Annotated in this window: 95 protein-coding genes, 1 riboswitch and 1 other annotated feature (2 of these 97 only partly in view); of the genes, 36 read left to right on the top strand and 59 right to left on the bottom strand. The window is 56.2% G+C overall.

All coding sequences use genetic code 11. The features are described from left to right. The 21 genes from secA to ilvI form a co-directional block, all read right to left on the bottom strand. On the bottom strand, window positions 1–459 hold the start of the coding sequence (secA, locus tag Q7C21_RS05370; RefSeq protein WP_003854731.1) for a preprotein translocase subunit SecA. It extends 2,247 nt beyond the left edge of the window; only the first 459 of its 2,706 coding nucleotides appear in the window; the start codon lies at window positions 457–459; its stop codon lies beyond the left edge, outside the window. A gap of 74 nt (window positions 460–533) precedes the next feature. After that, entirely contained in the window at window positions 534–1,040 is a 507-nt protein-coding gene (gene secM, locus Q7C21_RS05375; RefSeq protein WP_003854732.1) for a secA translation cis-regulator SecM, read from the bottom strand. 301 nt (window positions 1,041–1,341) lie between these two features. Next, a complete protein-coding gene (gene lpxC / locus Q7C21_RS05380; protein WP_008925578.1) occupies window positions 1,342–2,259 on the bottom strand; it encodes a UDP-3-O-acyl-N-acetylglucosamine deacetylase in 918 nt (305 codons plus the stop codon). Window positions 2,260–2,360: 101 nt separating this feature from the next. Then, window positions 2,361–3,515 carry a cell division protein FtsZ gene (gene ftsZ, locus Q7C21_RS05385; protein WP_003854738.1) on the bottom strand — a complete coding sequence of 385 codons (1,155 nt, stop codon included), beginning with the start codon at window positions 3,513–3,515 and terminating at the stop codon, window positions 2,361–2,363. Window positions 3,516–3,586: 71 nt separating this feature from the next. Continuing rightward, window positions 3,587–4,843 (bottom strand): cell division protein FtsA, encoded by a 1,257-nt coding sequence (gene ftsA / locus Q7C21_RS05390; protein ID WP_003854739.1) that lies wholly within the window; start codon window positions 4,841–4,843, stop codon window positions 3,587–3,589. Then, window positions 4,840–5,679 carry a cell division protein FtsQ gene (gene ftsQ, locus Q7C21_RS05395; protein ID WP_375150487.1) on the bottom strand — a complete coding sequence of 280 codons (840 nt, stop codon included), beginning with the start codon at window positions 5,677–5,679 and terminating at the stop codon, window positions 4,840–4,842. Before ftsQ ends, ftsA begins: the two co-directional genes overlap by 4 nt. A gap of 1 nt (window position 5,680) precedes the next feature. After that, entirely contained in the window at window positions 5,681–6,601 is a 921-nt protein-coding gene (locus tag Q7C21_RS05400) for a D-alanine--D-alanine ligase (protein ID WP_008925576.1), read from the bottom strand. After that, window positions 6,591–8,069, bottom strand: a complete 1,479-nt coding sequence (gene murC / locus Q7C21_RS05405; protein WP_008925575.1) for a UDP-N-acetylmuramate--L-alanine ligase — start codon at window positions 8,067–8,069, stop codon at window positions 6,591–6,593. The genes Q7C21_RS05400 and murC overlap by 11 nt, the downstream gene beginning before the upstream one ends. A gap of 70 nt (window positions 8,070–8,139) precedes the next feature. After that, the gene (gene murG / locus Q7C21_RS05410; protein ID WP_003854746.1) at window positions 8,140–9,198 is read right to left on the bottom strand and encodes an undecaprenyldiphospho-muramoylpentapeptide beta-N-acetylglucosaminyltransferase; all 1,059 of its coding nucleotides are present in this window, start codon (window positions 9,196–9,198) and stop codon (window positions 8,140–8,142) included. Next, window positions 9,195–10,409: a cell division protein FtsW gene (ftsW, locus tag Q7C21_RS05415; RefSeq protein WP_003854750.1), complete on the bottom strand. Its 1,215-nt coding sequence runs from the start codon at window positions 10,407–10,409 to the stop codon at window positions 9,195–9,197. Before ftsW ends, murG begins: the two co-directional genes overlap by 4 nt. Continuing rightward, the gene (gene murD, locus Q7C21_RS05420; RefSeq protein ID WP_003854752.1) at window positions 10,409–11,725 is read right to left on the bottom strand and encodes a UDP-N-acetylmuramoyl-L-alanine--D-glutamate ligase; all 1,317 of its coding nucleotides are present in this window, start codon (window positions 11,723–11,725) and stop codon (window positions 10,409–10,411) included. The genes ftsW and murD overlap by 1 nt, the downstream gene beginning before the upstream one ends. 2 nt (window positions 11,726–11,727) lie before the next feature. Beyond that, complete coding sequence (gene mraY / locus Q7C21_RS05425; RefSeq protein ID WP_375150488.1) at window positions 11,728–12,810, bottom strand: phospho-N-acetylmuramoyl-pentapeptide-transferase; 1,083 nt, start codon at window positions 12,808–12,810, stop codon at window positions 11,728–11,730. Continuing rightward, the gene (murF, locus tag Q7C21_RS05430; RefSeq protein WP_286866075.1) at window positions 12,804–14,162 is read right to left on the bottom strand and encodes a UDP-N-acetylmuramoyl-tripeptide--D-alanyl-D-alanine ligase; all 1,359 of its coding nucleotides are present in this window, start codon (window positions 14,160–14,162) and stop codon (window positions 12,804–12,806) included. Before murF ends, mraY begins: the two co-directional genes overlap by 7 nt. After that, on the bottom strand, window positions 14,159–15,646 hold the full coding sequence (gene murE / locus Q7C21_RS05435) for a UDP-N-acetylmuramoyl-L-alanyl-D-glutamate--2,6-diaminopimelate ligase (protein WP_039658783.1): 1,488 nt from the start codon (window positions 15,644–15,646) through the stop codon (window positions 14,159–14,161). Before murE ends, murF begins: the two co-directional genes overlap by 4 nt. Beyond that, window positions 15,633–17,399, bottom strand: a complete 1,767-nt coding sequence (locus Q7C21_RS05440) for a peptidoglycan glycosyltransferase FtsI (RefSeq protein ID WP_003854762.1) — start codon at window positions 17,397–17,399, stop codon at window positions 15,633–15,635. The genes murE and Q7C21_RS05440 overlap by 14 nt, the downstream gene beginning before the upstream one ends. Before the next feature lie 16 nt (window positions 17,400–17,415). Beyond that, window positions 17,416–17,736 (bottom strand): cell division protein FtsL, encoded by a 321-nt coding sequence (gene ftsL, locus Q7C21_RS05445; protein ID WP_003854764.1) that lies wholly within the window; start codon window positions 17,734–17,736, stop codon window positions 17,416–17,418. Beyond that, window positions 17,733–18,674: a 16S rRNA (cytosine(1402)-N(4))-methyltransferase RsmH gene (rsmH, locus tag Q7C21_RS05450; RefSeq protein ID WP_003854766.1), complete on the bottom strand. Its 942-nt coding sequence runs from the start codon at window positions 18,672–18,674 to the stop codon at window positions 17,733–17,735. Before rsmH ends, ftsL begins: the two co-directional genes overlap by 4 nt. A 2-nt stretch (window positions 18,675–18,676) precedes the next feature. Continuing rightward, window positions 18,677–19,135 (bottom strand): division/cell wall cluster transcriptional repressor MraZ, encoded by a 459-nt coding sequence (gene mraZ, locus Q7C21_RS05455; protein ID WP_003854767.1) that lies wholly within the window; start codon window positions 19,133–19,135, stop codon window positions 18,677–18,679. A 489-nt stretch (window positions 19,136–19,624) separates the two neighbouring features. Beyond that, window positions 19,625–20,635: a catabolite repressor/activator gene (cra, locus tag Q7C21_RS05460; protein WP_003854769.1), complete on the bottom strand. Its 1,011-nt coding sequence runs from the start codon at window positions 20,633–20,635 to the stop codon at window positions 19,625–19,627. Window positions 20,636–20,831: 196 nt separating this feature from the next. Continuing rightward, window positions 20,832–21,323: an acetolactate synthase small subunit gene (ilvN, locus tag Q7C21_RS05465; RefSeq protein WP_003854770.1), complete on the bottom strand. Its 492-nt coding sequence runs from the start codon at window positions 21,321–21,323 to the stop codon at window positions 20,832–20,834. 2 nt (window positions 21,324–21,325) lie between these two features. Next, window positions 21,326–23,050, bottom strand: coding sequence for an acetolactate synthase 3 large subunit (gene ilvI / locus Q7C21_RS05470; protein WP_008925573.1), 1,725 nt, complete (start codon window positions 23,048–23,050; stop codon window positions 21,326–21,328). Between the two features lie 730 nt (window positions 23,051–23,780). Here ilvI and leuL point away from each other — a divergent pair. From leuL to leuD, 5 genes are all read left to right on the top strand, one after another. Further along, entirely contained in the window at window positions 23,781–23,864 is an 84-nt protein-coding gene (gene leuL / locus Q7C21_RS05475; protein WP_099257765.1) for a leu operon leader peptide, read from the top strand. A gap of 89 nt (window positions 23,865–23,953) precedes the next feature. Next, window positions 23,954–25,516 (top strand): 2-isopropylmalate synthase, encoded by a 1,563-nt coding sequence (leuA, locus tag Q7C21_RS05480; RefSeq protein ID WP_003854773.1) that lies wholly within the window; start codon window positions 23,954–23,956, stop codon window positions 25,514–25,516. A 2-nt stretch (window positions 25,517–25,518) separates the two neighbouring features. After that, the gene (leuB, locus tag Q7C21_RS05485; RefSeq protein WP_003854775.1) at window positions 25,519–26,610 is read left to right on the top strand and encodes a 3-isopropylmalate dehydrogenase; all 1,092 of its coding nucleotides are present in this window, start codon (window positions 25,519–25,521) and stop codon (window positions 26,608–26,610) included. A 4-nt stretch (window positions 26,611–26,614) separates the two neighbouring features. Then, a complete protein-coding gene (gene leuC / locus Q7C21_RS05490) occupies window positions 26,615–28,021 on the top strand; it encodes a 3-isopropylmalate dehydratase large subunit (RefSeq protein ID WP_013356753.1) in 1,407 nt (468 codons plus the stop codon). Between the two features lie 3 nt (window positions 28,022–28,024). Next, window positions 28,025–28,630 carry a 3-isopropylmalate dehydratase small subunit gene (gene leuD, locus Q7C21_RS05495; protein ID WP_008925570.1) on the top strand — a complete coding sequence of 202 codons (606 nt, stop codon included), beginning with the start codon at window positions 28,025–28,027 and terminating at the stop codon, window positions 28,628–28,630. A gap of 39 nt (window positions 28,631–28,669) precedes the next feature. On the opposite strand, the gene Q7C21_RS05500 is transcribed toward leuD, so the two are convergent. Further along, window positions 28,670–29,848: an MFS transporter gene (locus Q7C21_RS05500; RefSeq protein WP_003854780.1), complete on the bottom strand. Its 1,179-nt coding sequence runs from the start codon at window positions 29,846–29,848 to the stop codon at window positions 28,670–28,672. 253 nt (window positions 29,849–30,101) lie between these two features. Between Q7C21_RS05500 and sgrR the strand changes: the two genes are divergently transcribed. From sgrR to thiQ, 4 genes are all read left to right on the top strand, one after another. Further along, the gene (gene sgrR / locus Q7C21_RS05505) at window positions 30,102–31,763 is read left to right on the top strand and encodes an HTH-type transcriptional regulator SgrR (protein WP_008925569.1); all 1,662 of its coding nucleotides are present in this window, start codon (window positions 30,102–30,104) and stop codon (window positions 31,761–31,763) included. 35 nt (window positions 31,764–31,798) lie between these two features. Beyond that, window positions 31,799–31,901: riboswitch (TPP riboswitch) on the top strand. Between the two features lie 46 nt (window positions 31,902–31,947). Further along, window positions 31,948–32,934: a thiamine ABC transporter substrate binding subunit gene (gene thiB / locus Q7C21_RS05510; RefSeq protein ID WP_008925568.1), complete on the top strand. Its 987-nt coding sequence runs from the start codon at window positions 31,948–31,950 to the stop codon at window positions 32,932–32,934. Further along, on the top strand, window positions 32,910–34,517 hold the full coding sequence (thiP, locus tag Q7C21_RS05515; RefSeq protein WP_033743114.1) for a thiamine/thiamine pyrophosphate ABC transporter permease ThiP: 1,608 nt from the start codon (window positions 32,910–32,912) through the stop codon (window positions 34,515–34,517). Before thiB ends, thiP begins: the two co-directional genes overlap by 25 nt. Next, window positions 34,504–35,205 (top strand): thiamine ABC transporter ATP-binding protein ThiQ, encoded by a 702-nt coding sequence (thiQ, locus tag Q7C21_RS05520; RefSeq protein WP_008925566.1) that lies wholly within the window; start codon window positions 34,504–34,506, stop codon window positions 35,203–35,205. The genes thiP and thiQ overlap by 14 nt, the downstream gene beginning before the upstream one ends. 3 nt (window positions 35,206–35,208) lie before the next feature. On the opposite strand, the gene Q7C21_RS05525 is transcribed toward thiQ, so the two are convergent. Further along, complete coding sequence (locus tag Q7C21_RS05525) at window positions 35,209–35,973, bottom strand: DedA family protein (protein WP_008925565.1); 765 nt, start codon at window positions 35,971–35,973, stop codon at window positions 35,209–35,211. Window positions 35,974–36,141: 168 nt separating this feature from the next. On the opposite strand from Q7C21_RS05525, the gene polB reads away from it, so the two are divergent. The 3 genes from polB (at window position 36,142) to rluA (ending at window position 42,255) form a co-directional block, all read left to right on the top strand. Beyond that, window positions 36,142–38,502, top strand: a complete 2,361-nt coding sequence (polB, locus tag Q7C21_RS05530; protein WP_085980562.1) for a DNA polymerase II — start codon at window positions 36,142–36,144, stop codon at window positions 38,500–38,502. A gap of 153 nt (window positions 38,503–38,655) precedes the next feature. After that, window positions 38,656–41,562, top strand: a complete 2,907-nt coding sequence (rapA, locus tag Q7C21_RS05535) for an RNA polymerase-associated protein RapA (RefSeq protein ID WP_003854794.1) — start codon at window positions 38,656–38,658, stop codon at window positions 41,560–41,562. A 39-nt stretch (window positions 41,563–41,601) separates the two neighbouring features. Continuing rightward, the gene (gene rluA, locus Q7C21_RS05540) at window positions 41,602–42,255 is read left to right on the top strand and encodes a bifunctional tRNA pseudouridine(32) synthase/23S rRNA pseudouridine(746) synthase RluA (protein ID WP_003854796.1); all 654 of its coding nucleotides are present in this window, start codon (window positions 41,602–41,604) and stop codon (window positions 42,253–42,255) included. A 63-nt stretch (window positions 42,256–42,318) separates the two neighbouring features. Here rluA and djlA read toward each other — a convergent pair whose 3' ends face one another. Continuing rightward, entirely contained in the window at window positions 42,319–43,128 is an 810-nt protein-coding gene (gene djlA, locus Q7C21_RS05545) for a co-chaperone DjlA (RefSeq protein ID WP_375150489.1), read from the bottom strand. 182 nt (window positions 43,129–43,310) lie between these two features. On the opposite strand from djlA, the gene lptD reads away from it, so the two are divergent. The 6 genes from lptD to apaH are packed head-to-tail and all read left to right on the top strand — an operon-like array spanning window position 43,311 to window position 50,124. After that, window positions 43,311–45,686, top strand: a complete 2,376-nt coding sequence (gene lptD, locus Q7C21_RS05550; RefSeq protein ID WP_050540837.1) for an LPS assembly protein LptD — start codon at window positions 43,311–43,313, stop codon at window positions 45,684–45,686. 54 nt (window positions 45,687–45,740) lie between these two features. After that, entirely contained in the window at window positions 45,741–47,036 is a 1,296-nt protein-coding gene (gene surA, locus Q7C21_RS05555; RefSeq protein ID WP_003854801.1) for a peptidylprolyl isomerase SurA, read from the top strand. Beyond that, the gene (pdxA, locus tag Q7C21_RS05560) at window positions 47,026–48,018 is read left to right on the top strand and encodes a 4-hydroxythreonine-4-phosphate dehydrogenase PdxA (RefSeq protein ID WP_003854802.1); all 993 of its coding nucleotides are present in this window, start codon (window positions 47,026–47,028) and stop codon (window positions 48,016–48,018) included. The genes surA and pdxA overlap by 11 nt, the downstream gene beginning before the upstream one ends. Further along, window positions 48,011–48,832: a 16S rRNA (adenine(1518)-N(6)/adenine(1519)-N(6))-dimethyltransferase RsmA gene (gene rsmA, locus Q7C21_RS05565; protein ID WP_003854805.1), complete on the top strand. Its 822-nt coding sequence runs from the start codon at window positions 48,011–48,013 to the stop codon at window positions 48,830–48,832. The genes pdxA and rsmA overlap by 8 nt, the downstream gene beginning before the upstream one ends. Before the next feature lie 3 nt (window positions 48,833–48,835). Beyond that, on the top strand, window positions 48,836–49,213 hold the full coding sequence (apaG, locus tag Q7C21_RS05570; protein ID WP_003854807.1) for a Co2+/Mg2+ efflux protein ApaG: 378 nt from the start codon (window positions 48,836–48,838) through the stop codon (window positions 49,211–49,213). A 53-nt stretch (window positions 49,214–49,266) separates the two neighbouring features. Next, on the top strand, window positions 49,267–50,124 hold the full coding sequence (gene apaH, locus Q7C21_RS05575; protein ID WP_008925561.1) for a bis(5'-nucleosyl)-tetraphosphatase (symmetrical) ApaH: 858 nt from the start codon (window positions 49,267–49,269) through the stop codon (window positions 50,122–50,124). A gap of 34 nt (window positions 50,125–50,158) precedes the next feature. On the opposite strand, the gene Q7C21_RS05580 is transcribed toward apaH, so the two are convergent. From Q7C21_RS05580 to ribF, 11 genes are all read right to left on the bottom strand, one after another. Beyond that, window positions 50,159–52,042 carry a PhoX family phosphatase gene (locus Q7C21_RS05580; RefSeq protein ID WP_375150490.1) on the bottom strand — a complete coding sequence of 628 codons (1,884 nt, stop codon included), beginning with the start codon at window positions 52,040–52,042 and terminating at the stop codon, window positions 50,159–50,161. A gap of 90 nt (window positions 52,043–52,132) precedes the next feature. Beyond that, the gene (folA, locus tag Q7C21_RS05585) at window positions 52,133–52,615 is read right to left on the bottom strand and encodes a type 3 dihydrofolate reductase (protein WP_033763249.1); all 483 of its coding nucleotides are present in this window, start codon (window positions 52,613–52,615) and stop codon (window positions 52,133–52,135) included. A gap of 497 nt (window positions 52,616–53,112) precedes the next feature. Next, on the bottom strand, window positions 53,113–54,252 hold the full coding sequence (locus tag Q7C21_RS05590; RefSeq protein ID WP_039658801.1) for a porin: 1,140 nt from the start codon (window positions 54,250–54,252) through the stop codon (window positions 53,113–53,115). Window positions 54,253–54,494: 242 nt separating this feature from the next. After that, entirely contained in the window at window positions 54,495–57,722 is a 3,228-nt protein-coding gene (gene carB, locus Q7C21_RS05595) for a carbamoyl-phosphate synthase large subunit (RefSeq protein WP_003854816.1), read from the bottom strand. A gap of 14 nt (window positions 57,723–57,736) precedes the next feature. Next, window positions 57,737–58,885 carry a glutamine-hydrolyzing carbamoyl-phosphate synthase small subunit gene (carA, locus tag Q7C21_RS05600; protein ID WP_033763250.1) on the bottom strand — a complete coding sequence of 383 codons (1,149 nt, stop codon included), beginning with the start codon at window positions 58,883–58,885 and terminating at the stop codon, window positions 57,737–57,739. A gap of 469 nt (window positions 58,886–59,354) precedes the next feature. Further along, window positions 59,355–60,170, bottom strand: a complete 816-nt coding sequence (gene dapB / locus Q7C21_RS05605) for a 4-hydroxy-tetrahydrodipicolinate reductase (RefSeq protein WP_375150491.1) — start codon at window positions 60,168–60,170, stop codon at window positions 59,355–59,357. 222 nt (window positions 60,171–60,392) lie between these two features. Beyond that, window positions 60,393–61,346 (bottom strand): 4-hydroxy-3-methylbut-2-enyl diphosphate reductase, encoded by a 954-nt coding sequence (gene ispH, locus Q7C21_RS05610; protein WP_003854823.1) that lies wholly within the window; start codon window positions 61,344–61,346, stop codon window positions 60,393–60,395. Continuing rightward, a complete protein-coding gene (gene fkpB / locus Q7C21_RS05615; RefSeq protein ID WP_003854824.1) occupies window positions 61,327–61,797 on the bottom strand; it encodes an FKBP-type peptidyl-prolyl cis-trans isomerase in 471 nt (156 codons plus the stop codon). The genes ispH and fkpB overlap by 20 nt, the downstream gene beginning before the upstream one ends. A gap of 3 nt (window positions 61,798–61,800) precedes the next feature. Next, window positions 61,801–62,307: a signal peptidase II gene (lspA, locus tag Q7C21_RS05620; protein WP_003854827.1), complete on the bottom strand. Its 507-nt coding sequence runs from the start codon at window positions 62,305–62,307 to the stop codon at window positions 61,801–61,803. Continuing rightward, the gene (ileS, locus tag Q7C21_RS05625; RefSeq protein WP_003854829.1) at window positions 62,307–65,123 is read right to left on the bottom strand and encodes an isoleucine--tRNA ligase; all 2,817 of its coding nucleotides are present in this window, start codon (window positions 65,121–65,123) and stop codon (window positions 62,307–62,309) included. The genes lspA and ileS overlap by 1 nt, the downstream gene beginning before the upstream one ends. 29 nt (window positions 65,124–65,152) lie before the next feature. Next, window positions 65,153–66,082: a bifunctional riboflavin kinase/FAD synthetase gene (gene ribF, locus Q7C21_RS05630; RefSeq protein WP_033763252.1), complete on the bottom strand. Its 930-nt coding sequence runs from the start codon at window positions 66,080–66,082 to the stop codon at window positions 65,153–65,155. 306 nt (window positions 66,083–66,388) lie between these two features. Here ribF and rpsT point away from each other — a divergent pair, with 306 nt between their 5' ends. Further along, entirely contained in the window at window positions 66,389–66,652 is a 264-nt protein-coding gene (gene rpsT / locus Q7C21_RS05635) for a 30S ribosomal protein S20 (RefSeq protein WP_008925553.1), read from the top strand. A 36-nt stretch (window positions 66,653–66,688) separates the two neighbouring features. Here rpsT and nhaR read toward each other — a convergent pair whose 3' ends face one another. The 4 genes from nhaR to dnaK all read right to left on the bottom strand — a co-directional run bounded on the left by nhaR (window position 66,689) and on the right by dnaK (window position 72,175). Next, a complete protein-coding gene (nhaR, locus tag Q7C21_RS05640) occupies window positions 66,689–67,606 on the bottom strand; it encodes a transcriptional activator NhaR (RefSeq protein ID WP_003854832.1) in 918 nt (305 codons plus the stop codon). Window positions 67,607–67,637: 31 nt separating this feature from the next. Continuing rightward, a complete protein-coding gene (gene nhaA, locus Q7C21_RS05645) occupies window positions 67,638–68,816 on the bottom strand; it encodes a Na+/H+ antiporter NhaA (protein ID WP_154926457.1) in 1,179 nt (392 codons plus the stop codon). A 198-nt stretch (window positions 68,817–69,014) separates the two neighbouring features. Beyond that, window positions 69,015–70,160: a molecular chaperone DnaJ gene (gene dnaJ / locus Q7C21_RS05650; RefSeq protein WP_003854835.1), complete on the bottom strand. Its 1,146-nt coding sequence runs from the start codon at window positions 70,158–70,160 to the stop codon at window positions 69,015–69,017. Window positions 70,161–70,264: 104 nt separating this feature from the next. Then, window positions 70,265–72,175, bottom strand: a complete 1,911-nt coding sequence (dnaK, locus tag Q7C21_RS05655; protein WP_003854836.1) for a molecular chaperone DnaK — start codon at window positions 72,173–72,175, stop codon at window positions 70,265–70,267. 302 nt (window positions 72,176–72,477) lie between these two features. On the opposite strand from dnaK, the gene satP reads away from it, so the two are divergent. Then, window positions 72,478–73,047, top strand: coding sequence for an acetate uptake transporter (gene satP / locus Q7C21_RS05660; protein WP_008925552.1), 570 nt, complete (start codon window positions 72,478–72,480; stop codon window positions 73,045–73,047). 50 nt (window positions 73,048–73,097) lie between these two features. Here the strand turns inward: satP and Q7C21_RS05665 are convergent, their stop codons facing one another. The 3 genes from Q7C21_RS05665 to tal form a co-directional block, all read right to left on the bottom strand. Next, window positions 73,098–74,405 carry an MFS transporter gene (locus Q7C21_RS05665; RefSeq protein ID WP_039658808.1) on the bottom strand — a complete coding sequence of 436 codons (1,308 nt, stop codon included), beginning with the start codon at window positions 74,403–74,405 and terminating at the stop codon, window positions 73,098–73,100. A gap of 105 nt (window positions 74,406–74,510) precedes the next feature. Continuing rightward, entirely contained in the window at window positions 74,511–75,098 is a 588-nt protein-coding gene (gene mog, locus Q7C21_RS05670; protein ID WP_375150492.1) for a molybdopterin adenylyltransferase, read from the bottom strand. Window positions 75,099–75,223: 125 nt separating this feature from the next. Further along, window positions 75,224–76,177 (bottom strand): transaldolase, encoded by a 954-nt coding sequence (gene tal, locus Q7C21_RS05675; RefSeq protein ID WP_003854842.1) that lies wholly within the window; start codon window positions 76,175–76,177, stop codon window positions 75,224–75,226. Window positions 76,178–76,385: 208 nt separating this feature from the next. On the opposite strand from tal, the gene yaaA reads away from it, so the two are divergent. Then, entirely contained in the window at window positions 76,386–77,159 is a 774-nt protein-coding gene (gene yaaA / locus Q7C21_RS05680) for a peroxide stress protein YaaA (protein WP_003854844.1), read from the top strand. A gap of 80 nt (window positions 77,160–77,239) precedes the next feature. Here the strand turns inward: yaaA and thrC are convergent, their stop codons facing one another. The 5 genes from thrC to Q7C21_RS05705 all read right to left on the bottom strand — a co-directional run bounded on the left by thrC (window position 77,240) and on the right by Q7C21_RS05705 (window position 82,966). Beyond that, window positions 77,240–78,523 carry a threonine synthase gene (gene thrC / locus Q7C21_RS05685; RefSeq protein WP_008925549.1) on the bottom strand — a complete coding sequence of 428 codons (1,284 nt, stop codon included), beginning with the start codon at window positions 78,521–78,523 and terminating at the stop codon, window positions 77,240–77,242. A 3-nt stretch (window positions 78,524–78,526) separates the two neighbouring features. After that, window positions 78,527–79,456, bottom strand: a complete 930-nt coding sequence (gene thrB / locus Q7C21_RS05690; protein ID WP_003854848.1) for a homoserine kinase — start codon at window positions 79,454–79,456, stop codon at window positions 78,527–78,529. 2 nt (window positions 79,457–79,458) lie between these two features. Beyond that, window positions 79,459–81,921: a bifunctional aspartate kinase/homoserine dehydrogenase I gene (gene thrA / locus Q7C21_RS05695; protein WP_008925548.1), complete on the bottom strand. Its 2,463-nt coding sequence runs from the start codon at window positions 81,919–81,921 to the stop codon at window positions 79,459–79,461. Between the two features lie 26 nt (window positions 81,922–81,947). After that, window positions 81,948–82,066, bottom strand: a sequence feature (Thr leader region). Beyond that, window positions 82,005–82,073 carry a thr operon leader peptide gene (gene thrL, locus Q7C21_RS05700; RefSeq protein WP_071591720.1) on the bottom strand — a complete coding sequence of 23 codons (69 nt, stop codon included), beginning with the start codon at window positions 82,071–82,073 and terminating at the stop codon, window positions 82,005–82,007. (Overlaps the previous feature by 62 nt.) A 188-nt stretch (window positions 82,074–82,261) precedes the next feature. Further along, the gene (locus tag Q7C21_RS05705) at window positions 82,262–82,966 is read right to left on the bottom strand and encodes a tRNA/rRNA methyltransferase (RefSeq protein WP_337028465.1); all 705 of its coding nucleotides are present in this window, start codon (window positions 82,964–82,966) and stop codon (window positions 82,262–82,264) included. 610 nt (window positions 82,967–83,576) lie between these two features. Between Q7C21_RS05705 and arcA the strand changes: the two genes are divergently transcribed. Continuing rightward, window positions 83,577–84,293: a two-component system response regulator ArcA gene (gene arcA / locus Q7C21_RS05710; RefSeq protein WP_003854852.1), complete on the top strand. Its 717-nt coding sequence runs from the start codon at window positions 83,577–83,579 to the stop codon at window positions 84,291–84,293. 88 nt (window positions 84,294–84,381) lie between these two features. On the opposite strand, the gene creA is transcribed toward arcA, so the two are convergent. Next, window positions 84,382–84,855: a protein CreA gene (gene creA, locus Q7C21_RS05715; RefSeq protein ID WP_033743110.1), complete on the bottom strand. Its 474-nt coding sequence runs from the start codon at window positions 84,853–84,855 to the stop codon at window positions 84,382–84,384. A 193-nt stretch (window positions 84,856–85,048) separates the two neighbouring features. Between creA and robA the strand changes: the two genes are divergently transcribed. Continuing rightward, window positions 85,049–85,933 carry an MDR efflux pump AcrAB transcriptional activator RobA gene (gene robA, locus Q7C21_RS05720; RefSeq protein ID WP_003854854.1) on the top strand — a complete coding sequence of 295 codons (885 nt, stop codon included), beginning with the start codon at window positions 85,049–85,051 and terminating at the stop codon, window positions 85,931–85,933. Window positions 85,934–85,972: 39 nt separating this feature from the next. Here the strand turns inward: robA and gpmB are convergent, their stop codons facing one another. Continuing rightward, on the bottom strand, window positions 85,973–86,620 hold the full coding sequence (gene gpmB / locus Q7C21_RS05725; protein WP_003854857.1) for a 2,3-diphosphoglycerate-dependent phosphoglycerate mutase GpmB: 648 nt from the start codon (window positions 86,618–86,620) through the stop codon (window positions 85,973–85,975). Between the two features lie 205 nt (window positions 86,621–86,825). On the opposite strand from gpmB, the gene yjjX reads away from it, so the two are divergent. Next, window positions 86,826–87,344 carry an inosine/xanthosine triphosphatase gene (gene yjjX, locus Q7C21_RS05730; RefSeq protein ID WP_008925545.1) on the top strand — a complete coding sequence of 173 codons (519 nt, stop codon included), beginning with the start codon at window positions 86,826–86,828 and terminating at the stop codon, window positions 87,342–87,344. On the opposite strand, the gene trpR is transcribed toward yjjX, so the two are convergent. Continuing rightward, entirely contained in the window at window positions 87,345–87,665 is a 321-nt protein-coding gene (trpR, locus tag Q7C21_RS05735) for a trp operon repressor (protein WP_003854864.1), read from the bottom strand. Window positions 87,666–87,710: 45 nt separating this feature from the next. After that, entirely contained in the window at window positions 87,711–89,630 is a 1,920-nt protein-coding gene (gene sltY, locus Q7C21_RS05740; protein ID WP_003854865.1) for a murein transglycosylase, read from the bottom strand. Between the two features lie 268 nt (window positions 89,631–89,898). On the opposite strand from sltY, the gene atzF reads away from it, so the two are divergent. The 8 genes from atzF to urtE all read left to right on the top strand — a co-directional run bounded on the left by atzF (window position 89,899) and on the right by urtE (window position 101,547). Continuing rightward, complete coding sequence (atzF, locus tag Q7C21_RS05745) at window positions 89,899–91,695, top strand: allophanate hydrolase (protein WP_003854868.1); 1,797 nt, start codon at window positions 89,899–89,901, stop codon at window positions 91,693–91,695. Window positions 91,696–91,697: 2 nt separating this feature from the next. Then, a complete protein-coding gene (gene uca, locus Q7C21_RS05750; RefSeq protein WP_078804762.1) occupies window positions 91,698–95,315 on the top strand; it encodes an urea carboxylase in 3,618 nt (1,205 codons plus the stop codon). A gap of 9 nt (window positions 95,316–95,324) precedes the next feature. Continuing rightward, entirely contained in the window at window positions 95,325–96,026 is a 702-nt protein-coding gene (locus Q7C21_RS05755; protein WP_039658820.1) for a GntR family transcriptional regulator, read from the top strand. 27 nt (window positions 96,027–96,053) lie between these two features. Beyond that, window positions 96,054–97,322 carry an urea ABC transporter substrate-binding protein gene (urtA, locus tag Q7C21_RS05760; RefSeq protein ID WP_033763257.1) on the top strand — a complete coding sequence of 423 codons (1,269 nt, stop codon included), beginning with the start codon at window positions 96,054–96,056 and terminating at the stop codon, window positions 97,320–97,322. 98 nt (window positions 97,323–97,420) lie between these two features. Next, on the top strand, window positions 97,421–98,986 hold the full coding sequence (urtB, locus tag Q7C21_RS05765) for an urea ABC transporter permease subunit UrtB (RefSeq protein WP_008925540.1): 1,566 nt from the start codon (window positions 97,421–97,423) through the stop codon (window positions 98,984–98,986). Beyond that, window positions 98,986–100,059, top strand: coding sequence for an urea ABC transporter permease subunit UrtC (gene urtC, locus Q7C21_RS05770; protein WP_008925539.1), 1,074 nt, complete (start codon window positions 98,986–98,988; stop codon window positions 100,057–100,059). Before urtB ends, urtC begins: the two co-directional genes overlap by 1 nt. Further along, complete coding sequence (gene urtD, locus Q7C21_RS05775; RefSeq protein ID WP_008925538.1) at window positions 100,056–100,847, top strand: urea ABC transporter ATP-binding protein UrtD; 792 nt, start codon at window positions 100,056–100,058, stop codon at window positions 100,845–100,847. Before urtC ends, urtD begins: the two co-directional genes overlap by 4 nt. 1 nt (window position 100,848) lies before the next feature. Next, entirely contained in the window at window positions 100,849–101,547 is a 699-nt protein-coding gene (urtE, locus tag Q7C21_RS05780) for an urea ABC transporter ATP-binding subunit UrtE (RefSeq protein WP_375150493.1), read from the top strand. Between the two features lie 7 nt (window positions 101,548–101,554). Here urtE and Q7C21_RS05785 read toward each other — a convergent pair whose 3' ends face one another. The 3 genes from Q7C21_RS05785 to rbsK are packed head-to-tail and all read right to left on the bottom strand — an operon-like array spanning window position 101,555 to window position 104,817. Continuing rightward, window positions 101,555–102,568, bottom strand: coding sequence for an aldose 1-epimerase family protein (locus Q7C21_RS05785; RefSeq protein WP_375150494.1), 1,014 nt, complete (start codon window positions 102,566–102,568; stop codon window positions 101,555–101,557). Next, window positions 102,565–103,890 (bottom strand): L-fucose:H+ symporter permease, encoded by a 1,326-nt coding sequence (gene fucP / locus Q7C21_RS05790; RefSeq protein ID WP_375150495.1) that lies wholly within the window; start codon window positions 103,888–103,890, stop codon window positions 102,565–102,567. The genes Q7C21_RS05785 and fucP overlap by 4 nt, the downstream gene beginning before the upstream one ends. Window positions 103,891–103,899: 9 nt before the next feature. Continuing rightward, window positions 103,900–104,817, bottom strand: coding sequence for a ribokinase (rbsK, locus tag Q7C21_RS05795; RefSeq protein ID WP_003854889.1), 918 nt, complete (start codon window positions 104,815–104,817; stop codon window positions 103,900–103,902). Window positions 104,818–105,196: 379 nt separating this feature from the next. Between rbsK and deoR the strand changes: the two genes are divergently transcribed. Together deoR and ettA are read left to right on the top strand one after the other, a co-directional pair. Continuing rightward, window positions 105,197–105,961: a DNA-binding transcriptional repressor DeoR gene (gene deoR / locus Q7C21_RS05800; RefSeq protein WP_033743124.1), complete on the top strand. Its 765-nt coding sequence runs from the start codon at window positions 105,197–105,199 to the stop codon at window positions 105,959–105,961. Between the two features lie 179 nt (window positions 105,962–106,140). Continuing rightward, a complete protein-coding gene (gene ettA, locus Q7C21_RS05805; RefSeq protein ID WP_008925533.1) occupies window positions 106,141–107,808 on the top strand; it encodes an energy-dependent translational throttle protein EttA in 1,668 nt (555 codons plus the stop codon). 45 nt (window positions 107,809–107,853) lie between these two features. Here ettA and Q7C21_RS05810 read toward each other — a convergent pair whose 3' ends face one another. Next, the gene (locus tag Q7C21_RS05810) at window positions 107,854–108,750 is read right to left on the bottom strand and encodes a LysR family transcriptional regulator (RefSeq protein ID WP_003854894.1); all 897 of its coding nucleotides are present in this window, start codon (window positions 108,748–108,750) and stop codon (window positions 107,854–107,856) included. A 186-nt stretch (window positions 108,751–108,936) separates the two neighbouring features. Between Q7C21_RS05810 and Q7C21_RS05815 the strand changes: the two genes are divergently transcribed. Further along, window positions 108,937–109,938 (top strand): zinc-binding alcohol dehydrogenase family protein, encoded by a 1,002-nt coding sequence (locus Q7C21_RS05815; RefSeq protein WP_003854895.1) that lies wholly within the window; start codon window positions 108,937–108,939, stop codon window positions 109,936–109,938. A 45-nt stretch (window positions 109,939–109,983) separates the two neighbouring features. Here the strand turns inward: Q7C21_RS05815 and nadR are convergent, their stop codons facing one another. From nadR to serB, 3 genes are all read right to left on the bottom strand, one after another. Then, window positions 109,984–111,225, bottom strand: a complete 1,242-nt coding sequence (gene nadR, locus Q7C21_RS05820; protein ID WP_008925532.1) for a multifunctional transcriptional regulator/nicotinamide-nucleotide adenylyltransferase/ribosylnicotinamide kinase NadR — start codon at window positions 111,223–111,225, stop codon at window positions 109,984–109,986. A gap of 75 nt (window positions 111,226–111,300) precedes the next feature. Further along, window positions 111,301–112,683 (bottom strand): DNA repair protein RadA, encoded by a 1,383-nt coding sequence (gene radA, locus Q7C21_RS05825; RefSeq protein WP_003854897.1) that lies wholly within the window; start codon window positions 112,681–112,683, stop codon window positions 111,301–111,303. Window positions 112,684–112,696: 13 nt separating this feature from the next. Next, window positions 112,697–113,674: a phosphoserine phosphatase gene (serB, locus tag Q7C21_RS05830; protein WP_078804764.1), complete on the bottom strand. Its 978-nt coding sequence runs from the start codon at window positions 113,672–113,674 to the stop codon at window positions 112,697–112,699. 107 nt (window positions 113,675–113,781) lie between these two features. On the opposite strand from serB, the gene Q7C21_RS05835 reads away from it, so the two are divergent. Next, on the top strand, window positions 113,782–114,432 hold the full coding sequence (locus Q7C21_RS05835; protein WP_008925530.1) for a YtjB family periplasmic protein: 651 nt from the start codon (window positions 113,782–113,784) through the stop codon (window positions 114,430–114,432). Between the two features lie 321 nt (window positions 114,433–114,753). Here Q7C21_RS05835 and yjjG read toward each other — a convergent pair whose 3' ends face one another. Next, window positions 114,754–115,343: the 3' portion of a pyrimidine 5'-nucleotidase gene (gene yjjG, locus Q7C21_RS05840; protein ID WP_375150496.1), read on the bottom strand. The gene runs 91 nt beyond the window's last position; the window shows 590 of its 681 coding nt (coding positions 92–681); its start codon lies beyond the right edge, outside the window; it ends in the stop codon at window positions 114,754–114,756.

Raw genomic sequence — 115,343 nt, forward strand, 5'->3', positions numbered from 1 at the left:
CGTCAGACCCAGGAACTCAAACAGTGGTCGGTTGTTTTCCGCATCACGCTGTGCCAGATAGTCGTTGACGGTCACCACGTGAACACCTTTACCAGAGAGCGCATTCAGGTAGGCTGGCAGCGTTGCGGTCAGGGTTTTACCTTCACCGGTACGCATCTCAGCGATGCAGCGGTCGTTCAGCACCATGCCGCCGATCAGCTGCACATCAAAGTGACGCATACCGAACACACGTTTACTCGCTTCACGCACGGTCGCGAACGCTTCCGGGATCAGACTCTCCAGCGATTCACCTTTTTTCAGGCGCTCGCGGAACAGGTCGGTTTTAGCTTTCAGTTCATCGTCAGAGAGCTTCTCAAAATCAGGCTCCATCTTATTGATGACATCCACCACCTTGCGCATACGACGCAGCGTACGATCGTTACTGCTACCAAAAACCTTGGTTAATATTTTGCTAAACATAATAAATATATTCTCAATTCAGCCGGAATATTCCGGACTGCGAAATCTAAACAGAGTGAGTAAAACCAATACTATTAGCAGAACAATCGGGCGGGTCCGGCGCGGATGCCATGCACACTGGCATGCCATTCTACCCATGAACGGGTAACGGCCATGAAGAGAGGCGGTGTTGCCATCTGCTGCGGTGCGGTATGCAGCGCAGAGTGCGATGTCAGTAAATTATGCAGTGAGTCAATCAGCGCCAGCTTTTGGGCCGCCAGCGGTAACTGCTGTTGTTCCGCCTGCGCCTGGGGGGCAAGCGTGAAAGAGAGGTGACGAATAACGGTGCGGATGGCGTGCTGATGCCAGTAATCCACGCTGAAGCTCGGGCGCCGTGACGCTTCCTGGAGCCGGATTAAATGATCAAAGCGTGTGGCATTGCCAAGAAAGAGGCTGCTGGCTGGCGATTCAGAGGACGCGTTGGGTTCGGCGCTTTGCGCACAGGCTGGCAGGCCAAAGCTGGCCGCTACCATCCCTAACAGGAGATGAGGCCAGAAATAGCGTCTACCTAATTGTCGCCAGCGCTGAAGAATCCCGATCACAACCTTTCCATCGCGCACGCTCTGTTGCGCTCTTGTTTTCGTGTACCCGCCGCGAGCCGCAACGGATTTCGGCCTGTAAAAGCGCCACAGATAGTAACATTAATGTGGGGCATCCACACCTGGGATTAAAGTGGCGGCGTGAGAAAAGGCGTGTGATTGTTCAGCAATTCAGCAGAACAGACAATGTGTTGCGAGCGACGTCGCAATCGTCAGGAGTATGACAGAAAGCCATAAAAAAACGGCTGGCGCCGCTGACCGGAGAGGGTGTCAGCATAACCAGCCGTTTCACGTTCTGGGGTAGTTAAGCCAGAACCAGATTCGGTGCTTTGAATGCCACTGGCAGTTCAGCTTCGTCTTCGAAGGTCGCCCATTCCCAGGCTTCCTGCTTAGCCAGAACCGCTTGCAGCAACTTGTTATTCAGCGCGTGACCCGATTTAAACGCAGAGAATGCGCCAATGATGTTGTGACCACACATAAACAAGTCGCCAATCGCGTCCAGCATTTTGTGACGAACAAACTCGTCCTCAAAACGCAGACCTTCTTCATTCAGTACGCGGAAATCATCCAGACCTATCGCACAATCTAAGCTACCGCCCAGGCACAGGCCTTTAGACTGCAGATATTCGATTTCACGCATAAAGCCAAATGTACGCGCCCGGCTGATTTGACGAACAAAGGCGTCAGCAGAGAAGTTCATCGCATAGCGCTGTGAGCTGGAGTCGATAGCCGGGTGTTTGAAGTCGATGGTGAAATCAAGCGAGAAACCGTTGTACGGTTTGATCTCGGCCCATTTGTCACCCTCTTCCACACGCACGGTCTGCTTAACACGCACAAATTTCTTCGCGCTGTTGAGCTGCTCGATACCCGCATCCATCAGCAGATAGATAAACGGTGCTGCGCTGCCATCCATGATCGGGATTTCCGGCGCATCGACTTCAACAATAATGTTGTCGATACCCAGACCCGCCAAGGCGGCATTGAGGTGTTCAACCGTTGAAATACGCACGCCTTCATCATTCACCAGGCAGGTACTCAGCATGGTGTCGCGCACGTATTTTGCATCAGCCGGAAAATCTACCGGTGGATTCAAGTCGGTGCGACGATAGATGACCCCGGTATTAGCCGACGCAGGGCGTAATGTCAGTGTGACTTTTTTGCCGGTATGTAAACCGACACCCGTCGCCTGAACAATACGTTTTAATGTCCTTTGTTTGATCATCGCATTATCTCGCAGTATCACCTTTCCGACCGCCAGTATACTTTACCAGCGGACAGACACTTTAGCACAAAGAGCGGATAATCCCAATTATAGGGTTAATCCTAATCGGCCTGCTTACGTAAAAAGGCCGGAATATCAAGATAGTCAGGCTCTTTGTTCGACTGCGCAGCCTGGTCGTTAACGACTTTGGCAGCTGGTTTTTGCTCCTGCGGCAGCGGTGACATACCGTGCTGCTGATAGCGATGATCCATCACTGGCTGGCTGGCTGGCTTGTTGGTGACCAGCGTGATTTCCGGACGTTTGTCCATGCCGATACCGGTTGCCACGACAGTGACGCGCAGTTCGTCATTCATTTCCGGATCCAGAGAGGTACCGATTACAACGGTTGCGTTGTCAGAGGCGAAGGCGCGGATAGTGTTACCCACGGTCTCAAACTCATCCAGACGCAGGTCGAAGCCCGCAGTAATGTTGACCAGCACGCCACGGGCGCCTGACAGATCAATATCTTCCAGCAGTGGGCTGGAGATCGCCATTTCAGCCGCTTCTTCCGCACGATCTTCACCGCACGCAACGCCTGAACCCATCATGGCATAGCCCATTTCGGACATCACTGTACGCACGTCAGCAAAGTCGACGTTCATCAGGCCCGGACGGGTGATCAGCTCGGCAATACCCTGGACTGCGCCTTTCAGCACGTCGTTAGCAGCGCCAAATGCATCCAGCAGGGAAATACCACGGCCCAGCACTTTCAGCAGCTTGTCGTTGGGAATAGTGATCAGTGAATCGACGTGCTTAGAAAGTTCAGCGATCCCCTGCTCAGCAAACGCCATGCGCTTTTTGCCTTCGAAGTTGAACGGCTTGGTAACAACGGCCACCGTCAGGATACCGAGATCCTTAGCCACTTCAGCAACTACAGGGGCTGCACCGGTACCGGTACCGCCGCCCATGCCTGCTGCGATGAAGACCATGTCTGCCCCTTCCAGCGCAGCCCGCAGTGCTTCGCGATCTTCTTCTGCTGAGTTACGGCCTACTTCCGGATTCGCACCCGCACCCAGACCTTTGGTAATGTTATTACCGATCTGAATGGTCTGGCCGACAGCTGTTTTACGCAGCGCTTGCGCGTCGGTATTCACAGCAAAGAATTCCACACCTTCGATACGTTCGCGTACCATGTGCTCTACGGCGTTACCGCCGCCGCCACCGACGCCGATGACTTTAATCACCGCGTCGTTGGTTAATTCCATAGGTTCAAACATGATTTCTCTCCGTTATGTGCCTGTCGCCTGGAGATCACTAAAGAAAACAGCATGATCCCCTTTCACAAAAATTAAAACTCTTTTTTTAACCAACTGTTAATACGCTTGAACCAGTTACCTACTGAGACCCGTTTTTCGGTCTCTGCATCACCGTTCATGTGCGACTCTTTGCCGTAATGCAACAGTCCCACGGCAGTGGAGTAGTACGATTCCTGCGCATAGTCAGTCAGGCCGGTAATATTCAGCGGCTGTCCGATACGCACCTGCGTATGGAATACGCGTTGCGCACAGGCCGCCAGTCCTTCAATTTGCGCTGCACCACCGGTCAGGACAATGCCTGCGGCTAAGTGATGCTTTACGCCCTGCTGACGCAGTTGTTCCTGTAACTGCAGAATCTCGTCATTAACCAGATTCAAAAGTTCGGTATAACGCGGCTCAATCACTTCCGCCAGCGTCTGACGTTGCAGGCTACGTGGTGGACGTCCGCCCACGCTCGGTACCTCAACGTTCTCATCTTTGCCGACAATCGAGCCCAGCGCGCAACCATGACGCACTTTAATCGCTTCAGCATCCGTTGGCGGTGTGCCAAACGCATAGGCGATATCGCTGGTGACAACGTTGCCTGCATACGGAATAACCTTAGTGTGCCGTAAAGCGCCGCCGGTATATACGGCTATGTCCATTGTACCGCCACCAATATCGACAACACACACGCCCAGCTCACGTTCGTCTTCAGTCAAAACGGCAAAACTGGAGGCGAGACCGGCAAAAATCAGCTGATCCACTTTCAGTCCGCAACGCTCAACGGCTTTAACGATGTTCTTCGCCATGTCGTTGTGGCAGGTGATCAGGTGCACTTTCGCCTGCATACGCACGCCAGAAAGCCCAACCGGATTCTTGATCCCTTCCTGATAGTCGATCGCGTATTCCTGAGGAATAACGTGCAGGATGCGATGCTCGTCGCGCACTCTCACCGATTTAGCGGTATGTACGACATTCTCTACATCATCCTGAGTCACTTCCTCTTCTGAAATCGGAACCATCCCGATTTCGTTCTGACAACTGATATGTTTGCCCGATAAAGCAAGGTAGACGGAGGAGATCTGGCAATCCGCCATCAGCTCAGCCTGATCGATGGCGCGCTGAACGCATTTCACCACCGACTCAAGATCGTTTACGCCACCTTTATCCATACCACGGGAAGGACAGCTGCCCACCCCAATAATGTTGACCATACCATCGGGCAGAATTTCCCCAACCAGGGCGGCAACTTTCGCAGTGCCGATTTCGAGTCCAACTACCAGTTTTCTGTCCGTTGCCTTGATCATTGTTGTTTAGCCTGTGCCTGGTTCTGTTGCTGATTACTGTCCTGTGGCTCCATCACGACCGGTGTCCAGCCAACAGAAGCGCCCGAGTCATATCGCAAATCCACGTAGCTGATACGTTTGCTCTCGTTCTGACCTTGCTGTTGCAGTACCGGGTAGAGCTCAATAAAGCGATTCAGTCGTTTCATGGTGTCGCTGCGTCCCAGTTCGATACGTACATCATCACTGGTGACCAGCTGCCATGAACGACGGGCCGTCATTGACGCCACCTTCAGGGTAAACTTCCGGGCTTTTAGCACATCATCCATGCTGTGATAGCCTGCCAGGACCTCTTTCTCACTCCCTTCTGGCCCATACAGCATCGGCAGTGTCTCTTTGCCGACATGACTGGCGGGTACGCTGAAGGCGTTACCTTCTGCATCCACCATATGCAAATCGTTCCAGCGCGCCACCGGCGTATACTCCACCAGGTGGATCTTCAGTTCGTCCGGCCACTGCTTACGCACACTGACCTGTTTAATCCACGGCAGCCGCTCAATCTGCTGCTGCAGAATGTCCACATTCTGTGACATAAACGTGCCGGGCGGACCCAGCGACAAAATCGCCTGTCGAATATCGTCGTGTGTGGTGTAATGCGTCTGTCCTGTCACCACCAGTTTTGACAACGGCAGCCGGGACGCATCGTTCATCCACTTCAGCACCACCAGCCCGCCGGCAACCATAATCCCGATAACGATCAGCAGGAAAAAAATGCCGAACAGTCGGGCACCGTTACTGCGCCCGGTGCGAGTACGCTCCTGCGGTTCACGGTTTCGAACTCTCATCGCCGCCTGTGACATATCAGTCGGCCAACTCCAGAATATGGGCTACCAGCTGCGGGAAGCTCATACCCGCCTGTTTTGCTGCCATAGGAACCAGACTGTGGCTGGTCATGCCTGGTGAAGTATTGGCTTCCAGTAACTGAAAGCGCCCTTCCCCGTCGGTCATCACATCAACCCGTCCCCAGCCACGACAGCCCAGCGCACGCCAGGCCGCCAGCACCAGCTGCTGCAATTCAGCTTCACGTTCAGCACTTAACTCGGCCGGACAGACGTACTGAGTATCGTCAGAAATGTATTTAGCTTCATAGTCATAGAACTCGCTGGCGCTCTTTATTTCTATTGAGGGCAGGATACGATCGCCCACAATCGCGACGGTATACTCCGCGCCGCTGAGAAACGCCTCGACCAGTACGTCATTGTCGTACTTAAACGCCATCTCCAGTGCCGCTGGCAGCGCGTGCAGATCGTTAACACGGCTGATGCCCACGCTGGAGCCTTCACAGGCTGGCTTCACAAACAGTGGCAGGCCAAGCGCTGCAATCGCCGCGTTGCTCTCCTCATCCAGCCCGCCCTCAAACTGCTGACGCGTCAGCCAGACAAATTTTCCTGATGGTAAACCACGACCCTGCCACAGCAGTTTGGTGCGCAACTTATCCATCGTCACCGCCGATGCCATCACGCCGCTGCCGGTGTAAGGCAGTTGCAGGAATTCCAGCACCGCCTGCATCGTGCCATCTTCACCGCCGCGACCATGTAGCGCGATAAAGGCTTTGGTGAACCCCTGCTCTTTTAGCGTCAGCACGGAGACATGGCGGGTATCGATGCCATGTGCATTGATACCCATTTCCCGCAATCCGGCAATCACGGCCTGACCCGAGTTGAGCGAAACCTCGCGCTCTGCCGACGTGCCACCCATTAATACTGCAACTTTATCCGCCATGACGATCCTCCGCTTTGCGTTCCGGCTGGAGCTTCGTGTCCGCCAGCTTGCGGGCAACCTTGCCGACGTTCCCGGCACCCTGTACCAGAATCAGGTCATTGCCTGACAGCAGCGGTGCAAGCATCTCCGGCAGTGCGTCATGTTCCGGCACCAGAATCGGATCGACCTTGCCCCGGTTACGAATGGCACGGCAGAGCGAACGACTGTCAGCGCCTGGAATCGCGGTCTCACCAGCGGAGTACACATCCAGCATCAGCAACACATCGACATGCGACAGTACGTTGGCGAAATCATCAAACAGATCGCGGGTACGGCTATAACGGTGCGGCTGAAACACCATCACCAGCTTTTTATCTGGCCAGCCTGCGCGCGCGGCTTTAATCGTCGCGTCAACTTCGGTTGGGTGATGACCGTAATCATCCACCAGCATCGCGGTGCCCGGTTGTCCATTGACCGGCTCGGTCGGGAATTCACCCAGCAGATCAAAGCGACGACCTGTGCCCTGGAAGCTCTCCAGTGCGGCCAGAATCGCATTGTCTTCGATGCCTTCTTCACTGGCGACGGCGACAGCGGCTGCTGCGTTCAGGGCATTGTGGCGGCCCGGCGCGTTCAGCGTAATCTGCAGCGGCGCTTTATCCTGACGAATCAGAGTGAAATGCCCCTGCGCACCACTCTGCTCGTAGTTTTCAATGCGCAGATCCGCATCGTCACTGAAACCGTACGTGGTGATATGACGGCCCACGCGAGGAAGCAGGTCACGAATAACTGCATCATCCACGCACATCACCGCACGACCGTAAAACGGCAGGTTGTGCAGGAAGTTAATAAAGGTCTGCTTCAGGTTCTCAAAATCGCCCTGATAGGTGTCCATATGGTCAGCTTCAATGTTGGTCACAATCGCCACCATCGGCTGCAGATGCAGAAACGACGCATCGCTCTCATCCGCTTCAGCAATCAGATACCGGCTGTTACCCAGACGGGCATGGGTTCCAGCTGCTTTAACCAGTCCGCCGTTAACGAAGGTCGGATCGAGACCCGCTTCCGCATAAATGCTCGACACCATCGCCGTCGTCGTCGTTTTGCCATGGGTCCCTGCAACGGCAATGCCGTGACGGAAACGCATCAGTTCAGCCAGCATCTCCGCGCGACGGATCACCGGAATGCGCTGTTCACGTGCCGCTACCAGTTCAGGGTTATCCTGCGAAACGGCGCTGGAAACCACGACCACGCTGGCATCAGTCACGTTTTCAGGGCGATGGTTAAAATAAATAGTGGCACCCAGCGCAATCAGATTCTGCGTCACCGGGTTAGGGGCCAGATCTGAACCGCTGATATGGTAGCCTTCATTTGCTAACACTTCGGCAATACCGCCCATGCCAGCACCGCCGATGCCGACAAAGTGGATGTGCCGGACGCGACGCATCTCGGGCACGATAGAACGCAGTTTTGCCAATTGTTGTGTATTCATCGCTCTCTGTTACCTGCTATTTCAGTTTGTACCCAGTCCGGGTACAGGTCAGACGCGCTGACCGGAATGATTACTTTGCGGCGCGAGCCACTTCCTGAGCGACTCGTTCAGTCGCATCGGGGATAGCCACCTGACGGGCCTGTTCAGCCATCGTCAGCAGTGTTGCACGATCCCAGTGGCGTAGCAGATCCGCTACAGCCTCCGCAGTAAATTGCGGCTGCTCAAAAATTCTGGCGGCGCCCGCTTTTTCCAGCGGCAGCGCGTTCCAGTACTGCTGGCGATCCTTGTGCTGAAACGGCACAAAAATGGCCGGTAAACCAGCGGCAGCAACTTCGCTCACGGTTAACGCGCCGGAGCGGCATACCACCACATCAGCCCAGGCATAAGCAGCAGCCATATCATCAATAAATTCGGTCACTTTATGCTGCGTCTGACCGACCTGCTGATACGCTTTCTCTGTTTCAGGCAGCGCCCCTTTACCGGTCTGATGCCACAGGGTGATCTCATCACCCACCAGCGCCGCAATCTGCGGTAGCGTCTGGTTCAGTATCCGTGCGCCCTGACTTCCACCAATCACCAGCACCCGAATCGGGCCATGACGATCTGCCAGACGTTGCGCAGGTAAAGGCAGTGCCAGAACGTCAGTGCGAACCGGATTTCCTACCACGTCGGCGGCAGGAAACGCGCCCGGAAACGCCTGCAAAACTTTGGTGGCGATCTTCGCCAGCCATTTATTGGTCAGACCGGCAATACCGTTCTGCTCATGCAGCACAACCGGAATACCGCAGCTCCAGGCCGCTAAGCCGCCCGGACCGGAAACGTAGCCGCCCATGCCCAGCACGACATCCGGCTTCCACGCTTTCATGATGCGACGCGCCTGACGCCATGCATTGAAGATGCGCAGCGGTGCCAGCAGCAACGCTTTCATGCCCTTACCGCGTAGTCCGCTGATGCGGATAAAGTCGATTTCGATGCCGTGCTTCGGCACCAGATCGGCTTCCATACGGTCGGCGGTGCCTAACCAGCGAACCTGCCAGCCCTGTTCCATCAGGTGATGGGCGACAGCCAGACCGGGAAAGACATGTCCGCCGGTTCCGCCTGCCATCACCATCAATCGCTTACCGCTCATCGACCACCTCGGGTAAACGCCTGCGCTTTCGCCAGGCGCGTTTCATAATCTATGCGTAATAAAAAAACGATGGCGGTCGACATAATGATCAGACTCGACCCACCGTAACTGATCAGCGGTAAGGTCAGACCTTTGGTCGGTAACATACCCGCGGCAGCCCCGACGTTAACCAGCGCCTGGAAGCTGAACCAGACACCAATCGAACAGGCTAAAAAGCCGGAAAAACGCTGATCCAGTTCCAGAGCACGACGGCCAATCGACATCGCACGAAAAGCGACGAAGAATACCATTAAAAGTGCCAATACCACACCGACGTAGCCGAGTTCTTCCCCGATGATGGCGAAAATAAAGTCGGTATGGGCTTCCGGCAGATATTCCAGCTTTTGCACAGAGTTACCGAGCCCCTGCCCCCAGAATTCACCGCGACCAAATGCCATCAGCGACTGAGTCAGCTGGTAGCCGCTACCAAAGGGATCTTCCCACGGATTCCAGAACGACGTCACACGGCGCATACGGTAGGGTTCTGCAATGATCAGCAGAATTACCGCAAAAATGCCGGAGCCGATAATTGCCATGAACTGCCACAGCTTGGCACCGGCCAGGAACAGCATCGCCAGCGTAGTCACAAACAACACAACCACCGTACCGAGGTCCGGCTGTGCCAGCAGTAACACGGCCAGCACGACCATCACGCCCATCGGCTTACAGAAGCCCCAGAAGTTGTTACGCACCTCTTCCACTTTGCGCACCAGATAACTGGCGAGATAACAGAACAGAGAGAGCTTCGACAACTCAGCCGGCTGGATACGCAGTGGACCCAGTGCAATCCAGCGCGATGCACCGTTTACCGAGCTACCAACTACCAGAACAATCAGCAGCATCGCCACCGTGACCATCAGCATCACGTTGCTGTAGCGCTGCCAGAAATCCATCGGCACCCGCAACGTGACCAGTGCCATACCTAATGCCAGCACGATGTAGAAAGCATCACGCTTGGCGAAGTAAAAGAGATCGTCATTCAGACGCTGACCCACCGGCATTGATGCCGACGTCACCATCACAAAACCAATCACCGCCAGGCCCAGCGTGAGCCATAGCAGTGTGCGGTCATAGAGCACCAGTGAAGAGTCATCACTTTCACGTGCGCCCATGACCCAATCTTTCAGGCGTCCTGAGAAATATCCCGCCAGTCCGGCACCAGGAATACGCATCAGCTCAACTCCTTCGCCAGTTGCGCGAACTGCTCACCGCGCTGCTCAAAGTTACGGAACTGGTCAAGGCTGGCGCAGGCCGGCGACAGCAGAACCATATCGCCTGCGTTAACCTGCGGCGCGATCTGCTCCATCGCCTGCCGCATGGTTTCTGTGCGCACGGCGATATCAGGACGCAGCGCGGCCAGCGCATCACCGTCGCGGCCAAAGCAGTAAAGACGCACGTTGTCGCCCTGCAGCCAGGGGATCAGCGGCGTAAAATCGGCTGACTTACCATCACCGCCCATCAGCAGCCACAGCGTTCCCTGAACCTGCAGGCCATTGAGCGCCGCTTCGGTGCTGCCGACATTGGTCGCTTTGGAGTCATTGATCCAGCGCACGCCCTGATGTTCATGGACCAGCTGGAAACGATGCGCCAGACCATTAAAGTGCGTTAAGGCCGCCAGGCTTGAGGCGCGTGGCAGACCGACCGCATCGGCCAGCGCCAGCGCCGCCAGCGCGTTGGTATAGTTGTGCTGTCCCACCATCTTCATTTCAGCGGTGTTCAGGACTTTCTCGCCCTTCACCCGCAGCCAGATGCTGCCTTGCTGCTTATTCAGGTGATAGTCACCAAAATCGACACCAAAGCTGACACAGCGGGTATCTGCGCCGCGGACCGGCATTGTCAGTGCGTCATCGGCGTTAACGATGCAGATCTGTGCATTCTCATAAACCCGCAGCTTGGCGGCGCGATACTGCTGCATACCCAGCGGATAGCGATCCATATGATCTTCACTGACGTTGAGCACGGTTGCCGCAGCCGCTTTCAGACTGTATGTGGTCTCAAGCTGGAAGCTGGAAAGTTCCAGTACATAAAGTTGCGCGGGTGATTGCAGCAGACTCAGCGCGGGCAGACCGATATTGCCGCCAACGCCCACCTGCCAGCCCGCGGCTTTCGCCATCTCACCCACCAGCGTTGTAACGGTGCTTTTACCGTTGGAACCGGTGATCGCCACGATAGGTGCCTGCGCCTCGCGGCAGAACAGCTCAATATCACCGACGATTTCGATTCCGGCTTCGACGGCTTCGCTAAGAATCGGATGCGCCAGCGCGACGCCAGGGCTGGCAACAATCAGATCGGCCGCCAGCAGCCAGTCACCGTTGATGCCGCCCAGGTGACGTTCAACCTGCCCGGGCAATTTATCCAGCCCCGGCGGCGAGACACGGGTGTCCATCACGCGGGGCGTTACGCCCTGCGCTAAAAAGAAATCAACACAGGAGAGCCCGGTAAGGCCCAGCCCGATAATGACAACTTTTCTACCCCGATAGTCAGCCATGATTAACGCACCTTCAGCGTGGCCAGGCCAATCAGCACCAGCATTAGCGAAATAATCCAGAAGCGCACAATGACGCGCGGTTCCGGCCAGCCCTTGAGTTCATAGTGGTGATGGATCGGCGCCATGCGGAAAATACGCTGGCCGCGCAACTTAAACGATCCCACCTGCAGGATTACCGACAGCGTTTCAACCACAAACACGCCACCCATAATCACCAGTAAAAATTCCTGACGCAGCAACACGGCGATGGTTCCCAGCGCGCCGCCCAGCGCCAGTGAGCCGACATCACCCATAAAGACCTGAGCCGGATAGGTGTTGAACCACAGGAAGCCCAGCCCTGCCCCGACGATGGCGGTACAGACAATCACCAGCTCACCGGCGTGACGCAGATAAGGAATATGAAGATATTCAGCAAACTTCACGTTACCGGTGGCCCAGGCAACCAGCGCAAAGCCTGCGGCGACAAAGACGGTGGGCATGATCGCCAGACCATCGAGACCATCGGTCAGATTGACCGCGTTACCCGTTCCGACAATCACAAAGTAGGCCAGCAGCACATAAAACAGGCCTAACTGCGGCATGATGTCTTTGAAAAAGGGCACCACAAGCTGGGTCGCCGGGGTGTCTTTACCTGCTGCATAAAGCCCGAACGCGACGCCCAGAGAAATCACCGACATCCAGAAATATTTCCAGCGGGCAATCAGACCCTTAGTATCTTTGCGCACCACTTTGCGGTAGTCATCGACAAAGCCGATGATGCCAAAGCCGATGAGCACGAACAGCACGCACCAGACATAGGGATTCGACGGATATGCCCACATCAGCACCGAAATGGTGATGGAGGTCAGAATCATAATCCCGCCCATTGTGGGCGTTCCGCGCTTACTGAAATGCGATTCCGGGCCATCGTTACGGACAACCTGACCAATCTGTAATTTCTGCAGCCAGGCAATCAGGCGCGGCCCCATCCAGAGAGAGATAAAGAGTGCTGTCAGCAGGCTGACAATGGCGCGAAACGTCAGATAGGAAAAGACGTTGAAGCCCGAATAAAAAGCGACCAGATGATCGGCCAGCCAAACTAACATGTTCCTTTCTCCTTTAAGCTCTGTACTACCTGCTCCATGGCGGCACTACGCGAGCCTTTTATCAGGACGGTAATTTCTGAGTGTTCGGACAACAATTGACGCAAACGTTCAGTCAGCGCTGTCTTATCGCTGAAATGTTCGCCAGCTTTGCTGTTTTCACTAATAAAATGGCTGAATTTTCCGCAGCTCAGTACGCGATCAATACCTGCATCACGTGCCGCATCCCCGATTTCGCGGTGGCATTTTTCGGTCTCATCACCCAGTTCCGCCATATCGCCGGCGACCAGCACCCGGTAGCCCGGCATCTCTGACAGGACCTGGACGGCGGCGGTCATCGATCCGACATTCGCGTTATAACTGTCATCCAGCAGCAGCTGATGCGCAGAGAGGCGCACCGGGAACAGGCGACCTGGCACCGACTGCAGGTTTTTCAGCCCCTGCTGAACGGCGCTAAGCGGGGCATCTACTGACAGGGCCAGAGCCGCCGCAGCCAGTGCGTTGGCGATGTTATGCCGACCCGGCAACGGCAGCACAATCTCAGCCTCGCCACGCGGTGTCTTCATCACAAAATGAGTGCCGTCCTGCGCAATGCGGATATCACGGGCAGAGAAATCACACGCTGCCGCCTGCGGCGAGAAGCGCCACACGGTTTTGTCCTGCAGCGTGGTCTGCCAGTTTGGCCAGTCGTTGCTCTCCTCGTTGAGAATCGCAATGCCATTCGCCGGTAAGCCCTGAAAAATCTCGCCCTTGGCTTTAGCGACACCCGCCAGCGAACCAAAGCCTTCCAGATGGGCCGCTGCCAGGTTATTCACCAGCGCGCTTTCCGGTTTAACCAGGTCGGTGGTGTAGGCGATTTCGCCCTGATGATTAGCGCCAAGCTCAATTACCGCATACTGATGCTCTGCGGTCAGACGCAGCAGCGTCATCGGCACGCCATAATCGTTGTTGAGATTGCCTGCGGTGTAGAGCGTCTCACCGCACTCACGCAGAATCGCTGCCGTCATCTCTTTAACCGACGTTTTGCCGGACGAGCCGGTCAGCGCCACGACGCGGGCAGTGGACTGCTGACGAACCCAAGCACTCAGTCGGCCAAAAGCAAGTCGGGTATCTTCCACGACGACCTGAGGCACAGAGACAGGTAAATGCTTACTGACCAGTAACGCCTGTGCGCCACTGTCAATGGCCTCTTCAGCGAAGTCATGGGCATCAAAACGTTCGCCCACCAGCGCGACAAACAGACTGCCTGCTGTCACTTTGCGGGTATCCGTCGTTACGTCATTCAGGGTTAAATCACTGCCGTGCAGCGTTCCGACGGTGATCTCCGCAAGCGTTTTTAATGAAACCGGAATCATGCTGCGCCTCCCAGCAGTGCCGCAACCGTGGCACGATCGGAGTAGTCGAGACGGCGATTGCCGATGATCTGATAATCTTCGTGGCCTTTACCGGCCACCAGTACGATATCGTCAGGCTGAGCCTGCATGATGGTGTTAGTGACGGCCTGCGCGCGGCCAGACACCAGCCGGGCGCGGCCCGGATCCAGCAAACCGGTCAGAATATCGTTAACAATCGCCTGCGGATCTTCGCTGCGCGGATTGTCGTCGGTAATCACCACCACATCCGCATATTGCTCAGCAATCGCGCCCATTAATGGGCGCTTGCCTTTGTCACGATCGCCACCGCAGCCAAACAGACACCACAGTTTGCCTTTGCAGTGCAGGCGGGCTGCTTCCAGCGCTTTTTCCAGCGCATCCGGCGTATGGGCATAATCCACCACGACCGTCGGTTTTCCTGCGGCGCTGAACACTTCCATACGCCCGTTGACCGGCTGCAACTGCGGTGCAACGTTGATCAGCGTCGCCAGCGGATAATCCAGTGACAGCAGCGTCGCCAGCGCCAGCATCAGATTGCTGACGTTGAACGCGCCCATTAATGGACTGTTGATTTCTCCGTTGCCCCAGCTGGAGCTGAAACGGATGTGTGCGCCGTTATCGTGGTACTCCACCGCATCGGCTTTCAGCCAGCGGCCATGGCAGCCAGGCTGGAGGTTATTCTCCATGGTGACTGCCACCGCATCCGGTAAGCGCGCCAGCCAGCGACGACCGACTTCATCATCGGCGTTAAGAATCGCCTGCCCGACCTGATGCTCAGAAAACAGCAGCCATTTGGCTGACTCGTAGCTCTGCATATCACCGTGATAATCGAGGTGATCGCGGCTGAGATTGGTAAAGACCGCTGCGGCAAACGGCAGCGCCGCGACGCGATGCTGAACCAGTCCGTGTGACGAGACTTCCATTGCGGTCAGGGTCGCCCCTTTTTCCGCCAGATCGTTCAGCAGATGCTGAACATCAACTGCTGAGCCGGTGGTATTTTCTGCCGCGGACAAGTGACCCACCAGCCCATTCCCGACGGTGCCCATGACCGCGCTGGTTTCACCCAGCAGCGTTGCCCACTGCGCCAGCAACTGGGTCGTGGTGGTTTTACCATTTGTACCCGTAACGCCAATCAGCGTCTGTTTCTCACCCGGCTGCTGATAAAAACGGCCTGCTAAGGCTGAAAGACGCTGAGGCAATTGGGCCAGATAGATAACCGGTACGCCGTGCATTTCACGGATTTCGCCGTCGGCGGCTTCGCCTTCAGCTTCGGCCACCACGGCGGCGACGCCCTGAGCAATCGCCTGCGGGATAAAGCGGCGTCCATCGACCTGATGGCCTGCAACAGCGACAAACAGATCGCCAGAAGCCGCAATGCGGCTATCCAGTGTCATGTCGCGCAGTGGGCGCGCCGGCGCGCCTGGCACCCAGGGGCCGAGTAAGTCGCGCAGGTTACGATCTGTCACTTGTTTCCTCACTTCTGTTAGTCACCAGCTCATTCTTGTCATTGGTCGGTAACGCGTCCGGCTCGATGTTCATGGTGCGCAGTACGCCGCCCATGATGGCACCAAACACCGGGGCAGAAACCGCACCACCGTAATACTTGCCGGCCTGGGGATCGTTGATCACCACCACCAGCGCGAATCGGGGATGACTGGCAGGCGCAACGCCTGCGGTATAGGCAATGTATTTGTTGACGTAGCGACCATCGGGCCCGACTTTTTTCGCTGTACCGGTTTTTATCGCAATCCGATAACCTTTGATGGCCGCTTTGACCCCACCGCCACCAGGCAGCGCCACGCTTTCCATCATATGCATCACGGTTTTCACCAGTGACTCATCGAAAACGCGTTGTCCCGCGACGGGCGGATCCACTTTGGTAATCGACAGCGGGCGATTAATGCCATAGCTGCCAATTGTTGCGTAGACTCGCGCTAACTGTAACGGCGTTACCATTAGCCCGTAGCCGAAAGAGAAGGTGGCCCTCTCTATGTCAGACCACCGTTGTTTTTTAGGGTATAAGCCACTGCTTTCCCCGACCAGCCCCAAATTGGTCGGTTTGCCCAGTCCAAAGCGCGCATAAGTTTCTACAAGCGCTGAGGAAGGCATCGCTAACGCCAGACGTGAAACACCGACGTTACTCGATTTCTGTAAAACCCCTGTCAGGGTCAATTCGTTGTAGCGCGCCACATCCTTGATCTCATGACCATTGACGCGATATGGCACGGTATTCAGGACACTGTTCTCTCTGACCACGCCGCGTTGCAGCGCCGCCATGACCACCATCGGCTTCACGGTCGAGCCAGGTTCGAAAATGTCGGTGATGGCGCGGTTACGCATCAGATCTTTCGGCGTGTTGCCAAGATTATTCGGGTTGTAAGCCGGGCTGTTGGCCATCGCCAGTACTTCGCCGGTATTCACATCCACCAGGACTGCCGTGCCCGATTCCGCTTTGTTAAAGGCCACGGCGTTATTCAGTTCACGGTAGACCAGCGCCTGTAAGCGCTCATCGATGCTGAGAGTCAGGTTATGCGCGGCCCGGCTGTCCACAGAGGAGATATCTTCGATGACGCGACCGTAGCGATCTTTACGCACCGTCCGCTCGCCCGGCGCACCGGTCAGCCATTTATCAAAACTCTTCTCAATGCCTTCAATGCCCTGCCCGTCGATGTTGGTAAAGCCAATCAGATGAGAGGTAACCTGCCCGGCAGGATAGTAACGGCGCGACTCTTCGCGCAGATGAATACCGGGAAGTTTGAGTTTTTTGACGTAGTCGCCGATGGCCGGATTGACCTGACGCGCCAGATAGACAAAGCGGCCTTTAGGATTGGCATTTACGCGCGCGGCCAACTGGTCAAGGGGGATAGAGAGCGCATCAGAGAGTGCCTTCCAGCGGCTGTCCAGCGTGACGCCACCACCGGCGTGCAGCTCTTTTGGATCCGCCCAGATGGCATTAACCGGGACACTCACTGCCAGCGGTCGTCCGGCACGATCGCTGATCATCCCGCGCGAGGTTGGCACCGCCTGAACGCGCAGCGAGCGCAGATCGCCCTCTTTGACCAGCTTGCCAGGATTGATCACCTGCAGCCAGGCAACACGTGACAGCAATCCACCCAGCGCCAGTAAAATACAGCCGCACAGCAACGCAAAACGCCAGCTTACAAAGCTGGCTTTATCTTCCGGTTTCTTCAATTTCAGCGTTCTGCCTGTGCCGCTCATTCGCTAACTTAAGTCCTTATTTCTGCACCACGATATTTTCTTGTGAAGGATCAACGTGCTGCAGCTGCAGCTTCTCGGTGGCGATGCGTTCAACACGGCTGTGATCGCCCAGCGCATTCTCTTCCAGAATCAGGTTGCGCCACTCGATATCCAGCGCGTCACGCTCCAGCACCAGCTGTTCACGCTGTGCCGTTAACAGTCGTGTTTTATGCGTGGTGGTGACCACCAGCACGGCAGAAACCACGACAGCGATCAGCAACAGCACCGGAATCTTGCCCTTTCGCAGCAGATCCCCGCCGATAACGGCAGGCAGACTGTGACGCTCGTTACCGATCATGCGTCGGTTTTCTCCGCGATACGTAAAACCGAGCTGCGCGCGCGTGGGTTCTCAGAGACTTCAGCGTCACCCGGCGACATTTTGCCGAGCAACTTCAGTTCACGGCCACCCAGGGCTCGCAGCTGATGTTCAGTCATCGGTATTCCGGCCGGCACCTGTGGTCCACGACTCTGATCGCGCATAAAGCGCTTAACCAGCCGATCTTCCAGTGAATGGAAGCTGATCACAGAGAGACGGCCCTGCGGTGCGAGTACCTGAACCGCGCCTTTCAGTGCGATATCGATCTCTTCCAGTTCACTGTTAATCCAGATGCGAATGGCCTGGAAGCTGCGTGTAGCCGGATGTTTAAACTTATCTTTCACTGGCATAGCGATGGAGATGACTTCAGCCAGTTCACGGGTGCGGGTCATCGGCTGCTCGCGATTGCGCTCGACAATGGCCCGGGCAATACGTTTAGCGAATCGCTCTTCACCGTAAGTCTTCAGGACGAAAGCGATATCTGCCTCTTCCGCGTGCAGCAACCATTCTGCGGCTGAGTGACCACGCGACGGGTCCATTCGCATGTCCAGCGGTCCGTCACGCATAAAGGAGAAGCCGCGTTCAGCGTCATCCAGTTGCGGCGATGAAACCCCCAGGTCCAGCAAAATCCCGTCAATTTTTCCGACCAGATCCCGTTCAGAAACATACTCTGCCAGCGCAGAAAAAGGGCCATGAATAATTGAAAAACGCGGGTCGGTAATCTCAGCAGCAGCGGCGATAGCTTGCGGATCACGATCGATGGCGATCAGTTTTCCCTTCTCTCCCAGTTGCGAAAGAATCAGGCGTGAGTGGCCACCACGACCAAATGTGCCGTCGATGTAAATACCGTCTTCCCTGATATTGAGGCCGTTAACCGCCTCATCCAACAGCACGGTGGTATGTTTGAAATTTTCCTGCATAGCTATAGCGACAAGTCCTGCAACCGCTCAGATAAAGGTTCCTGAGCCGACTGTTCTGCGTCAATATCGTCCCTGACTTGTTGATACCAGGTCTGTTCATCCCACAGCTCAAACTTATTGAACTGTCCAACCAGCATCACTTCTTTGGTTAATTTTGCGTGCTGCCGAAGCGTATTCGCCAGCAGCAGGCGGCCTGCATTGTCCATCTGACATTCACTGGCATGTCCCAGCAGCAAACGCTGCACGCGGCGCTCAAGTGGATTCATACTGGAAAGGCGTGCCAGCTTTTTTTCAATGATTTCCCATTCGGGCAGGGTGTAAAGCAACAGGCATGGCTGGTGGAGGTCGATGGTACAGACCATCTGCCCCTGAGACTCCCCAATCAGCAATTCGCGATATCGCGTGGGTACGGCGAGCCGCCCTTTGCTGTCGAGATTGACTAACGTTGCTCCGCGGAACATGCCAGTCTCTTCTCCTCATCACCCATTTACGCCACTTTATCCCACTTTTTACCACGAAACGAGTTTAAGGATCCCATGAAATCCTTGTCAAGCCGGAGCGGCAGTTGAACATCACTCTTTACAAGGCGCAAAATTAAAGTCTGGCGACGATATAATCGAATAAAAGGAGAAACTAAAAATTAAGCCAATGAATAACTGAATAAAAAAAATGGCTTGGGGAAAAAAGACTAAAAATGAAACAATGTAAAGGGTTAAATATTTATCCTGATTTCTGAGACAGCGGCGGCATTTTAGGGGATTTCTGAATGGAAGCCCAGCGGCTTCAGGGCAGACGGGAAAGAAGGTTTGTTGAAGTTGTAAGCAAATAATAGGTATCGGGCTTTCTGCTTTGTTAGATTTGATGAGCAGAATTTACCCTTTTTTACGTCGACCTGTTTATTTAATCAGTAAATCGCGAAATAAAAGGGGCAGTATAATACTGCCCGTTACTCATTTAACTCTTCGGCTTAATTGTCCGCGACGGTATAAATTACGCCGGATACGGGTTAAGCCTGGTTTTGGTTTTCGGGGTTCGTCCAGTGAGGCTAAAACTAATTCCAGCACGCGCTCTGCCACGTCACGATGACGCTGACCAACGGCCAGGACCGGACACTCAAGAAAGTCCAGTAATTCGTGGTCGCCAAAGGTGGCAATCGCCAGCTCCGTCGGCAGGCGGCCGTTTCGTTTCAGCGTCACATCCATCACACCCTGCAGCAGCCCAAAAGAGGTGGTGAAAAGCGCCTCTGGCATCGGATGATCTTCAAGGTATTTCTCAAACAGTGCAGCAGCAGCAGTGCGTTCGAAGCTGTTGCAGTAGATATAATCAATCGGACGGGGATCGTCTTTCCAGGCATCGCGGAAACCCATTTCGCGCAGGAAGCTCACTGACAGTTCGGGTAACGCACCGAGGAACAGCACATTTTTAACGTCGAGCTGACGCAGTTCAGCAGCCAGTGTCTGGGCATCGTCCTGATCGGCCCCGACGACACTGGTAAAATGTTCACGATCCAGCGCACGGTCCAGCGCAATTATTGGCAGAGAATCGTTGATCCAGCGCTGATAAAAGGGATGCTCTGGCGGTAATGAGGTGGAAACGATAATTGCATCGACCTGGCGCTGCAGCAGATGTTCAATGCAGCGCATCTCGTTTTCAGGCTGATCTTCAGAACAGGCGATCAGAAGCTGATAGCCGCGCTGACGTGCCTGTCGCTCAAGATAGTTTGCAATACGCGTATAACTGGTATTTTCCAGATCAGGGATCACTAACCCAATTGATCGCGTACGCCCGGCGCGCAGCCCCGCAGCCACCGCATTAGGGTGATAATTATGTTCACGTACCACTGCCATGACTTTTTCAACGGTCTTGTCGCTGACACGATACTGCCGCGCTTTGCCGTTGATCACATAACTGGCCGTGGTGCGCGACACGCCTGCCAAACGCGCAATTTCATCCAGTTTCACAATAACCCCACCATCAAATCCGCTTTTACGGCAGAAATAGCCGCAGTTAAGCTATGGATAACTCATGTCTATCATCTAACAGCAGAAAAGTGCGCGGAGCAACCGCTTTTCTGAATGTAATCCGCCTGGCGCATAAAAAATAAAAAAACCCGGCATTTCGCCGGGTTAGGTGAGGATTGATGATGACGCAGCGTGATTAACGCATGATGCGATCGCCGCGTGAAACGCCGACGATACCGGAGCGCGCCACTTCAACAATTTCAGCGACATCGCGGACGGTGCTCAGGAAGGCGTCCAGTTTGTCGCTGGTGCCTGCCAGCTGAACCGTGTACAGCGTCGGCGTTACATCGATGATCTGACCACGGAAGATCTCGGCGTTACGCTTCACCTCTTCGCGACCATAACCACTGGCCTGAATCTTCACCAGCATGATTTCGCGCTCAACATAGGCGCCCTGCCCCAGCTCGGTGACGCGCAGGACATCCACCAGCTTGTGCAGTTGCTTTTCAATCTGCTCCAGTACCTTCTGATCGCCCACCGTCTGAATGGTCATCCGCGACAGTGTGGGATCGTCGGTTGGCGCCACGGTCAGGCTTTCAATGTTATAGCCGCGCTGTGAGAACAGGCCGACGACACGGGATAATGCGCCGGATTCGTTCTCCAGCAGAACTGATAAAATACGACGCATAATTATGTCCTCTCCGTTTTGCTCAACCACATCTCATCCATGCTGCCACCGCGAATCTGCATTGGGTAGACATGTTCGCTACCGTCAACGGTGACATCCACAAAGACCAGACGCCCCTTCGCCAGGGTTTCCAGCGCCAGCGTCAGCTTCTCTTCCAGCTCAGCCGGATGCTCAATCGCGATCCCGACGTGACCGTAGGCTTCCGCCAGACGCACGAAGTCAGGCAGCGATTCCATATAAGACTGGGAGTGGCGACCCGAGTAGATCATATCCTGCCACTGTTTCACCATGCCCAGCACCCGGTTATTCAGGTTCAGTACCAGCACCGGCAGATCGTACTGCAATGCTGTTGAAAGCTCCTGAATATTCATCTGGATACTGCCATCGCCCGTTACGCAGATGACGGTCTCTTCCGGCAGCGCCATTTTCACACCCAGCGCCGCGGGCAGGCCAAAGCCCATGGTGCCCAGACCGCCAGAGTTGATCCAGCGGCGCGGTTTATCGAAAGGATAATAGAGCGCAGCAAACATCTGGTGCTGACCTACATCTGACGTGACATAGGCATCGCCTTTGGTCAGCCGGCTGATGGTTTCAATCACGGCCTGCGGCTTAATTTTGTCGCTGGTGCGATCAAATTCCAGACAGTGACGACTGCGCCAGCCTTCAATCTCCTGCCACCAGTCGTGCAGGCTTTCAGCACGTGATGGCGTGTCGCTTTGCGTCAGTAACTCCAGCATCTGCTGCAGCACCTGTTTTGCATCGCCGACAATCGGGATATCCGCCGACACCGTTTTGGAAATAGAGGTCGGGTCGATATCGATGTGCATCACCGTGGCATTGGGACAATATTTCGCCAGATTGTTGGTGGTGCGATCATCAAAGCGAACACCGATCCCAAAAATCAGGTCGGTGTTGTGCATCGTCATATTAGCTTCATAGGTGCCGTGCATACCCAGCATGCCGACACACTGACGATGGGTGCCAGGAAACGCGCCCAGGCCCATCAGCGAGGTCGTCACCGGAATATTCAGGCTTTCTGCCAGCTGTAACAGCTCCGCTTCACAGCCTGCAGTAATGGCACCGCCACCCGCATAGATCACCGGCTTCTTCGCCGCCAGCAATGTTGTCAGCGCGCGCTTAATCTGCCCTTTATGACCCTGAATAGTGGGATTGTAAGAGCGCATGCTCACTGACTCCGGCCAGTGATAAGGCAATTTGTTCGCCGGGTTCAGGATATCTTTTGGCAGGTCAATCACCACGGGTCCCGGACGGCCGCTGGAGGCCAGCCAGAATGCCTTTTTCAGCACGCTTGGGATCTCTTCGGTGTTTTTCACCAGGAAGCTGTGCTTCACCACCGGACGAGAGATGCCGACCATGTCGCATTCCTGAAAGGCGTCATAGCCAATCAGCGACGACGGAACCTGACCCGACAGAATCACCAGCGGAATCGAGTCCATATAGGCGGTGGCGATACCGGTAATCGCATTGGTTGCACCAGGTCCGGAGGTGACCAGCACCACGCCGACTTCACCCGTCGCGCGCGCCAGGCCATCAGCCATATGCACCGCACCCTGCTCATGGCGCACCAGAATGTGATCGATACCTCCGACGGTTTGCAGCGCATCATAGATATCTAAGACTGCGCCACCCGGATAACCGAATACCTGCTTCACGCCCTGATCGATTAACGAACGGACGACCATTTCGGCTCCTGACAACATCTCCATCTTCTGCCTCCAGGCTTGCGGACCCGGCTCTGTGAATGCGCCCGTTTATGCGTATCACGTTGCCCCGGTGCCTGCTTTGCCAATCAAAATCTTATGTTTATGCACGACAGCGGAAACGTCAGCCGCTGTCCGGTTACAGAGAAATCTGTTGCGTTTATTTTTCTGAGAGTAGGTCGATTACCATAACCGCAGTTACACGGGCAGGCAAACCGCAAACCCGCGTAAATTAAAAGGCAGGGACGTAAAGCCTCTGGCCGATAAGAATTGGCTACGCGGATTAAACTAATTACGCGGCAGAACCGCAGAGGAAAATGCTGGGTATGAAATTATTTTCAGCGTGATCTAAGAAATAACGAAAACTTATTACCGGCTGCAATAGCCCACTATCGTCTGACATTTTTCTTTTCTGGCGTAATTAACCAGGAAATCACTAAAGCACATTGGATTATGCTAAGCAGCAGGTGATAAATGCTGTGTTCCCGCATAACACCATGCAAACAAAATACTTATAATTCAATTAAATAGAATTTAAATCGCGCCCCAGCGCCCCGCATTCCCGCGCTGATTGCGTCCACAGTGAGGGTCGCGCTGTTCATTACGCTGCCTGACCGATAAATAACAGAATATCTTCCTCTGGCGCCCAGGAGAATACCCCTGCATTGAAGGTTGACATCCCTGAGTGATTCCAGTACCAATATGTACAGCACAACATTTTATAAGGTTTGAATCCATGTTTCGTTCTGTTCGCCTTCTCGGTCTACTACTAAACGCACTCAGCTTGCGCGGTAGACTTGTGGGCGGAATCAAACACTGATTCAAACCTGCTGAAAGTTAAAAACCCGCGCCTGTCGCGGGTTTTTTTATGCTCGTTGCCAGGCCAGAAAAAGCATAAGGATGAATACGATGAGCCAGCAAGTCATTATTTTCGATACCACTCTGCGCGACGGTGAGCAGGCATTACAGGCCAGCCTGAGTGTGAAAGAAAAATTGCAGATTGCGTTAGCGCTGGAGCGCATGGGCGTGGATGTGATGGAAGTCGGTTTCCCGGTCTCCTCACCGGGCGACTTTGAATCTGTACAGACCATTGCGCGTACCATCAAAAACAGCCGCGTCTGCGGACTGGCGCGCTGTGTAGAAAAAGATATCGACGCAGCTTATGAGTCACTGCGCGTTGCCGAAGCCTTCCGTATTCATACCTTCATCGCCACTTCCCCAATGCACATCGCAACCAAACTGCGCAGCACGCTGCCAGAAGTGATTGAGCGTGCGGTACATATGGTGAAGCGTGCGCGTAACTACACCAGTGACGTTGAGTTCTCCTGTGAAGATGGCGGCCGTACCCCGATTGATGACCTGTGCCGTATGGTGGAAGCCACGATTAACGCCGGTGCGACCACCATCAACATCCCGGATACCGTTGGCTACACCCTGCCAGGCGAATATGCGCACATCATCAGTGAACTGATGAACCGCGTTCCTAACATCGATAAAGCGATTATCTCTGTGCATACCCACGATGACCTGGGTATGGCATCCGGTAATGCCCTGGCTGCCGTCCAGGCAGGCGCGCGTCAGGTTGAAGGCACGATGAATGGTCTGGGTGAACGTGCCGGTAACTGTGCGCTGGAAGAGGTGATCATGGCGATTAAAACCCGCCAGCAGATTATGAACGTACACACCAATATCAATCATCAGGAAATTTACCGTACCAGCCAGATGGTCAGCCAGATCTGCAACATGCCGATCCCAGCGAATAAAGCCGTGGTCGGCTCCAATGCTTTCGCCCACTCTTCCGGTATTCATCAGGATGGCGTGCTGAAGAATCGCGAGAACTACGAAATCCTGACGCCGGAATCGATCGGCTTACATAAAATTCAGCTCAATCTGACTTCTCGTTCAGGCCGTGCGGCGGTAAAACATCGTATGGAAGAGATGGGCTATGCCGAGCAGGATTACAATCTGGATACGCTGTATGACGCTTTCCTGAAGCTGGCCGACAAAAAGGGGCAGGTTTTCGATTACGACCTGGAAGCGCTGGCCTTCATCAACAAACAGAATGAAGAGCCGGAGCATTTCCAGTTGCACGAATTTAACGTCCAGACCGGTTCCAGCATGACTGCCACCGCCTCGGTTAATCTGGGTTGCGGCGATGTTGCTAAATCTGATGCGGCTACCGGTAACGGCCCGGTTGACGCGGTTTACCAGGCGATTAACCGCATTACCCAGTTTGACGCTGAGCTGGTTAACTACAAACTGACCGCTAAAGGCCACGGCGAGAATGCGCTGGGCCAGGTCGATATCGTCGTAAGCTACAACGGCCGCAAATTCCACGGAATTGGTCTGGCGACCGATATTGTGGAGTCCTCCGCTAAAGCGATGGTCAACGCCCTGAACAATATCTGGCGTGCCCGTCAGGTTGAACAAGAATTGCAGCGCAAATTTAAAGACCAGAAGGAAACCGTATAACCATGTCCAGTTCATCTCATATCGCAGTTTTACCCGGTGATGGTATCGGCCCGGAAGTGATGGCGCAGGCGATGAAGGTGCTTGATGCCATTCGTCAGCGCTTTGATATGCAGATCACTACTCAGGAATATGCGGTCGGCGGCATCGCTATCGATCAGCATGGAGAGCCTCTGCCACCGGCAACGGTTGCAGGCTGCGAGCAGGCCGACGCGATCCTGTTTGGTTCCGTTGGCGGTCCGAAGTGGGAGCACTTACCGCCCGCATCACAGCCGGAGCGCGGTGCGCTACTGCCGCTGCGCAAACATTTTAAGCTGTTCAGTAACCTGCGTCCGGCGGCGCTCTACAGCGGTCTGGAAGCATTTTGCCCGTTGCGCGCCGACATCGCAGCTAAAGGCTTCGACATTCTGTGCGTGCGTGAACTGACTGGCGGCATCTATTTTGGTCAGCCAAAAGGACGTGAAGGCAGCGGCCCGGAAGAGCGTGCTTTTGATACCGAGGTCTATCACCGTTTCGAAATCGAGCGCATTGCCCGTATCGCGTTTGAATCGGCGCGCAAACGTCGCAACAAAGTCACCTCGGTTGATAAAGCTAACGTGCTGCAGACCTCGGTGATGTGGCGCGAAATCGTCAACGAAGTGGCTAAAGAGTACCCTGACGTGCAACTGAGCCACATCTACATCGACAACGCGACCATGCAGTTGATCAAAGACCCGTCGCAGTTTGACGTGCTGCTCTGCTCCAACCTGTTTGGTGACATTCTGTCTGATGAGTGTGCCATGATCACCGGCTCGATGGGTATGCTGCCGTCAGCCAGCCTGAATGAAGCGGGCTTTGGCCTGTTCGAACCGGCGGGGGGATCAGCGCCGGATATCGCCGGACAGAATATTGCCAACCCGGTCGCCCAGATTCTGTCGCTGTCATTGCTGCTGCGTTACAGCCTGAATGCCGATGCGGCAGCCGACAGTATCGAACGCGCCATCAGTCGTGCACTGGAACAGGGCTACCGCACCAAAGATTTAGCCGGTGATGGCCCAGCGGTCAGCACAGATGAGATGGGCAGCATCATTGCCCGCTTTATCGCCGAGGAAAAATAAAAAAATGAAAACCTTATACCAGAAGTTATTTGATGCACATGTCGTCCACGAAGCGCCAAACGAAACGCCGTTACTCTACATCGATCGTCACCTGATCCATGAAGTGACCTCGCCCCAGGCCTTTGATGGCCTGCGCGCACACGGACGTAAAGTCCGTCAGCCGGGCAAAACCTTTGCCACGATGGATCACAACGTCTCTACCCAGACCAAAGATATCAATGCGTCGGGCGAGATGGCGCGTATTCAGATGCAGGAGCTGATGAAGAACTGCGAAGAATTTGGCGTACAGCTGTATGACCTGAATCACCCATTCCAGGGCATCGTCCACGTTATCGGTCCTGAGCAGGGTATGACGCTGCCGGGCATGACCATTGTGTGCGGCGACTCGCACACCGCCACCCACGGCGCGTTCGGCTCGCTGGCGTTTGGTATCGGCACCTCTGAAGTGGAACATGTATTTGCCACTCAGACCCTGAAACAGGGTCGGGCGAAAACCATGAAGATTGAAGTACTGGGCCAGGCGTCCACCGGCATTACCGCCAAAGATATCGTGCTGGCGATCATCGGTAAAACCGGCAGCGCAGGCGGTACTGGTTATGTGGTTGAATTCTGCGGCCCGGCCATTCAGGCGCTGAGCATGGAAGGTCGTATGACCCTGTGCAACATGGCGATTGAGATGGGCGCGAAAGCGGGCCTGGTAGCACCGGATGACACTACTTTCAACTACCTGAAAGGTCGTCAGTTCTCCCCACAGGGCGAGAAATGGGAGCAGGCCGTTGAATACTGGCGCACCCTGAAATCTGATGAAGGCGCGAAGTATGATGCGGTAGTGACGCTGCATGCTGAAGAGATTGCACCGCAGGTCACCTGGGGCACCAACCCGGGCCAGGTGATTGCCGTTGATCAGTTGATCCCGAACCCGGCCTCATTCGCCGATCCGGTTGAGCGCGCCTCAGCGGAAAAAGCGCTGGCCTACATGAACCTGCAGCCGGGCATTAAACTGACCGATGTTGCGATTGATAAAGTGTTTATCGGCTCCTGCACCAACTCACGTATTGAAGATCTGCGTGCCGCCGCCGCTATCGCCAAAGGCCGCAAAGTCGCGCCTGGCGTGGTCGCGATGGTGGTGCCGGGTTCCGGCCCGGTCAAAGCGCAGGCTGAAGCGGAAGGTCTGGATAAAATCTTCCTGGAAGCGGGCTTTGAATGGCGTCTGCCTGGCTGCTCAATGTGCCTGGCGATGAACAATGACCGCCTGAATCCGGGCGAGCGTTGCGCATCTACCAGCAACCGTAACTTTGAAGGCCGTCAGGGCCGTGGTGGACGTACCCATCTGGTCAGCCCGGCGATGGCCGCGGCGGCTGCCGTGACCGGCCACTTTGCCGACATCCGTGAACTGACGACAGGAGCTTAAGTCATGGCGAATAAATTTACTCAGCACACTGGCATTGTTGCACCGCTGGATGCCGCGAACGTCGATACGGACGCGATCATTCCCAAGCAGTTTTTGCAGAAGGTGACCCGTACCGGTTTCGGTCAGCATCTGTTCCATGACTGGCGCTTTGAAGATGACGCTGGTACGGTGCCGACGCCTGGCTTTGTGCTGAATAAGCCGGAGTTTAAAGGCACCAGCATCCTGCTGGCGCGCGAAAACTTTGGCTGCGGCTCCTCACGTGAGCATGCCCCGTGGGCGCTGACCGATTTCGGTTTCCACGTGGTGATTGCGCCGAGCTTCGCGGATATCTTTTACGGCAACAGTTTCAACAACCAGCTGTTGCCGGTGAAATTAAGCGAAGAGGAAGTGGATGAGCTGTTCAGACTGGTAGCGGCCCAGCCAGGCATCAGCTTCACAGTCGATCTGGAAGCACAGACGGTGACGGCAGGCGACAAAGTCTATTCGTTTGAACTCGATAGCTTCCGTCGCCACTGCATGATTAATGGCCTCGACAGCATCGGCCTGACCCTGCAGCATGAAGCGTCGATTTCGCAGTATGAGCAGAATCAGCCCGCCTTCCTGCGCTGATTGCGTTAAAGCAGGGCGACATTCCGTCGCCCTGCTTCTTTATACGTCGCGCACCCGCGCCGACATCACCAGCGCCACTATTGCCAGCCCGAATGCCAGCCAGTAAACCGCCTCATGTCCCAGCCGCTCACTCAGCGTCCCCTGAATAACACCCGCCAGAATCATGCCGGTCGAAATCGAATTGGTGAACATCGTGGTCGCCGCACCCGGCCGTCCTGGCATCAGATCCTGGAACCACAACATCCCTATGCCAGCAATAATCCCGACAAACACCGCGTTAAACAGCTGCAACACCATCAGCGAGGTGCGGGAATTGAACAGCACCAGCCCCAGATAAAACAGGACACCCGCCGCCACCGCGATCAACATTAACCGCCGCTTGCCGATGCGGCGCGCATAATGACCCGCCAGCAGCATCACCGGGATTTCCAGCCCTGCCGCCGTTCCCATCAGAAGACCAGCCAGCTTCTCCGGCAGACCCAGCGTGGTGCTGATATAGAGCGGCATATCAATGATATACATGGTGTTGCAGGTCCACATCGCCACCGAGGCGAGGAACAGCAAACGCACATCGCGATCGCGCCAGCCGCTCAACGGCAGCCCGCCGCTTTGCATCAGTGGTTGCGAACGTGGCACCGACGGCAGGGTAAACCAGACCAGCAGAATGCAGAGCAGAAACAGCACCGCGGCCACCATAAACAGCGTCACAAAGCCGTAGTTCAGCGCCAGCGCGAACGATAACGGCGGCCCGATCACCCACGCCAGCGACAGTTGCGCACGCATCACAGAACTGAACATCACTGCTTCACGCGCCGACTGATCGGCATACTCTCGTGCCAGCGCAAACAGCTGCGGCATAGAAACACTGGCCAGCGCTGACAGCAGTACACCCAGTGTCAGCAGAGTCAGATAGTCGCGGGTAAAGGCAAACAGTAGCGCATTCACCAGCGCCATCAGGCAGCAGAAAAGAATGATATGACGACGATCGCCGACGCTGTCTGAGCGCTTTGCCACCAGCATACTCACTACGATACCGGCCACCGCATTAATGGTGAAAAACAGCCCGACCCAGAAGGGCCGCGCCTGTACCTCGCGCGTCAGAAACAGGCTGAGCGTCGGTGCCTGCAGAGCACCCGCGATGCCCAGCATGAACGAGGCGACCATAAAAGCGAGGTAAACCGGGTTGATGCGGCGCTGCCGCGTTAACAGCGATTTCATTCGAAATCCCTTACAGAACAAACAGAGGGGAAAAAAGAAGGGTAGACGATACCGCGCAACATGAAAAAAGCCAGCAGAGATCATCTGCTGGCGGTGTAAATGCACCCTACTCAGAAAAGCACTCCGCTGAACAGCGAAGTGAGGGTCGAACGCCATTCACTGCTGAATGCCTCCCGCTCTTCCCATAGCGTAAAGTTTGCTCTTAAAATGGGGCAGGAAAAACAGAGCGCTTTTCACAGGGAGTTCCCCTTTTATGTCCTCATCACGTCTGAAGCAGCAGTTCATCCGCCTGTGGCAGAGTTGTCAGGGCCAGACGCAGGAGATTACGCTCAGCGAACTGGCTGATCTGCTGCACTGCTCGCGCCGCCATATGCGCAATCTGCTCAACCGGATGCAGGCCGCAGGCTGGCTGACCTGGCAGGCTGAAGCCGGACGCGGCAAGCGATCGCAGCTTATCTTCTGCTACACGGGCCTGGCCCTGCAGCAGCAGCGTGCCGAGGATTTGCTGGAACAGGATCGCATCGATCAGCTGGTCCAGCTGGTAGGCGATAAAAACCAGGTGCGGCAGATGATCAGCGCGCACCTGGGGCGCAGTTTCCGGCAGGGCAAGCATATCCTGCGGGTGCTCTACTATCGTCCGCTGCTCAACCTTTTGCCCGGCTCGCCGCTGCGGCGCTCGGAAACCCACATTGCCCGACAGATTTTCAACGGTCTGACGCGGATAAATGAGGAAAACGGGGAAATCGAACCCGATATTGCGCACCACTGGCAGCAGACGTCTCCACTTCACTGGCGCTTCTTCCTGCGTCCGGCGATTCGCTTCCATCACGGCAGAGAACTGGAGATGGAGGATGTGCTCGCCACGCTGGAGCGTCAGCGCCCCCATCCGCTCTTTTCCCATATTGCGCAAATCGACTCACCTGCCCCCTGGACGCTGGATATCCGTTTAAGCCAGCCCGACGAGGGCTTGCCCTGGCTGCTGGGCAGCGTCAGTGCGATGATCCTGCCGCGCGAATGGCCGACGCTGCACGACTTTGCTCGCCAGCCAGTTGGCACCGGTCCTTACCGGGTGATCCGCAATCAGGAGAGCCAGCTGAAGATCGAAGCGTTTGATGACTACTTCGGTTTTCGCGCGCTGATTGATGATGTCTCTATCTGGGTACTGCCCGACATCAGCGATGAGCTGGTCTATGCGGGTGTCCGTCTGCAGGGCGGCAGCACCGATGAAGTTCAGGAGGAGAGCCGCCTTGAAGAGGGCTGCTACTATCTTTTGTTCGACCAGCGTTCAGAGCAGGGTCGCAACGAAGCGGTCCGGCGCTGGGTCAGCTACCTGTTTAACCCCATCGCCCTGCTCAATCACGCTGGTGTCGGCTATCAGCGCTACTGGTTTCCGGCGTATGGTCTGCTGCCACGCTGGCATCATCGCCGTGACCTGACGCCAGTAGAAAAACCGCCCGACTTAACCCATCTGACGCTGACCTGGTACAGCCAGCACGTGGAGCATGAAGGCATCGCGAATGCGCTGCGTCCGCTGCTGGCAGAGCATGGCGTCACGCTGGAGACCCGTGAGATCAGCTACGAAAGCTGGTATCAGGGCGAAACGGAGAGTGATATCTGGTTGGGAAGCGTGAACTTTACCCTGCCGCTGAATTATTCGCTGTTCGCACAGCTTTATGAGATCCCGCTGCTGCATCACTGCCTTGCTATCGACTGGCACGGCGATGCGGCCCGCTGGCGCGAGAAAGCGCTGCCGCTGGCCGAATGGAGCAAACAGCTGGTCGACGAAGCCGGCCTGCATCCGCTGTTTCATCACTGGCTGTTGCTTGAAGGGCAGCGCAGTATGCGCGGCGTCCGGATGAATACGCTGGGCTGGTTTGATTTTAAATCGGCCTGGTTCGCCCCACCCGCGCTGTGACGCTTTCGCCCCGGCGCTGAAATGACTAGAATGTGACGTTCTCAACGGGGTGCGGCCTGCCACAAGCAAGCCGCTGAGAGAGACCCGTCGAACCTGATTCGGTTAATACCGACGTAGGGATTTGAGAGGCCTCTGTGCTCAGATCCTTTGCGACTCATCCCCTATTCTCCTGAAGGAGCGCAAAGTGTTAAACAAAGTTCTGCCGGTGCTGCTGTTACTCTCCGCCCCCGTTCTGGCGGCTAAGCCGGTTCTCACGGTCTACACCTACGACTCCTTCTCCGCCGACTGGGGCCCTGGCCCGGCGGTTAAAAAAGCCTTTGAAGCACAGTGCGACTGCGAGCTGAAATTCGTCACGCTGGAAGATGGCGTGTCGCTGCTGAACCGCGTGCGGATGGAAGGCAAAAACAGTAAAGCCGATGTGGTGCTGGGGCTGGATAACAATCTGGTGCAGGCCGCGCAGAAAACCGGTCTGTTTGCCGAAAGTCAGGTCGACACATCGACATTAAAACTGCCCGATGGCTGGCACAGCACCACCTTCGTGCCGTTCGATTATGGCTACTTCGCGTTTGTTTATGACAAAACGCGGCTGAAAAATCCGCCAAAAAGCCTGAAAGAGCTGGTCGACAGCCCGGAGAAGTGGCGGGTGATCTACGAAGATCCCCGCACCAGCACGCCCGGCTTAGGTCTGCTGCTCTGGATGCAGAAAGTCTATGGCGATCAGGCTCCGCAGGCGTGGCAAAAGCTGGCGCAGAAAACCGTGACGGTCACCAAAGGCTGGAGTGAAGCCTATGGCCTGTTCCTCAAGGGCGAAGGCGATCTGGTGCTGAGCTACACCACCTCTCCGGCTTACCACATCATCGAAGAGAAGAAAGAGAATTACGCCGCTGCACCCTTTGCAGAGGGTCATTATCTGCAGGTCGAAGTTGCCGCGCAGCTAGCCAGCAGCAAACAGCCGGCGCTGGCACAGCAGTTTATGAAGTTTATGGTCTCACCTGACTTCCAGCGCACCATCCCCACCGGCAACTGGATGTACCCGGTGATCGATACGCCGCTGCCAGCAGGTTTCGCGGCGCTCAACGTGCCTTCCACCGCTCTGCAGTTCTCACCGGAAGAGGTGGCCAGCCAGCGTTCAGGCTGGATTAGCCAGTGGCAACGCGCCGTCAGCCGCTGATGCCGCGCTGGCTGATTCCCGGTTCGCTCGCCACGATATTGTTGACCATCGTGGCATTTATGGCGTTCGGTGCACTCTGGAGCGCCGCACCGGACACGGACTTACGTAGCGTGCTGCAGGATGACTATCTGCATCACGTTATCGCGTTCACTTTTGGTCAGGCACTGCTCTCCGCCCTGCTTTCGCTGCTGCCTGCGGTGCCGCTGGCGCGGGCGCTCTATCGACGCCGTTTTCCAGGTCGTCTGCTGCTGCTGCGCCTGTGCGCCATGACGCTGGTGCTGCCGGTGCTGGTCGCGGTGTTCGGTCTGCTGACCGTCTATGGTCGCAATGGCTGGCTGGCGCAGTTGTGCCAGCTGGCAGGGATGGGTTATCACTTCTCCCCGTATGGTCTGCCAGGCATCTTGCTGGCGCACGTCTTCTTTAACCTGCCGCTGGCGACCCGCCTGATGCTGCAGGCGCTGGAGAGTATTCCGGCGGAACAGCGTCAGCTGGCGGCACAGCTCGACCTGCGCGGCTGGCATCATTTTCGTCTGCTGGAGTGGCCATGGCTGCGGCGTCAGCTGTTGCCGACCGGTGCGCTGATCTTCATGCTCTGTTTCGCCAGCTTTGCCACCGTACTGTCACTCGGCGGCGGTCCGCAGGCCACCACCATTGAGCTGGCGATCTTCCAGGCGCTGAGTTATGACTACGATCCCGGACGCGCAGCGCTACTGGCGCTCATCCAGCTCGGCTGCTGTCTGACGCTTGTGCTGCTCAGCCAGCGTTTCAGCAAGGCGATTCCCGCCGGAACCAGTCAGCTGAACGGCTGGCGTGATCCGCAGGATTCGCGTGGAGCACAGCTGATGGATGCGCTGCTGATTCTGCTGGCGCTGATGCTGCTGCTGCCCCCGCTGGCGGCGGTCATCGTCGATGGTCTGCACGGCGGACTGCGTGGCGCGCTGGCGCAGCCTGCACTGTGGCAGGCCACCTTGACGTCATTGCGTATCGCCATCGGTGCCGGTCTGATCTGTGTGGTGCTGACCATGATGCTGCTGTGGAGCAGTCGGGAACTGCGTCTGCGCCAGCGTCCGGCGGCGGCACAGTTGATCGACACCAGCGGCATGCTGATTCTGGCGATGCCAGGCATTGTGCTCGCCACCGGCTTTTTCCTGCTGTTCAATGCCACTATTGGCCTGCCTGATTCGGCAGAAGGGCTGGTGATCTTTACCAATGCGCTGATCGCCATTCCCTATGCGCTGAAAGTACTGGAAAACCCGATGCGGGATGTCGCAGAGCGTTACGGCAGGCTCTGCGATTCGCTGGATATCCACGGCTGGAACCGGCTGCGGCTGATCGAGCTGCGGGCGCTGAAACGTCCGCTTGCCCAGGCGCTGGCCTTTGCCTGCGTACTGTCGATTGGTGATTTCGGCGTGGTGGCACTGTTTGGCAACGCTGACTTCCGCACACTGCCGTTCTACCTTTATCAGCAGATTGGTGCCTATCGCGGCGCAGATGGCGCGGTCACCGCCCTGCTATTACTGCTGCTCTGCTTATTGCTGTTCACGCTAATGGAAAAATTACCAGGCCGCCATGCTGACTCTTGATAACCTCACTTACCTTTATCAGCATCTGCCGATGCGCTTCAGCCTCAAGGCCACACGTGGCGAGCGCATCGCCATTCTCGGCCCCAGCGGAGCCGGGAAGAGCACCCTGCTGAGCCTGATTGCCGGTTTCCTGCCGGTGAAACAGGGCACCCTGATGATTGACGGGCAGGATCACACCCACAGCGTGCCAGCCAGACGACCGGTTTCGATGCTGTTTCAGGAGAACAACCTGTTTCCGCACCTCAGCGTACAGCAGAACATGGCGCTGGGGCTGCATCCGGGATTAAAACTCAGCGCTGAGCAGCGTCAGCAACTGGCTGCACTGGCCGATCAGGTGGGATTAGGCGATCTGCTAAACCGTTTGCCGGGCGAGCTGTCGGGCGGACAGCGACAGCGTGTGGCGCTGGCGCGCTGTCTGCTGCGTGATCGTCCGGTGCTGCTGCTGGATGAGCCTTTTTCTGCACTGGATCCCGCGTTGCGCGGCGAGATGCTGCAACTGGTGCGTTCAGTGTGCGAAGCGCGCAGCATTACACTGCTGATGGTGTCGCACAGTCTGGAAGATGCCCGGCAGATTGCGCCGCGCAGCGTAGTGATTGTGGATGGACGGGTTTACTGGGATGGCGAGACCCGACAGCTGCTGTCGGGTGACACGCGGGAGGCCGAGGTCCTCGGCATCCCGCGCCGTTAAGCGTTACGCGAAGAAAACCTGCCACAGCAGATGACGGAAAATCGGCATCATCGGATGGAACTGAATGCCGACAAACGCTGCGACGGCGATCACCAGCCCTAGCGGACCTGCCCAGCGCAAACGCTCCGGCGGCAGCCAGGCAGTCGCCCAGTCACGACTCTTGCCACTGCGCCACCAGCGCCAGCATAACCAGCCCCCGAGCCATATCAGCAGTGCTGCGCCAAGTAACAGCCATTTAAAGCTGCCGCCCTGCGCGGCTTTCGGCACATCGATCGCCACGCCTGCCAGAATACCAGGCAGCAGATAGAGCGGTGGCCAGAGGATGCAGCCGATAATGTTCGGCGGCAGAAATTTACGCACCGGCAGCTCCAGCATACCGGCCGCCAGCGGGATCAGCGGACGCGTAGGTCCCACAAAGCGCCCGACCAGAATCGTAAACATGCTGTGCTGATGCAGGGCGTGCTCGGTTTTATCCAGCAGGCCTTTGTACTTTTGCAGATACTTCCAGCGGTGCAGCGGCCCCTGGAATTTCCAGCCGATACCGTAAGAAACCCAGTCACCAATCAGGCAGCCCGCAAAACCCGCGGCCCAGGCCGGGTAAAGGCCCAGCTCGCCACTGCCGATCAGCGCGCCCAGGCTAGCCATCATCACTGTACCTGGCAGCAACAGGCCGACCAGCGCCAGCGACTCCAGAAACGTCACCAGCGCAACGGCAAACAGAGCCCATTCCAGAGACTGCGTAATCAGTTGTTGAATCCAGGCTTCCATAATCATCCTAAGTAAAAGCAGAAGGCTGGATTGTCCAGAGCCAGCCACACAGCGTCAAGGCAAGAATTGTAGGACAATGTTGACAAAACCGGTGACGAGAACTGTATAAATATCCATGGTATACTTAAGCCGTTTTCTCACCCCTGAAATACTGAGTCCGGAGAACATCTGAATATGCCCCGCGCAGGTTTTCTGCTCACCCGCCACTGGCGCGACAGCCCGCATGGCACCGAAATTATCCTCTGGCTCGCCACTGATGCCGGTGCGCAGCGCGTGGTGCTGCCCGTGCAGGAGTCTGTCGCGTTTATTCCCGAAGAATTTCAGGCGCAGGTCAGCGAGCTCCTCAAAGATGAACGTCAGTTTCGGATTCAGTCGCTGGCGCTGAAAGATTTCCGCCGCCGCCCGGTTTTTGGCCTCTACTGCCCGCAGCATCGTCAGCTGCAGCGCATTGAAAAACGGCTGCGTGAACAGGGCATTCCGGTGTATGAAGCGGATATTCGCCCGCCGGAGCGCTACCTGATGGAGCGTTTTATTACCGCGCCGGTCTGGTTTGAGGGCGAGCAGCGCGGTGATAGCGTGGTCAATGCGCGGCTCAAACCCCATCCCGACTATCGCCCGCCACTGAAGTGGGTCTCGCTGGATATTGAAACCACACAGCATGGCGAGCTCTACTGCATCGGGCTGGAGGGCTGCGGTCAGCGTCAGGTTTATATGCTCGGCCCGGCCAACGGTGATGCCAGCACGCTGGATTTCGAGCTGATCTATCTCGACAGCCGACCACAGCTGCTTGAAGCGCTGAACCAGTGGTTTGCAGATCACGATCCGGATGTGTTGATTGGCTGGAACGTGGTGCAGTTTGACCTGCGGGTGTTGCAAAAGCATGCCGATCGTTACGGCATTCCACTTCGTCTTGGTCGCCAGCAGGCCGCGCTGGAGTGGCGTGAACATGGCTTTAAGCCCGGCGTTTATTTTGCGCAGGCCAGCGGGCGGTTGATTATTGATGGCATTGACGCGCTGAAATCAGCGTTCTGGGATTTTCCCTCATTCAGCCTGGAGTCGGTATCGCAACAACTGCTGGGTGAAGGTAAAGCAATCGATAATCCCTGGCAGCGCATGGAGGAGATCAACTGGCGTTTTGCCAACGATAAACCGGCGCTGGCACGCTACAACCTCAAAGACTGCGAGCTGGTGACGCGCATTTTTCATAAAACGGCGATAATGCCGTTTCTGCTGGAACGCGCGGCGGTGAATGGCCTGGCAGTCGATCGCCACGGCGGTTCGGTGGCCGCCTTTGGTCATCTTTATATTCCCCGGATGCATCGCGCGGGATTTGTCGCACCGAACCTGGGTGATGTGGCGCCGGAAGCCAGTCCGGGCGGCTATGTGATGGATTCGCGCCCTGGTCTGTATGACTCGGTGCTGGTGCTGGATTATAAAAGTCTCTATCCGTCGATTATCCGCACCTTCCTGATCGACCCGGTGGGTCTGGTAGAAGGACTGGCTCATCCTGATGATGCCGATTCAATCGAAGGTTTTCGCGAAGCGCGTTTCTCCCGGCACACTCACTGCCTGCCTGCGATCGTCGAGCAGATCTGGCTGGGGCGTGAAGCGGCGAAAAAGCAGAAAAACCAGCCGCTGTCTCAGGCGCTAAAGATTATCATGAATGCCTTTTACGGTGTGCTGGGCACCAGCGCCTGCCGTTTCTTTGATCCGCGCCTCGCCTCCTCAATTACCCTGCGCGGTCACGCCATCATGCAGCAGACACGCGCGCTGATCGAGGCGGAAGGCTATGACGTGATCTATGGCGACACCGACTCCACTTTTGTCTGGCTGAAGTCCGCCCACAGTGAAGAGCAGGCCGCCGCGATTGGTCAGCAACTGGTGCAGAAAGTGAATGCCTGGTGGCGCGACCACCTGCAGCAGACCCACGGGCTGACCAGCGCACTCGAGCTGGAGTATGAAAATCATTTTTGTCGTTTTCTGATGCCGACCATTCGCGGCGCGGAACAGGGCAGCAAGAAACGCTATGCCGGACTGATTCGTGACGCCGCCGGTGAACGCATGGTTTTCAAGGGGCTGGAGTCGGTGCGAACGGACTGGACGCCACTGGCAAAAGCATTTCAGCAGCAGCTCTACCACCGTATCTTCCACCGTGAGCCGTGGCAGGATTACATTCGCACCACCGTCGCGCAGCTGCTGGCGGGTGAACTCGACGATCAGCTGATCTACAAAAAGCGTCTGCGACGTCCGTTAAAAGAATATGAACGAAACGTGCCCCCGCACGTGCGTGCCGCCAGGCTGGCGGATGAGCAGAATCGTAAATTAAACCGGCCATTGCAGTATCAGAATGGAGGCCGGATTCGTTACGTCATTGCCACGGCAGGCCCCGAGCCACTGGAGGCACGCAGTACGCCGCTGGATTACGACCACTACGTTACGAAGCAACTTCAACCGGTCGCGGAGGGGATTCTGCCCTTTGTCGAAGGGGACTTTGCTACACTTATTACCGGGCAACTGGGGCTTTTTTGACAGGTGACGAATGCCCTGCCATCCAGTACCATAGCGCCCTTCCTGAAACTCACCGCTCTTAAAGCCCGCTCCAGACCTTGTTGTCTGGTGGTAGCGCTATTGCCTGAGCTTTGGGAACACCTTTAAAAACGTTAAAATTCGAGCAAACAATATATGGTTTTTACATTAGGTCAGCGCTGGATTAGTGATACGGAAAGTGAACTGGGACTGGGCACCGTGGTGGCGATCGATACACGTATGATCACCCTGCTGTTCCCCGCTACGGGAGAAAACCGCCTTTACGCCCGCAACGATTCGCCGGTTACCCGCGTCATCTTTAATCCGGGTGATACCATCACCAGCCACGAAGGCTGGCAGATGCGCGTTGATGAAGTACGCAACGAAAATGACCTGATGACCTATATCGGTACCCGTCTGGATACCGAAGAAAGCGACGTGATGCTGCGCGAAGTGATGCTCGACAGCAAGCTGGTATTCAGTAAGCCGCAGGATCGTCTGTTTGCCGGCCAGCTCGACCGGATGGACCGTTTTGCCCTGCGCTTCCGCGCCCGTAAATACCAGAGTGAGCAATACCGCCTGCCGATTAGCGGCTTACGCGGTATGCGTACTAACCTGATCCCTCACCAGTTGCACATCGCCCATGATGTGGGCCGCCGCCATGCGCCGCGCGTGCTGCTGGCCGATGAAGTTGGCCTGGGTAAAACCATTGAAGCCGGGATGATCATCCAGCAGCAACTGCTGGCTGGCCGTGCCGAGCGCGTACTTATCGTGGTGCCTGAAACCCTGCAGCATCAATGGCTTGTTGAGATGCTGCGCCGCTTCAACCTGCGCTTTGCGCTGTTTGACGACGACCGCTACACCGAAGCGCAACACGACAGCGACAATCCGTTTGAAACTGAGCAGCTGATTATCTGCTCACTCGACTTCGTGCGTCGCAACAAACAGCGTCTTGAAATGCTGGCCGATGCCGAATGGGATCTGCTGGTGGTCGATGAAGCGCACCATCTGGCCTGGTCAGAAGGCGAGCCAAGCCGTGAATATCAGGTTATTGAACAGCTGGCTGAAAAAACTGCCGGGGTTCTGCTGCTGACCGCGACGCCAGAGCAGCTGGGCATGGAGAGTCACTTCGCCCGTCTGCGCCTGCTCGACCCGGACCGTTTCCATGACTTTGCCGCCTTTGTTGAAGAGCAGCAGCATTTCCGCCCCATCGCCGATGCCGTTACCGCGCTGCTGGCGGATAAAGCGATCTCCCAGGCGGAGATGAACCGGATCAACGATCTGGTCGGCGAGCAGGACATCGAGCCGCTGCTGCAGGTTGCCAACAGCGACCGCGAAGGCAAGCTGGAAGCGCGTCAGGAACTGATCTCCATGCTGATGGATCGCCACGGCACCAGCCGCGTGCTGTTCCGTAACACCCGTAATGGGGTTAAAGGCTTCCCGAAACGCGAACTGCATCAGATCCGCCTGCCGCTGCCTGCGCAGTATCAGACGGCAATTAAAGTCTCCGGCATTATGGGCGCGCGCAAAAGCGCAGAAGAGCGGGCGCGCGACCTGCTCTATCCGGAGCAGATTTATCAGGAATTTGAAGGCGACAGCGGCACCTGGTGGAACTTCGATCCGCGCGTGGAATGGCTGATGGGCTATCTCACCACTAACCGTAAAGAGAAAGTGCTGGTGATCTGCGCCAAAGCGGCCACCGCGCTGCAGCTGGAGCAGGTACTGCGCGAGCGCGAAGGTATTCGTGCAGCGGTGTTCCACGAAGGTCTGTCGATCATTGAACGTGACCGTGCTGCCGCCTGGTTCGCCTCAGAAGAGAATGGCGCGCAGGTGCTGTTGTGCTCTGAGATTGGTTCAGAAGGCCGTAATTTCCAGTTTGCCAGCCGTCTGGTGATGTTCGATCTGCCGTTTAACCCGGACCTGCTGGAGCAGCGTATAGGTCGTCTGGATCGTATCGGTCAGGCACACGATATTCAGATTCTGGTGCCGTGGCTGGAGCAGACCGCACAGGCCGTGCTGCTGCGCTGGTATCACGAAGGACTGGATGCGTTTGAACACACCTGTCCGACCGGCCGGACAATCTATGACAGCGTCCATTCGCAGCTCATCGGCTATCTGGCCGCACCGGAAAACAGCGAAGGCTTTGATGCCTTTATCACCGACTGCCGCAAACAGCATGACGCGCTGAAACTGCAGCTGGAACAGGGTCGCGATCGCCTGCTGGAGCTGAATTCAAACGGCGGTGAATCGGCTCAATTGCTGGCTAACGCTATCAGCGAGCAGGATAACGACACCGGCCTGGTGAACTTCGCGCTTAACCTGTTTGATATTGTCGGTATCAATCAGGAAGATCGCAGCGATAACCTCATTGTGCTGACCCCTTCCGATCACATGCTGGTGCCCGATTTCCCTGGCCTGCCGGAAGATGGCTGCACCATCACCTTTAACCGCGATCAGGCGCTGTCACGTGAAGATACTCAGTTCATTACCTGGGAGCATCCGCTGATTCGCAACGGACTGGATCTGATTCTGTCGGGCGACACCGGCAGCAGCGCCCTGTCACTGCTGAAGAACAAGGCGCTGCCGGTGGGGACGCTGCTGGTCGAGCTGATCTATGTGGTTGAAGCCCAGGCACCGAAGCATCTGCAACTGACCCGCTTCCTGCCGCCAACGCCAATCCGTCTGCTGATGGATACGAAAGGCACTAACCTGGCAGGCAAAGTGGAGTTCGAAAGCTTTAACCGTCAGTTGAATGCCGTTAACCGTCACACCGCCAGTAAACTGGTGAATGCGGTGCAGCAGGATGTCCATGCGATTCTGACTCAGGCCGAAGAGAGCGTCGTCAGCGAAGCGCGTGCCGTGATTGAGGCGGCACGGACCGAGGCGAATGAGAAGCTGGGTGCCGAGCTTTCGCGTCTTAACGCGCTGAAAGCCGTCAACCCGAACATCCGCGACGACGAAGTTGAGGCGCTGGAAAGCAATCGTGAACAGGTGCTGCAAAGTCTGGATGAGGCCAACTGGCGTCTTGACGCGCTGCGCCTGATTGTGGTGACACACCAGTAAGCTCAGGGGCCGCATGGCCCCTTATTTTTGGAAAGCCCCATGGAACCTTACAACCCACCGCGTGAACCCTGGCTGCACATCCTTTATCAGGATGCGCATATCATGGTGGTGAACAAACCCAGCGGTCTGCTCTCGGTACCCGGTCGTCTGGATGAGCACAAAGATAGCGTGATGACGCGGATACAGCGTGATTTCCCGCAGGCGGAATCTGTTCATCGACTGGACATGGCGACCAGTGGCGTGATGGTCGTGGCGCTGACCAAGGCGGCGGAGCGTGAGCTGAAACGACAATTCCGCGAGCGGGAGCCTTCCAAAACGTATGTGGCCTGCATCTGGGGTCATCCGGAGAAGGAAGAGGGGCTGGTTGATCTGCCGCTGATCTGCGACTGGCCAAATCGTCCAAAGCAGATGGTCTGCTTCGAGAACGGCAAAGCCGCACAGACAGAATATCAGGTGCTGGAGTATCGGGCGGACAACAGTACGCGGATTTCGCTTAAGCCGATTACTGGCCGCTCACACCAGCTAAGGGTGCATATGCTGGCGCTGGGCCACCCGATTCTGGGGGACAACTTCTATGCACATCCGGAGGCCAAAGCGATGGCGCCCCGTTTACTGCTGCATGCGGAGTCACTCACCATTACCCATCCGGCATTTGGTAATGCCATGACGTTTCGTCAGCCCGCCGACTTTTAAGGTTTACGGCAGGACTGTCGCCGTGGCCTCCTCTGTTGCAGAAGAGGCCACAGGAGCGACGCATTACTTGAAGCCTTTCTCTTTGCGAATCAGATCGTAAGCCGCCTGGATTTCCTGCGCTTTCTGCTTCGCCATCTCCATCATCTCTGGCGGTAACCCTTTCGCCACCAGCTTATCAGGATGATGCTCACTCATGAGCTTGCGGTAAGCACGTTTAATCGTGGTGGCGTCATCACTGCTCTTCACGCCCAAAACGCTACAGGCATCTTCCAGCGTTGGACCACGTTGCGCCTGCTGAAAGCCGCCTGAACTGCGCTGCCCGCCGCCAAACTGCTGGCCGCCCTCCATCATGCGCAGGAACTGATCGAACTGACCACGCGAAATGCCCAGCTCTTCGGCAATCACGTAGAGTACCTGTCGCTCATTGGGGTGCAGTGAGCCGTCGGCAAAGGCGGCCTGGATCTGAATCTCCAGGAACATCCGAATCAGGTCGAACCGGCCAAAACAGGCGCTGCGCAGTTCTCGCAGCTTGCTGCGCAACGGGTAATCCGCCTGCTTACCTTCGCGGAACGCCCGCTGAGCAGCCGTGCGTGAGTCACCGTGCAGCTGCATCCGCTCCATGAGCAGCGAAGCAATCTGGATATCCGCTTCCGTAACCCGCCCTTTTGACTTGGTCAGATGGCCCATCACCTGAAAGGTGGTGCTGAAAAACAGCGTCTGCCGGGTCTGATTATTTGAGAAGTAAGCCTTGCCTTGTGCGCCACGTACTTTGTCAATCATATGGCCAATGATCAAACCGACCACAATACCCCAAAAGCCTGCGCCGGAAAGTAATCCCACCGCCAGACCCATAACTTTTCCCCAGTAGCGCATAAACTCCTCAATTCGCCATGCTTGCGGCTGAAAATTGCATTATCATACCTGTCATTTATCTCAGCGCCTAACGGCAACGCTGACAGACCAGGATTAACACTGGCGCAACGCCGGGCAGTAAGTTAGTCTCTGACCCGATTGTCGGCATGATGCCAGTTTTCATGGAATTCTCGATACCGCGTATGAAAAAACATATACCTACCCTGCTGGCCACACTGATCGGCGCAGCCATTAGCCAGCAAGCCTTTGCCGACGATTTGATGTCGCAGTGTATGTTAGGCGTGCCGAGTTATAACCGCCCGCTGGTCAACGGTGATACCAACCAGCTGCCTGTCACTATTCACTCCGACGCCGCCAAAGGGAACTATCCCAATGATGCGGTCTTTACCGGCAATGTGAATATTGAGCAGGGCAACAGCCGTATGCAGGCGGATGAAGTTCAGCTTCATCAGCGTCAGCAGGAAGGCCAGACGGCGCCAGTGCGTACCGTCGATGCCCTGGGTAATGTGCACTACGATGACAACCAGGTCATCCTGAAAGGTCCGAAAGCCTGGTCAAACCTCAACAGCAAAGATACCAACGTCTGGAACGGTGATTATCAGATGGTGGATCGTCAGGGACGCGGCACCGCCGACCAGATGAAGCTGCGCGGCGATAACCGCTACACCATTCTGGAGAACGGCACCTTTACGTCCTGTCTGCCCGGTTCCAACAGCTGGAGCGTGGTCGGTTCACAAGTCATCCAGGATCGCGAAGAGGAAGTGGCGGAGATCTGGAACGCCCGCTTTAAGCTGGGTCCGGTTCCGGTGTTCTACAGTCCCTATCTGCAGTTACCGATTGGCGATCGTCGTCGATCCGGTTTCCTGATCCCGAATGCAAAATTTGGCAGCAACAACGGCTTTGAGTTCGTGCTGCCTTATTACTGGAACATTGCGCCGCAGGCCGATGCGACCATCACGCCGCACTACATCAGTAAGCGCGGCATGAAATTTGAAAACGAATTCCGTTATCTGACGACGCTGGGTGCCGGCCTGGTAGAATTCGACTACCTTGGCTCCGATAAACAGTACGATAACGACAAAGCACTTCGTGGCATCGCCGAGGATTCCAGCTCCGACCGCTGGTTGTTCTACTGGCAGCATGCCGGTGTCTATGAACAGCACTGGCGTTTCAACGCCAACTACACCAAAGTCAGCGATCAGTATTACTTCAACGATCTCGACTCGAAGTACTACAGCTCCACCGACAACTACGCCACGCAGAAATTCAGCGTTGGTTATGCGGACACCAACTGGGACGCCACACTCTCGGCCAAAGATTTCCAGGTGTTTGGCAGTACCACCAGCAATAACGTCTACCGCGCCATGCCGCAGCTGGATGTTAACCTTTATCAGAATGATATCGGGCCGTTTGATGGCCGGGTTTATGCTCAGGCGGTGAAATTCACCAACGTCAACAGTCGTCTTCCTGAAGCGACCCGTTTACACGTTGAGCCAACCCTGAACCTGCCGCTCTCCAACGGCTGGGCCAGCCTGGATACCGAAGCGAAGTTCCTGGCGACCCACTATCAGCAGACTGACGTTGATTATTATAACAATACGGCCAATGGCTTCAGAGGAAGCAATAGCGGCGAACTGGATGAATCGGTAAACCGCACCCTGCCGCAGTTTAAAGTGGATGGCCGGCTGGTGTTTGACCGCGATATGGACTCCGCAGTGGGTTATACCCAGACGCTGGAACCACGCGTGCAGTATCTTTATATCCCTTACCGCGACCAAAGCAATATCTATCCGTACGACTCTACGCTGCTGCAAACCGACTACACCGGTCTGTTCCGCGATCGTACCTATAGCGGCCTGGATCGCATCGCTTCAGCCAATGAAGTGGCAACCGGTGTTACCTCGCGTATTTATGATAACGATCTGGTTGAACGTTTTAACGTTTCTGTGGGTCAAATCTACTCGTTTACCCCTTCTCGTACTGGTGTGAATCAAACCAATAAAGAAGATGATACCGGCAGTCTGATTTGGGCTGGCGATACATACTGGAAAATCAGCGATCGCTGGGGTGTTCGGGGCGGGCTGCAATATGACACCAAACTCGACAACGTCTCCCAGGGCAATACTGTTCTGGAGTACCGTCGTGATGCCGACCGTATGGTGCAGTTGAGCTACCGCTACAGCAGCCCGGAATATATCGCGGCAGCGTTAAATGACAGCAACCTGGTGACCAATCCTATCTACAAAAATGGGATTTCACAGGTGGGCACCACGGCCAGCTGGCCGATTGCCGATGCATGGTCTGTGGTAGGTGCTTACTACTACGATACCCGCAACAAGCGTCCGGCGTCGCAGCTGGTTGGCCTGCAATACAGCTCATGCTGTTACGCTCTCCGGGTCGGTTACGAGCGCAAAATTAACGGTTGGGAAAACGACGACAGTAAGTACGACAACCAAATCTCATTCAACATTGAGCTGCGTGGTCTGAGTCCTAACTATGGCTTAGGCACCAACGATATGCTGCGTCAGGGCATTATCCCTTACCAGCCTGCTTTCTGATGTTGTGATGTTTGACAGGCAATCCCGCAGTGCGGAACCAACAATGGATAAAGTATGAAGAACTGGAGAATGCTGATTCTTGGTGTGGCAATCAGTGCTAACACCGCGTTCGCAGCACCACAAGTCGTTGATAAAGTTGCAGCCGTGGTCAATAACGGCGTGGTTCTTGAGAGTGACGTGGATGGCATGATGAGCACCGTTAAATCTCAGGCCCAGCAGGCTGGTCAGCAGTTGCCGGATGATAAAACGTTGCGCCATCAGATTCTGGAACGTCAGATCATGGATAACATCATTCTGCAGATGGGTGATAAAGCCGGGGTTCAGATCAGCGATGAGCAGCTGGACCAGGCGATTCAGAACATCGCGGCGCAGAATAAGATGAGCCTTGATCAGCTGCGCAGCCGTCTGGCTTATGACGGCATGAACTACAGCGTTTATCGTTCTCAGATTCGTAAAGAGATGACCATTGCTGAAGTGCGCAACAACGAAGTGCGTCGTCGCATCACGATTCTGCCGCAGGAAGTCGATACGCTGGCGAAACAGATTGGCTCTCAGAACAGTCAGGGCACCGAACTGAACGTCAGCCATATTCTGCTGCCACTGCCGGAAAACCCGACACAACAGCAGGTTGATGAGCAGGAAACGCTGGCGAAACAGCTGGTTGGCGAACTGAAAAATGGCGCTGACTTCGGCAAAATGGCCGTGACCTACTCTGCCGATTCGCAGGCGCTGAAAGGCGGCAACATGGGCTGGGGTAAAATCGAAGAGTTACCGACCCTGTTTGCTCAGGCCCTGTCGAGCGCCAAAAAAGGCGATATCGTCGGTCCGATTCGCTCGGGTGTGGGCTTCCACATCCTGAAAGTGAACGATCTGCGTGGCGAGAACAAAAATGTCTCAGTCACTGAAGTTCATTCACGTCACATTCTGCTGAAGCCATCGCCAATCCTGACAGATGAGCAGGCACGCGCACAGCTGGAGCAGATTGCTAACGATATCCGCAGTGGTAAAACCACCTTCGCGGCGGCGGCTAAGCAGTACTCTGATGATCCGGGTTCAGCGAACCAGGGCGGCGATCTTGGCTGGACCTCTCCGGAAGTCTTTGATCCGGCCTTCCGTGACGCGCTGCTGCGCCTGAAAAAAGGCCAGACCAGCCAGCCGGTTCACTCCTCTTTCGGCTGGCATCTGATTCAGTTGCTGGATACCCGTCAGGTGGACAAAACCGATGCGGCCCAGAAAGAGCGTGCTTACCGTATGCTGTTTAACCGTAAGTTTGCGGAAGAAGCACAGACCTGGATGCAGGAACAACGTGCCAGCGCCTACGTGAAGATTCTGGATGGCAATGCGCAGTAATCCCCGTGTGGTGATCACGCCCGGCGAACCTGCCGGGATTGGTCCCGATCTCACCGTTCAGCTGGCTCAGCACTCCTGGCCGGTTGAACTGGTCGTCTGCGCCTCGCCTGCCCTGTTGCAGCAGCGTGCGGCGCAACTCGGTTTACCGCTGACCCTGCGTCCCTATCAGCCTGGCGTGGCCGCTGAGCCACAGCAGGCGGGAACGCTGACCATCCTGCCAGTCGAAACGGCCGCGACGGTCACGCCCGGCGAGCTTTGCGTCGCCAACAGTGACTATGTGCTGGCCACGCTGGCGCGCGCCTGTGACGGTTGTCTCGACGGTGAATTCGCGGCCCTGATTACCGGTCCGGTGCATAAAGGCGTCATTAATGATGCCGGCATCGCCTTTACTGGCCATACTGAATTCTTCGCCGATCGCGCAGGTGGGCATCGGGTCGTCATGATGCTGGCGACAGAGCAGCTACGCGTCGCGCTGGCTACTACCCATCTGCCGCTGAAAGATGTCCCCGCTGCGGTGACCCGCGACTGTCTGCATGAAGTGATCACGATTCTTCATCGTGATCTGCAGCAGAAGTTTGCCATTGCCGAGCCGCATATCTACGTCTGTGGTCTTAACCCTCATGCGGGGGAAAGCGGCCACATGGGTCGGGAAGAGATTGAGACCATCACACCAGCACTTAATGAACTGCGTCAGCAGGGCATTAAACTGACCGGCCCGCTGCCTGCGGATACCCTTTTCCAGCCTAAATATCTGCAACATGCCGATGCGGTGCTGGCGATGTATCACGACCAGGGTCTGCCGGTACTCAAATTTCAGGGGTTTGGCCGGGCGGTAAATATCACCCTGGGCCTGCCCTTTATCCGGACTTCAGTTGACCACGGCACCGCGCTTGAACTCGCCGGTCTGGGTCAGGCTGAACCGGGCAGCTTCATCACGGCGCTTAACCTCGCCATCACTATGATCAAGAGCAGTAATGAATAATCGCGTCCATCAGGGGCACTACGCCCGTAAACGTTTCGGGCAGAACTTCCTGAACGATCAGTACATTATCGACAGCATTGTCTCCGCCATCCATCCGCAGCGCGATGAAGCGCTGGTAGAGATCGGCCCAGGCCTGGGTGCCTTGACCGAGCCAGTAGGCGAACGCCTCGATAAATTAACGGTGATAGAACTGGACCGCGATCTCGCTGCGCGTCTGGAAACGCATCCGTTCCTTGGCCCGAAACTGACTATCTTCCAGCAGGATGCCATGACGTTCGACTTCGCCGCACTGGCGCAGGAGAGAGGCCAGCCGCTGCGGGTATTTGGTAACCTGCCATACAATATTTCGACCCCGCTGATGTTCCACCTTTTCAGCTATACTGGTTCGATCAAAGATATGCACTTCATGCTGCAGAAAGAGGTGGTTAATCGTCTGGTCGCCGGTCCGGGTAATAAAACCTACGGTCGTCTGACGGTAATGGCGCAGTACTACTGCCAGATCATTCCGGTGCTGGAAGTGCCTCCGCACTCCTTTACGCCGCCACCGAAAGTGGACTCTGCCGTGGTGCGTCTGGTGCCGTATGCCGAGCCGCCGTATCCGGTCAGCGATGTGCGTATTTTGAGCCGTATTACCACTGAAGCGTTCGGCCAGCGTCGTAAAACGCTGCGCAACAGCCTGAGCCACATGGTGGCTGCCGGCGCGCTGGAGGAGTTATCCATAGATCCAACCCTGCGTGCCGAGAACGTCTCCGTCGCGCAATATTGTCAGCTGGCGAACTGGCTGGCGAATCATCAGGGAAAATCGCAGGAGTAAGTCATGAGTGAAACGGCCCGCGTCTCCGTCCATGTGCAAAGCCAGTACGTTGCCTCACAATCCTCACCGGATGATGATCGTTACGTCTTCGCCTATACCATTACGATTCGCAATCTGGGCCGTTCCTCAGTGCAACTGCTGGGACGTTACTGGCTGATTACCAACGGTAACGGCCGCGAAACGGAAGTTCAGGGCGAAGGCGTGGTGGGTGAACAACCGCTTATCGCGCCAGGCAATGAGTTTCAGTACACCAGCGGAGCCGTGATCGAAACACCGATGGGCACCATGCAGGGACACTATGTGATGGTCGACGAACAGGGTGACACCTTCCATGTCGAGATCCCGGTGTTCCGCCTCGCCATTCAGACCCACATTCATTAATTCATACGCTTTTTGCCCGTTTAGTCGGGCAGCTTCCTGATGGATAAAACCTTATGAGCACATACCTGATTGGCGACGTTCACGGTTGCTACGACGAATTACGTGCCTTGCTGCAACAGGTTGATTTCAATCCTGAGCAGGATACCCTGTGGCTGACCGGCGACTTAGTGGCGCGGGGTCCGGGCTCACTTGAGGTTCTGCGCTATGTAAAATCGCTGGGCGACGCAGTGCGTCTGGTGCTGGGCAATCACGATTTACATCTGCTGGCGGTCTACGCTGGAATCAGCCGTAATAAGCCCAAAGATCGCCTGACACCGTTGCTGGAAGCGGACGATGCGGATGAGCTGATCAACTGGCTGCGTCGTCAGCCGCTGTTACAGGTTGATGAAGAGAAAAAGCTGGTGATGGGACACGCCGGTATCACACCGCAATGGGATATCGAGACCGCGAAAAAGTGCGCGCGTGAAGTCGAAGCGGTACTTGCCAGCGACAGTTATCCGCTGTTTCTGGATGCGATGTATGGCGACATGCCAAATAACTGGAGTGAAGATCTGACTGGTCTGGCACGTCTGCGCTTCAGCACCAACGCGCTGACCCGCATGCGTTACTGCTTTCCCAATGGTCAGCTGGATATGATCTGCAAAGATGCCCCTGAATCTGCCCTTCCTCCGCTAAAACCCTGGTTTAACATTGCAGGTCCGGTCGCACGTGACTACACCATTGTGTTCGGTCACTGGGCCTCGCTGGAAGGCAAAGGGACGCCTGAGGGAATCATCGGTCTGGATACCGGTTGCTGCTGGGGCGGAACGCTGACGCTGCTGCACTGGGAAACGCAGCGCTATATGGTGCAGCCCTCCAATCGCGAAAAAGCGCTGGCCTCCAGCGAAAGTCTGGCACCGCCCGCGCTATAACGGCGATGCTGGCCGGCAAGGCCAGCATCCTCTCTTATGCGCCGATAATGCCGCCATCTTCGCGGGTGATCATGATCACTGACGACCGGGGACGCGGACTGTTATCGGGAAAGTGCGAGTCACCCTCTTCGCCGGGATGCTGCACATTGACGAACAGCGTTTTGTAATCTGGCGTGAAGGTGATGCCCGTCAGCTCGCACGATTTGGGGCCAACCATGAACCGGCGGATCTCCCCACTATCCGGATCCCCCACCAGCATCTGATTGTTCCCCTGCCCCTGATAATCCTCTTTGTTACTGTACTTGCCATCGGTCAGGATCCATAACCGCCCGTGCGCATCAAACCCCAGACCATCGGGACTGTTAAAGGTGTTTTCAGCGGTGATGTTAGGTGTACCGCGATAGATCCCTTCAGGATGCGCGATCGGATTGCCGCACAACGCATAGATATCCCACTCAAACGCCTGCGCCGTGGCATCGCCCTTTTCATCCCAGCGAATAATCTGGCCGTAGATATTTTTAGGACGCGGATTCGCCGCATTAACCGGCATGCCTTCATTGCCACGTTTGTTATTGTTGGTCAGCGTACAGTAAGCACGACCATCATGCGGGTTAACAGCAATCCACTCCGGCCGGTCCATCCGCGTGGCGTTAACTACATCAGCCGCCGCACGCGCATTAATCAGAATATCGGCCTGACTGTTAAACCCCTTTTCAGCGGTGAGTCCATTTTCACCCCACTTCAGCGCCAGCCAGCGGCCGGTGCCTTTCAGCGGCGTGCCCTGCGCATCGCTATTGAACTGCGCCACATAGAGCGTGCCTTTATCCAGCAGTCCGTGATTGGCTTTGGCATCATCCGGGATGACTTTGTCGTCTGAGACATATTTATAGATATACTCGCCGCGCTCATCGTCGCCCATGTAAACCACCAGCTGACCGGTTTTAGCGACCGTAACGGCGGCATTTTCGTGCTTGAAGCGCCCCATTGCAGTGCGTTTTACCGGCACGGAGTGAGGATCAAAGGGATCGATTTCGACAATCCAGCCGTGGCGGTTAAATTCATTGGGGTTTTTGGCGATGTCGAAACGGGGATCAAAGTCGGCCCAGTTACGCTCTGGCTCGGCGGCATTCAGGGTATAGCGCTTTTGCTGCGGCGTTGGCGTAAAGTCCGCCTGATGGGTACCAAAGTAGGTGTCGTAGTTCTCTTCACAGGTGAGATAAGTTCCCCACGGCGTTTTACCGTTGGCGCAGTTGCCAAAAGTGCCCAGGACATGCATTCCCTGTGGATCGGCGGCGGTCTGCAGCGCTTTATCGCCCGCTGCCGGGCCGGAAAAGCGCATCGGAGTATTGGCGGTAATACGGCGGTTGAACTCAGAAGGACGCACCACCTGCCAGCGATTGTCCTCACCCCGTTTGACTTCAACGATGGAGATGCCGTGCGCCGCCTGCGACTTTTTCACATCTTCCAGGCTGGTCGCTTTGCTGCCGCCGTGGGCGAACAGCGTCGGCTCATTCACATATTCATTGTTGATCGCCATGACGCCACGCTGGTCATTAATGGCGAAGAAGCTCATACCGTCGTTGTTGTCACCGAACTGCTTTTCCTGATCTTCCGCGCTGTTATTGCCGTGCGGATCAAATGCGACTGCGCCATTCACCAGCGGATCTCCCCAGGAGATCAGCACGTCTGCGCGATAGCCGGGGGCCACCACAATCTCATCGGCGGTGGATGCGGCAATCCCCTGAAAGCCCAGCAATGGGCTTCCCGCTGGCTTCTCCTGCGCCAGTGCGCTTCCTGAGATTGTGAGGCCGCCGCTGAGAAAGCCGGTCAGCCCGAGAGCGCCGGAACCGGCAATGAATTTACGACGCAGAGGATCACGCAGACGGTCAGTGCTTAATGCGGAGAGTTCGGTTTTCATTATTAATTGCTTCCTTCATGAAGATCCCAGAAAAGAAGCAATGCTAATGAACAGAGATGACAGCCAGGTTACAGTCTGGCAAAGGGAGGATCAGCGACGACGGTCGAGGATCTCAAAGCAGTAGCTGTGGGAGTTCTGCTCGTCAGCATCGTGAAACTCGCTGAACGTAGACTGCCACTCATCCGGCTCGTAATCCGGGAACTGTGTATCACCTTCAACTTCTGCATCAATGTGCGTCAGATAGAGACGATCGGCGCGCTTCAGCATCTGCTCATAGACGCGTCCACCGCCAATCACCATGATCTCTTCAGCATCACCGGCTGCCTGTATCGCCTCATCCAGTGAGGTGACCCAGGTGACGCCTTCCGTGGTGCCCGGCTGACTGCTGACCACGATGTTCAGCCGGCCAGGTAACGGACGACCAATAGATTCAAAGGTCAGTCGACCCATAATGACCGGTTTCTTCAGCGTATTGCGTTTGAACCACGCCAGATCTGCAGGCAGGTCCCACGGCATGGCGTTCTCCATTCCAATAATGCGATCTGCTGCTAATGCCGCGATAAGACTAATCATGTTAACCACTCACTGAAAAAATTGGCGCCATGATACGTAAAGGTGAAACTTTCGTCGATAGGGGAAAAGGTCTATTTGCGTAAAGCTTTTCATGATGCCGCTTTTCATGCCCTGTGCAGCGTTTTTCACCGCGTAATCGCGTCAGTTTGCCGCAGCTCGCCAGCGACAGGCCTCAGGCTGGCACAAAAAGCGTGCGCAAAAGGAAACGGCTCCCGGAGGAGCCGTAAAGCCTGGTCTGGCTAGCGGTAAGATCGGTGCAGCACAGGGAACGCAGTCAGATCGGAAAGACGCAAAAGCTGTTATCCATGACCGCTCGGCCCGCGCGATTACGCACCTCATCCCTGAGGTGCGCCCGTATACGGGCCAACGCTTTGCGTTGTTCAAAAACGCTCCCGGCGTTTTTTTCCATGGCGCGGGACGCTTTCCTCCTCTGCCTGTGCTCCCTGCCCGTTAAGATCGTTTATCGCTGCAAGCCTGATTAAGGCTCGTCAGGATGATCAGAAGTCGTAGCGCAGACGCACCAGATTCATATCACCCAGGTTATCGGTGCTGGAGGTGAAGACATGTTCGTAGTCAACACGGAAACCGTAGTCGAGGAACAGCACCACACCCAGACCGTTGTCGATGCGCTGGTAATCACGACCGGTCATGACCTCAATGCGATCACCCATAACATAAGGCTGAACCGCTTTCAGACCATACTGCCCCACCGGGATTTTGTAACCGGCGAAATATTCAACGCCCCACGCATCGCCAGCAAAGTAGTTACGCGCGTCTTTGCGTTTGGTCGTCATGAAGTTCTGATACCAGCCACCACCGGCTGACAGCGTCCAGTTGCCTGGTGTCCAGCTTAATGCAGAGCCGTAAATGTTCTGATCGTAATCGCGGCTGTCGCCATTGTTCGGGTTACGCATCGCCGCGCGCGTGTAGTTCCACGCCGTGCCCCAGCTCAGTTCATCAGAGATATGGTAATCCACGCCCAGCGAGCCGCCGCCTTTGCGCTTATAGCGCAGGCCATTGCCTGGCAGATATTCGTTATCGTCGAACAGATAAGAGGCGTAAATATCCGCATCGCCGAAGGTGTTTTTATATTTCAGCTGCTTGCGTGAACGGTAAGATCCGTCGTAGTCACCGTTGATTCCGTTGCCCGGTGCCTGGCCGATCATGTCGTAATCCCAGATATCGGTCTTGGCGCCCACAGTGTCATAATACACGCTGTTCTGCTGACCAAAGGTAAGCTGACCCCAGGTTTTGCTTTTCAGACCGGTGTAGAGCTGGCGACGCGTGGTGTTATTGGCACCGTCAGCATAGTGGCGATCCCAGCCGAAAACTGCCGGGACGTTAACGCCCAGCTCGTAATAGCTGATCCAGCTTACGTCATCAAACAGGTAATAGTCAGCACCGAAACGGAAACGGGTGCCGCCATCAAAACCGTCACGCTTGTAAGATTTGTCATCCACGCCGGTCTGATGATTGAACTGAGCACGAATGCTGCCGCCAACCTTAAAATTAAGACGGCTAAGCGGATCGCCCGCCTGCGGATCCTGCTTTAACAACGTCACTTCCGCCTGGCTGGCGAAAGGAAGAATAGCCATCAGTGCAGCCACTGCACTCAGAGAAAAAGTACGCATTTTCATTTTTTAATTATGTCCTGATACGCTCCAGTGATGAGCGGCAGGCATAGTACTGGCGAAAAATCCGTACAGGAAGTGTTTATATTATAAATTTGTGCGAACCAGCCCCATTCGCACCTAAAGCTAAAAAATTAAGCCAAATCAGTCACTTTAACACAAATCCCAACCCCTTCCCGGACCTGACTTTCAGATTATCGCCAGTGAAAGGGCCAAAAAAAACGGCTCCCGGAGGAGCCGTTTTCACATTACATCGCCTTTATCTGGGCATGCATTTCCTGCACGGAGATAACCTGTTCCGTCGGATCTGCATTCAGCGCCATCGCAGTCGCGAAACCGCCGTTCAGCGTAGTGTCGTAGTGCACTTTATACTGCAGTGCGCTACGGCGAATCAGCTTCGAATCTTCAATCGCCTGACGACCCGCCGTGGTATTCACGATGTAGCTATACTCGCCATTCTTCAGACGGTCCTGAATATGCGGACGACCTTCATGCACCTTGTTAACCAGGCGCGGATTAATGCCCGCCTCGCCCAGTACCACCGCCGTGCCGTGAGTCGCATCCAGTTCAAAACCGAACTTCTGCAGCTTAGCCGCCAGGTCAACGATACGTTTCTTGTCGCCTTCACGCACCGACAACAGCGCACGGCCCGACTTCTTCATATTGCTCTGTGCGCCCAGCATCGCTTTCGAGAACGCCTCAGCGAACGTGCGGCCCACACCCATGACTTCACCGGTAGAGCGCATTTCTGGTCCCAGAATCGGGTCAACGCCCTGGAACTTGTTGAACGGCAGCACCACTTCTTTAACGGAGTAGTAAGGCGGAATCACCTCTTCAGTGACGCCCTGCTCTGCCAGCGTTTTACCTGCCATCACGCGCGCGGCCACTTTCGCCAGCGGTACACCCGTCGCTTTAGAGACGAACGGAACGGTACGCGCCGCACGTGGGTTGACTTCAATCAGGTAGACTTCGTTGTCTTTCACCGCGAACTGGACGTTCATCAGGCCGCGAACATTCAGCTCGAATGCCAGCTTCTCAACCTGCTGGCGCATCACATTCTGAATCTCCTGACTCAGCGTATAGGCCGGCAGTGAACAGGCGGAGTCACCGGAGTGAACACCAGCCTGCTCGATGTGTTCCATGATGCCACCAATCAGCACCCGCTCGCCGTCGCAGATCGCATCCACATCCACTTCGACCGCATCATCCAGGAAGCGATCCAGCAGCACCGGCGCATCGTTGGAAACCGAAACCGCCGTCTGGAAGTAGCGCTTCAGGTCGATTTCATCGTAGACGATCTCCATGGCACGGCCGCCCAGCACATAAGAAGGACGGACCACCAGCGGATAACCCAGGCCAGCAGCTTTCTCCACCGCCTGCTCCAGCGTCGCGACGGTGGCGTTAGCCGGTTGCTTCAGATTCAGGCGATCAACCGCCTGCTGGAAACGTTCACGGTCTTCAGCACGGTCAATGGAATCCGGGCTGGTGCCGATAACCGGTACGCCTGCGGCTTCCAGCGCACGCGCCAGTTTCAGCGGGGTCTGACCGCCATACTGCACGATCACGCCTTTTGGCTGCTCGATGCGCACAATCTCCAGCACATCTTCCAGCGTAACCGGCTCGAAGTAGAGGCGATCGGAGGTGTCGTAGTCGGTCGAAACGGTTTCCGGGTTACAGTTAACCATAATGGTCTGGTAGCCATCTTCACGCAGCGCCAGTGCGGCGTGAACGCAGCAGTAGTCGAATTCAATTCCCTGGCCGATACGGTTGGGTCCACCACCCAGAATCATGATTTTTTCACGATCCGGACTCGGATTGGCTTCGCACTCCTCCTCATAGGTGGAGTACATGTAGGCCGTGTCCGTCGCGAACTCTGCGGCACAGGTATCTACGCGCTTGTAAACCGGGTGCAGATTAAACTGCTGACGCAGCTTGCGGATTTCGCTCTCCGCCACACCCGCCAGCGTCGCCAGCCGTGCATCGGCAAAGCCTTTACGCTTCAGCGTGCGCAGGAAATTCGCATCCAGGCTATTAACGCCTTCGCGGGCGACCTGATCTTCCAGTTTAACCAGCTCTTCAATCTGCACCAGGAACCAGCGGTCAATGTTGGTCAGATTGAACACGCCATCGACGGACATGCCTGCACGGAAAGCATCTGCGATATACCAGATACGGTCTGAACCGGCATCTTTCAGCTCACGACGGATGCGGGTTAACGCTTCCGGGTCATCGAGGTGCACTTTCGGGTCGAAGCCGTTAGCGCCTACTTCCAGGCCGCGCAGCGCTTTCTGCATGGACTCCTGGAAGGTACGGCCAATCGCCATCACTTCGCCGACCGACTTCATCTGCGTGGTCAGGCGATCGTTGGCACCGGCAAATTTTTCGAAGTTGAAACGTGGGATCTTGGTAACAACGTAGTCGATTGAAGGCTCGAACGAGGCAGGCGTTAAACCGCCAGTGATATCGTTCATCAGCTCGTCGAGGGTATAGCCAACCGCCAGTTTGGCCGCCACTTTAGCAATCGGGAAGCCGGTCGCTTTTGACGCCAGCGCTGAGGAGCGTGACACGCGCGGGTTCATCTCGATGACAATCAGTCGGCCATCTTTCGGGTTAACGGAGAACTGCACGTTGGAGCCGCCAGTTTCAACACCGATCTCACGCAGTACCGCCAGCGAGGCGTTACGCATGATTTGATACTCTTTGTCAGTCAGCGTCTGGGCAGGCGCTACCGTGATGGAGTCACCGGTGTGAATCCCCATTGCGTCGAAGTTTTCGATTGAGCAGACGATGATGCAGTTATCGTTTTTATCGCGCACCACTTCCATCTCATACTCTTTCCAGCCAATCAGCGACTCATCAATCAGCAGCTCATTGGTGGGAGAGAGATCGAGACCGCGTTCACAAATCTCTTCAAACTCTTCGCGGTTGTAAGCGATGCCGCCACCGGTGCCGCCCATGGTAAAGGAAGGACGGATAATGCACGGGAAGCCAACATCTTCTGCCACGGCCAGCGCTTCTTCCATAGTGTGTGCGATGCCGGAGCGCGCCGTATCCAGACCAATGCTTTTCATCGCCACGTCGAAACGACGACGATCTTCTGCTTTGTCGATCGCATCAGCAGTCGCACCAATCATGGTGACGCCAAACTCTTCCAGCACGCCATGACGTTCCAGCTCCAGCGCACAGTTCAGCGCCGTCTGTCCGCCCATGGTGGGCAGTACTGCATCCGGGCGCTCTTTTTCGATGATTTTGCGCACCACTTCCCAGTGAATCGGCTCAATGTAGGTTGCATCAGCCATTTCCGGGTCAGTCATGATCGTCGCCGGGTTGGAGTTCACCAGAATGACGCGGTAACCCTCTTCACGCAGCGCTTTACACGCCTGCGCACCGGAATAGTCAAATTCGCAGGCCTGGCCGATCACAATCGGACCGGCACCAAGAATCAGGATGGATTTTAGGTCTGTACGTTTTGGCATGAATTAGCTCCTGATTACTTCGCTTGCAGACGGAATGCGTCAATCAATTCAATAAAGTGGTCAAACAGCGGCGCAGCATCACCCGGACCCGGGCTGGCTTCCGGGTGACCCTGGAAGCTGAATGCTGGCTTGTCAGTGCGATGGATGCCCTGCACGGTTTTATCGAACAACGAAATGTGGGTCACACGCAGGTTTGCTGGCAGATTGTTCTCGTCGACCGCAAAACCGTGGTTCTGCGCGGTGATCATCACGCGGTTATTTTCGAGATCTTTCACCGGATGGTTACCACCATGGTGGCCGAGTTTCATCTTCACGGTTTTAGCACCGCTGGCCAGCGCCAGCAGCTGATGACCCAGGCAGATACCGAACACCGGAATCTCTGTCTTCAGGAAGTCCTGAATCGCGCTGATCGCGTAGTCGCACGGCTCCGGGTCACCAGGACCGTTGGAGAGGAAAATGCCATCCGGATTCAGCTTCAGAACCTCTTCAGCTGGCGTCTGTGCCGGAACCACAGTCAGACGGCAGCCGCGATCGACCAGCATACGCAGAATGTTGCGCTTGGCGCCGTAGTCATAAGCCACCACGTGATATGGCAGCGACTCCGCAGCAGCCTGCTCTGGCAGACCTGCGTCCAGTGTCCAGCTGCCCTGCTGCCAGCTGTAAGTCTCAGTGGTGCAGACCTCTTTCGCCAGATCCATTCCTTTCAGTCCCGGGAATGCCTGGGCCTTTTGCAGCGCCAGTGCGGCATCCGGATTGTCGCCGGCAATAATGCAGCCGTTCTGCGCCCCTTTCTCACGCAGCAAGCGCGTCAGCTTGCGGGTATCGATATCGGCAATCGCCACAATGTTGTTGCGCTGCAGGTAGGCCGACAGGCCTTCTTCGCTACGGAAGTTGCTGGCAATCAGCGGCAGGTCACGAATAACCAGGCCCTGCGCATGAATCTGGCTGGATTCTTCGTCGGCGGCATTGGCACCGACATTACCGATATGGGGATAAGTGAGAGTAACGATTTGGCGGGAATAGGAAGGATCAGTGAGGATTTCTTGATAGCCGGTCATTGAAGTGTTGAAAACGACTTCTCCCACTGCCGATCCTGTTGCCCCGATGGCCCGACCGTGGAATTGGGTTCCGTCTTCCAGAACCAGGATTGCTGACTTTATCAAAACATCCTCCAGGGAATAAACAGTCAATATATCTGCATATTAATTCAAAATAGCCGCCTGAATCAATGCAAAAACCGCCTGAATTGTCGATTTTTGGCAAATTGCGCGCATTCTAATGACAGCCCTGGTCATTGTCTACCCTGCAGCGGGATTTTTTCACACTTATCTGCCTTATGAGGTAAAAAACAGGCATGAGCGGCAAAAAGAGAGGAAAACCCGGCAGAATAATCGTTTGCCAGGCGACATAAAAACGAAACCGGCTTAAGCGGTCCCTTATTTTTGACCAAATGGTCAAAAATGGCGTCCATCAGGGAAAATAAATGAAGAAAAGGTGGGAAAACAACAACCAGAAAGTAATTTTTAATCAGAATGGCTATTTTAAGATAAAATTAAGGGCAATGAAAACATTGCCCCTGTTCAATCAAGGTATTAACGATTGAAATAACCACATCACGATGGTTCACAACACTCACAACATCGACAAATCCAGCACGTCACGCATATCAAACAAACCACATTTCTTATCTTTTAGCCATAAAGCTGACTTAACGGCGCCATTTGCAAAGGTCATGCGACTTGAGGCCTTGTGGGTAATCTCTACACGCTCACCGATATCTGCAAACATCGCCGTATGCTCACCCACGATGTCACCCGCGCGAACCGTAGCAAAACCAATGGTCTGTGGCTGGCGTTCACCGGTGTAGCCTTCACGCGTATAAACCGCATGCTCGTCCAGTTTCCACTGCATGGCATCGGCTATCGCCTCACCCATCGCCAGTGCGGTGCCAGACGGCGCATCCACTTTATGACGATGATGTGCTTCGACAATCTCAATATCCGCATATTCACCCATGACTTTGGCAGCCTTCTCCAGCAGCTTCAGCACCAGGTTAACTCCCACGCTGAAGTTAGCGGCAAAGACAATGGCGATATCTTCCGCCGCCGCGCGAATGGCTGCTTTGCCTGCCTCATCAAAACCGGTGGTGCCAATCACCATCGCTTTTCCGTGCTCACGGCAGATCGCCATATACTCCAGCGTGCCTTCCGGACGGGTGAAGTCGATCAGCACATCAAAGTCGTTAGTCACCGCGCGTAAATCGTCAGCGATGAGGATGCCATTCTTTCCGATGCCCGCTAACTCACCAGCGTCGCTGCCGATCAGCGATGAGCCTGGACGTGCCAGTGCCACACCCAGCTCAACGCCTTCTGCCTGCCGCGTCGCCAGAATCAGATTACGGCCCATACGGCCCGGCGCGCCCACAATAGCAATGCGGATAGTGTTCATATTTATTCATTCCTAAAACAAAACTATGCATCCAAAGCGTCATCAGGTTAACGGTGAGTTAACAGTCACGCCACTAATAATCCGTGATAATAAGAATTTTATGCCAGCCGCCTGTGATTATCAGTAAAAGCAATCATCGCAGTAAACAACGGCATTTCAGCCGGGCTATAAAAACAAAAAAGACCGAACAGAGTCGGCCTTTTTATCAGTCATATCGAAGCATTACTGCACGTTACGTACGTCGACGCGCAGCTCTTTAGGCACTTCAAAAACAATATTCTCTTCACGGCCAATCAGCTCAATCGCCGCTTCGCCGCCCAGCTCACGTAACCGCTGGATCACCTGCTGCACCAGAATATCGGGGGCTGAAGCACCTGCGGTAACGCCGATGCAGGCCACGCCTTTTACCCACTCTTCCTGTATATCATCGGCAGAGTCGATCAGCTTTGCCAGTTTACCGGCACGCTGTGCCAGCTCGGCCAGACGGTTAGAGTTCGAAGAGTTTTTCGAACCGACCACCAGCACCACTTCCGCATCTTTCGCCAGCGTACGAACGGCTTCCTGACGGTTGGTGGTGGCGTAGCAGATATCATCTTTACGCGGCCCGATGATCGCCGGGAAACGCTGACGCAGGGCATCAATGATGTCTGAAGTGTCATCCACAGAAAGCGTGGTCTGCGTCATGAAGCTCAGATTGTTTTCGTCTTTGACGGTCAGTCTGAAGACATCTTCCGGCGACTCCACCAGATACATGCCACCATTGGGGTTGTTGTATTGCCCCATGGTGCCTTCAACTTCCGGATGACCCGCGTGACCAATCAGAATCGCTTCCACGCCTTTACGGCTGGCGCGTGCGACTTCCATATGAACTTTGGTGACCAGCGGACAGGTAGCATCGAACAGCATGGTCAGATTGCGCGCTTTAGCTTCGGCACGCACCGCCTGTGAAACCCCGTGCGCGGAGAAGATCAGAATGGCGTTATCCGGCACTTCGCTGATCTCTTCAATAAAGATGGCACCGCGCTCACGCAGGCTGTTCACCACGTAACGGTTATGCACCACTTCGTGACGGACATAGATGGGCGCGCCATACATCTCCAGCGCGCGCTCAACAATACTGATGGCGCGATCAACGCCAGCGCAGAAGCCGCGCGGATTAGCTAACAGGATTTGCATCGTTCGTCTCCAGTGCCGGATCGATTTCCAGCACTTCTACATCAAACTGAATACGGCGACCCGCCAGCGGATGGTTGAAATCGACGGTGATAGAATCACCGGAGACTTCGCGGATCACGCCTGGCATTTCACTGCCGCCCATGCCGCTGAACAGCATGATGGCACCCACTTCCGGTTCGCCTGCATCAATAAAGTCCCGACGCGAGAAATACTGGATCAGGTCAGGGCTGACGCCACCAAAGGCATCTTCCGGTTCCAGAGTAAACTGTTTAGTCTGACCCGCTTTCAGCCCCAGCAATGCCTGCTCAAGCGCTGCAGAGAGGCTGCCATCACCAAGACGGAACAGCGCGGGCTTGCCGTTTGCACGGGTCGATTCCGCCGTCGAGCCATCTTCAAGCTTCAGCGTAAAATGCACCAACACCGCGCTTTCGCGCTGCACGAACTCAGTCATCACTTACCCTTTCTGTTTAGCCTGTTTGCCGTTCGGGCTGAAAAAGCCCTCCAGCACCACCAGTGCAGCCCCAATACAGATGCCGCAGTCAGCGATATTAAATGTAGCGAAGTGCCAGTTACCGACATAAAAATCGATAAAATCGACCACAAAGCCATGGTACGAGCGATCAAACAAATTGCCGATCGCGCCGCCAATGATCAGAGCATAGGCGATATTGGCCATCTTCTGACTGGCATGATTGCGATACATCATCACCACCAGTGAGATCACGATAGCCAGCGCGATACCCGCAAAGAACCAGCGCTGCCAGCCGCCTTTGTCCGCCAGGAAACTGAACGCCGCGCCATAGTTGTGCGCATAGAACAGGTTCAGGTAGGGCATCAGCGGCTGGGTTTCATGCAGCATCATGTTGTTCATCACCCACTGCTTACTGGCGAAGTCGACAACAATCACCACCAGCACCAGCCACAGCCAGCGCAATCCGGTTGATAAAATAGGTTTACGCATCAGGCAAATTCACGCTGTTCGCCGTCACCGGCTACGTTAGTGTAACAACGACCACAGACCTCAGCATGCTCAGGATTCTGTCCGACGTCGGTAGTGTAATGCCAGCAGCGCTGACATTTCTCGCCTTCCGCCTTGTGCAGCGCGATTTTCAGACCTTTCAGCAGTTCACTCTGCTGCGCTTCATCGTTCGCCAGCGCGTAATCCGCCACCTGTGCGCCAGAAGTCAGCAGCACAAAACGCAGCTCATTACCCAGCGCATGCAGTTTAGCGGCCAGCTCCGGATCGGCATACAGCGTGACCGTTGCTTCCAGTGCACCACCGATACGTTTATCCGCACGTGCCTGCTCGATCACCTTGTTCACTTCGCCACGCACTTTCAGCAGCTCGGCCCAGTAGGCATCATTCAGCGCTTCATCTTCCGCCAGGCCAAACAGACCCTGATACCACTCTTCGGTGAAGACATACTGCGCACGTTCGCCTGGCAGATAGCCCCAGATCTCATCCGCTGTAAAGGACATGATCGGTGCCATCCAGCGCACCAGCGCTTCGACGATGTGCCACAGCGCGGTCTGGCAGCTGCGACGCGCCAGGCCATCACCTTTCGCGGTGTACTGACGATCCTTGATAATATCGAGATAGAAGCTGCCCATCTCAATCGAACAGAACTGCATCAGACGCTGGATCACTTCATGGAAATCGTAGTTCTCGTATGAGGCAACGATATCAGCCTGTGCCGCCTGTGCGCGACCCACTGCCCAGCGATCGACCACGACCATCTCTTCCGGTTTCACCAGATCGGTGACCGGGTTGAAGCCGCTAAGGTTAGCCAGCAGGAAACGCGCGGTGTTACGGATGCGACGATAGGCATCGGCAGAGCGCTTGAGGATCTCATCGGAGACCGCCATTTCACCCGAGTAGTCGGTTGAGGCCACCCACAGACGCAGAATATCGGCGCCCAGTTTGTTCATCACATCCTGCGGCGCGACCGTGTTGCCGATTGATTTCGACATTTTACGGCCCTGACCATCCACGGTGAAACCGTGCGTCAGTACCTGACGATAAGGCGCTTGGCCCTTCATTGCCGTGGAGATCATCAGCGAGGACATAAACCAGCCGCGATGCTGATCGGATCCTTCCAGATAGAGGTCTGGCGCATGTCCGCCAAATTCCGGACGCGCATCCACTACAGAATAGCTGGTTGAGCCGGAGTCAAACCATACATCCAGCGTATCCGGCACTTTAACGTAGTGATCGGCGTCGTCGCCCATCAGTTCACGCGGGTCAAGATCCCACCAGGCCTGAATACCTTCCTGCTCAACACGCTGCGCCACTTTCTCCATCAGCGCCAGCGTGTCAGGGTGCAGCTCTTCGCTCTCTTTGTGAACGAACAGCGCCATCGGTACGCCCCAGGTACGCTGACGAGAGATACACCAGTCAGGACGGTTCGCCACCATCGATTCGATACGCGCCTGGCCCCAGTCCGGGATCCACTGCACGCCTTTGATCTCTTTCAGCGACTGCGCACGCAATCCTTTCTGATCCATGCTGATGAACCACTGCGGCGTGGCGCGGAAGATGATCGGCGTTTTATGGCGCCAGCAGTGCGGGTAGCTGTGCAGCAGTTTCTCAACGTGCAGCAGCGCGCCTTTCTCTTTCAGCAGCTCAACGATCATGTCGTTGGCTTTAAAGACATTGACCCCATCCAGCGTCGGATACGTGCCTGGCAGATAGGCGCCATCCGGTCCTACCGGATTCGCGGTTTCGATGCCATATTTCTGGCCAATAACATAGTCATCCGGGCCGTGGCCTGGCGCGGTGTGAACGGCACCGGTACCCGCGTCCAGGGTCACGTGCTCGCCCAGTACGACCAGCGACTCAAGCGCCAGGAACGGATGCTGGAACTTCTGCAGCTCCAGCGCAGCGCCCTGACATTCGCCCAGCACCTGCCATTCGCTGACACCGGCGCGCTTCATGACGCTTTCCACCAGCTCTTTCGCCAGGATCAGGGCGCGGCCGTCGATCTGGATCAGCTGGTATTCAAATTCAGGATGCAGGGAGATCGCGCGGTTAGCCGGTAATGTCCACGGCGTCGTGGTCCAGATAACCAGTGAGATCGGGCCATTAACCTGGGATACGCCGAACGCCCCACGCACCGCGGCGGTATCGACGGCATTAAACATCACATCAATCGACGGTGACGTTTTGTCGTAATATTCCACTTCCGCTTCTGCCAGGGCAGAACGGCAATCCAGGCACCAGTGCACCGGCTTCGCGCCTTTGTGCAGATGGCCATTACCGATGATTTTACCCAGCGCACGAATGATGTTGGCTTCGGTACCAAAATCCATGGTCAGGTAAGGACGATCCCAGTCGCCCAGCACGCCCAGACGGATAAAGTCCGCTTTCTGGCCTTCAACCTGTTCAGCAGCATATTTGCGGCATGCGGCACGAAATTCCGCGGCGGTGACTTTCTCGCCTGGCTTGCCGATCATCTGCTCAACTTTGTGTTCGATTGGCAGACCGTGGCAGTCCCAGCCGGGCACATACGGCGAGTCATAACCCGCCATGCCTTTCGACTTAACGATAATGTCTTTCAGAATCTTGTTAACGGAGTGACCAATATGAATGCTGCCGTTCGCATAAGGAGGGCCATCATGCAGGATAAAGGTTTTTTTCCCTTTTTTGGCTTCGCGGATGATGCCGTACAGGTTGTCGGCATACCAGCGTTGCAACATTCCCGGTTCGCGTTTGGCCAGATCGCCACGCATCGGGAATCCCGTTTCCGGCAAATTCAGGGTAGATTTATAGTCACTCATCAGATTCTCGATTCCGTTTTTCGCTCAGGTTAAAGCAGCCCAAAGAACTGCCGGGCCGTTACCACATCGTTCGCAATTTGTTCTTTCAACGCCTCCAGTGAGGCAAAGCGCTGCTCGTTTCGTATTTTCTGTTTCAGCACCACATCAATGTGACGACCATAGAGATCGATATTGATGTCGAGCAGGTGAACTTCAAGCTGCTGGCGTAAACCTTTTACGGTCGGACGGGTGCCGATATTAGCAACACCCGGCAGTGGCTCGGGCGTCAGACCCTGTACCTCCACGGCATACACTCCTTTCACCGGCGTGACGCTGCGGCGTAAAGGGAGGTTCGCAGTCGGGAAACCCAGCGTGCGTCCCAGTGCATCACCGTGCACGACGCGGCCGGAAATAGTGAAGGGATGACCTAACAGCGACTGCGCCAGTGCTAAATCATCCGCAGCCAGCGCCTGACGCACGGCAGTGCTGCTGATTCGCTTACCACCGTCACAGAAGGTTTCGGTGCTGACGACCTCAAAGCCATACTCCACACCGGCTTTCTGTAATAACAGGAAATCCCCCTGGCGACCAGCGCCGAAGCGGAAATCATCACCTACCGCAAGGTACTTTACATCCAGCTTGTCGACTAACAGGTCACTGATAAAGCGCTGTGCAGACAAGGCCGCAAAGCGACGATCAAACCGCACGCACAACACTTTATCCACACCCGCTTCCGCCATATAGCGCAGTTTTTCACGCAGGCGTGTCAGGCGCGCCGGGGCTTTATCGCCGGCAAACAGCTCCAGCGGCTGTGGCTCAAACACCATCACCACGACGGGCAGATGACGCTTACGTCCCTCTTCACACAGTCGCGACAGCAGCGCCTGATGCCCGCGATGTACACCATCGAAATTACCAATGGTCAGAACGCAGCCGCGATGCTGCTCGTTAAGATTATGAATACCGCGGATAAACTTCATGGCTGGCCCAAACCGGTGGAAATCGGCGGATTATACCCTTGAAAGCGACTCAGGTTAACCCGTCTGCACGCCTTTCATGCTTTAGCGGCTGCATTTCCTGTTGCAGATGTGCATGTTAAGAATTTTGTCGCTAAATACTGTATTCAGTGAGGGGAAGCTGGTAGAATCTTGCGCCATCAAATACGTAATCGAGTGCCGTTCTTAGAGCGACGCTTATTTGCACAAATCCATTGACAAAATCAGGTTAGAAGGGCATAGTCCTCGGCCTTTGATTTGTCTCTATAGAACACATTTGGGAGTTGGACCTTGGCTAATATCAAATCAGCTAAGAAACGCGCCGTAACATCTGAGAAACGCCGTAAGCATAACGCTAGCCGCCGCTCAATGATGCGTACCTTCGTTAAGAAAGTATACGCGGCGATCGCTTCAGGCGACAAAGCTGCTGCGCAGAACGCATTCAATGAAATGCAACCACTTGTGGATCGTCAGGCCGCTAAAGGTCTGATCCACAAAAACAAAGCTGCACGTTATAAATCTAACCTGACTGCACAGATCAACAAACTGGCTTAATCGCCGCTTGTTAATCGCTTTGTTGAAAAAGCCGGCTTACGCCGGTTTTTTTTCGTCTGTACTCTGGCGGGGAAAGAGTCCGCTGAAGTCTGCGTGACAGAGACGCTGCACCGCCGGATGCTGAATCATCCGTTCGGCAAAGATGATATGGTACTCCTCTGACACGGTATCAAGCCGACCAACCTCTGTAACCGCATCACGCTGCCCGCTATCCTGCTCATCCAGCACTGGCGCGACAAATATGGCATTCTTACGCGCACCAAACGCCTTCATCAGTGCCGCATCATCAAACTCCCCCAGAATCTCCACCTGCAGCCCCTGAGTCGTAATCCAGTTGAGGATTTTCCGGCCGAGCATTGAGCGGCGTCCTGGAATCAGCAGCGGACGCGCTTCCAGGCAGGCAGGAAAAGTGAGACCGGTGAGCGGCTGAGCAGACCAGAAACTGACCGGGCACTCCCCCAGCTTCACCGAAAACAGCCCTTCCTGTTGAGTGGGGTCGATGGAGCAGTCAGAGATAATCATATCCAGCTTATGCTGACTGAGCTGCTCCAGCAGCATTTCGTGGGTCGACTCAAAACAGCGCAGATGCGTCTTCTCCTCTGCAACCACCGCCGTTTCCAGCACCTTACTGACCAGCTGCTTAGAGAGCGCATCGGCGACTCCGACATCCAGCAACAGGTGGGACTCCTTGCGGTAGTTCACGATATCCAGCATCTCCTGACCCAGCATAAACATGCGGTCAGCATAGCGGAACACGAGTTGCCCCAGTTCAGTCGGCACCAGTCCCCGGCCCTGACGACGGAACAGCTTGCCCTGCAGGCGCTCCTCAAGCGTCTTAATCTGCCCGGTAATGGTCTGGGGAGTCAGAGAGAGTACCTCTGCTGCCGCTGTCACAGAGCCGCTTTTGCAGATCTGCCAGAAGTAATAGAGATGGTTAAAATTGAGCTGATTCATCGAAAAAAAGGAGGCTTTCGCCTCCTCTCCATTAACGCAGTTTAATCCGCAGCAGGGTATAACCAATAACCGCTGACAGCACAGAACCCGTCAGGATCCCCAGTTTAGAGAAGGTCACAAGCTGCTCATGTGCCGAATCGAAGGCCAGCGAACTGATGAAAATAGACATCGTAAAACCGATGCCGCACAGCACGCCAATCGCCATGATATCGCGGATGGTGGTGCCGTGAGGTAATACCGCCAGCCGCAGTTTGACAGCCAGCCAGCAGAACAGGGTAATGCCCAAAGGTTTACCGATTAACAGGCCGAGGATGATGCCAGACGGCTCCGGTGAAAAGACATCACTCAGCGTAATACCGCTCAGTGAAATACCGGCGTTCGCGAAGGCAAACAGCGGCAGAATAAGCCAGTTCACCCACGGCATCAGACCGTGCGCCAGATGTTCTGCGGGCGAATGCCCTTCTCTCTTTTCCAGCGGTATGAAGAAGCCCACAATGACGCCCGCCAGCGTGGCATGGACGCCAGACTTAAGCACGGCGGTCCAGAGCACGATCCCAACCAGCATATAGACCGAGATTTTACGGACATTAAAGTAATTGAGCAGTGCCAGCACAACAATCGCCCCTGCCGCAACGCCCAGGGAGAGCATTGAGAGGCCACTGGTGTAGAACAGGGCGATAATAACGATAGCCCCGAGATCATCGATAATCGCCAGCGCCATCAGGAAAACTTTCAGTGCAGCAGGAACACGGCTGCCAAGCAGGGCGAGGACACCCAGAGCAAACGCGATATCGGTCGCCGTAGGGATAGCCCAGCCGTTGCGTGCTATCTCATCACCATGGTTGAAGCCGAGGAAAACAAGCGCGGGCAGTGCCATACCGCCTAATGCCGCAATGACGGGAAAGATCGCCTTGTCACGGCTTGCGAGTTCGCCGACTATCAGCTCACGCTTCACTTCCAGACCAATCAGCAGGAAAAACAGCGCCATCAGCGCATCATTGATCCATAACAGCAGATTTTTACTGATATCCAGTGCACCGAAGCGGATTTGAACGGGTTCATTGAGAAACGCCTGATAGCCGTGAGCGGTTTCGGCAGAGTTGGCGAGAATCATGGCCGCCACAGCTGCCATGATTAACACCATGCCATTACTGGCGTCACTTTCAATGAAGCTTTTAAGCAGGTTTTTGAGACTACGAGGCTTATTCAACGTTTATCTTCCTGATCAGCGATAGAAAGATAAAGAGTGTAACGGCTCATATAGTTCGTTAAAAGCAGCTTATGCCTCGCCTTTCCTTCGGTTTAACCGAATTAAGGGCGAAACGCCGGTTGATGCCAGTAACAGATGGCGTATAGCATCCAGCAAAAAAAACGGAGCCCGCGGCTCCGTTTTTTAGTCTGATATGGTTTAGCGTGTCAGATCGTCAAAGAATTTCTTCACACCGTCAAAGAAGCTCTTTGAGCGTGGGCTGTTATGCTCGCCGCTTGGGCCGCCAAAACTCTCTTCCAGTTCACGCAACAGCGTTTTCTGTTTTTCGTTCAGGCTGACCGGTGTCTCCACCACAACACGGCACAGCAGATCGCCGACCGCGCCGCCACGGACAGATTTGACGCCACGTCCGCGCATACGGAACAGCTTGCCGGTCTGGGTTTCTGACGGCACTTTCAGCTTCACGCGACCATCCAGTGTCGGTACTTCAATCTCACCGCCCAGCGCCGCCATTGCAAAGTTGATCGGCACTTCACAGTAAAGGTTGTTCTCTTCACGTTCGAAGATCGGGTGCTTCTTCACCGAGACCTGAACGTAGAGATCGCCCGCTGGTGCGCCCTGCTCGCCCGCTTCACCTTCGCCACTCAGACGGATGCGATCGCCGGTGTCGACCCCTGCCGGGATTTTCACTGACAGCGTTTTCGACTTCTCAACGCGGCCGTGGCCATGACAGGCGTTGCACGGATCTTTAATCACCGAGCCACGACCATGACAGGTCGGACAGGCCTGCTGAACAGTGAAGAAGCCCTGGCGCATCTGCACCTGGCCTGCACCGTGACAGGTTGAACAGGTTTGTGGCTGGGTGCCCGCTTTCGCGCCGCTGCCGTGGCAGACATCACACTCTTCCAGCGTTGGAATGCGGATCTCTTTGGTCACGCCGCGTACCGCTTCTTCCAGCGACAGCTCCATGTTGTAGCGTAAATCGGCGCCACGGGATGCGCGCTGACGGCGTCCACCACCAAAGATGTCACCGAACACGTCGCCAAAGATATCGCTGAAGTCTGCACCGCCACCACCAAAGCCGCCGCCGCCGAATCCACCGCCACCCATGCCGCCCTGTTCAAAGGCTGCATGACCATACTGATCGTAAGCCGCACGCTTCTGCGCATCGGTCAGGATTTCGTACGCTTCCTTGACCTCTTTGAATTTAGCTTCGGCTTCTTTATCACCTGGATTGCGGTCCGGGTGAAATTTCATTGCCAGGCGTTTGTAAGCCTTTTTGATTTCACGCTCGTCCGCGGATTTGGCGACGCCTAAAATCTCGTAGTAATCACTCTTCGCCATGTTTATTTAGCCCTTAACATGATCGCACGGGCGTGGAGAGATCTCCTACGCCCGTGCTGGTTTCAACGGCTGTCAGGCCAACCGTCGCGCCCGGTCAGGGGCAATTATTTCTTGTTGTCTTTCACTTCTTCGAATTCAGCATCGACAACGTCGTCATCTTTCTTCGCTGACGCGTCACCGGCATCTGCTGCACCCGCCTGAGACTGCTGTGCTGCTTCCATCAGTTTGCCAGACACTTCCATCAGCGCCTGCATTTTGGCGTCGATTTCCGCTTTGTCTTCGCCTTTCAGCGCAGTTTCCAGCGCGGCCAGTGCGGCTTCGATTGGCGCTTTGTCATCAGCTGACAGTTTGTCGCCTGCTTCTTCCAGCTGCTTACGCGTGCTGTGGGCAATCTGGTCACCCTGGTTACGCGTCTGAACCAGCTCTTCGAACTTACGGTCAGATTCAGCATTCGCTTCCGCATCACGCACCATTTTCTGGATCTCATCATCGCTCAGACCTGAAGAGGCTTTGATGGTGATTTTCTGCTCTTTACCGCTGTTCTTGTCTTTCGCTGATACGTGCAGGATACCGTCGGCATCGATGTCGAAAGTCACTTCGATCTGCGGCATACCGCGTGGCGCATTCTGGATACCGTCGAGGTTGAACTGGCCCAGTGACTTGTTGTCATTGGCACGCTTACGCTCACCCTGCAGCACGTGAATGGTCACGGCTGACTGGTTATCTTCAGCCGTCGAGAAGACCTGGCTGTGCTTGGTTGGGATGGTGGTGTTCTTGCTGATCAGCGAGGTCATCACGCCACCCATCGTTTCGATACCCAGTGACAGCGGGGTAACGTCCAGCAGCAGCACGTCTTTCACGTCGCCACCCAGTACACCACCCTGAACCGCAGCACCCACAGCAACCGCTTCGTCCGGGTTCACGTCTTTACGTGGCTCTTTACCGAAGAACTCAGTCACTTTGGCCTGAACCAGTGGCATACGTGTCTGACCACCGACCAGGATAACGTCGTTGATGTCTGAAACAGACAGGCCGGCATCCTGCAGCGCAACTTTCAGAGGCGCGATTGAGCGTGCAACCAGATCTTCAACCAGTGATTCCAGTTTAGAACGGGTCACTTTGATGTTCAGGTGCTTAGGACCGGTCGCATCTGCCGTGATGTATGGCAGGTTAACGTCGGTCTGCTGTGCAGAAGAAAGCTCGATTTTTGCTTTCTCTGCGGCTTCTTTCAGACGCTGCATCGCCAGTGGATCGTTGTGCAGATCGATACCCTGGTCTTTTTTGAATTCAGCAACCAGATAGTTAATCAGGCGGCTATCGAAGTCTTCACCACCCAGGTGGGTATCACCGTTGGTCGCCAGAACTTCAAAGGTTTTTTCGCCGTCAACTTCGTCGATCTCGATGATTGAGATATCGAAGGTACCGCCACCCAGGTCATAAACCGCGATGGTGCGGTTGCCCTGGCCTTTATCCAGACCGTATGCCAGTGCTGCTGCAGTCGGTTCGTTAATGATACGTTTGACTTCCAGACCTGCGATACGGCCGGCATCTTTGGTCGCCTGACGCTGCGCATCGTTGAAGTAGGCCGGTACGGTAATAACCGCTTCAGTCACTGGCTCACCGAGGTAATCTTCGGCGGTCTTTTTCATTTTCTTCAGCACTTCAGCAGAGATCTGCGGAGGTGCCATTCTCTGACCTTTTACTTCCAGCCATGCGTCGCCGTTGTCAGCGCCGGTGATTTTGTACGGCATGATTTTAATGTCACGCTGTACTTCTTCGTCCTGGAAGCGACGACCGATCAGACGCTTAATTGCGAACAGGGTATTCTGCGGGTTGGTCACTGCCTGACGTTTAGCCGGTTGACCGACCAGAATTTCGCCATCCTGTGTATACGCAATAATTGAAGGCGTGGTGCGATCGCCCTCGGCATTTTCCAGCACGCGTGCTTTGGTGCCATCCATGATCGCAACACAAGAGTTGGTTGTACCCAGGTCAATACCAATAATCTTACCCATCTAAACATCTCCCACTTAAATTCGTTGCCAATTTGGGTTGTGAACCTTTTATGTGGGCGAGTTGTTTGCATTCAACCTGCCAGCACATGCTTTTTTTCCAACGTTCACAACGCTCGATGACAAGTAAATGGGGCCGCTTCGATGCGCATCAAGGGTTAAACCAAAAAAAATTTTTTATCGCTGGCCCTGCCGGGATCAAAGAACGCTGACACAACGCTGAATATGATGCGTCCCCTTGCTCCTCCCGGGGAGCAGGATGGAATCCGTTTATGTAATCAACACTCTTTCACTGCCGAGGAATTATGGCGAATTCAACGCTGGCTAACCCTGCCCCGCTGGGATTGATGGGTTTTGGCATGACAACCATTTTGCTGAACCTGCACAACACGGGCCTGTTTGCCCTGGATGTCGCAATTTTAGCGATGGGGATTTTTTATGGCGGGATCGCGCAGGTGCTGGCCGGTCTGCTGGAGTTTAAGAAGAACAATACCTTTGGGCTGACGGCTTTTACCTCATACGGCATGTTCTGGTTAAGCTTCGTGGCGATCCTGCTGTTACCGCAAATGGGTCTGGCAAACGCGCCTGATGAACGCTTCCTGGGTGTCTGGCTGGCACTGTGGGGCATCTTCACGCTGTTCATGTTTATCGGCACACTAAAAGGTACGCGGATGCTGCAGTTTGTTTTCGGCTCGCTTACGCTGCTGTTTCTGCTGCTGGCCGTGGCTCATCTCATGCACCTGCCTGCGCTGGTGGTCTCTGCGGGCTGGGTCGGGATCATCTGTGGTGCCAGCGCCTGCTATCTGGCGATGGGCGAGGTGCTGAATGAAACCTTTGGCCGCACCCTTTTGCCGATTGGCGCAAAAATACGTTAAGCATATTTTCAGCCATAAAAAAACGCGGAGCCTGGCTCCGCGTTCTTACTTTACAACGACTTAATCCCCTGATTCAGTCCCGGCTCATGGCTGACATCACGCCGCAGCCAGATCCCTGTCAGCAATCCCACCAGCGCCAGCGCCATCACATACCAGCACGGTGCCATCACGGAGACATTCATCAGCAGCGACACCAGGATCGGTGTCAGGCCGCCAAAGATCGCGTAGGAAAGATTGTAGGAGAATGAGAGTCCGGTAAAACGCACCTCTGCCGGAAAGGCGCGCACCATCACAAACGGCACCACGCCGACGATACCGACGCTGAGCCCCGCCACGCCATAGAGCAGGAAGAGCTGCTGCGGATAGAGGGCGCTCAGGTGATAAAACTGCCAGCTACAGATCGCCAGCAGCAGGCTGCCGACACACAGGGTACGACTGGCACCAAAGCGATCCGCAGCGAGTCCGGCAATAATGCAGCCAATGCAGAGCATTACGGTGGCAATGCTGTTGGCCTGCAGAGTCAGTGCGGGCGCGATGCCCTGCTGCTTCTGCAGCCAGACCGGCGACATCAGGATCACCACGACGATGCAGGCGGAGAGCAGCCAGGTCAGCAGCATGGAGATCACAATCGACTTTTTATGCTCCGCCAGCACGGTTTTCAGCGGCAGGGTTTCAGCCAGCGCTTTGCGCTGCTGCATCTCAATGAAGACCGGTGTTTCATGCAGCCAGCGGCGCAGGAACATCGCGAGCAACCCAAACACGCCGCCCAGGAAGAACGGAATACGCCAGCCGCCGTCATGAATCGCCTGCTGCGACATCGAGGTATTGATCAGTGTCGCCACCAGCGACCCCAGTAAAATGCCGATGGTCAGCCCGGCCGTCAGTGTGCCACAGGCGATGCCGATACGTTTATAAGGCACGTGTTCAGCGACAAACACCCACGCGCCGGGCACCTCTCCGCCAATCGCCGCGCCCTGTAACATTCGCATCAGCAACATCAGCAGTGGCGCTGCAATCCCAATCGTCTGCCAGGTGGGTAAAGCGCCCATCATTAAGGTTGGCAGCGCCATCAGCAGAATACTCAGGCTGAACATCTTCTTGCGCCCGAGTTTATCGCCAAAATGCGCCATCACAATGCCGCCCAGCGGACGTGCCAGATAGCCTGCGGCAAAAATGGCAAACGTCTGCAGCTGTCGCAGCCACTCCGGAATATCTGCGGGGAAGAAGAGTTCGCCAATCACCGTGGCGAAGAAGACAAAAATGATGAAGTCGTAGAATTCCAGCGCGCCGCCCAGCGCGGCCAGCGCCAGGGTTTTATAATCCTTACCGGTCAGACGCTGTGTGTGAGTCGGATTCATAATATTCCAGAGGCAAAGAGAGAACGTTGTAAAGATAGCCTTACTATACCGTCAATCTTTTGCCACACCAGCCAGGCTATAGCTTATGCCTGAAATGGGGAATATTTAGTTATTTATCTCACGTATCGCGCTTTTAGGCCGAAAAGATGCTACGACCTCGCGATGTGTTTCGACATAAGGCCCGTCCAGCAGCTGTAAACAATAGGGTACGGAAGCAAAAATGCCGTGCACTTTTACGTTGCCCTGCTCATCCTTCAGCCCTTCCAGCGTCTCTTTGATCGCCTTCGGCTGACCCGGAAGGTTGAGTATCAGCGACTGTTTGCGGATTACCCCAACCTGACGCGACAGAATCGCGGTCGGCACAAACTGCAGGCTGATCTGGCGCATCTGCTCACCAAAACCCGGCATTTCCCGATCGGCAACGGCTAAGGTGGCATCCGGCGTCACATCGCGCCGGGCCGGACCGGTGCCGCCAGTGGTTAATACCAGGTGGCAAAAGCGCTCATCGACCAGCTCGCAGATCGCGTGCTCAATCATCGGCTGCTCGTCAGGCACCAGGCGGGACTCAATCTCAAACGGGCTGCTGAGTGCGCGACTCAGCCAGCTCTCCAGCGCGGGAATCCCCTCATCCTGATAGATGCCGTTCGCGGCGCGATCGGAGACCGAGATCAGGCCAATGCGTAATGTATTCATGATTAGCTTCGCTGTGATTTACCGCGGTGCGGTGGAGTAAAAGGGGAATAGCAGAGAGGATAATATAAAGTGAAAGGGTCGGAAAAGGGAAAACCGTGGCAGCCTGCGCCGCCACGGTCAGCCGGTTACAGCAGTTCTGCCAGCATCTTCTCAAGTTTGCCCTGATCAACGGCAAAGTTGCGGATACCTTCTGCCAGCTTCGCAACGGCCATAGGATCCTGGTTGTGCTGCCACAGGAACTCAGACTCGGTCATGCGGGCCGGACGCGCTTTCACTTCGCCGCTGTAGCTCAGTTTACGCTCCAGGGTGCCTTCGCTCTCTGCCAGCTCTTTCAGCAGCGCAGGAGAAATGGTCAGACGGTCACAGCCAGCCAGCTCGATGATTTCGCCGACGTTACGGAAGCTCGCGCCCATCACGACGGTTTCATAGCCGTGCTGCTTGTAGTAGTTGTAGATTTCAGAAACTGAAACCACGCCTGGATCTTCGTGCGCGGCATACTCTTTCTTATCGGTGTTCGCTTTATACCAGTCGAGGATACGGCCAACAAACGGAGAGATCAGGAACACGCCCGCTTCGGCACAGGCACGCGCCTGAGCAAAGGAGAACAGCAGAGTCAGGTTACAGTTGATACCTTCTTTTTCCAGCTGCTCTGCAGCACGGATGCCCTGCCAGGTAGACGCCAGTTTGATCAGGATGCGGTCATTGCTGATACCGGCATCATTGTAGAGTTTGATCAGGCTGCGGGCTTTCGCGATGCTGCCTTCTGTGTCGTAAGAGAGACGCGCATCGACTTCAGTCGAGATGCGGCCTGGGATCAGTTTCAGAATTTCCAGACCAATGTTAACGGCCAGCTTGTCAGAAACCAGCTGCAGCTGCTCTTCTTTGTTGCTGCTCTGCTCACGCGCCCAGCTAATCGCTTCATCGATCAGTTTACGGTATTCAGGGATTTGTGCGGCGTTGAGAATCAGAGAAGGGTTGGTGGTGGCGTCTTGTGGCTGATACAGCTTCATGGCTGCAATGTCACCGGTGTCGGCGACTACGGTAGTAAGCTGACGCAGGGAGGTAAGTTTGTCCGTCATGTTCTTTTCTCTTAGTTAACTGTCAGTGTGAAAAAAGCTGTTGCGATAATATCACGCGTCAACGGTGGCGCAAGGTCAGGGAATGCCGTTTACGATAGCGCGAACAAATAGGAGTGATTCGTCATTCTTTGCGGCTTTTTTGGTACACTGCGAAGCCTGATAAGCCGCCAATGCCCTGTTAAACCAGGCATTAACCGAGGAAGCAACTATGTTGATGGTGATCTCTCCTGCCAAGACGCTGGATTATGAAAGCCCGCTGGCGACAACGCGTTTCACCCAGCCTGCGCTGTTAGAAAAGTCACAACAGCTGATTGAGATTGCGCGCGATCTGTCACCCGCCAGCATCGCCTCGTTAATGGGCATCAGTGACAAACTGGCGCACCTCAATGCCGATCGCTTTAACAGCTGGCACCCCGACTTCTCACCTCAGAATGCCCGTCAGGCTATCCTGGCGTTTAAAGGTGATGTCTATACCGGTTTGCAGGCCGACACCTTCAGCGAACAGGATTTCGATTTTGCTCAGCAGCATCTGCGCATGTTGTCGGGCCTGTATGGCGTGCTGCGTCCGCTCGATCTCATGCAGCCTTACCGGCTGGAGATGGGCATTCGTCTGGCGAATCCGGCGGGTAAAGATCTCTACACCTTCTGGGGCGATCTCATCACTGAAACATTGAATGCCGCACTGGCAAAACAGGGTGATGAGGTGCTGATCAACCTCGCGTCAGACGAATATTTCAGGGCGGTTAAGCCGAAGAAACTGCAGGCACAGCTGATTAAGCCGGTGTTCCTTGATGAGAAGAACGGCAGCTATAAAGTCATTAGCTTCTATGCCAAAAAGGCGCGTGGATTGATGAGTCGCTATGTGATTCAGCAGCGTCTGACAACGCCGGAACAGCTTAAGGCGTTTGATGTGGATGGCTATCGTTTTGATGCGATCAGCAGCAGCGAGAGCGAGCTGGTCTTTAAGCGCGCGGAGCAGTAACAAGCGCGCGGAGCAGTAACGCCCACGCACTCTACCTGCCATAAACAGGCTTCCCGTAATCCGGGAAGCCTTTCACCGCATTACTTCAGCAGGAACGCCCGCAGCGAGGCGAAGTCACCCTTCATCTGATGCGACAGCAGCGGCAGATCGGCGCGCTCCGCTAACTCCAGCGGCAGCGTCAGGGTCTGCTCAAGAATCGCTTCCACGCTTTCGCGGAATTTCGCCGGATGCGCAGTGCCGAGGAACAGACCGTATTCGCCTTCCTGCAGCTGATCGCGCAGCAGACGCCAGGCGATGGCAGCATGTGGCTCGGAAACGTAGCCAATTTCCGCCAGTTCACGCATGGCAGCGCGCGTGGTCTCATCAGAAACCGCACCACAGGCGAGATCGGTTAAGCGCCAGGTTTTACGGCGGAACAGCTCTTCCACACGCGGCCAGTTGTTAGGCTGGCTGACATCCATGGCGTTCGACAGCGTAGAGACCGTCTGGTTAGGCTGCCACTCGCCGTTGCCGAGGAAGCGCGGCACCGTATCGTTAGCATTCGTGGCAGCGATAAAGCGTTTGATGGGCAGGCCCAGTGATTTCGCCAGCAGACCGGCCGTCAAATCACCAAAGTTGCCGCTCGGTACAGAGACCACCAGCTGATTGCGTTTTTCCTGTGGCAGCTGTGCGACCGCCTCAAAGTAGTAGCAAATCTGCGCCAGCAGGCGGCTGATGTTGATGGAGTTAGCCGAGTTCAGGCCAATCGTCCGCTTCAGCACTTCATCATCGAACGCCTGTTTGACCAGCGACTGGCAGGCATCAAAGTCGCCGTCGATAGCGATGGTTTCAATGTTGCCGCCCAGCGTACAGAAGAGTTTCTCCTGCAGCGGACTGATTTTGCCCTGCGGATAGAGGATCACCACACGCACGTTCTTCATGCCGTAGAACGCGTGCGCCACAGCCGCACCGGTATCACCAGAGGTGGCGGTCAGAATCGTGATCTGCTCATCAGAGCCTGAAACATACGACAGCATCTGCGCCATAAAACGGCCGCCGAAATCTTTAAATGCCAGCGTCGGGCCGTGGAACAGCTCCAGACAGGCGATATCTTCGCTGACAGCTTTTACCGGGGCCGGGAAGGCAAAAGCGGCTTTAACACGCTCCTGCAGCTGCTGGGCCGGAATCTCGTCACCAATGAAAGCCGAGAGAATTTTGCTGCTGCGGCTGACAAAATCCATCTCCAGCATCGCGTCGATGTCGGTCAGTTCAAACTCTGGCAGTTCCAGCGGAAAGAACAGACCCTGCTGCGAACCCAGACCCTGTTTCACCGCCTGGGCGAAGCTGACCTGCTCGTTGTGATCCTTAAGATTGTAGAGTTTCATGCGTTATCCCAATTGTCGTGCGCCAGCCGTGTCGAGACGGCAGATATGGACGAAGCCTTCATCATTCTGCAGATAGTGCTGGCTCAGCCAGTCAGCCATCCGCTGTGCCGTTTCCATCTGATTGCAAACGGCGAAAAGTGTCGGACCAGAGCCTGAGATACCGCACGCCAGTGCGCCAATATCTTTCGCGGCCTGCCGCGCCTCGGCGAAGCCAGGCAGCAGTCGGGTCCGGTAGGGTTCTGCAATCACATCCTGCATCAGTTTAGCGGCCAGCTGCGGCTGACGCGTATGACAGGCGTGAATGAAGCCGGCCAGCAAACGGCCATGTTTGATACAGTCCTCTTTGCGGTACTGCGCCGGTAAAATAGCGCGCGCTTCTGCGGTTGAAACTTTGATGCCCGGATAGGCCATCACCCACAGCCAGTCGTCAAAGCCCGGCACCGCCTGGCTGATGATCTCATTTTCCTGCAGCATCAGCTGAATGCCACCGAGGAAGCAGGGAGCGACATTATCATAATGCACGCTGCCGGAGATCCGCCCTTCCAGCTCGCCCATCAGCGTCAGCAATGTGCTGTCGCTGAGTGGCTTGCCGCAGAATTCGTTCATCGCCATTAATCCGGCCACCACCGAGCAGGCGCTGGAACCCAGACCGGAGCCGATGGGCATATTCTTCTCCAGAGTCATCGCCACCGGGATCGCTTTGCCCACCGTCTCGCAGAAAAGCTGCCAGCACTGATAGACAATATTCTCTTTCGGATCGGCGGGCAGCTTGCTGACAAAACGTCCGGCGTTGGTCAGAGAAAACTGCTCAGCTGCTTCCACAGAGACACAGTCACCCAGCAGGGAGCCATCGACCGGCGACACCGCCGCGCCCAGCACATCGAAGCCGACGCTGACGTTGCCAATCGAGGCCGGTGCGTAAATTTTTACCATGATTAAACTCCCAACTTCCATGACAGCGTACGCAGCAGATCGGCAAAAACACCGGCCGCTGTGACATCATTTCCTGCACCGTATCCACGCAGCACCAGCGGAATCGGTTGATAGTAACGGCTGTAAAACGCCAGGGCATTCTCGCCGTTTTTCACTTTATAGAGCGGATCGTTGCCGTCAACGGCGTCGACCTTCACTTTACAGACGCCACCCTCTTCGATCACGCCCACGTAGCGCAGGACTTTGCCCTCATTCTGCGCTTGTGCAACGCGATCGGCAAAGGCGTTATCCAGCTCGGGCAGACGCTGCATAAACTGCTCAACATCCTGAATTTCGGTCAGACTGGCGGGCAGCAGCGGCTCGATCTCAATATCACTCATCTCAAGCTGATGACCCGCTTCACGCGCCAGGATCAGCAGCTTACGCGCCACATCAGTGCCAGCCAGATCGTCACGCGGATCGGGCTCGGTGAAGCCCATCTCACGCGCCATGTTTGTCGCCTGCGACAGCGAAACGCCTTCATCCAGCTTGCCGAAGATAAACGACAGTGAGCCAGACAGGATGCCGGAGAAACGCAGCAGTTCATCACCCGCGTTCATCAGGTTCTGCAGGTTTTCGATCACCGGCAGTCCGGCACCGACGTTGGTATCGTAAAGGAATTTTCGACGCGATTTGGCGGCGGCGGCACGCATCTGCTGATAGTAATTCCAGGATGACGTGTTGGCCTTTTTGTTCGGCGTCACCACATGGAAGCCTTCGCTGAGGAAGTCAGCATACTGATCGGCAACGGCCTGGCTGGAGGTGCAATCCACAATCACCGGATTGAGCAGATGATACTCTTTTACCAGACGGGTCAGACGGCCCAGGTTAAAGGGCTCTTTGGCTTCGGCTAATGCCGACTGCCAGTTGCTTAAATCAATACCGTGAACGTGGGTTAACAACGCCTGCGAGTTAGCGATACCGCACACACGCAGGTCGATATGCTTTTTCTTCAGCCACGCCTGCTGGCGATGCAACTGATCCAGCAGCGCACCACCGACTCCGCCGACACCCACCACAAACACTTCGATTACCTGATCAGTGGCGAACAGCATCTGATGCACCACGCGCACGCCGGTGATCACTTCGTCATTGTTCACCACGACCGAGATAGAACGCTCAGAGGAGCCCTGCGCAATCGCCACGATATTGATGTTGGCGCGTGCCAGTGCCGAGAAAAATTTTGCTGAGATGCCGCGCAGGGTGCGCATGCCATCACCCACTACCGAGATCACCGCCAGGTTTTCAATAATATCCAGCGGATCGAGCAGGCCATCTTTCAGCTCCAGATAGAACTCCTCTTCCAGCACATGACGCGCCCGCGCCAGCTCGCTCTGCGGCACGCAGAAACTGATGCTGTATTCGGAAGAGGATTGGGTGATCAGCACGACAGAGATGCCGGTACGCGACATGGCCGCAAAGACTCTGGCCGCCATTCCGACCATCCCTTTCATGCCGGGACCGGAGACGTTCACCATCGCCATATTATTCAGGTTAGTGATGCCTTTTACCGGGCTTTCATCCGGCTCGCCTTCAGCACCAATCAGGGTGCCGGGTGCCTGTGGATTGGCGGTATTTTTGATCAGGCAAGGGATCTGGAACTGGGCAATCGGCGCGATGGTGCGGGGATGCAGCACTTTGGCACCGAAGTAGGAGAGCTCCATCGCCTCCTGATAGGACATCGACTTCAGCAGACGCGCATCCGGCACCTGACGTGGATCGCAGGTATAAACGCCATCTACATCGGTCCAGATTTCACAGCAGTCGGCGCGCAGACAGGCGGCCAGCACAGCGGCTGAATAGTCTGAACCGTTGCGGCCCAGCACCACCAGCTCGCCACGCTCATTACCGGCCGTAAAACCCGCCATCAGAATCATGTTCTGCGGTGGAATTTGACTGGCTTCGATGCGGCGGGTCGACTCGGCAATATCAACTGTGGATTCCAGGTAGTGGCCAATTGCCAGCAATTTCTCCACCGGGTCGATCACGCTGACCTCATGGCCGCGTGCCTGCAGCAGCGCTTCCATGATCGCAATCGAGAGTTTTTCTCCGCGACAGATAATCGCTGCGTTCACGCTGTCCGGGCACTGTCCCAGCAGGCTGATACCGTGCAGAACCTGTTTTAACTGCGCAAACTCAAGGTCAACGCGGGTTTTGAGTCGATCAAACTCAAAGCCCGGCTGTGCATCAGCCAGTCCCTGCAGCAGCTCGCTGAAAATGCGTTCGGCGTCGCTGATATTCGGCAGAGCGTCCTGACCACTGATGGTTTTTTCAATCATCGCCACCAGATGGTTAGTGATCTTTGCTGGCGCAGAGAGCACGGTTGCAACCTGTCCTTGTTGCGCATTACTTTCCAGAATGTCAGCGACGCGAAGAAAACGTTCCGCATTCGCTACCGAGGTCCCGCCGAATTTCAGCACTCGCATGATATAAACTCTCCTGAATTTAAGCCGAAAAAAAAGCCCGCACTGGTTAGGTGCGGGCTTTTTTTCTGTTTTTCCTGTATGCGTCAGCCCGCACCGTTACCTGTGGTAATGGTGGTGGTAATAATTGTGGTGTTCAGGCTGATTTTACGCATTTAGATTTATTGTCTGTCTGTTTTTGTCTGTCCGTCTTGCGTCCAGAAGTAAAGCAAAGCGCACGTTAAGTCAACCCGATTTGTCCGGTGGACAGATTTCAACCACTGCGCACAGCCACCGCTGAAATCGTAAAACGCTATGCGATCGTTTGCCATGCAGAAATCCTCTGCGATCTGTTGCTGCAAAATCAGCTTTTTGCCGAGGATTTATCTGTGAGTTTTTTTTCAATATCGTGCAGCAGACGATGCAGCATCGCACTGTCGCGCTGTTCCAGTAGACCCACCCGCTGATCGATCCAGTCTGACAGCTTCTCATCATCACTGACGTCGAGTTGCGCCAGTAACTGATGAAAACGCTGACGCAGCGCCTGCAACTGCTGCCCATCGGCAGCAGACGCAACCGGTGCCTCAACCTGATTCAGCTTAGACAGCTGGTAGCAGTAAACCATCACCGCCTGACCGAGATTCAGAGAGGGATAGTCATTCGCCATCGGGATGCCGGTCAGCAGGTCGACCTGCTCCAGCTCCTCATTTGTCAGCCCGCTATCTTCGCGTCCAAACACCAGCGCCATACTGTTGACCCACTGACGCTTCTCCAGCAGTTGTGTTTCAACCTGCTCCGGTGTGGCGTAGTAGCGAAACTTTGCCCGGCTGCGTGCGGTCGTCGCGACCGAGAAATCGATATCCGCTAACGCGTCAGCCAGGGTAGCAAAGGTCTGAATGTTATCAAGAATGTCGCCAGCACCATGTGCCACACGCCGCGCAGCAGGATCCTGCCAGGCGTCGCTGGCCACGATGCGCAGCTGGCTGAACCCCATGGTTTTCATGGCACGCGCCGCAGCGCCGATGTTTTCTGGCCGCGCAGGCGAGACGAGAATCAGTGGGAAAAGCATATTTAATCCATTGGTCAATTTATCTAACGTCATATTAACATGGCTCTTAAAGATTCAGGTGCCAGAAGGTAATAAGAAAATTGTGGATTAATGATGTTAAAACTGGTTAAAACTGATGGCCTGAACCTTTTTATGGGCAGAAGGCGCTTTATTAAAAAAAAACGTTATTTATCCATTTAAATTCAATAAGATAAAATGTGATTTCCGGCCGGTTCAATTCTGGCCCGTATGAGTTAAAAATGTAACGAAAATGATGCTTTTTGTGAGCTAAACAGGCATTCTGCGAGAAGTTTTTAACAAAAGTGTTAACGTGCTACAATTGCATTTGATATAAGTCAACGAAGCGTTGTTTTTATGCTTATCGGTTGTAGTTGGTGCTGTTAGGTTGCTGTTAATACAGTTAGGATATGCGCCATTATCATTAACGCCCGGGGCATGCAATTTTCATCCTGACTGGCTGAGCTAATACTGTTGTTGACGTTGATAGATGGCTTATCAAAATATGATTTCGTACAACGGTTCTGCGCGGCCCGCCGCTCTCGATGATGGAGAACGCCATACCGCTGTACGCCCTGTTTTCAATTTGTTGGCAAATTTTAGGTAGCTAAACATGCAGACCCCGCACATTCTTATCGTTGAAGACGAACTGGTCACGCGTAATACCCTCAAGAGTATTTTTGAGGCGGAAGGTTATGTGGTGTATGAGGCGACTGATGGTGCTGAAATGCATCAGGTGCTGACCGACAATGACGTTAACCTGGTCATCATGGACATCAACCTGCCTGGCAAAAACGGTCTGTTGCTGGCCCGTGAACTGCGTGAGCAGGCCAATGTCGCCCTGATGTTTCTGACCGGCCGTGACAACGAAGTCGATAAAATCCTCGGTCTGGAAATTGGCGCTGATGATTACATCACCAAACCGTTTAACCCGCGTGAGCTGACTATTCGTGCCCGTAACCTGCTGTCGCGCACCATGAATCTGGCTATGCCAGGGGAAGAGCGCCGTCAGGTAGAAAGCTATAAATTCAATGGCTGGGAGCTGGATATTAACAGCCGCTCTCTGATCAATCCAAACGGCGAGCAGTATAAACTGCCACGTAGTGAGTTTCGCGCCATGCTGCACTTCTGCGAAAATCCGGGCAAAATTCAGACCCGTGCCGACCTGCTGAAGAAAATGACCGGCCGCGACCTCAAGCCGCACGATCGCACCGTCGATGTCACCATTCGTCGCATCCGTAAGCATTTCGAATCCACGCCGGATACGCCAGAGATCATCGCCACCATTCATGGTGAAGGTTATCGCTTCTGCGGCGACCTGCACGAATAAGTGCTTGTTTGATTCAGCAAATAAAAAAACGCCTCCTGGGGCGTTTTTTTATGTTCAGTGCCACGGCATTATGAATGCCACAACATTATCAGTGCCACGGCATAATCGGCACGGCGCTGAGCGCATTTTTCGGTGAGCCATCAACCACTTTATCGGAATAGGTCAGATAGACCAGCGCATTGCGCTTTTTGTCGTAGAAGCGGACAACCTGCAGCTTCTTAAAGATTAAAGAGGTACGCTGGCGGAATACTACTTCCCCCTCTGCTTTGCCCTGTGCAATTTTATCACTCACTTCAACCGGACCGACCTGCTGACAGGAAATGGCGGCATCAGAGGTATCCTCTGCCAGCCCCAATCCGCCTTTGATTCCCCCGGTTTTTGCCCGGCTGATATAGCAGGTTACATTTTTAACGTCCGGGTCATCGAAAGCTTCAACAATAATCTTGTGGTCAGGCCCGAATATCTTGAAGACCGTATCAACAGAGCCAATCTGTTCGGCAAAAAGCGGGCTGGAAAAGGTCAGCGTAGTCAGTGCAGCGATCATAAGTCGGGATATTGTCATGGAGTTACCATTGCAAATGGAATAGATGAGAATGTAATGTACTGTTAATCGATACAATGACCAAACCAAAACGGGTTTTAGCCCGTACTGATTTAGCACAACCTTCCCCGAGAAACGTCCCACGTCTTTTGAGCAATGAGTGCTAATATTCTTCGAATGCGTTTAGCTGCACCACCAGAGTAGAGGATGTTTTATGGACCAAGCCGGTATCATTCGCGATTTGCTTGTCTGGCTGGAGAGCCATCTGGATCAACCCCTTTCACTGGACAATGTTGCCCAGAAAGCGGGTTACTCTAAGTGGCATCTGCAAAGGATGTTCAAAGACGTGACCGGGCACGCAATCGGCGCCTATATCCGTGCCCGTCGTTTGTCTAAAGCCGCCGTGGCGCTGCGCCTGACCAGTCGCCCGATCCTGGACATCGCACTGCAGTATCGTTTTGATTCACAACAGACTTTTACGCGTGCATTCAAAAAACAGTTTGCACAGACACCGGCCTGGTATCGTCGCTCTTCCGAATGGAATTCATTCGGTATCCGTCCCCCGATTCGCCTGGATGATGAGACGCAGCCGGAACCGGCTTTCGTCAGCCTGCCGGAAACGGTGCTGGTGGGACAAACCCAGAACTACACCTGTATTCTGGAGCAGATTTCCAGCTACCGCGATGAAATGCGAATGCACTTCTGGAAGCAGTTCCTGCTGGAAACGGACACGATTCCGCCTGTGCTGTATGGCCTGCATCAGGTGCGTGCCAGCCAGGACAAAGATGACGAGCAGGAGATTCTTTATACCACTGCGGTGCCTGCTGACAGCGCGGTGAACCTGCATTCTGGTCAGAAGGTTATTCTGGAAGGTGGCGACTATGTGCAGTTCACCTTTAACGGTCCGCGTGTCAATTTGCAGGAATTTATCCTGCTGCTCTACGGTACCTGCATGCCAACGCTGGGGCTGACCCGCCGTGAAGGGCAGGATATCGAACGCTTTTATACCCATGGCGGTAAAAAGCGCAGTGAGCCACCGACTGAGATTCGGTGCGAATATCTGATTCCGATTCGCCGCCAGCAGGCTGAAGCCAGCTAAGTTTAAGGCTGTCGTCATCGTGACGGCAGCCTTAAGCAATCAGCGTTGCAGCTCGTCGAGCGCAGGCGCATCCAGATGGGAAATATCCCCCGCCGTCTCTACAATCCAGCCTTCTGCCAGCCAGGCGCTCTGCTGATAATCCACACGTGAAATAGAGCAGTTACGCAGGCGCAGGCGACGTTCCGCATAGGCGGGCAGCCCCAGAATTGTACTGACCAGAGACCCGAGCGCCATACCGTGGCTGACCAGCAGCGGACGGCTTCCGGCAGGCAGATCGAGACAGGCATTCAGCGCGGCGTGCATGCGCGTCGCCATCTCCGTCATCGACTCTCCTTCAGGGATACGGCCACCTTCGGTCCCGTTGACCAGTGCAGCGCGCCACTGCTCCTCTTCCGTCGTTAAGCCATCCAGCGGACGCTTCTCCAGCACACCCATATTCAGTTCACGCAAGCGCGCATCAAGCGTCACTGAGCAACCGCAGGCATCTGCGATAATCTCGGCGGTGCGACGCGTGCGCCCCAGATCGCTGGCAATAATGTGCGTGATGCCCAAATGCTTCACGCGCTCACCCACCTGCCAGGCTTGTTGCTCACCTTTTTCCGTCAGCGGACTGTCGGACTGACCCTGAATACGGCGTTCCGCATTCCATACCGTTTCACCGTGACGAACAAGATAGACCTGTAGCATGTTAGTTTCCGTTATACTGCGACAAAAATCGCTTTAGACCCTGTTCCATCAAACGTCATTGTTGCAGACATTCCAGACACAGGCAGCGCGGAACAATCCGGCGTACACGCAGTACGTGAGGGTTGTCAGCACAGCCCGGGTTCAGAATGACAACGAAAACAGCCGGATGGGTCAGGCGCTTAATCATCTGAGGGTTTAATCAATTATGTACCATGTTGTCGCAGCCACAACCAACCCAGCGAAGATTCACGCGATTGCTCAGGCTTTCAGCGACGTTTTCGGCGAGGGATCCTGCCATATTGAAGGGGTCGAGGTCGATAGCGGCGTTGCTGCACAACCGTTAACCCATCTCGAAACGCGAACTGGCGCACGTCAGCGCGTGATGAATGCCCGGCAGGTCCGACCAGAAGCGGCATTCTGGGTCGCCATTGAGGCGGGCATCGAAGATGACAGCGCATTTGCCTGGATGGTGGTGGAAAATCAGAAACAGCGTGGCGAGTCGCGCTCGGCCAGTTTCACCCTGCCTCCGGTGGTGCTGGCGGGTCTGCGTGAAGGCCGTGAACTCGGCGAAGAGATGGCGCGATTAACCGGCATCGACAATATCAAACACAAGGGTGGCGCAATCGGGGCGTTTACGAACGGCCTGCTCAGCCGATCCAGTGTCTATCATCAGGCACTGATTCTGGCGCTCTGCCCGTTCGTTCATCCGCTCTATCAACAGTAATCAGGCGCGTCCCAGACGCGCTTCCAGCCAGCGTTTCAGCTCGGGCGGCGCCTCTTTCAGGCTATTAGACCCACGGGTAATCGTCGCGATGCCGACGCCGAGCTCATTTTTCAGCTCGCGCTGGCTCATCTCGCCATTCATTAACTCTTCGATAATCCGCAGACGGGTGCCGAACGCTTCCCGCTCATCGGGCGTCATCATCAGTTGCATCAGAGGCAGTGCATGGCCATCAGCAAAGGCCTGCTGCATCAGCACGACAAAGCGCTGCCAGCTATCTTCTGCCGGATGTGCATCGGTAGAGAGGGAATCAGAATGGGTCATGAAGAGGCTTCCGTACTCGCTAAAGAGTACGGAAGCTTAGCACAGCTAGTAACGGCGATTCCACTCAGCATCTGACAGGATCTTGTCAGGCTTGCCCATGAAGTAACGATAGTAGGCGTCATACGCCAGCACACTCTTCACGTAGCCGCGCGTTTCAGAGAACGGAATGGTCTCAATAAATGCTACGGCGTCGAGATTGCCCGCGCTGGTTTTCAGCCAGCTTCGCACCCGGCCCGGCCCGGCGTTATAGGCCGCTGAGGCGAAAATCCGGTTCTGGTCGAACTGCTGATAGACATACTCCAGATACTGCGTACCAATCTGGATATTGGTTTCCGGATCAAGCAGCTGGCTGGTGTTGCTGTAGCCAGGTATATCGTACATCTTCACAGTATGCGCCGCCGTGGCAGGCATAATCTGCATCAGACCACTGGCGCCGACCGGCGAACGCGCTTTCGGGTTCCAGGCGCTCTCCTGACGCGAAATCGCCATCGCATAGCTCGGTGGGATCTGCTTCACCTCGGTATTTCGCTCATAGACACTCCGCCACGCCAGCGGGAAACGCTCTTTCAGGCTGTCCCACATTTTGGCGGTGATAGTCGCCTGCACGCTGAGATCCCACCAGTCCTGCTCGTTGGCGTAGCGCGCCAGCATCTGCTGCTGCGTATGCGTCCGGCTGCCGATCAGATTGCTCCATTCGCTACGGGCCAGGTTATCCAGCCCCCAGTACATCAGCTCGCGGACGCGGGCCAGCTCGGGTCCCTGGAGGGTGGCGCTGTCAGGCTTCGGCGCTTCATCAATCTGCAACGGATAGTCTACGCCCAGCCGCTGAGCAGCCACCATCGGATAGAAGCCGCGTTCTTTCATCAGCTTGCGCAGGATCTCTTCCGCTTCCTCTTTACGATCTTTCTCAAACAGCAGATCGGCCTGCCAGTACTGCCACTCATCTTTCTCTTTGGCTTCCAGCGGCAGACGAGCAATCCAGGTGTTCAGGCCGCGTCGGTCATGCTGAGAGAGCGCCAGCCGCACCCGGCGTTCCACCAGCGCGGTAGACTCGCTGTTCATCACTACTGCATCGCGCCAGCGTGCCTGCTCAGAGGTGAGATCGCTGCCCATCATGCGCCAGACCACAATCTCCTTCAGCGCCTGCTCATCTTCCGGCCCCATTTTCTGGGCCCGGACCAGAATCGGAATCAGGCTGCGGGCATTTTCCATGTCCTGCCGCGCCACACGCGTAAAGGCGTAAATGGTGGCCTGACGGGTAAAGTCGGTTGGCCCCACGGCACTGGCGAAGGTGCTGACGGTTAACGGATCCTTTTGCAGGGCCTGTATCGCGTCAGACATGGTCTGATAATCGGCAGGCAGCGTCTTCGCCAGATAGCTCACCAGGTTGTCATTACCGGCTTTCATCGCCAGCCGGATACGTTCCAGGATAGTAATCGGCGAAATCTGACCGGACGCCTGCCAGACCGAGAAGAGCTTATCGCAATCCGCAGGCAGCGCCGTGCCACGCAGCCAGATCTGCTTCGCGCCATCAAACGCGGCCTGCTGCTGCCCGGTGGCCCATTTGGCGTAATACCAGTTACAACGCGCCTGCACCGGCTTGGGTTCGGTCGGGCTGAAGTTCAGCACGCCCTGCCAGTCCTGTCGGTAAGCCAGCACGTTGATAAAGCGGGTGCTGAGCGATCGCGCTGGAGGCAATGTCGGGTACTGGCGAATAAAGTTCTGCACGGCCAGGGTGGTCTCCTGATCGAGATCCTGAGCCAGCAGGCGATATTGCAGATAAGGATAGAGCGGATAGTCCTGTAGCGTAGGCAACAGCTGATCCACGGTGGCCATCTGGTTACTGTCCCAGGCCTGTTTAATTTGTTGATAACGTTGCCGTTGTTGATCAAGCGAATCGGCCCATGCGCTGCTGGCCGAACCGACCAGGCAGATCCCTATCATCCAGTTACGCCACTTCACCACGTAAATCTCCTCTGTTGCTGGGGCCGGCAACTTGCCAGACAGTCTTCATGCTAACCGGGCCACCGCACTCTTGCCATGTTCTTCACAAAATTTACGCATACAGACAGTTAACGCACCGTCATCGCTCAGCGTACGCGCCGTGATTGTGCAAATTATCATCAGTAAATCTTATTACCCAGCGATTTAAACTGTTGAATCATTGCGTTAAAAACTGGCACACGCTTTGCTCTGTTGAATTCCATCTTGTATACCAGCTGGAATTCTTCGTATGACTTCTACCTTCGGCCTGACGCTTCCCGCCTGGCAGCAGCGCACTCAGCAGGCACCACAACAGATCCGTTCGCTGCTGAGTGCGCACCTGGCAGCGCTCGACACACACGATAATGCCTGGATCTATCTGGCGACACCTGACCAGTTAGCGGCACAGATTGAACCGCTGCTGGCAGACTATGAACGCGATCCCGCGTCGCTGCCGCTGTTTGGTGTGCCCTTCGCCGTAAAAGATAACATTGATGTCGCAGGCTGGCCGACCAGCGCCGCCTGCCCTGCGTTTACCTATACCGCCAGCGAAGATGCGGTCGCCGTCGCCCGGCTGAAAGCCGCTGGCGCAGTCGTCATCGGTAAAACCAACCTCGATCAGTTCGCAACCGGCCTGGTCGGCACCCGCTCGCCCTATGGCGCGGTCAGTAATACCTTTGACGCTGATTACGTCAGCGGTGGCTCCAGCTCTGGCTCGGCATCGGTGCTGGCGCGCGGACTGGTCGCTTTTTCACTGGGCACCGATACCGCAGGATCGGGCCGCGTGCCGGCGGGCTTTAATAATATCGTCGGACTCAAGCCGACCAAGGGCTGGTTCTCTGCACGCGGCGTGGTGCCCGCCTGTCGCCTTAACGACACCATTTCGGTATTTGCGCTGACGGCAGAAGATGCGTTTAGCGTCGCCAGTATCATGGGTGGCTACGATGCCGGTGATGCCTATTCGCGTATTAATCCGCGCACCGCCCCAGCCAGCCTGCCGCGTCATCCCCGTTTCGCTATTCCGGCGCACCCGGCGTTTTTTGATGATGCTGCCGCTGAAGCGGCCTGGGATCAGGCACTGGAAGCGTTGCAGGCGGGCGGCGCGACGCTGCACCCCATCGACTTCACGCCGTTCCGGACGCTCGCTGAACAGCTCTACTACGGTCCCTGGGTTGCCGAACGCACAGCGGCGGTGGGTGAGATGCTTGACCGTCCGGCGGAGATGGACCCGGTAGTGCATGAGATCGTCACCAGCGGCCTGAAATACAGCGCGGTGGACGCCTACAAGGCGGAGTATCTGCGGGCCGAACTGACGCGTCAGATTCAGGAGACGCTGGCACAGTTTGATGCGCTGGTGGTGCCGACCTCACCCACCATTCACACCCTGGAGGAGATGAAACAGGAGCCGATTTACTTCAACTCACAGTTCGGCACCTACACCAACTTCACCAATCTCGCCGACCTCTCTGCCCTGGCGCTGCCCGCACCGTTCCGCAACGACGATCTTCCGGCAGGCATCACGCTGATTGCACCCGCCTGGCACGATCGGGCGCTGGCGGAATTCGGCCTTCGCTGGCAGCAGCAGCTCGCCCTGCCGCTGGGCGCGACCGGTCAGCCGTGGCCGACCCGATCCACAACCTTACCTGTCTCACCTGACCACGTCCGGCTGGCGGTAGTGGGCGCGCATCTCACCGGCATGCCGCTCAATTTCCAGCTCACCGAACGCAATGCCGTCTGGGTGGAAGAGACGAAGACCGCGCCACACTACCGCCTCTTTGCCCTGCTGGAAGGTGCAATCAAAAAACCGGGCCTGATGCGTGACGAACAGGGAGCGGCGATCACCGTTGAGCTGTGGGATATCCCACTGGCCCGTTTCGGCGAGTTTGTGGCGGAGATTCCGGCCCCACTGGGGATCGGCAGCCTGACGCTGGCCGATGGCCGCGTTGTTAAAGGCTTTATCTGCGAAGGCTCAGCGCTGAAGAGTGCGCTGGAAATCACTGAGACGGGCGGCTGGCGCAACTGGCTGGCATCACAGGGGAGTCACTGATCATGTTCACTACCGTACTGATTGCCAACCGCGGCGAAATTGCCTGCCGCGCCATTCGGACCCTGAAGCGCCTCGGCGTGAAAAGCGTCGCGGTCTATTCAGACGCTGACCGTAATGCGCAGCACGTTAAGCAGGCGGATATCGCCATCGCCCTGGGCGGCGAGAAGGCCAGCGACAGCTATCTGCGCATCGACAAAATTCTGGCAGCAGCGCAGCAGAGCGGCGCGCAGGCTATCTGGCCCGGCTACGGATTTCTTTCTGAAAGCCAGGCGTTTGCCGACGCCTGCAATGCGGCAGGTATCGCCTTTGTCGGCCCCACCGCGCAGCAGATTGGTGAGTTCGGCCTGAAGCACCGCGCTCGTGAACTGGCCGCCAGCGCGGGTGTGCCGATGACGCCCGGCACACCCCTGCTCGCCTCGCTGGAAGAGGCAATGCAGGCAGCTGATAAGATTGGCTATCCGGTGATGCTGAAAAGCACGGCGGGCGGCGGCGGCATTGGCCTGACGCGCTGCGCCGACGCCGATGCGCTCGCCAGCGCCTGGGAGAGCGTGCGCCGTCTTGGTGAGCAGTTTTTCAGTGATGCAGGCGTATTTCTGGAACGCTGTATCGATCGCGCCCGCCACGTTGAAGTTCAGATTTTTGGAGACGGCAAAGGCAACGTGGTGGCGCTGGGCGAACGCGACTGCTCACTGCAGCGCCGCAACCAGAAGGTGGTGGAAGAGACACCGGCGCCCGGCCTGTCGCAGGCCACGCGTGACGCCCTGCTCGCCTCGGCGGTGCGGCTTGGCGAGCAGGTCAACTACCGCAGCGCAGGCACCGTGGAGTATATCTACGACGTCAGCCAGCAGGCCTTTTACTTTCTTGAAGTGAACACCCGCCTGCAGGTGGAGCATCCGGTCACCGAATGCGTCACCGGCCTCGATCTTGTGGAGTGCATGTTGCAGGTGGCGGCGGGCGATGCAGTGGACTGGTCACGTCTGCAGCAGGCGCCGCAGGGCGCAGCGATTGAAGTGCGGCTCTACGCGGAAGATCCGCTGAAGAACTTTCAGCCCAGCCCCGGCCTGTTAACCGGTGTCACCTTTCCTGACGGCGTGCGGGTCGACAGCGGCATCGAAACCGGCAGCGAGGTCTCCAGCTTCTACGACCCGATGATCGCCAAGCTGATTGTGCATGCCGACACGCGCGAGGCGGCACTGGAAAAACTTCATCATGCGCTGGATGCGACTCAGCTGCATGGCATCGCCACCAACCTCGACTATCTGCGCCAGATCACCCGCAGCGACGCGTTTCGCAGCGGCAACGTCTGGACGCGCTATCTCGACAGCGTTGTGCCTGCCGCCTCCGTGGTGGAAGTGCTGCAACCCGGCACCTTCAGTTCGGTGCAGGACTATCCCGGCCGCCTCGGCTACTGGGATATCGGCGTGCCGCCTTCCGGCCCGATGGATGATTTCGCGTTCCGTCTGGCAAACCGAATCGTGGGTAACCACGAGGCAGCAGCAGGCCTGGAGTTTACCCTGCAGGGGCCGACGCTGCGTTTCCACTGTGATGCCATTCTGGCGCTGACCGGCGCGGACTGCGACGCCCGGCTTGATGGCGAACCGGTCAGCGCCTGGCAGCCGCTGGCGGTGAAAGCGGGACAGACCCTGGCACTGGGACGCGCCCGGCAGGGCTGCCGCAGCTATCTGGCGGTGCGCAACGGCTTCGACGTGCCGGAATATCTGGGCAGCCGCAGCACCTTTTCACTGGGCCAGTTTGGCGGTCACGCCGGACGCACCCTGCGGGTGGCCGATATGCTGGCAATCTCCCGGCCTGAACGGGCAGCCTGCACTACACCGGCCCCGGTCAGCGATCCGCAGCCGCTTGATGCGACGCTGATTCCCCACTACGGCAGCGAATGGCGCATCGGCGTGCTTTATGGCCCGCACGGCGCACCGGACTTCTTCACCCAGGCCGCCATCGACGAATTCTTTGCCAGCGACTGGCAGGTGCACTACAACTCCAACCGCCTCGGCGTACGGCTGGTGGGTCCGAAACCAACCTGGACCCGCGCCAACGGTGGCGAAGCAGGCCTGCATCCCTCCAACGTTCACGACTGTGAATATGCCATCGGCGCGGTCAATTTCACCGGCGACTTCCCGGTGATCCTGACACACGACGGCCCGAGCCTGGGCGGCTTCGTCTGTCCGGTGACCATCGCCAAAGCCGAGCTGTGGAAAGTGGGCCAGGTCAAACCGGGCGACACCATCCGCTTCCACCCGATTACCGCAGACGATGCACTGGCGCGGGAAAAAGCGCAGATGCACCTGATCGATACCCTGCGGCCGGATCATCCCCCGACCTTTGCCGTGCCGTCGCTGGCTGAAACCGCCCACGGCTCCGCCACGATTCTGTCCGCCATCGAGGCCACCGGCAGCACGCCGAAAGTGGTCTATCGTCAGGCCGGCGACAAATATGTGTTGATTGAGTATGGCGACAACGTGCTGGATCTGGCGCTGCGTCTGCGCGTGCACCTGCTGATGAATGCGCTGACGGCGCAGGCGGAGCCAGGCGTTGAGGAGCTATCGCCAGGCGTGCGCTCACTGCAGGTACGCTACGACAGCCGCATTATTTCACAGTCCGCCCTGATGTCGCTGCTGCTGGCGCTGGAAGCGACGCTGGGCGATGTCAGCACGCTGAAAGTCCCGTCGCGCGTGGTGTGGATGCCGATGGCGTTTGAAGACAGCGCCACGCTGGGTGCGGTCAGCCGCTATCAGGAGACGGTGCGTGCCAGTGCGCCCTGGCTGCCCAACAACGTGGACTTTATCCAGCGCATTAATGGCTTAAGCAGCCGCGATGAGGTGCGCGACACCCTGTTCAACGGCAGCTATCTGGTGCTGGGGCTGGGCGATGTTTACCTCGGCGCGCCCTGCGCCGTGCCGATCGATCCGCGCCATCGCCTGCTGAGTTCCAAATACAGTCCGGCACGTACCTTTACCGCCGAAGGCACGGTCGGCATTGGCGGCATGTACATGTGCATCTACGGCATGGATTCGCCCGGCGGCTATCAGCTGGTAGGCCGCACGCTGCCCATCTGGAACACCTTCCTGAAGAATCCGCAGTTCACAGCCGATGCGCCGTGGCTGCTGCGCTTCTTCGATCAGGTGCGCTTCTATCCGGTGAGTGAAACCGAGCTCAACCAGCTGCGCGAAGATTTCCGTGAAGGCCGCGCCAGCCTGCGCATCGAAGAGACGCAGTTTGATTTTGCCGCGCACCAGCAGTTCCTCGCCGACCATGCCGCTGAGATTGCGGACTTCCGTCAGCGCCAGGCGACCGCCTTTGAACAGGAAGTGCAGTTATGGGCGCAGGAAGAACAGAACGCACCGGCGGCAGATGAAGTGCCTGACAGCGTGGGTGAAGTGGATGAAGGCGGACTCGCGGTGCAGGCCGACCTCAATGGCAACATCTGGAAAGTGCTGGTGCAGCCGGGCGACGAGGTCAGCGCCGGACAGACGCTGATTATCGTCGAGGCGATGAAGATGGAGCTGGCGATAGTCGCGCCGCAGGCCGGTCGGGTGACGCGGATCGCCTGCCAGGCGGGCCGCCCGGTCAGCCCTGGCGATACCCTGCTGTGGCTGGAATAAGGAGCGCCGATGACAACCCAACCTCAATCCCCTAAAGCGCGCCCTGAAGCGCTGGCCGAACGGGTCTATCAGGCGCTGAAGGCCGATATTTTCGCCTTTCGCCTGATGCCGGGTGATCGCTTCAGCGAAAGCGAAATCGCCGGCCGGATGGCGGTCAGCCGCACGCCGGTTCGCCAGGCGCTATTCCGGCTGGAGCGCGAAGGCTTTGTCGAAGTCTGGTTCCGCAGCGGCTGGCAGATCAAAAACTTCGATTTTGCCTGGTTCGAATCGCTGTATGACCTGCGCACCGTGCTGGAGTGCGAGGCGGTAAAACGCCTCTGCGCCCTGCCCGCGCCTCAGTGTGCCGCGCTGTTACACGAACTCAACCAGTTCTGGTGTGAAGCGGAGGCGCTCACCGAAGGTCTGGTGGTGTCGCAGCATGACGAAGCGTTTCACATGGCGCTGGTCGCGGCCGCGGGTAACCCGGAGATGGCGCGCATACACGCCGAACTCACCGAGAAGATCCGCATCATCCGTCGGCTCGACTTCACCCGCGATGATCGCATCTGTGCGACTTATCAGGAACATGCTCAGATTTTACAGGCGATTTTTGCGCAGCAGACAGGCGAGGCGCAACGCATCCTGACCGATCACATCGCTGTCAGTAAGGCGGAAGTCAGGAAGATCACACTGCACCGCCTCCAGCAGGCCCGGCTCCAGCTCACCGAATAACATAACAACCACTCAGGGGTTTAAATGATGAAAAGACGTTCGTTGATCAAGGCTTTCGCCCTCTCCGCTACCGTTGTCAGTATGGGTTTCGCCTGGAGTGCGCAGGCGGCTGACACCATCAAAGTGGGGATCATGCATTCGCTCTCCGGCACCATGGCGATCTCTGAAACGCCGCTGAAAGATGTGGCGCTGATGACCATTGATGAGATCAACGCCAAAGGGGGCGTGCTGGGGAAAAAGCTGGAGCCGGTGGTGGTCGATCCCGCCTCTAACTGGCCGCTGTTTGCCGAGAAAGCGCGGCAGTTGCTGACTCAGGATAAAGCGGCGGTGGTGTTTGGCTGCTGGACCTCGGTATCACGCAAATCGGTGCTGCCGGTGTTTGAAGAGCTGAACGGCCTGCTCTTCTATCCGGTGCAGTATGAAGGGGAAGAGATGTCACCTAACGTCTTCTACACCGGCGCGGCGCCTAACCAGCAGGCGATTCCGGCAGTGGAATACCTGATGAGCGAAGATGGCGGCAGTGCAAAACGCTTCTTCCTGCTGGGCACCGACTACGTCTATCCGCGCACCACCAACAAGATCCTGCGTGCCTTCCTGCACAGCAAAGGCGTGGCAGATAAAGATATCGAAGAGGTCTACACGCCGTTTGGTTACAGCGACTATCAGACCATTGTCTCCAACATTAAAAAATTCGCGGCAGGCGGTAAAACGGCGGTGGTCTCCACCATCAACGGCGACTCCAATGTGCCGTTCTACAAAGAGCTGGCTAACCAGGGCATCAAAGCCACTGACATTCCGGTGGTCGCCTTCTCAGTGGGAGAGGAAGAGCTCCGCGGCATCGACACCAAACCGCTGGTGGGTCAGTTAGCGGCCTGGAACTATTTCGAGTCGATCGATAATCCGACCAACGCGAAATTTGTTGCCGATTACCGCGCTTACGCCAAAGCACATAACCTGCCGAACGCCGCCACCGTGGTGACCAACGACCCGATGGAAGCGACTTATGTCGGCATCCATATGTGGGCGCAGGCGGTGGAAAAAGCGGGCACGACGGACCCGGACAAAGTGCGGGCGGCAATGGCCGGTCAGACCTTTAAAGCGCCGGATGGCTTTACCCTGACCATGGACCAGACCAACCACCATCTGCATAAGCCCGTCATGATTGGTGAAGTGGAAGAGAACGGCCAGTTCAGCGTGGTGTGGCAGACCGATAAACCCGTGCGTGCCCAGCCCTGGAGCCCGTACATTGCCGGTAACGACAAGAAGCCCGATTACCCGGTGAAGACTGCGCAGTAATTTTCGTTGCTGATAAGAAAGCGTCACCCGCTGTAAAGCGGCAGCACGGCAGTGGTCATTCGACTGCCGTGCTGACCTCCCCAAACGAGGCTCCTTTTATGAATCTATGTCGCTGTTTTTTCAGCCTGCTTCTGTTGCTGCCGCTGTTTGCCAGCGCCGGACCGGCGGCTGACTTTGCCGCCGCCAGCCGCAGCCAGCAGGCCACGCTGCTGCAACAATGGGCTGCCGCGCCGGACAGTCAGCGTCTGCCGCTGCTGGAAGCGTTAAAAGCAGAAACCGTGGTCATCGACCAGAACAAACAGCCATTCAGCCAGCAGGGATCGACGCTGCAGCCGCTGGATGCGGTGGCACAGCCCACGGGTAACCTGAAAAAGCTGTTTATGAACAATCGCCTGCGCGTGCTGGTAAACAACGCGCTGGCTGCGCACCAGCTGGTGAGCAGTGATGCGGCCCTGCGTCTGCGCGCAGCGCAGCAGCTGCAAAATGAGGGTGCCGCAGACCAGTTGCCGCTGCTGGAACAGCGGCTGGCCGCTGAACAGGACAGCCGGGTACATGCTGCATTAGCGCTGGCACTGGCGAATCTGCAACTGGCGGATGGCGAACCGATGGTGCGCCTGCGGGCGGTGAAACTGCTGGGTGAGTCCAGCGATCCCAATACGCAGGCCAGCCTGCAACGCCTGACCCAGCCCGCGAATGAGCCAGATGTCACGGTACGGGCGGCAGCGGCCGAAAGCCTGCAACAGATTCAGAAACGGCTAATGTGGGGCGATCTGCTGGGGCAGGCCTTCAGCGGCCTGTCGCTGGGCTCCATCCTGCTGCTGGCCGCGCTGGGCCTGGCGATCACCTACGGGCTGCTGGGGGTGATCAACATGGCGCACGGTGAAATGCTGATGCTCGGCGCGTACGCCACCTGGTGGGTGCAGAGCCTGTTTCAGCAGTTTGCACCGGACTATTTAGCCTGGTATCCACTGCTGGCGTTGCCGGTCGCCTTTATGGTCACCGCCGCCATCGGCATGGCGCTGGAACGCACCATCATCCGCCATCTCTATGGCCGTCCGCTTGAGACGCTGCTCGCTACCTGGGGAATCAGCCTGATGCTGATCCAGCTGGTACGGGTGCTGTTCGGGGCGCAAAACCTGGAAGTGGCGAATCCGTCGTGGCTCTCAGGTGGCCTGCAGCTGCTGCCCAACCTGGTGCTGCCGTGGAACCGCATCGCGGTGATCCTGTTTGTGGTGTTTGTGCTGGCGCTCACCTGGCTGCTGCTGAACCGGACCCGCCTTGGCATGAACGTGCGCGCCGTGACCCAGAACCGCGCCATGGCGGAGTGCTGCGGCGTGCCAACGGGTCGCGTCGATATGCTGGCGTTTGGCCTTGGTTCGGGCATTGCCGGGTTGGGAGGCGTGGCGCTGTCGCAGCTTGGTAACGTCGGACCGGAGCTGGGTCAGGGCTATATCATTGACTCGTTCCTGGTGGTGGTGCTGGGTGGCGTCGGCCAGCTGGCAGGCACCGTGGTTGCCGCGTTCAGCCTGGGCATTCTGAACAAAGTGCTGGAGCCGCAGATTGGCGCGGTGCTGGGTAAGATCCTGATTCTGGTGATTATCGTGCTGTTTATTCAGAAACGTCCGCAGGGACTGTTTGCGGTTAAAGGAAGGGTGACTGACTGATGACGCAACCCATCACACTTCGCATGGCGCGCACCGCGCCGCGCCTGGCGATCAGCATCGGCGTGGCGATCACTCTGGCGTTACTGGTGATGCCGTTTCTGGCGCTGCTGCCCGCCGCCCATCCGCTGGCGATCTCCACTTATACCCTGACGCTGGTCGGCAAAATCCTCTGCTATGCGGTGGTCGCCGTGGCGCTGGATCTGGTGTGGGGTTACGCCGGACTGCTGTCGCTGGGCCACGGGCTGTTCTTTGCCCTCGGCGGTTATGCCATGGGCATGTACCTGATGCGCCAGGCCGCAGGCGAAGGCTTGCCCGCCTTTATGTCCTTTCTCTCCTGGCGAGAGCTGCCCTGGTTCTGGACCGGCACCGAATACTTCGCCTGGGCGCTCTGCCTGAGCATGCTGGTGCCGGGCCTGCTGGCGCTGCTGTTTGGCTTCTTCGCCTTTCGCTCAAAGATCAAAGGCGTCTACTTCTCCATCATGACCCAGGCGCTGACCTACGCCGGTATGCTGCTGTTCTTCCGTAATGAAACCGGATTTGGCGGCAACAACGGCTTCACCGGCTTTACTACCCTGCTCGGCTTTTCGGTGACGGCGACCGGAACCCGCATCGGGCTATTTATCGCCACGGTACTGCTGCTGCTGCTGAGCCTGGTGATTGGCTTCACCCTGGCGCGCAGCAAGTTTGGCCGGGTACTGACCGCGGTGCGGGATGCCGAAAACCGTCTGATGTTTTGTGGTTACGATCCGCGCGGCTTCAAGCTATTAGTCTGGACGCTCTCCGCCGTGCTGTGCGGTCTTGCCGGGGCGCTCTATGTGCCGCAGGTCGGCATTATCAATCCGGGAGAGATGTCACCAGCCAACTCAATAGAAGCCGCGATCTGGGTGGCGCTGGGTGGACGCGGTACGCTGATTGGCCCGCTGCTGGGCGCAGCAATTGTTAACGGCGCACGCAGCTTCTTCACCGTCGCCTTCCCTGAATACTGGCTGTTTTTCCTGGGACTGATGTTCATCCTGGTGACACTGTTTCTGCCGCACGGCGTGATTGGCCTGCTGCGCCGGAGGAAAAAATGAGTGATGCCCTGTTTACCCAGCCTCAGCTCGCGGATCGCCATCGGGCGCAGCGCGATCCCGTCCTGCAACTGGAGAAGATCAGCGTCTCGTTTGACGGCTTCCGGGCGCTGACCGATCTTTCGCTGCAGATCGGCATCGGGGAACTGCGCTGCGTGATCGGCCCCAACGGCGCAGGCAAAACTACGCTGATGGATGTGATCACCGGCAAAACCCGCCCCGACGCCGGCCGGGTGATCTACGACCAGGACAGCGATCTGACCCGTCTGTCGCCGGTAGAGATCGCCCGCGCCGGCATTGGCCGTAAGTTCCAGAAGCCTACTGTGTTTGAGGCATTAACCGTATTTGAGAATCTTGAGATCGCGCTTAAAGCCAATAAATCGGTCTGGGCCAGCCTGCGCGCTCGTCTCAGCAGCGAACAGCGCGACAGAATTGATGAGGTGCTGAAACTGCTGCGGCTGGGTGGCGAACGCCAGCGCCGTGCGGGCCTGCTATCGCACGGCCAGAAGCAATTTCTGGAGATTGGCATGCTGCTGGTTCAGGAGCCGCATCTGCTGCTGCTGGATGAACCGGCGGCAGGCATGACTGACGCAGAGACGGCCTACACCGCCGAGTTGTTCCGCAGCCTGGCGGGCAAACACTCCCTGATGGTGGTGGAGCATGACATGGGCTTTGTCGAGACCATCGCCGACCATGTCACGGTGCTGCATCAGGGGCAGGTGCTGGCCGAGGGTTCGCTGCGCGAGGTTCAGGCCAGTGAGCAGGTTATCGACGTTTATCTGGGGCGCTAAAATGTTACAGGTTACTGAACTGAATCAATATTATGGCGGCAGCCACATTCTGCGTGGCCTGTCGTTTGAGGTAAAAATTGGTGAAATTACCTGTCTGCTTGGCCGCAATGGCGTGGGAAAAACCACACTGCTGAAGTGCCTGATGGGGCTGATCCCGGCGAAGTCAGGCGAGATTCAGTGGCAGCAGCAGCGGATGAATGGACGCAAGCCGCACCAGCGGGTGCAGGCGGGCATCGCCTATGTGCCGCAGGGACGGGAAATCTTTCCGCGTCTGACGGTCGAAGAGAACCTGCTGATGGGCCTGTCGCGCTTTCCGGCGGCGCAGGCGCGTGAGGTGCCGGAGGAGATTTATCAGCTCTTTCCGGTGCTGCTGGCGATGAAGTCACGCCGGGGCGGCGATCTCTCGGGCGGTCAGCAGCAGCAGCTGGCGATCGGCCGGGCGCTGGCCTGTCGGCCACAGCTGCTGATCCTTGATGAGCCGACCGAAGGGATCCAGCCCTCGGTGATCAAAGAGATCGGCGCGGTAATCCGCCAGCTGACGCAACGGGGAGATATGGCGATCCTGCTGGTTGAGCAGTTTTATGACTTCGCGGCAGAACTGGCGGACAGCTATCTGGTGATGTCGCGCGGTGAAATTGTGCAGCGTGGCCGCGGCGACACCATGGAAGCAGAAGGTGTGCGCGGCCTGGTGGCGATTTAAACCCGACTCAGAGCAGGCCGGTCTCCACAGAGAAGTGACGCTGCTCGCCGCTCGCCAGGGTGATCAGCGTGCCGGCCTGCTGCGCGGCAAGAAAACCCTCTGGCCGACAGGTGGCGGGCAGAATATAGGCCGCCACCTGCTGGTCATGGTTGTGCAGCAGCCAGCGGGTCGCGTGCGGGAACTGCGCGGTAGAGAAGCGCGTCATCAGCGCGTAGCCCTGCGGCGCATGCAACTCAAACTGTACCTCATCACCATACTGCGGCAGATCGTCCGCAAAGAAGACGATCTCGGGATCGCAGAGCTGCGGTTGATCGAGCTGCTGTAACGCCTGCGGATCGCGCGCCAGTTGATCCGTGTAATCCCGCCAGGCGGGCGTTGGTCGCAGGTGCGCCGGGATCGAGCGACGCAGCTGGAATGCCCCTTCGGGGATCGACTGCCGGAAGCGCCCCTGATCGATCCATGCGCTGTTGAGGTGACACATGTATTGCAACGGCATCGGTGCACCCGCCAGATTGGTCACCGTCATCTCTATCGTCAGACGGGGCCTGTCGGCCTGAATGCGAACGGCGGGTGCCGCAACATAATGATGGCCGAAGCCTTTAACATATTCACACTCCCCTTCCAGCGACAGTGTCTGATCGTCCAGCACCAGCCAGGCACTATCCATGCGGGCGCAGGCCATCTCACCGTGCAGCGGATGATCGTCCTCTGGCGCGGGGCAACCGTTCGCCAGCAGCCCCGAATGAAACGCAAAACAGCCATAGGTATCGATGATGGAATGTGCGGGCAGCGGCTGTTTAAAACTGTGGCCCATGGTCAGGTTGTGATCGTCGAACTGCACGTCCCAGATCATCTGTCCGAGAAATGGCAGCACGGTCACGCTGCCGCGCCGGTTGTGAATCCGCACCGCCTCGATGCCCGCCGGATAGCGAAACAGCTCAACCCGGAAGTCATCGCTTTCCAGCAGCAGCGAGGGCGTGGTGTGAAACTGGTCACGCGCTAAGGGTAAACGGGTTCTCATGGTAACTCCTCCACCAGACGACCGGCCGCAACCGGCTGTTTTTTATGGCGCAGTTCGCCGTAGAAGTAAAATCCGACCCAGGCGAAGCAGAGCAGCGAGACACCAAACGCCAGCTGCATTGAACCCAGCGTGTCAGACACCAGGCCCTGCAGCGCCGGGACAAAGGCCGCGCCAACAATCGCCATCACGATAAACGCGCCTGCCACTTCAGTGTATTTATTATCGACCGTCGCCAGCGTACCGGCGTAGATCGTTGCCCAGCAGGGCCCAAACAGCACGCTGACAAAAACGGCGGCGTAGACGGCGGTAAAGTTCGGCACCAGCATCACATAAGCCAGCGTCAGCACGCCCAGCACCGAATAGGCGATCAGCACTTTCTCGGCACGGAAGCGGGTCATCAGGAAGTTCGCCACGAACTTGCCGATAAAGAAGCAGACGAAGCTGTAGATCATAAAGTTAGAGGCGTGACGTTCATTGGCCGCCCCCAGCGTCAGCGCCAGACGAATGGTAAATGACCAGACCGCCACCTGCATGCCGACATACAGGAACTGGGTCACAATGCCGCGTTTAAAGTGACGGTTAGCCGCCAGATAGCGGAAGGTCTCGCCCAGTGACGGCCGGGATGTCTCATTACTCTCTGGTTTGCAGCGCGGATAGCGGGTGAACATAAACAGCAGCATCACGACCACCAGCACCATCACCAGATATTTGTAAGGCTCCAGCGTGTGCTCCAGCATTGTCAGGCGGAAAGCATGCGCCTGCTCTGCCGTCATGGCTGCCATCTGACTCTCCAGACTGTCGCCATCCTGGAACACCAGATATTTACCCAGCACAATCCCCATCAGCGCACCGATCGGATAGAAGGTCTGGCTGACGTTGAGGCGCAGCGTCGCATGATCACGATGACCAATCATCGAGCTGTAGGTGTTGGCCGCCGTTTCCAGGAAACTCAGGCCAATGGCAATCGCAAAGATCGCCGCGAGGAATATGGTGTAGGTCGCCATGTGCGAAGCAGGATAAAAGGCGATACAGCCGGCAATGTAGAGCGCCAGACCGATCATAATCGCCATCTTGTAACTGGTTTTGCGGATCACCAGCGAGGCGGGGATCGCAATCAGAAAATAGCCGCCATAAAAGGCGCTCTGCACCAGCGCACTGGCGAAGTCGCTCAGGGCAAACACACTTTTAAACTGGGTAATCAGGATATCGTTGAGACTCGCTGCACAGCCCCAGAGCGGGAAGAGGCACGACAGCAGAATGAACTGGAACAGCGGCGTTTTATTCAGATAGCCATCAGATTGCTGAACAATTTTCTGTTGCATAGCAGAACCTCAGTTACGGTTGAGAAAACGCTGGAAAGTCTCTGCGTCGGGATAAGCGCGCTGCGTGCCGCGCCCGGTGACGCTGCAGGCGGCATAGGCCGACGCCTGTGTCATGGCGGCGGCCACATCGCCGGTTTTCACCAGCAGATAGGCAAAGCAGCCGATAAAGGCATCACCTGCGCCGCTGGTATCGACCGCCTGAACCGGCGTCGCGGCCACGCGATGCACCTTGTCGCCGCTCATCCAGACCGAGCCCCGGCTGCCCAGAGTAATGATCAGATTTTTAAGGCCGCGCTTCAGCAGCGACTGCCCCGCCAGGATCACCTCGTCATCGGTGCTGACGGGCAGGCCGGTGAGGATCTCCAGTTCGGTTTCGTTCGGCATAAAGAAGTCGCATTTGCAGGCGTAGTGAATATCCAGCGAAGCGACGGCCGGTGCCGGATTCAGGATCACGTTGATCTGATGCTGGCGGGCAAAATCGATGGCGTAATAGACCGTCTCCAGCGGGATCTCCAGCTGCAGGATGATCAGCTCACAGGCTTTCAGCGCCTCTGCCGCGTCGTCGATATCAGCCGGTTTCAGCTGCTGGTTGGCACCTTTGATAATCAGAATGCGGTTTTGCGACTGGTCATCGACAAAAATCGGTGCCACACCGCTGGAGGTGCCTGGTGCAGTGGTGACAAATCGCGTGTCCACGCCCTGCTGCTGCAGGTTCGCGACGGTGTTGGGCGCAAAGAGATCGTCGCCAACTTTGCTGACCATCATCACGCTGCCGCCCATTTTCGCCGCCGCAACCGCCTGGTTAGCGCCCTTACCGCCGCAGCCAATCGCAAAGTCAGGCGCTTCAAGGGTTTCGCCCGCTTTCGGCAGGCTGTTGGTATAGGTAATCAAATCGACCATGTTTGAGCCGATGACCGCAATTGTCATGACCATTTCTCCTGGATATTTTGCAAACTTCAAATGTTATTAAAGTCACAATAACCTTTCTTAAAAGTTAAATATGTGACAAAAACCACAACATGAGTGCGCAAAATCGACAATATGCGACAGGGAGCGGGATTTTAAGTGTTACTATTATAACAAAATAACATCATTGAGCCTGCTGGCTGAGCAATGTGAACGCCTGCGGCGATGAGCGGTAGTCACCGCACAGCGGAGGTTTGCGGGCCTTTCAGAATGCGGGTAAGATTGGTTGCCAGCCTGGCGGATGAGACGCAACTCATTAAAATCTGTGAGGTTTGTCGCGTATTGACGTCGGTTCCGGCGTCTTTCCTCCGCATTGCAGGATAGGTAAACAGAGATGACCATGGAAACCCGGCGCGACGAACGCATTCACAAGCTGACACAGGCGCTTAAACGCACCGATAAACTGCATCTCAAAGACGCGGCCCAGCTGCTGGGTGTCTCAGAGATGACGGTTCGCCGCGATTTAACCGAACCGGGCTCCAGCGTGGTGTTACTGGGCGGCTACATTGTCAGCGACCCAAAAAGTCATACCGGCCACTATTTTGTCAGCGATCAGCATGGGCAGAATGCGGCCAGAAAGCAGCGACTGGCGCAGGCGGCGGCCAGCCTGATTAACGAAAACGATACGGTCTTTTTCGATTGCGGCACTACCCTGCCCTATATCGTTGATGCGATTCCCGACACGCTGTCGTTCACTGCCATCTGCTGTGCTATGAACACCTTTCTGACGCTGAAAGAGAAACCTGGCTGTAACGTTATTCTCAGCGGCGGTGAATTTCATGCTGACAACGCTCTGTTTACACCGATTGGCGTACACACCATCCTGGACGATCTTTGTCCGACGCTGGCTTTGATCTCTGCGGCGGGTATCGACAAAGATCAGGGGGCGACCTGCTACAACACCAATGAACTGATGATGAAACATCACGCCATGCTGCGTGCCCGAACGTCGGTACTGGTGGCTGACAGCAGTAAATATGGCAAGGTGCTGCCTGCCCGCATTGCCGGGCTGCAGCGTTTTGACCTGCTGGTGAGTGACAGCGCACCCGATCAGGCGTTACAGAACTGGCTGGCGCAGCAGGCGATACCGCTTCGCCTGCCCTGAGCCTGCCTCTGCCGTCATTTCAGCGATTACGCGCGGAAATCAGACAGTTATTTCATACGTTGTCCGGCATCACCGCCCTCAGGGCATTATTCGCCGCCCCCCGGCTGGGATTAAACGGTGAAAAAGGCTAAACTTCGACATCATTCCAACGACCAACAGACCCAGAGGCTCAATCCAACGTGGCTCAATTCGTCTATAGCATGCATCGCGTCGGCAAAGTGGTTCCGCCGAAGCGACATATCCTGAAAAACATCTCGCTCAGCTTCTTCCCCGGCGCAAAAATCGGCGTACTCGGCCTGAATGGCGCGGGTAAATCTACCCTGCTGCGCATCATGGCCGGCATCGATAAAGATATCGAAGGGGAAGCGCGTCCGCAGCCAGGCATCAAGATTGGCTACCTGCCGCAGGAGCCGCAGCTTAACCTTGAACACACCGTGCGCGAGTCGGTTGAAGAAGCGCTGTCAGAAGTAGTTGGCGCACTGAAACGTCTCGACGAAGTTTATGCGCTCTATGCCGAAGAGGATGCAGACTTCGACAAGCTGGCCGCTGAGCAGGGCCGTCTTGAAGAGATCATCCAGGCGCACGATGGTCACAACCTGAATACCCAACTGGAACGTGCTGCCGATGCGCTGCGCCTGCCAGACTGGGACGCGAAGATCGCCACCCTTTCCGGTGGTGAACGTCGCCGCGTCGCCCTCTGCCGCCTGCTGCTGGAAAAACCAGACATGCTGCTGCTGGACGAACCGACGAACCACCTGGACGCCGAATCTGTCGCCTGGCTGGAGCGCTTCCTGCATGACTTCGAAGGCACTGTGGTCGCGATTACGCATGACCGTTACTTCCTGGATAACGTGGCAGGCTGGATTCTGGAACTTGACCGCGGTGAAGGTATTCCGTGGGAAGGCAACTACTCCTCCTGGCTGGAGCAGAAAGATGCGCGTCTGGCTCAGGAAGCTTCTTCTGAAGCCGCGCGTCGTAAGTCGATTGAGAAAGAGCTGGAGTGGGTGCGCAAAGGGCCAAAAGGCCAGCAGTCTAAAGGCAAAGCCCGTCTGGCTCGCTTTGAAGAGCTGAACAACACGGACTACCAGAAGCGTAACGAAACCAACGAACTGTTTATTCCGCCAGGTGCCCGTCTGGGTGACAAAGTGCTGGAAGTCAGCAATCTGCGTAAGTCATATGGCGACCGTGTGCTGATTGACGATCTCTCGTTCTCAGTACCGAAAGGGGCAATTGTCGGGATTATCGGTCCTAACGGCGCGGGTAAATCGACGCTGTTCCGCATGATGTCCGGTCAGGAACAGCCTGATTCCGGCAGCATTGTGCTGGGCGAGACGGTGAAACTGGCGTCCGTCGATCAGTTCCGCGACAGCATGGATAACTCCAAAACCGTCTGGGAAGAAGTTTCCGGTGGTCAGGACATCATGCGTATCGGTAACACCGAGATGCCAAGCCGCGCCTATGTTGGCCGCTTTAACTTTAAAGGCGTCGATCAGGGCAAACGCGTTGGCGAACTGTCGGGTGGTGAGCGTGGTCGTCTGCACCTCGCGAAACTGCTGCAGGTTGGCGGCAACATGTTGCTGCTCGATGAACCGACCAACGACCTGGATATCGAAACCCTGCGCGCGCTGGAAAACGCCCTGCTGGAGTTCCCGGGCTGTGCCATGGTCATCTCGCATGACCGCTGGTTCCTGGACCGTATCGCGACGCACATCCTGGATTACCAGGATGAGGGTAATATCGAATTCTTCGAAGGTAACTTTACCGAATATGAAGAGTACAAGAAGCGTACTCTCGGCGCCGACGCACTGGAGCCGAAGCGCATCAAGTACAAGCGTATGACGAAGTAATCGAATAAACGGGCGGCAGCGATGCCGCCCTTTTTGATGGTTCACTCAGCGATAAAACTCTCTGAACACCGGTGACTGCAGCGCAAACTCAATAAAGCGCGCCAGCGCAGGCGAATTCAGTTTACGGCCCGGATAGACCAGCCACAGCTCATTTCCCTCGACTTCCCATTCCGGCAGCACCGGCACCAGCCGGGGATCCGCCATCGCCCCATCGGTCAGAAAGTGCGGCAGCAGCGTAATGCCTGCATCGCCCAGCGCCGATTCGCGCGCATAGAGTAAATTGTCGGTGAGATGGCCAGGCGGCAGCAGCCAGCGGTAGAACGCGCCATCACGCTGCAATACCCATTCATTCCATGCGCGATGCGCGATACAGCGGTGAGCTGACAGCTGCTGCGGGTGAAGCAGCGGCGGGTGCTGATTAAGATAGTGCTGCGAAGCCACCAGCAGTCGTGGGCAGTTGCCTATCCGGCGGCCAATCAGCGAGGACTCCTGCGGCTGACCGGTGCGCAGCGCCACATCAAAGCCCTCCTGTACCAGATCCCGCATCTCATCGGAAATCGAGACATCCAGCGTCACATCAGGATAGAGACGCAAAAACGCTGCATTACAGCGCGCCAGCAGTGTGGCCCCAATGCCCGCCGGACTGGTGATGCGCAGACGCCCGCTGGGGTTTTCACGCAGGCTGGCGATAGCCTGATCGGCGCGTTCACTGGCCTGCATCATCTCCTGACAATGCAGCAGATAGCGCTCACCGGCAAAAGTCAGATTGAGCTGGCGGGTGGTGCGATTCAGCAAACGAATCCCCAGCCGCTGCTCCAGCTGGCTGATACGCTGACTGACACTGGATTTAGGCAGGCCTGCGCGTTCTGCCGCGCCGGTAAAGCTGCCGCACTCCGCCACCAGCGCAAACAGCGCCATGTCCTGCCACTGACGAAATGCCATTGTTCACCTCAGACGAACACTCTATGAAAGATTGTCCATCTTATCACCGTTAAAATCAGGTTCTACACTTAAGGCCTGTCTTCATCATTACAGCTGGTCTTGCCATAAAGAGTATGTACACCGGCTCCCGACCAGGCTGTCAGAGAAAAGAGCCAGACTCTTTGCTTAACTACACAGGAAAACGTTATGTCTATTCGCGCTATCGCAATTAATCCCGAAAATCCTGAACACTTTACTGAAATTTTCCCTGAAACCCCCACGCCAGGCGAGTATGACCTGCGTGTCGAGGTCAAAGCCGCCTCGGTCAACCCGGTTGATACCAAGGTGCACAAAGGGGCGAAGAAGAACGGCTTACAGCAGCCACGTATCCTGGGCTGGGATGCCAGCGGCGTTGTGCTGGAAGTGGGCAGCTCAGTCAGCAACTTTAAGCCTGGCGATGAAGTCTTCTACGCCGGCGATCTGACCCGTCCAGGCAGCAACAGCACTGAGCAGCTGGTGGACTCACGCATCACCGGCCATAAGCCAGAGAGTCTGGACTGGGCACAGTCTGCCGCGATCCCACTGACGGCCCTGACCGCATGGGAAGGTTTATTTGAACGACTGAACCTGGAGACGGCATCGGAAGATCAGACTCTGCTGATCGTTGGCGGCGCAGGTGGTGTTGGATCACTGGCGATCCCCCTGGCGAAGCTGCGCAGCAAAGTGAAGATCATTGCGACTGCCTCGCGTGAAGATTCCGCCCAGTGGTGCCGCGATCGCGGAGCCGATGTGGTGATCAATTACAAAGATATGATCGGTGAGCTGGAGAAACAGGGCATTAAGCAGGTTGATTATATTTTCTGCCTGAACGATACCGACGGTCACTGGGAGACGATGGCGAAGCTGATCGCACCACAGGGTCATATCTGCACCATCGTGGAAAACGAACATCCGCTGTCGATGGATCAACTGAAGCTGAAGAGTGCGGCACTGCATTTCGAGCTGATGTACACTCGCAGCATGTTTAATACCCCGGATATGGCGCGTCAGGGCGAGATTCTGGATGCGGTATCGGCATTGCTGGATGAAGGTAAACTGCAAACCACGCTGAGCGAAACGCTGCACGGCTTAAGCGTTGAGACGTTAACTGCCGCCCATCAGCGCGTGCTGGAAGGCCACATGCGCGGCAAAGTGGTCATGGTCTATTAATGCGCTGACCCGGCTGCCGTGCGGCAGACCGGGTCACAGCTGGCGTTACGGCTGGGCGTTTTTCTCGCCCAGCATCGCTTTGACCAGCTCAATGCAGCGCAGGAACCGCGCGTCATAATCATCTTCCTGCACGTGCAGGAATTCGATGTTGTTTTCACGCAACATTGTCACCAGCATCGACTGAAACTCCCGCCGATCCACGGAACTGCCCAGACTGCGCAGTCCATCTGCGACCCAGGGCACGTTATTCTCTAACAGAATCACCAGATCAAAACGGTATTCATCGATCAGTGCCTGCACAAAGGGATGTTCGCGCCCTTCATACTTCAGACAGAATGCCTGCGTGGTCACAAAATCGGTGTCGATAAACGCCACTTTGTTGGCGTATTTAACGGCAAAATCGATGTACTGTGCCTGACCCAGCGCGATCTTGTCGTAATCGGAATATTGCAGCGCCATTTCGTCACCGCCCAGATGGGAGAAGACATAGTCGCGGCCATATTCCCAGGCGCTGGTGGTGTTAAAGATGTTGGCGAGCTTATTCACCAGCGTCGATTTACCGCTCGACTCGCCGCCGAGAATCGCCACGGTGCGCACAAAGAACGGCTTCACTTCCGTAGGAATGTAATCCCAGAAGCGGAACGGATCCTGACGAATCTGCGCGCCACTGATGCTCATAAAGGATCGGTTGGGATCGACCAGCACGGTCTGAATGCCAAGGTGCTGCTGATACATCTCCGCATCGGGCGCTTCACTGGTGTAGATGCAATCAGGTGCAATGCCGTGCTCGCTCAGAAACGCGCTGACGCCCTTGCTCCAGACATCCCAGCCATGCGGATAGGGTTCAATCCCCTCCTCATCAAAGGCGTGGATGCGGATATTTTTCTGATACTTAAAGGTCTGCAGCAGCCAGCGCAGGCGATCGCTGACCGTAGGCTGCTGTGACATCGCGCTGTTCTCAAACAGTTCACGGTCACGCGGCTCGTCATAACCCATAATGATATGCAGCTCATCCACCTGACTGCAGGCGCGCTGAATCAGATAGATATGGCCGGTGTGCAGCGGATAAAACTTACCAAATACCACGCCCACCGTTTTATCGCGGCGCGGAAATTCAAGGCCCAGGAATCGGTGAAGCGCCTCCAGTTTTTGCGCGCTGGGGCTTTTGATTTTGGCATTGAGCAACTGGCTCAGATAGCCTTTGGTCATGCCGCTGGCATCAGCGACCTGTTGCAGCGTATGGCCCTGCTGGCGAATAGCCGTTTTCAGATAATCAAACGACGACATGTCGTGCCTCCTGCATCAATGCGGTTAAGGTGGGAGCGGCCTGCCCGCGACGCCGGCTGGCAGGCCGCAGGCGCATTACAGATCGTCCAGAATCGCCAGCGCATCGGCCAGCTTCTTCGCGCTGAAAACCTGCATCCCGGCAATCGGTTTTTTCGGTGCATTCCCTGCCGGTACAATGGCGCGTTTGAACCCATGCTTCGCCGCTTCAGAGATGCGCTCCTGACCGCTGGGCACCGGACGGATCTCACCGGCCAGTCCCACTTCGCCGAAGATCACCAGATCCTGCGGCAACGGACGATCGCGCAGGCTCGACACCATCGACAGCATCAGCGCCAGGTCCGCACTGGTTTCGGTGACTTTAACACCACCAACCACGTTGACGAATACATCCTGATCCGCCATCTGCAATCCGCCATGACGATGTAAAACGGCCAGCAGTATCGCCAGGCGGTTCTGCTCCAGACCCACCGCAACGCGGCGTGGGTTGCCCATCATAGAGTGATCGACCAGCGCCTGAATCTCCACCAGCAGTGGACGCGTGCCTTCCCACAGCACCATCACCGAGCTGCCAGAGGTAACCTCTTCGCCCCGTGACAGGAAGATAGCGGACGGGTTGCTGACTTCACGCATGCCCTGCTCTGTCATGGCAAACACCCCCAGCTCATTGACCGCACCGAAGCGGTTTTTATGGCTGCGAAGGGTGCGGAAACGGGAGTCGGCATCGCCATCCAGCAGCACCGAACAGTCGATACAGTGCTCCAGCACTTTCGGCCCGGCCAGTGAGCCATCTTTAGTCACGTGACCGACCATGATGATCGCGACGCCGCGCGTTTTAGCGAAGCGCGTCAGGTAAGCGGCGGTTTCGCGCACCTGCGCGACGCTGCCGGGTGATGACTGGATCTCCGCCATGTGCATCACCTGGATCGAGTCGATCACCATCAGTTGCGGCTGCTCCTGTTCGGCGATGAGGCAGATCTGCTCAATGCTGGTTTCCGACAGCATATTGACATTTTCGGTGGGTAATCCCAGACGATGGGCGCGCATCGCAACCTGTTGCAGTGACTCTTCACCGGTGACGTACAGGGTTTTCATCCCCTCAGACAACCGGCACATCACCTGCAGCAGCAGCGTGGATTTCCCCGCACCAGGACTGCCGCCAATCAGAATGGCGCTGCCCGGCACCACCCCGCCGCCCAGCACCCGGTCAAACTCTTTGAAGCTGGTCGAGAAGCGCGGTAACGCCTCCAGGCTGATTTCAGAGAGCTTCTGCACCCGGCTGGTTCCGGCGCTGCCGGCATAGCCACTCAGGCGCTCGTTACGCGCAGCAGCAGGCGAGGCAGCAATGCGCACCTCGGTGATGGTGTTCCAGGCGTGACAGGCGCTGCATTGGCCCTGCCAGCGTGGGTAATCTGCGCCACATTCGTTACAGACAAATGCGCGTTTTGCCGCTTTGGCCAAATCAATACCTCAGTTAACGCTCTTCGTGGATCAGGCTGCCGGTAAGGATGCAGAACACCCCCATTAAATCGGCATGGCGAATGGTGACCGCGGTCTGCTCATTCACCTTAGGTTTAGCATGGAACGCAATGCCCAGCGCTGAGGCTTTGATCATCAGCAGGTCATTGGCACCATCGCCGATCGCCACCGTCTGTTCCGGCGCGATATTAAAACGCTCCGCCAGCTTCTTCAGGGTATCGGCTTTGTATTGTGCGTCGACAATCGGACCCAGCACGTTGCCGGTCAGTTTGCCGTCGCGAATTTCGAGTTCATTGGCCACCACCGCCGACAGATGCAGCTTGTCGCGCAGGTATTCAGCGTAATAGGTAAAGCCGCCAGAAGCGATAGCAATCTGCCAGCCCAGCGCCTGCAGCTTCTGCGTCAGCGTCGTTAAGCCTGGCATTAATGGCAGAGCATCACGCACCTGTTTCAGGATATTGGCATCTGCGCCCTGCAGCGTGGCGACGCGCTGACGCAGGCTGGCGGTGAAGTCGAGTTCGCCGCGCATCGCACGCTCCGTGACTTCCGCCACCTGCTCGCCGCAGCCCGCCAGTTTTGCAATCTCATCGATGCACTCGATCTGAATCGCGGTCGAGTCCATATCCATCACCAGCAGGCCTGGCGTCTTGAGATGCGGGATTTTGCCCAGCGGCGCAACATCCAGCCCGGCATCGTGCGCCAGCTTGCTGGCAAACGGCGTCAGCGATCCTGCCAGACGAATCACCTGATACTCATCGACATTCCAGGCACTGACGATCACCATCGCGGCACCCAGCTGGTGCTGGTAATCGGTGAGCCGTTGCTTGTCCAGCCCGCGGCCATACAGCAGCCAGCCGGTGCGGCCAGCGCGATAATCCAGCGGCATCACTTCATCACCGCTAAGAGAAAGGGGCAAACCCGGCCAGAGGGAAACATCGGCGGGAAGATCGCACCAGGTTAAACGATTTGGCATCAGAGCTCCTGTAGGGACAACAAAACCACGCAAGAGGCTACCTTGTCTGCGCCGCTTCTGGCAACATAATCTCCAGGCTTTCTGTTGTGATATGACCCGGATGAGTAATGGCTAAAACCGCACTGAAATTTCGCTTACATCGGACCGTGATCGTTCTGATCTCCATGGCGCTGCTGGTTGTGCTGATGCAGGGCGCATCATGGTTCAGTCTTGGTCATCAGGCGGCGCGTTCTGAACAGGTCGAGGAGCTGGCACATACACTGACCAGCCAGGTGGCGTTTAGTCTTAAGCCGTTGATGGACAACAGTGAAAATAACCGCACTCAGATAGAAGCCATTCTTAACCAGATGACGGCTAACAGTCGTATTCTGGATGCGTCGGTGTATGACGGCGACGGCAGTCTGGTGGCGCACAGCGGTGAAAATATTAATGTGCGTGATCGGCTGGCGCTCGATGGTCAGCGCGCAGGCAGCTATTTCAACCATCAGATTGTGCAGCCGCTGGCCGGGAGCGATGGCCCGCTGGGCTTCCTGCGCGTGACGCTGGATACCCACGTGCTGGTCACCGACTCGCATCAGGTCGATAACACCACCAATATTCTGCGTCTGATGATGCTGCTGGCACTGGCGATCGGCATTATTCTCTCCCGCACCCTGCTGCGCCATCGCCGCACCCGCTGGCAGCAGTCGCCGTTCCTGCTTACCGCCAGCACCCCGGTGAAAGAGGACCGGGATGAGGACGACGAGAAGAAAGAGTAGTGTTCTGCGCTGCGGTAAAGATAAAACGAGAAAGGCCCGCTGTGTGGGCCTCAGACTGCTGACAAACCCTGGCCTGATCGCTGTGAGACCGAGCCTGCGCAGGAAAGCGGGTCAGATCGGAAAGTCGCTTACGCCAATCCCTGGCCCGCTCGGCCCGCGCCCTCCATGGCGCGGGACGCTTTCCTCCCCTGACCCGGTTCCCTGCGTATTGAGCTAATCCATCGTTGCCAGATGTGCCTTGATTTGAATTTTTCAGCAGTCTGAAAGCACGCAATGCGGGCCTTTTTAGTGGAAAAATGTGGATTTGCGAGGCGTGTTCCGTTAGCCAATCAACAACGCTTCCAGCTCACCCAGCGATTTAACCTGCCAGGTGGGTTTAATATGTTCTGGCAGCGGTCGGGTGCCATGATCGAGCCAGCAGGTTTTCACTCCCGCGTTCATCCCGCCCAGAATGTCTGACTCTGGCGTATCCCCCACCATCAGCACCCGCTCACGATCCGGATTGCCCATCAGCTCCAGCGCGTAGTCAAAAATCGCGGCCGCCGGTTTTGGCACGCCAACCTGCTCAGAGATTACCAGCGCCGAGAAGTAATCACGGAAGCCGGTGCGCTCCAGACGCGTCTGCTGCAGCGCGGTAAAGCCGTTGGTGATGATCCCCATCTTTACCTTGCCATGCAGCAGGTTCATCAGGCTGACCGCGCCCGGCAGCGGCGTGCAGATCTCGCCCATCGCGCTGAGGAAGCCGCTGTTGAGGGTCTCTGGTGCCACGCTGAGCTTTTCGCTCCAGTGGTTGAAACGCTGAGTCTGCAACTGTAACGCTGAGATGGCGCCGTTCTGATAATCGACCCACAGCGGCTTGTTGATCGCCTGATAATCGCTGTAATCCTGGTCGGTGAACTGCACGTCATAGC

It is taken from the genome of Pantoea sp. ANP04 (assembly GCF_041982285.1).
In the GTDB taxonomy this organism is placed as follows: Bacteria; Pseudomonadota; Gammaproteobacteria; order Enterobacterales; family Enterobacteriaceae; genus Pantoea; species Pantoea eucalypti.

Bases quoted from the DNA above. Each gene is read 5' to 3' on its own strand.
- lpxC (WP_008925578.1), bottom strand. From the start codon at position 2,259: ATGATCAAACAAAGGACATTAAAACGTATTGTTCAGGCGACGGGTGTC.
- ftsZ (WP_003854738.1), bottom strand. From the start codon at position 3,515: ATGTTTGAACCTATGGAATTAACCAACGACGCGGTGATTAAAGTCATC.
- ftsA (WP_003854739.1), bottom strand. From the start codon at position 4,843: ATGATCAAGGCAACGGACAGAAAACTGGTAGTTGGACTCGAAATCGGC.
- ftsQ (WP_375150487.1), bottom strand. From the start codon at position 5,679: ATGTCACAGGCGGCGATGAGAGTTCGAAACCGTGAACCGCAGGAGCGT.
- Q7C21_RS05400 (WP_008925576.1), bottom strand. From the start codon at position 6,601: ATGGCGGATAAAGTTGCAGTATTAATGGGTGGCACGTCGGCAGAGCGC.
- murC (WP_008925575.1), bottom strand. From the start codon at position 8,069: ATGAATACACAACAATTGGCAAAACTGCGTTCTATCGTGCCCGAGATG.
- murG (WP_003854746.1), bottom strand. From the start codon at position 9,198: ATGAGCGGTAAGCGATTGATGGTGATGGCAGGCGGAACCGGCGGACAT.
- ftsW (WP_003854750.1), bottom strand. From the start codon at position 10,409: ATGCGTATTCCTGGTGCCGGACTGGCGGGATATTTCTCAGGACGCCTG.
- murD (WP_003854752.1), bottom strand. From the start codon at position 11,725: ATGGCTGACTATCGGGGTAGAAAAGTTGTCATTATCGGGCTGGGCCTT.
- mraY (WP_375150488.1), bottom strand. From the start codon at position 12,810: ATGTTAGTTTGGCTGGCCGATCATCTGGTCGCTTTTTATTCGGGCTTC.
- murF (WP_286866075.1), bottom strand. From the start codon at position 14,162: ATGATTCCGGTTTCATTAAAAACGCTTGCGGAGATCACCGTCGGAACG.
- Q7C21_RS05440 (WP_003854762.1), bottom strand. From the start codon at position 17,399: ATGAGCGGCACAGGCAGAACGCTGAAATTGAAGAAACCGGAAGATAAA.
- ftsL (WP_003854764.1), bottom strand. From the start codon at position 17,736: ATGATCGGTAACGAGCGTCACAGTCTGCCTGCCGTTATCGGCGGGGAT.
- rsmH (WP_003854766.1), bottom strand. From the start codon at position 18,674: ATGCAGGAAAATTTCAAACATACCACCGTGCTGTTGGATGAGGCGGTT.
- mraZ (WP_003854767.1), bottom strand. From the start codon at position 19,135: ATGTTCCGCGGAGCAACGTTAGTCAATCTCGACAGCAAAGGGCGGCTC.
- ilvN (WP_003854770.1), bottom strand. From the start codon at position 21,323: ATGCGTCGTATTTTATCAGTTCTGCTGGAGAACGAATCCGGCGCATTA.
- ilvI (WP_008925573.1), bottom strand. From the start codon at position 23,050: ATGGAGATGTTGTCAGGAGCCGAAATGGTCGTCCGTTCGTTAATCGAT.
- leuL (WP_099257765.1), top strand. From the start codon at position 23,781: ATGTTTCGTTCTGTTCGCCTTCTCGGTCTACTACTAAACGCACTCAGC.
- leuA (WP_003854773.1), top strand. From the start codon at position 23,954: ATGAGCCAGCAAGTCATTATTTTCGATACCACTCTGCGCGACGGTGAG.
- leuB (WP_003854775.1), top strand. From the start codon at position 25,519: ATGTCCAGTTCATCTCATATCGCAGTTTTACCCGGTGATGGTATCGGC.
- leuC (WP_013356753.1), top strand. From the start codon at position 26,615: ATGAAAACCTTATACCAGAAGTTATTTGATGCACATGTCGTCCACGAA.
- leuD (WP_008925570.1), top strand. From the start codon at position 28,025: ATGGCGAATAAATTTACTCAGCACACTGGCATTGTTGCACCGCTGGAT.
- Q7C21_RS05500 (WP_003854780.1), bottom strand. From the start codon at position 29,848: ATGAAATCGCTGTTAACGCGGCAGCGCCGCATCAACCCGGTTTACCTC.
- sgrR (WP_008925569.1), top strand. From the start codon at position 30,102: ATGTCCTCATCACGTCTGAAGCAGCAGTTCATCCGCCTGTGGCAGAGT.
- thiQ (WP_008925566.1), top strand. From the start codon at position 34,504: ATGCTGACTCTTGATAACCTCACTTACCTTTATCAGCATCTGCCGATG.
- Q7C21_RS05525 (WP_008925565.1), bottom strand. From the start codon at position 35,973: ATGGAAGCCTGGATTCAACAACTGATTACGCAGTCTCTGGAATGGGCT.
- rapA (WP_003854794.1), top strand. From the start codon at position 38,656: ATGGTTTTTACATTAGGTCAGCGCTGGATTAGTGATACGGAAAGTGAA.
- rluA (WP_003854796.1), top strand. From the start codon at position 41,602: ATGGAACCTTACAACCCACCGCGTGAACCCTGGCTGCACATCCTTTAT.
- djlA (WP_375150489.1), bottom strand. From the start codon at position 43,128: ATGCGCTACTGGGGAAAAGTTATGGGTCTGGCGGTGGGATTACTTTCC.
- lptD (WP_050540837.1), top strand. From the start codon at position 43,311: ATGAAAAAACATATACCTACCCTGCTGGCCACACTGATCGGCGCAGCC.
- surA (WP_003854801.1), top strand. From the start codon at position 45,741: ATGAAGAACTGGAGAATGCTGATTCTTGGTGTGGCAATCAGTGCTAAC.
- pdxA (WP_003854802.1), top strand. From the start codon at position 47,026: ATGCGCAGTAATCCCCGTGTGGTGATCACGCCCGGCGAACCTGCCGGG.
- rsmA (WP_003854805.1), top strand. From the start codon at position 48,011: ATGAATAATCGCGTCCATCAGGGGCACTACGCCCGTAAACGTTTCGGG.
- apaG (WP_003854807.1), top strand. From the start codon at position 48,836: ATGAGTGAAACGGCCCGCGTCTCCGTCCATGTGCAAAGCCAGTACGTT.
- apaH (WP_008925561.1), top strand. From the start codon at position 49,267: ATGAGCACATACCTGATTGGCGACGTTCACGGTTGCTACGACGAATTA.
- Q7C21_RS05580 (WP_375150490.1), bottom strand. From the start codon at position 52,042: ATGAAAACCGAACTCTCCGCATTAAGCACTGACCGTCTGCGTGATCCT.
- folA (WP_033763249.1), bottom strand. From the start codon at position 52,615: ATGATTAGTCTTATCGCGGCATTAGCAGCAGATCGCATTATTGGAATG.
- Q7C21_RS05590 (WP_039658801.1), bottom strand. From the start codon at position 54,252: ATGAAAATGCGTACTTTTTCTCTGAGTGCAGTGGCTGCACTGATGGCT.
- carB (WP_003854816.1), bottom strand. From the start codon at position 57,722: ATGCCAAAACGTACAGACCTAAAATCCATCCTGATTCTTGGTGCCGGT.
- dapB (WP_375150491.1), bottom strand. From the start codon at position 60,170: ATGAACACTATCCGCATTGCTATTGTGGGCGCGCCGGGCCGTATGGGC.
- ispH (WP_003854823.1), bottom strand. From the start codon at position 61,346: ATGCAAATCCTGTTAGCTAATCCGCGCGGCTTCTGCGCTGGCGTTGAT.
- fkpB (WP_003854824.1), bottom strand. From the start codon at position 61,797: ATGACTGAGTTCGTGCAGCGCGAAAGCGCGGTGTTGGTGCATTTTACG.
- lspA (WP_003854827.1), bottom strand. From the start codon at position 62,307: ATGCGTAAACCTATTTTATCAACCGGATTGCGCTGGCTGTGGCTGGTG.
- ileS (WP_003854829.1), bottom strand. From the start codon at position 65,123: ATGAGTGACTATAAATCTACCCTGAATTTGCCGGAAACGGGATTCCCG.
- ribF (WP_033763252.1), bottom strand. From the start codon at position 66,082: ATGAAGTTTATCCGCGGTATTCATAATCTTAACGAGCAGCATCGCGGC.
- nhaR (WP_003854832.1), bottom strand. From the start codon at position 67,606: ATGAATCAGCTCAATTTTAACCATCTCTATTACTTCTGGCAGATCTGC.
- dnaJ (WP_003854835.1), bottom strand. From the start codon at position 70,160: ATGGCGAAGAGTGATTACTACGAGATTTTAGGCGTCGCCAAATCCGCG.
- dnaK (WP_003854836.1), bottom strand. From the start codon at position 72,175: ATGGGTAAGATTATTGGTATTGACCTGGGTACAACCAACTCTTGTGTT.
- satP (WP_008925552.1), top strand. From the start codon at position 72,478: ATGGCGAATTCAACGCTGGCTAACCCTGCCCCGCTGGGATTGATGGGT.
- Q7C21_RS05665 (WP_039658808.1), bottom strand. From the start codon at position 74,405: ATGAATCCGACTCACACACAGCGTCTGACCGGTAAGGATTATAAAACC.
- mog (WP_375150492.1), bottom strand. From the start codon at position 75,098: ATGAATACATTACGCATTGGCCTGATCTCGGTCTCCGATCGCGCCGCG.
- tal (WP_003854842.1), bottom strand. From the start codon at position 76,177: ATGACGGACAAACTTACCTCCCTGCGTCAGCTTACTACCGTAGTCGCC.
- yaaA (WP_003854844.1), top strand. From the start codon at position 76,386: ATGTTGATGGTGATCTCTCCTGCCAAGACGCTGGATTATGAAAGCCCG.
- thrC (WP_008925549.1), bottom strand. From the start codon at position 78,523: ATGAAACTCTACAATCTTAAGGATCACAACGAGCAGGTCAGCTTCGCC.
- thrB (WP_003854848.1), bottom strand. From the start codon at position 79,456: ATGGTAAAAATTTACGCACCGGCCTCGATTGGCAACGTCAGCGTCGGC.
- thrA (WP_008925548.1), bottom strand. From the start codon at position 81,921: ATGCGAGTGCTGAAATTCGGCGGGACCTCGGTAGCGAATGCGGAACGT.
- Q7C21_RS05705 (WP_337028465.1), bottom strand. From the start codon at position 82,966: ATGCTTTTCCCACTGATTCTCGTCTCGCCTGCGCGGCCAGAAAACATC.
- arcA (WP_003854852.1), top strand. From the start codon at position 83,577: ATGCAGACCCCGCACATTCTTATCGTTGAAGACGAACTGGTCACGCGT.
- creA (WP_033743110.1), bottom strand. From the start codon at position 84,855: ATGACAATATCCCGACTTATGATCGCTGCACTGACTACGCTGACCTTT.
- robA (WP_003854854.1), top strand. From the start codon at position 85,049: ATGGACCAAGCCGGTATCATTCGCGATTTGCTTGTCTGGCTGGAGAGC.
- gpmB (WP_003854857.1), bottom strand. From the start codon at position 86,620: ATGCTACAGGTCTATCTTGTTCGTCACGGTGAAACGGTATGGAATGCG.
- yjjX (WP_008925545.1), top strand. From the start codon at position 86,826: ATGTACCATGTTGTCGCAGCCACAACCAACCCAGCGAAGATTCACGCG.
- trpR (WP_003854864.1), bottom strand. From the start codon at position 87,665: ATGACCCATTCTGATTCCCTCTCTACCGATGCACATCCGGCAGAAGAT.
- atzF (WP_003854868.1), top strand. From the start codon at position 89,899: ATGACTTCTACCTTCGGCCTGACGCTTCCCGCCTGGCAGCAGCGCACT.
- uca (WP_078804762.1), top strand. From the start codon at position 91,698: ATGTTCACTACCGTACTGATTGCCAACCGCGGCGAAATTGCCTGCCGC.
- Q7C21_RS05755 (WP_039658820.1), top strand. From the start codon at position 95,325: ATGACAACCCAACCTCAATCCCCTAAAGCGCGCCCTGAAGCGCTGGCC.
- urtA (WP_033763257.1), top strand. From the start codon at position 96,054: ATGAAAAGACGTTCGTTGATCAAGGCTTTCGCCCTCTCCGCTACCGTT.
- urtB (WP_008925540.1), top strand. From the start codon at position 97,421: ATGAATCTATGTCGCTGTTTTTTCAGCCTGCTTCTGTTGCTGCCGCTG.
- urtC (WP_008925539.1), top strand. From the start codon at position 98,986: ATGACGCAACCCATCACACTTCGCATGGCGCGCACCGCGCCGCGCCTG.
- urtD (WP_008925538.1), top strand. From the start codon at position 100,056: ATGAGTGATGCCCTGTTTACCCAGCCTCAGCTCGCGGATCGCCATCGG.
- urtE (WP_375150493.1), top strand. From the start codon at position 100,849: ATGTTACAGGTTACTGAACTGAATCAATATTATGGCGGCAGCCACATT.
- Q7C21_RS05785 (WP_375150494.1), bottom strand. From the start codon at position 102,568: ATGAGAACCCGTTTACCCTTAGCGCGTGACCAGTTTCACACCACGCCC.
- fucP (WP_375150495.1), bottom strand. From the start codon at position 103,890: ATGCAACAGAAAATTGTTCAGCAATCTGATGGCTATCTGAATAAAACG.
- rbsK (WP_003854889.1), bottom strand. From the start codon at position 104,817: ATGACAATTGCGGTCATCGGCTCAAACATGGTCGATTTGATTACCTAT.
- deoR (WP_033743124.1), top strand. From the start codon at position 105,197: ATGGAAACCCGGCGCGACGAACGCATTCACAAGCTGACACAGGCGCTT.
- Q7C21_RS05810 (WP_003854894.1), bottom strand. From the start codon at position 108,750: ATGGCATTTCGTCAGTGGCAGGACATGGCGCTGTTTGCGCTGGTGGCG.
- Q7C21_RS05815 (WP_003854895.1), top strand. From the start codon at position 108,937: ATGTCTATTCGCGCTATCGCAATTAATCCCGAAAATCCTGAACACTTT.
- nadR (WP_008925532.1), bottom strand. From the start codon at position 111,225: ATGTCGTCGTTTGATTATCTGAAAACGGCTATTCGCCAGCAGGGCCAT.
- serB (WP_078804764.1), bottom strand. From the start codon at position 113,674: ATGCCAAATCGTTTAACCTGGTGCGATCTTCCCGCCGATGTTTCCCTC.
- Q7C21_RS05835 (WP_008925530.1), top strand. From the start codon at position 113,782: ATGGCTAAAACCGCACTGAAATTTCGCTTACATCGGACCGTGATCGTT.